This window comes from Shewanella sp. MF05960, from assembly GCF_050849305.1.
Lineage (GTDB): Bacteria > Pseudomonadota > Gammaproteobacteria > Enterobacterales > Shewanellaceae > Shewanella.
This window is the reverse complement of sequence record NZ_JBOZPS010000004.1, coordinates 1-115,343: the sequence shown is the minus strand read 5'-3', so window position 1 is coordinate 115,343 and position 115,343 is coordinate 1. Positions and strand designations below refer to the sequence as shown.

Here is a 115,343-nt window from a genome sequence, read left to right as displayed (position 1 = left end):
TGACGCCGGCTGCGCATCCACAAGGTTCTACTATCGAAGTAGTGGATTTATTTTTTAATACACCCGCACGTCGTCGATTTCTTAAAAGCGATAAAACTGAGTTTACTCATATTGATGAATGGCTAAAGCGGATAGCCATTGCTCGTAGTGATATTCATTTTGCACTCACGCACAATGGTAAATTAGTGCGCCAATATCGTCCGGCAAACACCGAAATTCAGACTCAACAACGTCTTGCTCAAATCTGTGGTCGGGCATTTGCCGAGCAAGCGTTAAGTATTGCATGTGATCATGATGGATTATCGTTAAGTGGTTACCTACAATCACCTCATGATAGCGTGATAACCGATACCAGCTTTTTCTATGTAAATGGCAGATTAGTCAGAGACCGTTTGGTTAATCATGCAGTAAAACAAGCATTCGCAGAACATGGTATCGATCATCAACCCGGCTATGTGCTGATGTTAGCGCTTGACCCACATCAAGTGGATGTTAATGTGCATCCCGCGAAACATGAGGTGCGGTTTCATCAATCTCGTTATGTACATGATTTTATTTTACAAGCGATACAGTCGGCATTATTACAAATGCCGCAATTGGTGTTAACCGAGGCGATAACAGAGCCTGAACCGCATGAAGCTGTCCACAATGCTGCAATGCATGAACAGGCAATCACATCGGCCACTGATGATATTTTTACAGAGACAAAGGCAGATTTATTTACACCAGCTGCTGCTCAGCGGCCGATAAATAGTGCCAGCCCTTTTGGTACAATGCATGTTCCGGGCAAGAATGGTGCGTCTTTTGGTGGTTCTTCAGCTGCAGTTAAGCCAAGTTATGATAAAAAGCCTATAGCAAACGCTTCAACAGGGATAACCAAAACTGCCATTGCTAATTATGGGCAATTATTACAAACCCCTGCTGGCCATTATGAAAAACACGTCAGTGAAGTCAGTTTACAAACGAGTATGCCACCTTTACTTTCAGGTGCTCATTGGGTTATTTGCCAAGACGATACCTTGTCATTATTACCGTTTAAAGTGGTATTGTTTGCGGTGAGAAAAGCTGAAATCATTAAAAAATTAGCTAATGGTTTAGTGTCACAACCCTTACTGATGCCCATTGCGATTGCTGTCGACCCAGATTGGAGCGAAACATTATCAGCACGTGATCAATTACTGCGTCAAATGGGTATTGAACTAAGTATTCGCTATCAGCAGTTGATAATTAAAAAAGTGCCCCCATATTTGAGGGAGAGCCAATTAGCAATTGTTATCCCTGAGTTTTTACAATGGATAGCGCTAGAGCAGCCAAACGACAGCGCGATAGCGGACTGGTTAGCGAAACAAAGCCTAGTGCAATTTGAGTCTGCGCAAAGTGTTTGGCAGCAGTTTTGTTTATTAGACGATACAATAAAACAAACAGTTTATGCTCAGGCTACTGATTTACCTTGGCAAACTTGGATGAAAGATAATTAACGTGAACACTATCAACCGGCCGAAAGTGATATTTTTGATGGGGCCTACGGCGTCAGGCAAAACGGCATTGGCTATCGACATGGCCACACAGCATGACTGTAAAATTATTTCAGTTGATTCAGCGTTAATTTATCGTGGTATGGATGTAGGCTCTGCTAAGCCTTCAGCACAAGAATTGGCCTTAGCGCCGCACAGATTGATTGATATTCTCGATCCAAGCGAAAGCTATTCTGCCGCAGATTTCCGCCGCGATGCACTTGTGGCCATAGAAGATATTATTGCTCGTGGTAAAACACCGTTACTTGTAGGTGGCACCATGATGTATTTTAAGGCATTGTTAGAAGGATTATCGCCTTTACCCAGTGCAGATGAAGCTATCAGACAACAGATTTTGTTGCAGGCAGAAAACCAAGGTTGGGACGCATTGCACCAAGAGTTGTGCCGTATTGACCCTGTAGCTGGGGAGCGTATTCATCCAAATGATCCGCAACGTTTGTCGCGTGCATTGGAAGTTTACCGTATAAGCGGCAAAACGATGACAGAGTTAACGAAGACTAAGTCGGCTGCTTTGCCGTATGATGTAGTACAATTTGCTATTGCACCGACTGACAGAAAAGTATTACATGACTTAATCGCTAAGCGGTTTAATATCATGCTTGAACAAGGTTTTATCGATGAAGTCACGCGTTTAAAAGCACGTGGAGACTTGGATTTAGAGATGCCATCAATGCGCTGTGTCGGTTACAGACAGTGTTGGCAATACCTTGATAATGAATTTGATCATGCGACTATGGTCGAAAAAGCTACCGCAGCCACTAGGCAATTGGCCAAACGTCAATTAACATGGTTGAGGAGTTGGCCTGATTTACAGTGGCTTGAAAGTGGTGTAGAAGGGAATTTAGTTACGCTTATGCGACAAAGCCGCTAGCTTATTAGCCGTTGCTGTATAATACTAAAACTAAACAATAAAACTTAATTCAACATATTTATAAAATAAAAAAGGAAATTGAAAATGGCTAAGGGGCAATCTTTACAAGACCCATTTTTGAACGCATTGCGTCGAGAGCGTGTACCAGTCTCTATCTATTTAGTGAATGGTATTAAGTTACAAGGCCAGGTTGAATCTTTCGATCAATTTGTGATCTTACTTAAAAATACAGTGAGCCAGATGGTTTACAAACACGCTATTTCTACCGTAGTACCAGCACGCCCATTTAATGTTTCTGCTCATCAGGGTACTGCCCATGGTGAAGAAAGCGATGCTGAATAATTGAAAAGGAATATAATTTTTGTTTGATCGTTATGAAGCGGGTGAAACAGCTGTATTAGTTCACATAGATTTTTCTGACGAAGAGCGTCGAGAAGACCTAATTGAATTACAGTTGTTAGTTGAATCTGCTGGTGCTCGCTCTGTTGGAGTGATTACTGGCAGCAGACGCTCTCCGGACCGAAAGTTTTTTATTGGTTCCGGTAAAGCAGAAGAACTTGCTGCTATGGTCGCTGCAACTGAAGCCAATGTAGTGATTTTTAATCATGCTTTGAGCCCTGCTCAAGAACGTAATCTTGAAGTTGTGTGTCAGTGCCGAGTTTTAGATCGAACTACGTTGATTCTTGATATTTTTGCTCAACGAGCGAGAACTCATGAAGGTAAGATGCAAGTGGAGCTAGCGCAATTGCGCCACATGTCAACGCGCTTAATTCGTGGTTGGACTCACTTAGAAAGGCAAAAAGGTGGTATCGGGATGCGCGGGCCGGGTGAAACCCAGCTTGAAACAGACCGTCGTTTACTTCGTGGGCGAATTAAAAACATTAATCGTCGTCTCGATAAAGTAGACAAACAACGTGAGCAAAGTCGTCGTGCGCGTAAGCGAAGTGACTTAGCCACAGTATCATTGGTGGGTTATACCAACGCGGGTAAATCAACGTTGTTTAATTCGCTGACGTCTTCGGATGTGTATGCAGCCGATCAGTTGTTTGCCACATTAGATCCGACATTGCGTAAATTAGCGCTACCTGACGGAGCTGTGATTTTAGCCGATACCGTGGGGTTTATTCGTCATCTACCGCATGACTTAGTGGCGGCGTTTAAGGCCACATTGCAAGAAACTCGTCAAGCAGAAATATTGCTACATGTTGTTGATTGTGCTGATGAAAACATGACAGAAAATTTTGACCAAGTACAACGCGTACTAGAAGAAATTGATGCTGATGAAATCACTCAATTAGTGGTTTGTAATAAAATTGACCTACTTGAAGATTTTGCGCCTCGTATTGACTACGGTGAAGACGGAAAACCTGAGCGAGTATGGGTTTCTGCGCAAAAACGCATTGGATTTGATTTGCTGCTGAAAGCCATTACCGAGTTAATCGGTGAGGTTATCCGCGAGCTTACATTGAAAATACCTGCATCAGCAGGACATTATCTTGGCCAGTTTTATCGACTGGATGCAATACAGCAGAAAGACTATGACGATCTGGGGAACTGTATTTTATCTGTTCGTTTATCGGATGCCAATTGGCGCCGATTAGCTAAACAGAGTCAGGGGGAATTAGAGGCATTTATTTTTGAACCTTCAGAAATAGACGTCACTTGTTAATCTCATTTATTTCATCCAATTATGGAGTGCTAAATGGCTTGGAATGAGCCCGGTAACAAGGGTAATAAAGACCCTTGGGGAAATAAAGGTGGTAACGATAAAGGGCCACCGGATCTCGACGAAGTTTTTCGTAACTTATCAAAACGTTTTGGTGGTAAAGGCGGTAACTCCGCATCTGGCCAACCATTCAACTCATCGATATTGATTGTAATCGCTGTTATTGCCTTAATTATTTGGGGCTTATCGGGATTATATACAGTCAAAGAAGCTGAGCGCGGCGTGTTACTTCGTTTTGGTCAACACATTGGTGAAGTGAGCTCTGGTTTACACTGGAAAGCCACTTTTATTGATGAAGTGTATACCGTAGACGTAGAAACGTTCCGTTCAATTCCTGCTTCTGGCAGTATGTTGACGTCCGATGAAAACGTAGTAAAAGTCGAATTAGTCGTTCAGTACAGTGTATCTGACGCGTATTCGTACTTATTTAGTGCAGTTGAAGCTAACGAAAGTTTACGTGAAGCGACAGACAGTGCATTACGTTACGTGATTGGTCATAACCGCATGGATGACATTCTAACGACTGGCCGTGATGCGATTCGTCGTGACACGTGGAAAGAGTTAGAGCGTATCATTGAACCTTATAAACTAGGTTTACAGATCCGCGACGTTAACTTTTTACCTGCCCGTCCACCTGAAGAAGTGAAAGATGCATTTGATGATGCAATTTCTGCTCAGGAAGATGAACAGCGCTTTATCCGTGAAGCTGAAGCTTATGCTCGTGAAATTGAACCAAAAGCTCGTGGTCAAGTTGAACGTATGGCGCAACAAGCTAATGCATATAAACAACGTGAAGTGTTAGAAGCTCAAGGTAAAGTTGCTCGTTTTGAAAAGCTATTACCAGAGTACAACGCTGCGCCTGCAGTAACACGTAATCGTTTATATTTAGATGCGATGCAAGCGGTCATGTCTGATACGAACAAAGTGTTAATTGATGCTAAAAATAATGGCAACTTGATGTACTTGCCTTTGGATAAGTTAATGGATGCGTCTAAAAGCTCGCGCCAAGAAGCTGAGCCAGAAGCTGAACGTCATGTTAACTCAGTATCAAACACCGGCGTAAATACACCGATCACTAGCATGTCGTCTGATGGACGTCTCAGCCGCGAAGAGCGTCTTCGCCAAGGGAGGAACTAATCATGGGTAGATTTGCTCTGATCATTTTGATTGTCATCTTAGGCGTTGGTTTTTCATCTTTAATGGTGGTTAACGAAGGCGAGCGTGCAATCGTTGCTCGCTTTGGTAAAGTCCTGAAAGACGATGACGTGACTAAAGTGTTTGCTCCAGGTTTACACTTTAAGCTACCCGTTGTTGATAAAGTGCGATACCTAGATGCGCGTATTCAAACGTTAGACGGCGCAGCCGACCGTTTTGTGACTTCTGAAAAGAAAGACTTAATGGTTGATTCGTATGTTAAGTGGCGTATTCATGATTTTGAAAAGTATTATCTTTCTACCAACGGCGGTATTAAAGCCAATGCAGAAAGCTTATTACAAGCCAAAATCAATAACGATTTACGTACTGAGTTTGGTCGCCGTACGATTAAAGAAATCGTATCCGGTAAGCGTGACGAGTTGCAAACCGATGCACTACAAAATGCATCTGAAAGCGCTGAAAACTTAGGTATTGAAGTTGTTGACGTACGAGTTAAGCAAATTAACTTACCTGCTAATGTGAGTAACAGTATTTACCAACGTATGCGTGCTGAACGTCAAGCTGTGGCGAAAGAGCATCGTGCACAAGGTAAAGAACAAGCTGAAATTATTCGCGCAACGATTGATGCTAACGTAACAGTGAAGATTGCTGAAGCTGAACGTAAAGCCCTTACCGTACGTGGTGAAGGTGATGCACTTGCTGCCAAGATTTACGCTGATACTTACAGCAAAGATGCTGAGTTTTATAACTTTTTACGCAGTTTAGAAGCCTATAAAGAAAGTTTTGCAGGTAAAAACGACGTGATGGTGTTAGAGCCAGAAGGTGATTTCTTTAAGTACATGAAATCGTCTAGCGGTAAATAATCGTTAATTAGCTTTAGTGCAAAAACGACAAAAAGCTCAGTTAATACTGAGCTTTTTTGTATCTGCAATTCAAATTCAGTTTTTCGAAAAATCCCTTTCTTTAGTATCAGATGACTACTTTTTACTGTTTTTAGATTAAAACGTATATAAGCAGTTGATTAGGTATAGGAATAAATCATCCTATTTTATAAGTTAATATCGATAAGATTGTTAAAAAGATGCTGATTTATATGCTATTTTGAAAAAAATGTTAATATCCTCAACTTAGATGCGTGTTTTCACTATGATCTAGTTCTAATTTTTCGCTATAATGAGCACCGCCTCAAACTATGATTTTAGCGTTTTACCATTATGGTCGCTAAAGTATTGAAATATAAAAATTCCAACACCCTCTGGGAGATAAGTGGATGAGCAATGCGCCAGTCGATACCGGACGTCGCAGATTCCTGACAGCCGCAACCGCCGTAGTAGGTGGTGCTGGTGCCGTCGCTGTAGCGGTTCCTTTCATCAAGTCATGGAATCCGAGCGCCAAGGCGAAAGCTGCAGGTGCGCCGGTCGAAGTAAATATTAGTAAAGTAGAACCAGGTCAGTTAATTCGTGTCGAATGGCGCGGAAAACCGGTTTGGGTCGTTCGTCGTACAGAAGCTGTATTAGAGAATCTTAAATCTTTAGACGGTCAATTACGCGATCCTGCTTCTGAAGAAATGCAGCAACCAGAATATGCAACTAACCCTGCACGTTCTATTAAGCCTGAATTCTTCATTGCAGTCGGTATCTGTACTCACTTAGGTTGTTCACCAACTTATTTGCCCGATTCATTCGGTGAGCAGGTTGAAGGTGTACCATCTGGTTTCTTCTGTCCTTGTCACGGTTCTAAATTCGACATGGCCGGTCGTGTGTTCCAGGGTGTTCCAGCACCATTGAACCTCGTTATCCCGCCACACAAATATGTCGATGACGCTACCGTGATTATCGGTGAAGACACAGGAGCGGCGTAATGGTTAAGAATATTATTGATTGGATTGATGCGCGCATCCCAATGACGGCAACTTATAACCGTCACGTGGGCCAATATGCGACACCAAAGAATTTCAACTTTTGGTATTTCTTTGGTTCATTAGCGCTATTAGTTTTAGTTAACCAGTTACTTACGGGTATTTGGTTAACCATGAATTACGTACCAACAGCAGAAGGCGCATTTGCTTCTGTTGAGTACATCATGCGTGATGTTGAGTACGGTTGGTTATTACGTTATATGCACTCAACGGGTGCATCGGCGTTTTTCTTTGTTATCTATATGCACATGTTCCGCGGATTAATCTACGGTTCCTATCAAAAACCAAGAGAGCTGTTATGGCTGTTTGGTATGTTGATTTTCCTTGTGCTAATGGCTGAAGCATTCATGGGTTACTTGCTACCTTGGGGACAAATGTCTTACTGGGGTGCACAGGTAATTATCTCTTTGTTTGGCGCTATCCCTATCATTGGTGATGACCTAACATTGTGGATCCGTGGTGACTACGTTATTTCGGGTGCAACGCTAAACCGTTTCTTTGCATTACACGTTATTGCGCTGCCACTTGTGTTAGTTGTATTAGTGTTCTTACACTTAATTGCACTGCATGAAGTGGGCTCAAATAACCCTGATGGTGTTGAGATTAAAAAGAACAAAGATGAGAACGGTTGGCCTGTTGATGCTATTCCATTCCACCCTTATTACACCGTAAAAGATATTATGGGTGTCGCGGGCTTCTTAATTGTGTTCTGTTATGTGTTGTTCTTCATGCCTGAAGGCGGTGGATACTTCCTTGAAAAGCCAAACTTTGAAGCGGCTAACCCAATGAAGACTCCAGAACACATTGCGCCAGTTTGGTACTTCACACCTTTCTATGCCATTTTACGTGCTATCCCTGATAAGTTAGTGGGTGTTATTGGTATGGGTCTGTCAATTGCAGTGTTATTTATTCTGCCTTGGCTTGACCGTTGTAAAGTGAAGTCTATTCGCTATCGCAGCACGATCCACAAGATCAACATTGCTCAGTTTACTGTGTCGTTCATTATTCTTGGTTATTTAGGTGTGGTTCCTGCAACGCCTGAGTTAACTATTGCGGCACGTATTTTCACTTTCACTTACTTTGCTTTCTTCTTAGCCTTATGGGTTTACAGTAAAAATGAGAAAACAAAAGAAGTCCCAACGAGGGTGACACACTAATGAAAAAGTTATTAATTGCATTAGTTACATTGTTGCCATCTTTGGCGATGGCAGCGAGTGGACACAATGTTCACTTAGAAAGTGCTAACGTTGACTTGCATGATAAAGAGTCGCTAGTGCGTGGTGTTGATTTATTTCAACACTACTGCTCTGGTTGTCATAGCACTCAATACCAGCGTTACGAACGTGTTGCTACAGATCTCGGTATTTCTAACGATGATATGCGTAGTAAGTACATTCTGAACAATGCAAAAATTGGCGATTTAATGGAAAACGCAATTCCTACCGCCGATGCTGCTAAATGGTTTGGTGCTGCGCCTCCAGATTTAACATTGGTTGCTCGTGTACGTGGTGAAGACTGGGTCTATTCATACCTTAAAGGTTTTTATGCTGATGAGACTCGTCCATTTGGTGTAAACAACACAGTGTTCCCATTAGTGGGTATGCCTCATGTATTACAAGACTTACAAGGTCTTGCAGTAAAACAAGAAGACGGCACTTTTGTTACCACTGGTGGCAAAATGACGGCAGAAGAGTATGACCAAGCGGTTCGTGATATCACGGGTTTCTTAGTTTACTCAGCTGAACCTGTACAGTTAGAGCGTAAAGCTCTTGGTATGTGGGTACTTGGATTCTTGTTTATTTTCTTCATCATTGCGTATTTGTTGAAGAAAGAGTACTGGAAAGATGTACACTAGCTAGCAATAACGGTTATTATACATTATCCGCATATTGTAAACGGGGGGCTTAGCCCCTCGTTTGTTTTGTTTTTTTTAGATTCTGGAGAGTATCAATGGCTGTTGCTGCCAACAAGCGCTCTATCATGACACTTTTTTCTGGTGCCGATGATTTATATAGTCACCAAGTACGTATCGTATTGGCTGAAAAAGGGGTTACCGTTGATGTTTTGCAGGTAGACCCAAGTGAAATGCCTGAAGATTTACTTGAAGTTAATCCATACAACTCAGTACCAACCTTAGTTGATCGCGAATTAGTATTGTATGAATCTCGTATTATTATGGAATACTTGGATGAGCGTTTTCCGCATCCTCCATTAATGCCTGTTTACCCGGTATCTCGTGGTCAAAGCCGTTTGATGATGCACAGAATCGACACCGACTGGTATGCGCTTGTTGAGCGTATCCGTAAAGGTGAAAAAGCTGATGCAGCGCGTAAAGAGTTAACTGAAAGCTTAGTTGCTTTAGCGCCGGTATTTGCAGAAATGCCATATTTCATGAGCGAAGAATTTGGTTTGTCTGATTGCTACTTAGGCCCATTATTATGGCGCTTACCAGTATTAGGGATTAACTTAGACCCTCGTACAGCAAAAGAAATCAATGCTTATATGACTCGTATTTTTGAGCGCGAATCGTTTAAAGCGTCATTAACTGAGCCTGAGCGCGAAATGCGCATGGGAATGTAATGAAACCAATAACACCTAATCGTCCGTATTTATTGCGCGCTTATTATGAATGGTTGATGGATAACCATTTAACACCGCATGTAGTCGTGGACGCTTTTGTTAAAGGTACTCAAGTTCCGCAGCAATTTGTTAAAGACGGTCAAATCGTATTAAACATTGCAACTGGAGCTGTGGCAAATCTTCATATGACTAATGATGCCGTAGAGTTCAATGCACGTTTTGGTGGTGTACCACAAAATGTGTTTTTACCTATGGCCTCTATCGTAGCCATTTATGCACGTGAAAACGGTGCCGGTACGGTGTTTGATATGGAAGATGCTTACATGATTGAAGATGAGCATGATGAGCTTTTATCAGTGCCATCTTCAATTAAGTCTGTTGAAGAGCCTACAACTGCGCCTAAAACAACTAAGCCGAGCAGTTCAGACGATAAAGCGAAACGCAGAAGTCACCTAACCGTGGTTAAGTAATTATCCATGTTAGGACATAAAACCAGTCGCAAGGCTGGTTTTTTTTAAGCTAAAAAAAGTGACGAGTATCGATAATGTTATTGATGATTGATAATTATGATTCATTTACGTTTAACCTGGTTCAGTATTTTCAAACACTGGAGCAAGCGATCATCGTTAAACGCAATGACGACATTACTCTTGAACAAATTGAAGCATTAGCGCCTAGCCATTTAGTGATTTCACCCGGCCCTTGCACCCCAAACGAAGCGGGTATATCACTTGCTGCAATCGCCCATTTTGCCGGGAAAATTCCAATTTTAGGGGTGTGTTTAGGTCATCAAGCGATAGCGCAAGTCTTTGGTGCTAATGTGATCCGTGCTAAGCGTGTGATGCATGGTAAAACCAGTTTAATACAACATAATCAACAAGGCTTATTTTCTGAGCTAGCACTGCCTTTACAAGTTACCCGTTACCATTCACTGCTCATTGACAGTATTCCCAGGGGATTTGAACTCGATGCTTGGTATGATGATCCGATCCACGGTCGTGAAATTATGGCCATGAGTAATCAGGCGTTAGGTATATACAGCGTACAGTTTCATCCAGAATCTATTTTAACCCAGCAAGGCCATGAGTTACTGGCTAACTTTTTACGTGCGTAATCTATCGTTATATCAATAAGCATACACTTCAAGCTGTTGATATCTTGAGCGTATTTTATGTTACAACTTCAGATATTCACCCCCGGTCAATCTTACGTATAATATGCTATAAATAGCGCTTAAAATAATAAAAGGGATGAACATGAACAGCTTTTTGCGACACTTTGCCATTAGTGCAGTTTCATTGGCCATGATGGGTGGCTGTGCAGCCACAGTCGACTCAACAGTGGTGACAACCACTGCGATACCTACACAAATTACCGTAGCACTAGCTACACCTGTTCAAGCTGAAGAAGCGCTAACACTCAAGCAAATAATGGCTAATCCAGATTGGATGGGCATTTTAGCCCAGGGTGCTTATTGGAGTGACGACAGTCAGTCAGTGTATTTTAGTCGCCAAGCTCATCAGTCACCTGTTCGTGATTATTATCAGCAAAGTATTACAGCAACAACGGCCAACCAGCTTGAACTTTCTCAGCTGCATTTAGCTGACCAACGTAATGGTGTGATTAACCAAGCCAAATCTCAAAAGGCGTATATTTACCAAGGCAATGTGTTTGTTAAAAACCTTCAAAGTGGTGATATTAGTCAAATTACTCGTCAAAATGATGCGATAAGTGGCGTGCGTTTTTTGAATAATGGCGATCTTGCTTACTGGCAAGGCAACAATATTTTCCGCCTGCATCAAACCACTGGCATGGTTGAGCAAATTGCAGCGATTCAAATGGCTAATGAGCCGACAGGCACAGAAGAGCCTAGTAGTTATATTGCCAAGCAACAACATCGTTTAATGGGTTATGTGGCGCTGCAACATAACAATGACAAGGCTCGTGAAGATTATCGTGAATCATTGGCTAAAGCAGATCCCACATTTTCAGCTCAGCCATGGTACTTAGGCGACAGCGAAACTATTTCAGAAATGAGTCTATCGCCCGATGGTCGTTATGTGATGTTGGCACTCACCGACAAAAATTATACCTGGCGAGCAGAGCACGACATTATGCCTAATTATTTAGGTAAAGACGGTTATGTTGATGCCGTTCCTGCACGAGCGCGTGTCGCTGAAGATGCCTTTCCTGGCCAACGTTTAGTGTTACTTGATCTTATTGATCACACTAAAAAAGACATCACTATCGAAGGCTTAACAGGGTTTGATGAAGATGTATTAGCCAGTGTTAAAGCTGAAAATGCTAAAGCCCAAGGCAAAAACTATAAAAGTGTCAAAGCCCCACGTTTAATCCAACTGATGCAAGATTGGGAGTGGAGCCAAAGCGCGATGCAGTGGCGTGAAACCGATAACCAGTTGATGGTGATGGTTGAAGCTGTTGATAACAAAGATCGCTGGATTGCGCGTGTAGACCTGCAAAAGGGCAAACTTATTACCGAACATCGTTTACACGACGATGCGTGGGTTAACTATAACTATAATCAATTTGGTTGGATAACCGGGACAGACTCTGTTTACTATTTGTCTGAGGAGTCTGGTTTTTCTCATTTATATACTAAATCGGCCTCAGGTAAGATTACTGCGCTAACAAGCGGAAAATATGTGGTTGATAATGTGACCTTATCTCCTGATGGTAAACACATTTATTATCGTGCCAACAAAGATCATCCAGGGAGCTACAATGTTTATCGAGTCGCGGTCGCTACGGGTAAAAGTGAGCAATTAACCCAATGGTTTGGCACATTAGATTACAGCTTAAGCCCAGACGGTAGCGCATTATTGTTAACGGCCTCAGCGACAACAAGCCCCGATGAGTTATTTATTCAACCGATTGGGGGGGAAATTAAACCGCTGACTCACTATACCAGCGACACATTTAAACAATACCCTTGGCAAGCGCCACAGGTTGTTGCCGTACCATCAAGCCACGGAGCAGGGCAAGTTTACGCCCGAGTGTATTTGCCGCAAGGTTATGATGCTAAACAAGCCGATAAATATCCCGCGGTAGTGTTTAACCATGGCGCGGGTTATTTACAAAATGCGCATTATGGATTTTCTGGGTATTTTCGTGAGTTTATGTTCCATAACTTATTAACCCAACAAGGTTATGTGGTCATGGATATGGATTACCGCGGTTCAAAAGGTTATGGACGTGATTGGCGCACTGCGGTTTATCGCAACATGGGCCATCCTGAAGTTGAAGATTTAAAAGATGGTGTTGCTTGGTTGGCGAGTAACGCCAATGTGGATGCAAAACGTGTGGGCACTTACGGCGGTTCTTACGGTGGTTTCTTAACCTTTATGGCTTTATTTAATGAACCTGAGCTATTCCAAGCAGGCGCCGCATTACGCCCTGTAAGCGATTGGGCTCATTATAATGCGCCTTATACGGCTAACATTTTAAATACGCCTGACGTTGATCCTATTGCTTATGAGCGTAGCTCACCAATAGAGCATGCTCACGGATTACAAAAACCATTGTTGATTATGAGTGGCGTATTAGATGACAACGTGTTTTTCCAAGACAGCGTGCGCATGGTACAACGGTTAATTGAACTTGAAAAACCGATGTTTGAAACCGCTATTTATCCGGTTGAACCGCACGGGTTTGTGCAACCGTCTAGCTGGTTAGATGAATACCGTCGTATTTATAAATTATTTGAGCAAGAGCTAAAATAGCTACTAAGTTCCAAATTAGTAAATAAAATCGTATTAAGGCTTTCTTTGGAGAGCCTTAATTTTTATGATTACTCCTAACATCATATTCAAGGGTAGTGTTGAGTGGCAATATCAGTCGCGGGTGGTGTAAGACCCGGAAAAGTCATCGAAATAGAACGTCGACTCTACAATCAACTTATTGTGGGTAAACACGTTGTGGGTTCAATGTTAGATGAACTGAATACCGAAATAGAAGAAAGTGCCAATAAACTTGATATAGAACGTAAAGCGTTAAAACTGCGCATAGAAAAACAAGTGCAAGAGCGCCATATATACCTCGAAGTTTCTAGTCACTTAACGCATACCGTCAATAATGCTGTTGAACATCAAATGATAAACCCTCTGTCTATTATTGAGTCAGCGGGCATTACCGAAAGCCAAGTGTTGTTATTAGATTTACTGTTAAGCCCGGATCTAAACTTAAACCGTTTGCGACCGATTATTGAAGATAATAGCTGGTTATGCCGCGATTTAATTAATTTGATCAACAGTCCAACCTCACGACACAGGCGCCCGAAAAACTCAGATGTACAAGTTACCGATATCAAATTGGTGATAAATTACATTGGTTTAGAAAACCTTCGCTTATTGATCCCGTATTTTTGTTTACGTAACTGGTTACCGTCAGGGAATGCCAACTTATTATGGATAACCCGCAAGTTATGGCGCTACAGCATCATGAGCGCAATCGCGGCACAAGCCTTAGCTGAGCTGCATAATAAAGAGCCAAGTCTGACATATACTTGCGCGCTAATGTACCAATTTGCGACCTCAATTATTTTGAGTCAAAGTGGCCAAATTTTCGATAAAACATGGGGAACTTGGCTAAGAGAGGCAAGTCAAAGTCGAGATAAACAAGTGTATGACGCGATTATGGCCACCGACTTTCCAGCAGAATCAGTATTTGAACAGGTGATGCAACATGGCCATACGTTAAATTGGCAGTTGCTCAATTTATTGAAGTTTGAAGATTCGAAAATGACCAGTGTGTTGAAAGAACTTGATCATGATTATCATTTTTCTGAGTTATCAGCCGATGCGGCCATTGTGGCCAAAGCAAGTTGTTATGCCAAAGTGCTATTATTAGAAGAGCAGCAGCTAATCGACCCGCAAGAGAGACGCATCATGTTTGATTATTACGAGTTTTCTCCCCAAGAACTGCTGCGACTGAAAGCGCAAAACTTTCGTAAGCTTGATTTACTTTAAGCGAACCAAATATCCAATATTGCTAAATGTTAAATTTGTGTAGTTATTCACTTTTGGTGAATAGGTACACAAAATGCGTCGAAATAACTTTTTTTATGACTATTTATGCTTGTTAGCCCCCCAATAAACGCTTTATTTAGTCATATTTTTCAATCTTTATGCAGAATAGACCTGTCGCCTGCAGAAGTTAATTGTACAGAACTGGTATTTTGATCACATTTTCGCTAATAATGTCCCATAAATAACACAAGCTTCCGCCAATGCACTTACAGAATATAAAGCAAACAGCGGAAACAGCGGCTTTCAAGCTGCTTATAACCTGAAGGATGAAATGCAATGAGTCTAGAAATGAATCTAACCCGTGCCCAATTCGATGAAGTCATGGTGCCTAATTATGCGCCTGCAGCCGTTATTCCTGTTCGCGGAGCGGGTAGCCGTGTATGGGATCAAGAAGGCAATGAATTCATCGATTTCGCTGGTGGTATTGCAGTTAATTGTTTAGGTCATTGCCACCCTGCTTTAGTTTCTGCATTAAAAGAGCAGGGCGAAAAACTTTGGCACTTATCAAACGTAATGACCAACGAGCCAGCGCTTGAATTAGCCACTAAATTGGTTAACTCAACCTTTGCTGAACGTGTTTATTTTGCCAACTCTGGCGCAGAAGCAAACGAAGCAGCACTTAAATTAGCCCGTCGTTATGCATTAGATAACCATAGTGCTGACAAAGACCAAATTATTGCTTTCGACAAAGCATTCCACGGCCGTACATTCTTTACTGTAACCGTTGGCGGACAAGCTGCTTATTCAGACGGTTTCGGCCCTAAGCCACAAAGTATTACTCACGTACCATTTAATGATATTGCTGCACTAGAAGCAGTAATTTCAGACAAAACTTGCGCCATTATGCTCGAGCCATTACAAGGCGAAGGCGGAATTATCAATGGTGATCCTGAGTTCTTAAAAGCTGTGCGCCGTTTAGCGGATAAGCATGATGCTTTGGTTATTTTTGATGAAGTACAAACCGGTGTGGGCCGTACTGGTGAGCTATTTGCTTACATGGGTACCGACATCGTGCCTGATATTTTAACCAGTGCTAAAGCATTAGGTGGCGGTTTTCCAATCGCAGCCATGCTAACAACGGCTAAAATTGCTGCTCATTTAAAGGTTGGCACGCATGGTTCTACTTATGGTGGTAATCCATTGGCGTGTGCCGTGGGTAACGCCGTAATGAACGTAGTAAACACCAAAGAAGTGCTTGATGGTGTTAAGCATCGTGAACAGTTATTCCGTGATGGTTTAGCGGCCATTAATGCTAAATACAATGTATTTAGTGAAGTGCGTGGTAAAGGCTTGTTGCTTGGTGCGGTATTAAACGAAAAATACGAAGGCCGTAGCCGCGAATTTTTAGTTGCATCAGTTGCCGAAGGATTAATGAGCTTAATTGCTGGCGCAAACGTGGTGCGTTTTGCTCCATCATTAGTGATCCCAGAAGCTGATATTGCTGAAGGCTTAGCGCGTTTTGAACGTGCTGTTGCAAAAGTAGTAGCAGGTTAATGAACAACTGAGTGCAAGCGTGGCTTGCACTCTTGTTGTTTGGGTTCGCCATAATCGTTTGTTGCGTTGGTGGGTAAACTATCAGCGCTGCAAGCTAGTGGTGCAATGAGGAGATTAAGATGTTAATCATACGTCCTATCCGTGCTAGTGATTACGATGCACTTTATAGTATCGCAGTTGAGTCAGGCCACGGTTTCACATCTTTACCAGTAAACGAAGAGTTACTGCGTTCAAAGATCGCTAGGGCAGAAGCATCTTTTACTAAGCAAATTGATAAGCCTTTTGACGAAGGCTACTTAATGGTGCTTGAAGACACCAAAACCAATGAAGTTGTTGGTACTTGTGGTGTTGAAGCTGCCGTCGGCATGCAAGATGCTTTCTATCATTACCGTTTAGGCACTGAGGTTTATCACTCTCAGCAAATTTCTGTGCGTAATGAAGTTGAAACCCTCACGTTATGCCATGACTATACTGGCGCTGCAGAAGTGTGCACTCTGTTTTTAAAAGACGCATATCGAAAAGGCAATAATGGCCGCATGTTGTCGCGTTCGCGTTTTCTATTATTAGCTCAGCATCCACAGCGTTTTGGCGAAACTGTTATTGCTGAAATGCGCGGCGTAAGTGATGACCATGGTGAGTCACCATTTTACGAATGGCTACAGCATCATTTTTTAGGTATCGATTTTGTTGAAGCAGACTATTTGTCTGGTTTAGGCAAAAAAGCGTTTATGGCCGAAATGATGCCACGCAATCCTGTGTATGTTTGCATGTTGCCTAAAAAGGCACAAAAAGTGATTGGCGAAGTCCATAAAAATACCAAGCCGGCACTGCGATTATTACAAGCCGAAGGCTTTAAATTCCGTAATTACGTCGATATTTTTGATGGTGGTCCAACGGTTGAGTGCGCTCTGAGCGAAATTCGCTCGGTTAAAAAAAGCCGCTTACTCACGGTGTCAATTGGCAAAATGCCACACGCAGATCATCATTTTATTATTTCCAACACGTCGCTGGCTGATTATCGTGCATCAGCGGCCAAACTGTTGGTCTCTGATGAACACGACGATGTTGTTCTTAGCCCAGAAATAGCAGCTGGTTTACTGGTTAGCGATGGCGAGCAAATTCGTGTTTTAGCAATGTAGGAGTAAGAAATGACACAATATATTCAAGGTCAGTGGTTAGCTGGCGAAGGTCATGATGTTAACTCAAGCAATCCAGCAAACGGTGAAGTGATTTGGCAAGGTAAAACAGCCACACCAAGCCAGGTTAATGCTGCGGTTGATGCAGCCCGTGCAGCCCAGTTTGATTGGTTTATGTTGGGCTATGAAGCTCGCTTGGCCATTGTCGAAGCGTATCGTGCACAACTAGAAGCAAATAAAGACGAAATCGCCGAAACAATCGCCCAAGAAACCGGTAAGCCACAATGGGAAACGGCCACAGAAGTGGGCGCGATGATTGGTAAAATTGGTTTGTCTGCTAAAGCGCATGACAAACGTACAGGAACAGAAACAAACGACTTACCCGCAGGGCGTGCTGTATTACGCCATAAACCGCATGGTGTCGTGGCAGTATTTGGCCCTTATAACTTCCCAGGGCATTTGCCTAATGGCCACATTGTGCCAGCATTGCTTGCCGGTAACACCGTGGTGTTTAAGCCGTCTGAGCTAACACCCAAAGTCGCTGAGTTAATGCTGAAATGCTGGGATAAAGCAGGTTTGCCTCAAGGTGTTGTTAACCTTGTTCAAGGTGAAGTCGAAACCGGTAAAGCACTGGCTTCGCACCCGCAAATTGATGGCTTATTCTTTACTGGTAGCTCGCGCACTGGACACATTTTACATCAACAATATGCTGGTCATCCTGGTAAGATTTTAGCCTTAGAAATGGGCGGCAATAACCCGCTTATTGTTAAAGGCGTTACCGACACCAAGGCTGCAGTACATGACATCATTCAATCTGCTTATATTTCGTCTGGCCAGCGTTGTACCTGTGCCCGTCGTTTATACATAGAAGAAGGTGCACAGGGTGATGCGCTAATTGCTGAACTTGTCACTGCGATTAAGCAAATCAAAGTGGGCGCTTGGAATGCACAGCCGCAACCATTTATGGGATCGATGATCTCTGAAACGGCCGCTCGTGGCATGGTTGCTGCGCAAGCCACATTGCAATCGCTTGGCGGTGTATCGTTAATTGAATTGACACAAGTTGAAGCCGGTAAAGGGATTGTGACACCTGGTTTGATTGACGTAACGCCAATTGCCGACTTACCAGATGAAGAATACTTTGGTCCGTTATTGCAACTTGTTCGTTATCGCGACTTTGACCAAGCAATCCATTTAGCCAATGCAACGCGTTATGGTTTATCTGCTGGTTTATTAGCTGACAGCCGTGAAGATTATGATTATTTCTTAGCCCGCATTCGTGCTGGTATTGTTAACTGGAATAAACAAATTACTGGCGCTTCAGGCGCTGCACCGTTTGGTGGTGTTGGGGCGTCGGGTAATCACCGTGCCAGTGCATTTTATGCTGCTGACTACTGTGCGTATCCTGTTGCTTCAATGGAAGCTGACTCTGTCAGCCTACCTGCCACTTTAAGCCCTGGTTTATCAATTTAAGTTGATAAGTCCATCGCATGATTGGTGCTGGTGATATTGACATGATATCACCAGCCTTATTATAAGGATTTAACCATGCATACTGACGTTAATGCTTTGTTTGCCGAGTTATGGCAAGACTATATTAAGATGACACCTTCAGCGGCGAAAATTCATCAATTGCTTGGCCACGGCGCCGCGATCATTAATGATCATATTGCACTGCGCACGTTCAATATCGCTAAAGTTAATCTCAGTGTATTGGCTGAGCATTTTACTTCAATGGGTTATGTTGACTGTGGCGATTACAAGTTTGAGCAAAAAAAGCTAGTCGCTAAACATTTTGAGCACCCAGACCCAACTCAGCCTAAGGTATTTATCTCTGAGTTGCTGGTAGAAGAGTTTAGCCCTGAACTGCAAAAAACCATTCATGGTTTAATTGAGCAAGTTGATGTTACCGCAACAACCGCAGATAACTTTATTTATTCGGGTCGCCACTGGAACCTGGATAAAGCAACTTACAAAGCGTTGTTGGCTGAGAGTGAATATGCTGCTTGGGTTGCCGCTTTAGGTTACCGTGCTAATCACTTTACGGTATCGATTAACGATTTACCGCAGTTTGAACGCATTGAAGATGTTAACCAGGCACTTAAAGATGCAGGTTTTGTCCTTAATGGGTCGGGTGGCGAAATTAAAGGCACACCAGAGGTGTTGTTAGAGCAGTCATCTACCATGGCCGATAAAGTGGTGGTTAACTTCACGGATGGCGATGCTGAAATTCCAAGTTGTTTCTACGAGTTTGCTCGTCGTTACCCAATGGAAAACGGCAAGCTGTATACCGGTTTCGTTGCGGCATCAGCCGATAAAATTTTCGAAAGTACCAACGCAATGATGTAGTGTCAGTAGCGTCAAAAAAAGACCTGCTTGAGCAATCAAGCAGGTCTTTTTTTATGGATTCATAACGATGAGGTCATAACGATTGCTTCATGACGATGGGTTGATGGCTATTGCCACATGGCTATTGCCTCATGACAATGGTGACACCCAGTCCGTTTAGCGTCTCACTTCGGCTAAATTGCAAACTAAAACCATATTGTTCGCAAATCTCTTTAACAATAGATAACCCTAAGCCATGGCCCATTGTCGCTTCATCTAAGCGGGTGCCTCTGGCTGTCAACGATGCCATTTTATCTTGTTCCACGCCATTGCCGTCGTCTTCAATTTGTAGCGAAATATCGCCATTTTGCATTTGCTTAATGTGCACATTAACCTGGGTATTAGTCCATTTAAAGGCATTGTCGAGCAAGTTTCCAAATAGCTCCATACCATCTTCACGGTGAATAGGGAGCCTGCTAATGTTATCTGGATTAATGACCACACAGTGAATATCACGCTGGCGATGCACTTTATGGAGAGTATTAATTAAACTGTCGAAATCTTTGGGTACGGCCAATTGCGCGGCAGGCAACATATCGCCAGTAATGCGCGCCGCTGCTAACTTACGTTCAATCATTTTGTGCACTAAGTCTAATTGTTGCTGCATAGCCATTGCCGCTTCTGGGTGAGATAACCCTAAGGCTTCGACTTGTTGCTGCATCACCGCCAGAGGTGTTTTTAAGCCATGGCTTAAGTTGCCTAAGTTATTACGACTGCGCTCTATTTGCTTGGCTGTGTAATCTAATAATTGGTTGTAGGTTTCAGCTAATGGGCGAATTTCCGCTGGAATTTGAGCTATTTCAAGTGAGGCTATATCACCTTCACGAAGCTTGGCTAGGGCCCCTTGGATTTGATTTACAGGTTTAAACGATTGGCGCAAGATAATGAAAATCCCCGCAATCATTGCCAGTAACATGCCAATATTAATGGCCAGTTTGGTGCCAAAAATTTCACTAAATACACGACGTCCAATACTGAGATCTTGCGCTACAGTAAGGGTTGCAGTGTTATCACTATCTGGCGCGCCGATGCCAATCGATAATAATTGCATATCATTGTTTTTCGGGCCTTTTGCTTGCCAAACGCGCTTTTGCTGAGCCTCTAAATTAACAATGTGTAGCTCAGCATCCCACAAGGATCGCGAGCGAATAGTGTGGTTTGGCAGGTTTAATTGGAAGTAACGACCAGAGTAAGCGGGTCGATAAAAACTGGATAATTGATTTTGGTCTATCACCAATTTGCCGTCTTCTAAGCGTGTGGCAATAATAATGTGTTCTAAATCTTCTTCTAGACGATTAATGATTGAGTCATGAAAGGCATCACGCAACATTGATTCGAACAGAAATAAACCAATCAAGGTTGCGATGATAATAAGGCCACTCAGCCACAGGCTGAGCTTAAAGCGAATCGACATCATTCCACTAAACCGTGAAAGATATAACCTTGTCCGCGACGCGTTTCAATGGTGGTTTTACCCAGCTTTTTACGTAAATGGGTAACGTAAACTTCGACTACATTACTTTCTTTCTCATCGTCAAATTGATACAGCTTATCGGTAAGTTGAGACTTTGACAGTAGCTTTTTAGGCGACATTAAAAAAATCTTTAATAACCTAAACTCCATCGATGTTAGCTCATATTCTTGCTCACCAACGGTCACTTTCTGTTCGTTTTCATCTAAGTTAACACCGCCATAGCACAACAGTTTAGACGCTGAGTTTGCACGACCATGGGCTCGATGAATTAATGCCTGAATACGGGCGAGTAATTCTTGTGCATGAAACGGTTTGCCTAAGTAATCATCTGCTCCAGCGTTAAACCCTTCTACTTTCTCATGCCACTGGCTGCGAGCCGTAAGCATGATAACTGGCGTACTTACGCCACGTTCGCGCCACTGGGTTACCAGCGATAAACCATTACCATCGGGTAAGCCAATATCTAAAATAACGCAATCGTATTCCGTTTCTTTCATTAGATAATCGGCTTCAACCGCTTTATCGGTAACGTCAGTAATATAACCTGCCTGCTTGAGTTGTTTTTCAAGCTCGGCGACCAGTAATGGGTTATCTTCAACGAGTAACAGTTTCATGTTTAGTACATTCGCTCGGTAATTGTGGCAACGGGTCTTGCATACCATTAACTGCATCTAACTGCAGATTAATAACATGTCCTTGGGCGAGTTTAAATTGTAAATCATAACGCCACTTATCTTGATATTGGTAAAGCTGAGCATCGACCAAATGGCCATCACAATATTGCGACACCCAAGTTAAATAGTCATCTAATGGACGTATATTACCAGAAGTCACTAATTTTTGGACTTTATCATGATCAAGCGGGAATTCGGTAACAGAAATATCTTGCTGATTAATGGACAGGGCCATTAAGCTGATTGTGGCGATGAACAAGCTATTCATGTTCGCTCCCAAATAAAAAAAGTGGCGTTCAGAGTATGAACACCACTTTAATAATCTAGGCTTAAATCAAGCTGAAGTAGAGCATGATTGACGCTTAAATCGCGCCTATAGGGTTAGCGTGTACCGTAAACCACTATTGTTTTACCGTGTGCTTGGATTAAGTTTTGCTCTTCAAGCATCTTCAAAATACGGCCAACAGTTTCACGTGAACAACCTACAATTTGACCAATTTCTTGACGGGTTATTTTAATCTGCATTCCGTCAGGATGTGTCATAGCATCGGGTTGTTTTGCTAGGTGCAATAGTGTTTGTGCAATGCGTCCCGCAACGTCTAAGAAGGCTAAATCACCGACTTTTTGACTTGTGCTTTGTAAGCGATAGGCCATTTGCGCAGAAAGCTTCATTAAGATTTCTGGGTTAACTTGAATTAATTGCTTAAATTTCTTATACGAAATTTCGGCAATTTCACACGCTTGTTTAGCGCGAACCCAAGCAGTACGTTCTGCTTGTTCTTCAAATAAACCAAGTTCACCGATGAAGTCGCCTTGATTAAGATACGAAAGGATCATTTCTTTACCTTCTTCATCTTTGATCAATACAGCAACAGAACCTTTTACGATGTAATATAACGTGTCAGAATCTTCACCCGCGTGGATCAATGTGCTCTTTGCTGGGTACTTGTGAATGTGACAATGTGAAAGAAACCATTCTAATGTTGGGTCAGGTTTTGGCTTACCAATCAGAGCCATACGATATTCCTCGATTGATTAAAAATGAAAGTAAGTAATGTCTAATTAAGCATTCTACGCTATTACAATCGTAAAAACTTTGATAGAGATCGTATTTAGAAGTGCCAGTAGTGTATATTAACTTGTTAAATAGTTGATTAAATTTCTTTTGTTTGTGATCAGCGTCAGCTTTTTATTTTATACGCCATACTCTATCGTATTGTTTTAACCGTCAAGTCTATTGAATTATTCGCTTCACGGGCTGTCTATTGAATTGGCTAGGCGAGTTAGCTACTGTTATTTATTAATACCACAAATTGTTGTAGAGGTGTGCGTGAAAAAATTGAGTCAAATAGCAACGGCTGCATGCTTAGTGGCGTTTAGCGTATTAAGTTTACCCTCTCAAGCATTTTATGTTCCGCCAACCATTGAGTCTCAAGCCGCCAGTAAACTGGTGCATATACAAATAAAAGCCAAACAAGGCGATGCAGATGCACAATTTCTTTTAGGTTTGATGTATTTATCGGGTCGGTTTGTGAGTCAAGATACCAACGCAGGATTAACCTGGGTGACACAAGCTGCTGCACAAAACCACATTAAAGCCCAGCAAACCGTTGCTGATTTGGCCTTTGAAGGTAAATTATTTCCCCGTGATTTAGCCTTAGCCGAGAAATGGTATTTAGTGATGGCCGAACAAGGCGATAAGTGGGCTAATTTTCGTTTAGGGTTTATCTATTCTGCTGGTGGCGATGGCGTGGTACGTAACTGTGGCAAGGCTATGGTGCAGTTTAATACTGCTGGTGATACCGTATCTATGGGGAATGTAGCGTGGATTTTAGCAACTTGCCCAGAAGCTGAGTATCGTGACGGTTCTCGTGCAGTGTCTATGTCACTTAAACTGTTAGCGCAAAATCAAAATGATCCAACCGTGCTAGACAATTTAGCCGCTGGTTATGCTGAAATTGGTGATTTTACTTCTGCAATCGATGCACAAAAGAAAGCCATCGAGGCTTTAAAACAAAACCCTGCACTTGCGCACAGTGATGAGTTTATACAGCGCTTAAAGCAATACCAGAATAACCAAGCATACCGTGAAATTATCCCGTTAATGTAATTGTTCTGCTATAAGTCAGTCTTCTTGGTGCGTCGAGAATGATGTTCCGAGAATGTGGCTCCGAGAGTGTAGTTGCGAGTAACTGAATGGGTGAACATGATTAATAGCTCGAGTGCTAGGTAATCGTTGATGTGCTTAACACGCTAACAGAAAAAAGGGGGAATTAGCGCCCCAAGCACATCAACTGCCGTTATTTCGCTTGAAATCACGATAAAACAATCTTAGTGCTATTGACTTAAATCAAGCTTAATCGGGCTTGATATCATTGATGTTTTGTAACTCTATTCGTTTGTCGATTAAGTCTTTAATCAGTGGGGTTAAGATAAGCTCCATGGCTAAGGACATTTTACCTCCCGGCACCACAAGCGTATTGACCCGTGACATAAACGATCCTTGGATCATGTTCAGGTAATAAGGGAAGTCGACGTTATTAATACCGCGAAAGCGGATCACTACAAAGCTTTCGTCAAGACTGGGAATATCTTTAGCGCTAAATGGGTTAGATGTGTCAACGGTAGGCACGCGTTGAAAGTTGATATGAGTGCGTGAGAACTGCGGTGTCATGTGATTAATATAATCGTCCATACTGCGCACAATAGAGCCCATGACTTTTTCACGGCTGTGACCACGTTCAGTGGTGTCCCTAATGATTTTTTGAATCCACTCTAAGTTAACAATGGGCACCATACCAATCAGTAAATCGACGTGTTTTGCCACGTCAGCATCATCGGTTACCACTCCACCATGTAAGCCTTCGTAATACAGCATGTCGGTGTTTTCTGGCAAGTCACGCCATTGCGTGAAAGTACCTGGCATTTGGTTAAAAGGCACCGCTTCATCAAAGGTATGTAAATAACTACGGGTTTGGCCATTACCGGTATCGCCATAGCTAATGAAGCATTCTTCTAGTTTTTTAAAGTTGTTGGCTTCAGGACCAAAATAGCTAATATTACGATTTTCAGCTTGCGACTTACGGATTAATACTTCCATTTCTGCGCGAGTGAAATGATGAAAACTGTCGCCTTCTACAAATGCGGCATTAACACCAAGTTGCCTGAATATATGAGTAAAGGCGGTTGTCGTGGTGGTAGTGCCAGCACCAGATGAACCGGTTACAGCAATAATAGGATGTTTTGCTGACATGTTATTCGCCTACGTTTGTGATTCACCAAAGAAAATCGAATCACTAGTTATACGGTAATCATCACCTATGGGTCAATTAATCACAGGTCATAACGTTAATATTTATATAGAATTATTGCTTAAGCATGCAGGTTAATCATTAACTCTTGCTGAAATATGTTCGCGCTGACGGATCGCGATAGATTCATCATCTTCACTGTACTCAACCACCAGTTCGCCTTTTTTAAGGGCGAGTTTACAACGCTCCGTAGCATAAGCCAGCTGCTGCTCGTCAACATCACTAAAACTGCCATCTTCAAGTTGCGATAATAAATACTCTTTAATCATTCCTTGAAGTGTTTCTTGGGGCAATGACAATAATGCCTCATACGGGACAAGCATGGTTATTCCTTTTCTGTCGCAGCGACAGTATGTTGCGCTAATGTTTTATTATCGTCAGCGAGTAAAAAGTTAATGATCCGATCTTCTAAATAGAATTTAGGTTTCCACGGCCACCCGCCATCCACAAAGCCAACATGGCCACCAAATTGATGTAGCTCATATTCTACCATTGGCGATAACTGATCTTTGCTTGGGATCACATCGTCAGTCATAAAAGGGTCGTCTTTAGCATGGATCACTAGCGTTGGCTTAGTAATATGTTTTAAATAGTTCATCCCACTCGATTTTTGATAGTAATCGTTCACCCCAGTAAAACCATGCAAAGGTGCCGTGACTTGATCATCAAATAAATAAAATGTGTTGAGCATTTTAAGTTGTTTTTTATTGATGGGCATTTGCGCCGTGAGATCGGCCGTATTGATTTTATCGAGCATTTTACGCTGCAAGCGTTTAATTAAAAAGCGCTGATACACGGTCGAAAAACCACTTTCTAAACGTTTTGCACACGCGGCTAATGTTAATGGCGCCGACACCACGACAGCCCTTTCTAATAGGCTATCTTGTTGCTCACTTCCCTGATATTTTGCCAGGACATTGCCGCCTAAACTGTAGCCGACAGCGTAGAGGCGTGATTCAGGGTAGTATTGTTTTAACTGTGACAAGGTATATGCTAAGTCATTAACATCACCGCTATGATAACTGCGTGCTAATCGATTAGGCTCGCCTGAACAGCCTCTGTGATGATGCACTACCGCCGCAATGTTGGCCTTTTTAGCCTCTAGTAACATTCTGCGTGCGTAATGTGATTCAGTGTTCCCTTCAAGTCCGTGAATAATCACTAAAATGGGTTCACCATTTTGAGCTTGGCCTAACCAGTCTAAATCAATGAAATCACCGTCAGGCAGCTCTTGTCTTTGCCTAAACGTAGCTGGTTTGGCCACTTTAAAAATAAACGGTAGAATCGTTTGTACGTGCGGACTAGCAGCCCACCAGGGAGGAGAAAACATCTTTTTCATAAAGGGAATCGTTCTGCAATTGTTTGTGAATATTTAAACGTGTGTTTAAATGTTACCCATGCCACTTTAGCATATAAAAATTACCGACAACAATAACTCAAAGGGGAAGTAAATGAAGCGTCGTACCTTTCTCACCGGTGCTTTTGCAGGAACGGCTGCACTGGCATTAGGTGTTAATCTGTATGTGCCAACATCCTCAACAGCAATAGATGATATCCATCATCGAGTGTTGTTTAGTGTGTTTATTCCTATTTTCCTCGACGGTAGCTTACCTGAAGTGGCTAATCACAGGGAGATGGCGATCAATCGAACCTTAGATGCTATTTCGCAGTCGATTACCCATTTACCACAAGCCCAGCAAGATGAGTTGATGGAGCTATTAGACTTACTTGAAGGCCGTTTTGGTTTGTTGTTGCTCAGTGGCAGTATGACGCCGTTATTGGGGCGTGAACCGCAGCAATTGATCGATATGCTAGAATTTTGGCGTTACAACTTTCTCGATATGTTAAAAACAGCCTATTCAGGGCTGCGTGAGCTTATTATGGCCAGTTATTATGCTTGCCCTGAACATTGGGGTAACTTGCGTTATGCCAAGCCCACTTTCTTGGTGAGCAACTCAAACTAATCACCCTGTGTATAAAGGAGTATTTTCGTGGCTATTATTGATCCTATTATCACAGGACTGAATGCGGGTTGGCACCATATTGATGCCAGCACATTAGAGAAAGATCGTCATTTTGAAGCCGATGTGGTTATTGTCGGCACGGGTGCTGGTGGCGGAACAGCGGCTGAAATATTGTCTCAAGCTGGGCTTAAAGTCATTATGATTGAAGGCGGCGCGTTAAAGTCGTCAACGCATTTTGATATGGAAGAGCGCCATGCTTACCCTAATTTATACCAACAAGCCGCGGCATTAAAAACCGCAGATAAAGGTATTGGCATTTTTCAAGGCCGCACGGTTGGCGGTTCAACAACGGTTAACTGGACCACCTCGATACGTACACCGGAGCCGACATTGGATTTTTGGCAGCAAGCTAAATCGGTTAAAGGATTATCGGCGACGGAGTTACAGCCTTGGTTTGAAAAAATGGAGAAGCGACTCAATATCGAGCAATGGCAATACGACGCAAACCGTAACAACGGCGCATTACGTGATGGCTGTGAAAAATTGGGTTGGGAATACACCGTCATAAAACGTAATGTTAAAGGCTGTTGGAATACCGGTTATTGCGGAATGGGTTGCCCAGTTAATGCTAAACAATCGATGCTGGTAACCACTATCCCTAGCGCACTTGAGCATGGTGCGACATTAATCTCACGGGCCAAAGTCGTCAAGCTTGAACATAAAGGCGATAAGGTCGTTGGATTAACCGCACAAGCCATGACAGAAGGGTTTAAACCCACAGCATTAAAAATTACATTCAGTGCCAAACATTATATTTTAAGCGCAGGCGCTATTCACACGCCCACTATTTTAATGCGCTCAAATACGCCCGATCCTCACAAACAACTTGGTAAAACCTTTTTGCATCCGTCGTTATTATCTGGCGGTATGTTTGCCGAACAAATTAATGGTCACAGTGGTGCGCCGCAATCGATATATTCTGATGAGTTTGTTTGGCGCGATGGTGCCGCTGGCGAGTTAGGTTATAAGCTCGAAGTCGCGCCAGTGCATCCTGTGCTTATCGCCTCTAAAACCATAGGTTATGGCGTTAGTCACGCACAGCTAATGGCTAATTTTAATCAAATGCAGGTCACCATAGCATTAATCCGTGACGGTTTTAATGAACAAAGCCCTGGCGGACAAGTGCGGTTAACCGATAATAGCTTTGCCCTTGATTACCCCTTAACTGATGGTTTTTGGAGTGCAGCGCGTCGGGCATTTTTATCGATGGCGGAATTGCAGTTTGCCGCAGGAGCTAAAAAGGTATTGCCGATGCACGATGGTCTAAGCTTTTTTGAGTCCTGGAATGATGCTAAACAAAGCATAAATCAATTAGATTTGGGTTTAATTAAGACCATTGTAGCTTCAGCGCATGTGATGGGCGGCTGCCCTATGGGCGAAGATAAAACCCAGGCGATGGTCGACTGTTATGGTAATTCACACTACTTTGAAAACTTATCTGTGATGGATGGCTCTGTGTTTCCAACCAGTCTAGGCGCTAACCCACAATTGACTATTTATGGCATTGTTGCCCGTAATGCGACAGCCTTAGCGCAAAAGCTGACAACGAAATAACCTCATATTTGATGGATTAGATGGCGCTGTCATCTAATCCATAAATACCTAAGTACGCATTGACATTACTGCTCACACTTGGGCTGCAAGTGTCAGTGCTATTCGACGTCGATTGCCCATCTAATGAGTGAAGTTTCTGCAATATAAACTGTTGTGACTTTCGCTCCATTATCAATTCAACATCAAGCATTTTTTGGTATTCATCTTCTGCTAAATGTCTTTTGGCAATTCGGCGTAATTGACGGTAAGGCACTAATACCGAATCTTCCCATTTTTCAATAACACCCAACATGCTTTGCCATTGTTCGGCAGACAGTAAAAAGGCTTGCTGATCAAGATATTGTGCTAACAATAATATGTTAACATTAACGTGATAGCTATCTTGCAGTTGGAGATAGGCGCTTGGATTTTGGCTGTAAACGAGTTCGCATTGATGCCACAATGTATGGGTAAATACAGGGCGCTTGAGTGTAGCTTGCATGAGATTTCCTAAGGCGTTTATGGATAAACGCCACAGCATAAAAGTTATTGTTGAACCGCTTGTTCAATCTCTTCAATTTGCTCTTGCAGCTCTAACCAGTTCATTTCACTTTCGTCCATTTCCTGGGTCAAACTCGTCCGCTCGTTAAGCACTTGAGTCATTTTGGCTTTGTTTTCAGCTTCGTATAAGCTGCCATCGGCCAGCTCTGTTTCTAGCTCTGCCAATCGTTGTGATATCTTTTGCTGCTGTGTTTCTAATTTAGCTTGCTGCTTTTTAAGCGGTGAGGTTTTTTGTCTTAGTTCTGCTTCAATTCGCTTTTGCTGTTTTTTATCGATTTGATCGCCATTAACAGCTTGAGATTCACTTTTATTGCTGGCTTGAGCGGCTTTTGCGGCATCGAGTAACCATTGATGATAATCGTCTAAATCGCCTTCGAAAGGCTTCACCACGCCCTGATCAACCAAGTAGTAGTCACTGCAGCTTAGACGCAATAAATGACGGTCATGGGATACAATAACCATAGCCCCTTCAAAGCTTTGTAATGCCATGGTTAACGCATGACGCATTTCTAAGTCTAAGTGGTTGGTCGGCTCATCGAGTAACAGCAAGTTAGGGCGTTGCCACACCAATAATGCCAATACTAAACGTGCTTTCTCGCCACCAGAAAAGGGTCTCACTGGTGCTAAAGCCATATCGCCATTAAAGCCAAAACCGCCTAAAAAATTACGCAATTCTTGCTCGCGGGTACTGGCCGGAGCTAAGCGTACTAAGTGCTGTAGTGGTGAGTCGTCTAGGCTTAAAAATTCGATTTGGTGCTGGGCAAAGTAACCAATATTAAGCCCGGGGTTAGGCTCGTACTTACCGGTTTTAGCGTGGAGTTGCCCAGATAACAGCTTAATTAAAGTCGATTTACCCGCGCCATTACGGCCTAATAATCCAATCCGTGCGCCAGGGACTAGGTTGAGCTGCACTTGTTTTAAAATAGTGTTGTCATCGTAACCAATCGAGACATTTTCCATCGCCACGAGTGGGTTAGGTAATGCTTCTGGTTCTCTAAACGCCATTTGGAATGGGTTATCAACTTGTGACGGTAATAACTCTGCCATACGCTCAAGTGCTTTTAAGCGGCTTTGTGCCTGTTTCGCTTTACTGGCTTTGTAACGGAACCTGTCAACAAATGATTGCATGTGCGACCGTTCTTTTTGTTGGCGTTCAAACGCAACTTGTTGTTGCGCCATACGTTCTGCACGAACACGTTCAAAGGCACTGTAATTACCTTTGTAGAAATTTAATTTATGATTTTCGACATGAACAATCTCATCAACTATGCCATCAATAAAGTCGCGGTCGTGACTGATAAGGATTAATGTGCCTTGATACGATTTAATCCAACCTTCTAGCCAGTACATGGTGTCTAAATCTAAGTGGTTGGTGGGTTCATCGAGCAGTAATAAATCGGAACGACACAACAGTGCTTGGGCTAAGTTAAGGCGCATACGCCAGCCACCCGAGAAGCTTTTGACGGGGTTACTTTGTTCTGCTTCACCAAAGCCTAAACCAGCGAGCAGTGAACCTGCTCGAGCGCGAATAGCATAACCACCAATGGCATCAATTTTACCGTGGATAAGGGCAATGGCATTGCCGTCATTGTCATGTTGAGCCTGGTTTAGTTGGTTTTCGAGTTGGCGAAATTCAACATCGCCATCGAGCACGTATTCCAGTGCTGATACGTCAAGCGCTGGCGTTTCCTGGGCTACGGTGGCAATTTGCCAACCGGCAGGCAAACTAAAGTCACCTTTATCAAGATGTAAGTGGCCCAATATTAGTGCAAGCAATGATGATTTACCGGTACCGTTAGCGCCTACGAGTCCGACTTTATGGCCAGGGTAGATAGTGAGTGAGGTTTCATCGAGAAGGGTTTTACTGCCGCGAACTAATTGAGCTTGGCTAATGTTGATCATTAATTACAACTTGATTGCTTAACAATAGAATAATGGTGTAGATGATATCGCATCTGCAATTTATTTCCCACAATCACGGGACTCATGTGGGTGAATAAGGCAAAATAGGCGTATATATTTAAAAGGTATTTATTAAGAGAACATCATGACTAAAATCAAAAAACGCTTTGTTGCTGGCGCTAAATGCCCTAAATGTGGTGCGAAAGACAGCATTTTGTTATTCAAAGAAAATGGTATCGAAACCGTTGAATGCACAGATTGTGATTACCGTGCATTACAAACGGATATCGAAGTGCCTAAAAAGGCCGGTGGCAGTATGATTGGGGTGTTTAAGCCAGATTAATGGGGCGCTAAGCTTCTAAACTTAATTGCTCATGTATTCATCAGGGGGAGTTTCAGCCGATATTTTCATTTTATGCTGATTCAACACCCTGATGACATTAATGTTATTTTTGGTAAGCTCGTTAAAACGATCGGTGATTTCTTGTAACTCTAAGCCATAGCTCGGGTCGTCTTTTGGCTTAGTTTGCCAATAACGTTTACGGTCTAGCTTTTGAATTTCGCTGGCACGAAGGATTTCAAAATAGCTGTTTTCTTGTTTAAGACGATAAATTTCTCCGTCTAACAACTGTAAAAGTTTTTCTTTGGAAATGGTTTGTTTGTTTAATAACGCTTTAAGCGGATCTTCTTTTAACTCACGCTTGTCCGAGTCGACTTCGGTAGTAATACCAAGTTGATATTCAATTTTATGTTGGCGAAATTCTTGCGGGCAAACGGTTTGGCTGAACACGACTTTTTCGTCTTTCATGCATTTGTAAATAGTATTAGCCTGAGCCCCAAAAGCGCTCAATGCAAACAACATGAATAACAGTCTTTTTGCCATGCGGCCACACGTCCTTTTGCGATACTAGTTTGATTTAATTCACTCATTTAACACTACAGATGTTAAGCAATTGACCACTGTGCTTGGTCGTATATCACATTATCTAGTCGTCATGTTAAGTGGTGATAACGGCTCGTTTAGCTACACGTTAACAACCTATTGTTAAGATTATGATAACAATATATTTGATTGAGCAGATTATCATAGTTTTACCGTACTCAAGTAAGACATTCGCCATTCTCGCTACCGGATATTCACTATAGTTGCACCATATTTGCTCAATTGTACAAGGCTTGTCCTTTTATGGGGGCATAGCACTGATTAAATATGGGTCAAGTTTATCGATAAAACCAGTTTTTTGACAATCAAATTTTACTGATAAGAACAATCTTTGTTTTTTATTTTATTAACTTAGCAAAAAATTAAATGATTGTTCCCATGATTGTTATACGGGGTGACGGGAAAATGACGCGTTATCAATCAAACGTGCTTTGCCTAAGTAAGCCGCCGCAATAACAACAAGCTGGTTATCGTCAGCGGTTGCTTGACGTAACGTATCGGCATTTCTCAGTTCAAAGTAATCAGGCGTAAAGCCTGCAGCTATTAATTGTTGCACAGCTTGCTCAATAGCATGTTGCGGGGATTTGTTGTGCTGAACGGCATGAATAACACTGTCTATTGCGCGTTTTAATGCCGCTGCGTTGTTTTTTTCATCTGCGGTTAAATAGCCATTACGTGAACTCATTGCCAAGCCTGATGCTTCGCGAATGGTTTCAATACCAATCACCTCGATTGGCATTGATAAATCGTCAACCATGGTTTTAATGATCATTAATTGTTGAAAGTCTTTACGACCAAACAATGCCATGTCCGGCTGAACAATATTAAACAGTTTAGCGACAATAGTGGCCACACCACGAAAATGCCCAGGGCGACTTGCGCCACATAATTCATCACCAATATGGGGTACCTCAATAAAGGTTTGCTGCGCTAAACCTTTAGGGTAAATAATCTCAGGTGTTGGTGTAAATAACAGTTCAGCGCCAGCGCTTTCCAGCTTTTCGCTGTCTTGAGCTAATGTACGTGGATATCCGTCTAGATCTTCTTTAGGACCAAATTGCATTGGGTTGACAAAAATAGACACCACCACGTGATCAGCACGGCTTTTCGCTTCATTGACTAAGGTAATATGACCTTGGTGTAAGTTACCCATGGTAGGCACAAAAGCAACGGTTTCGCCTTTTGCACGCCAAGTCTTTACTTGTTCACGGATCGTTGAAATGACAGCGGTGGTTATCATGTTATTGTCGAACCTTACTCAAAAATGGTTTATGAGTGCTGCTTGGTAAAATAACATCGCAGCACTAACAGTTAGTTAAATGTATGTTCTTCTGCTGGGAAGGTACCGTCAGCTACTTCGTCAATATACGCTCTAATTGCTGAGCGAATTTCGCCTGTTTGCTTGAGGTAGTTTTTAGAAAAACGGGGAATATAACCGCTCGAAATACCTAATACATCATGCATGACCAAAATTTGACCGTCGGTGTCGGCGCCTGCGCCAATACCAATAACTGGAATGGTAAGTGCTTCAGTAATAGCTTTAGCCAATTGTGGCGGAATGCATTCAACCACGAGCAACTGTGCTCCCGCGGCTTGTAATGCTTTGGCTTCGTCAAGAATACGCTGGGCATTTTCAGCATCACGACCTTGGATTTTAAAACCACCAAATACATTGACTGACTGCGGGGTTAAGCCTAAGTGAGCACACACTGGGATGCCACGTTCTGTTAGCATTTTCACGCTTTCAAGTAACCAATGTCCACCTTCTACTTTAACCATGCTGGCACCCGCTTGCATGAGTATTGCGGCGTTGGTCATTGTTTGTTCTGGTGTGCTGTAGCTCATAAATGGCATATCGGCGATCAATAACGCACGAGCAATACCGCGTTTAACACAAGCAGTGTGATAAGCGATATCTGCAATTGTGACGGGTAAAGTGTCGCCATGCCCTTGCAATACCATGCCCAGCGAGTCGCCAACAAGCAATACATCAACACCTTCGCTGTCAAATGCGCCAGCAAAACTGGCGTCATAGGCGGTAAGTGCAGTGAATTTTTTGCCTTCTTTTTTGAACTTGATTAGGGTCGAACTGGTGACTTTTGACATAGTAGACTCTTAAAAAATTAAAATACTAAAAGCTGAGCTTAATGTGCTGCCGATTAAGATCAACTTTACTCGATAAGCTTTTGCAATTCATCGCGCATTGTCACACTAATTAGGCTTTCAAGGCTGGTATTACAGGGCAGTGTGAGGGTTGGCGCAATGTCTGCTAACGGTATTAACACAAAGCTGCGTTGTTTCATGCCGTAATGTGGCACAGTGAGTCGTGGCAATGATATTTGCTGTTGACCGTAAAGGAGTATGTCTAAATCTAGGGTACGAGGCCCCCAATGTTGCAGTCTTACTCGGCCCTGCTGTTGCTCAATGCCTTGCAAAGCATCAAGTAACTCAATGGGGGTTAATGCTGTTTCAAAGCCCGCTACGGCGTTAACGTAGTCAGGCTGTAACACTTCACCCATGGGTTTAGAGGCGTAATAACCAGACACACGCAATGAATCGCCAATGGCTAGTGCACCTAGTGCACTAACTGCATCGTCTAGTTGCAGTGTCGGATTAGCTAAGTTTGCCCCCAGAGCTACATACACTTGAATTGCCACTGTCATTACTCAGCTGTCGGATTAGCTTTAGCAGCAGGTTTACGGCGACGCTTGCGCTGCGGCGCATTTCGGTTACGACTGCTACCACTTTTACTGCCACTTTTGGCTATTTCGCTACGTTCAGTTTCATCTGCTTCAACAAAGCTTTTCCACCAATCAGCAATTTTAGCAATATTACCTGATTCAACTTCACCACGAAGCAGCAATAAATCGTAACCGGCTCTAAACTTAGGGTTCTCTAACATTTTAAATGCTCGAGTCCCTTGGCTACGCTCTAAACGAAGCTGCAGTTGCCAAATATCTTTGGCTGGGGTGCTAAATCGACGTGGAAGACTAATAGTACGACATTGTTGTTCCATCACATCGCCCATCGCAGCAACGTGAGCGTCGTAATGAGTTAGCCCACTTTCGATAGCGATATCATCGGCACGCTGTTTAAGCGGGTACCATAATATTGCCGCATAGAAAAATGCTGGGGTAACAGGCTTGTCTTGGCTAACGCGTAAGTCGGTGCTGTTCATCACAGCTTGCAACATTTTAGCGGCATGACCTTTAGGCGATTCGCTAATTAATGCGCTCACTTGCGGAAATAACGGCGCAAACAAACCAAAACTTTGCATCATGTGATAATTGGCTTCAGCTTTGCCTGCAAAGAATAGCTTTAACACTTCTTCATACATGCGGGCTGCTGGAATATCGCTTAACAAAGGGGCTAAGGCTTTTATTGGCGCGGCTGTAGTGGCATCGATTTGCATGTCTAACTTAGTGGCAAAACGAACGGCACGTAGCATACGCACAGGATCTTCACGGTAACGTGTATCTGGATCGCCAATTAACTTAATAGTGCGGTTATTAAGATCGTTAATACCGCCGCCATAGCTGCGAATAGAGTAGTCGCTGATATCATAATAAAGCGCATTGATGGTGAAATCGCGGCGCTCAGCGTCTTCGTCAATCTCGCCATATACGTTGTCACGTAACAAACGGCCTTCAGCATTTGATTTTGATATTTTATCGTCGGTTTCACCGTGGTGACCGCGAAATGTTGCCACTTCAATGACGTCACGACCAAACACAATATGTGCCAGTCTAAAACGACGGCCAACTAAACGACAATTGCGAAATAACTTCTTAATGTCTTCTGGAGTCGCATTGGTGACAACGTCAAAATCTTTGGGTTGTAAACCAAGTAAAATATCGCGTACGCCGCCGCCAACTAAGTAAGCTTTGTAGCCAGACTTATTCAGACGATAAAGCACTTTTAGTGCATTTTCACTAATTTGGCGACGTGAGATTGAATGACCATCTCTGGAGATGATATCCAGACGTAAGCCATCTTCTTGAATGGGCTCTTCAAGGACTGGAGCTACTTTGTTGTCTTCAAATAGCTGTTTACAGAATTGGCTAATACGGCGAAAAATAATACACCTCGTAATACTTGAATAAATTGATTAAAAATCTGGCGGGTATAATACATTAAATGTTGATAAATGAGTATATGTGCTAAGCGGCTAAAAGCCCTTAATCCACAACCACGACTGCATTTATGAACTCTGTATCTACTATGTTGCCAGGTTTGTTGCTGCTAATACGATTTCTTTGTGTTTTGGGATCCGATCTAAGCAAAATTGTGCCACCGCCTGTTGCAGCATCACTTCGACCGAATCGATATCGACACTCGCTTGACCCAAAAATGCTAATGCAGCATTAATGCTGGCTTGAGGACGTTGAGTGTCAATCGCCGGAGCATGGTTTTGCTTTGATAACTTAAAGCCTTTTTCGGCACAGGCTAATGGCAAATGCAGCCAGTTAGGTGTGCTTAGGCCTAGTTGCAAGAATAAACTGATTTGTCGGCAGCTCGCTTCGAGTAAATCACAGCCTCGAACAACCTCTGTAATGCCTTGATAAGCGTCATCTAACACTACGGCAAGTTGATAAGCATATAAACCGTCACTGCGTTTAATCATAAAGTCTTCGGCAGCAAAGTGACTATCGACGCTTACCTTGCCTTGAAGTAAGTCGGTAAAATTATCGACTTTTGCCTGATTGCGGATCCGAATAGCACCTTGAGATAACCTTGGTTGGCATTTTCCGCATCGGCCGTCGTATAACCCACCACTGGCTTGTATAATTTTGCGAGTACATTGGCAAAAATAGGCTTTATCGTGGCTAATTAACTGATCAATTTGTTGTTGATAGGCGTCATAACGTTGATGTTGATATAACGCAGTGCCATGCCAATGTAAGCCATAGGCATCAAGTGCGCGCAGGATGTCATCGCTGGCACCGGCAATTTCACGTGGGGGATCAATATCTTCAATGCGGACGAGCCATTGGCCTTGTTGGCTGTGGGCGCGAAGGTAACTGCCTAGGGCAGCAATAAGCGAACCAAAGTGTAAAGGTCCTGAAGGGGATGGCGCAAATCGGCCGATATATTGAGTAGTGCTCATAGCGGTGAATTTTTTAGTCGCTAAGTTACATAGACGACACCAACTTATCATGGCACGTGACTATGTTATTTATTTTTAGATTTTAGAAAACAAAAAGGCGAGATAATCTCGCCCTTATGAATAACGGGTTAACCCGCCATCTGTTTTTCTTTAATCTCTGCTAGCGTCTTACAGTCGATACATTGATCGGCTGTTGGACGAGCTTCAAGACGACGGATGCCGATTTCGACACCACAAGAATCACAGAAACCGAAATCATCTTCTTCAATTTTCTGTAATGTCTTTTCAATCTTCTTGATCAGTTTACGTTCTCTATCACGAGCACGTAATTCTAAGCTGAATTCTTCTTCTTGGGCTGCACGGTCTACAGGATCAGGAAAGTTAGCAGCTTCATCTTGCATGTGAGTTAACGTACGGTCGACTTCTTCACGCAATTGGTTACGCCATGCTTCGAGGATCCGTTTAAAGTGACCTCGTTGCTTGCTATTCATATACTCTTCACCAGCTGACTCCTGGTAAGGATCTACACCAGCAATAGCGAGTACGCCAAGTTTTTTAGTGCCTTCAGGCATAACGCATCTCCTGTAATCTCTTGCGTTTTAAGGGCGTCTTAAATTTACGGCCGCTGTGTCTTATTTTTACGGCCGCTATCTATACCAGAAACTCTATAGCTAGGCAAATTTTTTACGTAGTATTTCAGTGTTTTTTTATCTAAAGCATCACTTTACAGGGTTCGACTATTTGGCTTCCCTGTGGGGTAAGTGCTGTTTTATAGGCTAACACTTCAACACCCTTAACAACGGCTTGTTCAAGTAAGTCTGCGTATTGTGGGTCGATATGTCGCGCGGGTTTTACGGTCGATATGCCACTGTGCTGCACCACAAACAATAATACCGCTCGGTGGCCCATGGTGACCATTTGGATAAGTTCGCGTAGATGCTTTTGTCCCCGCGTTGTGACGGCATCTGGAAAGTAGCCCACTTGGTCTTCTAGCAAGGTACAACTTTTCACTTCAATATAGCACTCTGGGCGGTTTTGGCTAGTGAGCAAGATATCGATTCTGCTATTTTCATGACCATATTTTACTTCTCGCTTTAGGGTGTCATATCCTTGAAGCTCAGTAATAACCTGTTGGTTAATTGCTTCTTCAGCTAATGCATTGGCGCGGCCAGTATTGATGCCAATAAAATGTTGTTGATCTGTTTGCATAATCTCCCAAGTATGGGGATATTTTCGTTTAGGGTTATCTGAGGTTGAAAACCAAACAGGCTCTCCTGGAAACAAACAGTTTTTCATTGAACCAGTGTTAGGGCAATGAATAGTGATGACTTGTCCGTCGGGTAGGGCAACGTCGGCCAAAAAGCGTTTATAGCGTTTTAACAATACACCTGTTTCTAATTTTGGTTCAAATAGCATGTGTATAACTATGTCTTGGGTTGATTTACAACAATGTTAACAAATTTTAGCTTGGTTTATCGATTGTGTTTTGTCTACACTACTGCCATTAGCTCGTGTTTAGGCTAGGGTATTTGCGCCGCCTGGCGCACAACAAGGAATGACTATGGATATTATGACGGTAACGCTTACTAATGACGCACCAGCAGCGCATTGGGGCAAAGCAGATGTGACTTATCAAGGTGCGCAAACACTGATCCATTTATCTGGCAGCGATGAGCTGCGTCAGGTGCAAATGGCCGCGAGAAAAATACGTAATCAAGGCGTTAACGCTGTACAGCTTACTGGCGACTTATGGAATCTGCATTCTCAGTGGGCTTTTGCGCAAGGTTTTGCCACTGCTAAAGCGGGTTATCAAGTGCTTTGGTGTGGCAGTGATGCAGATCAAGCGACCTTAACTCAGCGCGCTGAAGCGGCTCAATTTGCGCGTAAGTTAATTAATGATACCCCAGAAGATTTATCACCAGTGGGATTAGCGACGCAAGCTGCAGCCTGGATAAAAAACATCGGTGGCGACAAGGTAAGCTTTACTATTGTTGAAGGCCAAGAGTTATTAGAAAAAAAATGGGTTGGTATTCATGCGGTAGGTCGCGGCAGTGAACGTCCACCGGCATTGCTAGAGCTTGATTTTAACCCGCTTGCAGCAGATGCTCCGGTATCGGTTGCATTAGTGGGCAAAGGGATTACTTTTGACTCAGGCGGCTATAGCCTTAAGTCATCAGAAGGCATGCTGGCAATGAAATGCGACATGGGCGGGGCGGCAACAGTGACCGCGGCATTAGGCTTAGCGATGAAAGCGGGCTTAAATAAGCGTGTAAAACTGTTTTTATGTTGCGCAGAAAACCTGGTAAGCGGCCGTGCATTTAAATTAGGTGATATTTTAACTTATAAAAATGGCACCACAGTTGAAATCGTTAATACCGATGCTGAAGGTCGTTTAGTGTTAGCCGATGGTTTACAGGCCGCTTCTGACACTGGCGCGCCATTGATTATTGACGCAGCAACCTTAACAGGTGCAGCAGTTATGGCTGTGGGTTCAAATTACAATGCGATTTTCTCGCCACAAACTGCCACGCTACAACTTGCTCAAAAACGTGCAGCTGCAGTATCTGAAAATGTATGGCCACTGCCATTAGATCCATGGCACAAAGATATGTGCCCATCGGCTTATGCAGACACGGCAAACAGTCGTCCTGTGAAAGGTGGCGGCGCGGGTGGCGCATCTAATGCAGCTGGTTTCTTATGGCGCTTTGTGTCACCGCAAGCTAATTGGTTACACGTTGACCTCGCTGGCGCATTTGAGTCTTCTGCTTCAGCATTATGGGCAGCAGGTGCGACTACTCATGGTGTACTCACAATTGCAGAGCTACTAAAAGACTAGCCTTCAAGCGATAACAAACTAAAAGACAACCGCAGATAATGACGTTCATTATCTGCGGTTTTTTATTACTACAGTTGTCAAGATTTAAGGATTGAATCGTCGGGCATGAATCGGATCATAAAATGTAAATGCGTTAACTGACGTTGTAATTTTGGTGTGCATCGCAATATGAGTAAATTCGTCATGTTAATATGGCAAATTAAGCTAACGTGTCGCGCATGTTGGTATTTACTTATGTACCAGTGGTTGCGTGTAGCGATAATACTTAAAGAGCTTGCGGTAATGCTAATGACTCTAACTATTGGTGATATATCATTTAGGTATAGCGCTTATTTGTTCAATAACGCTAGGCTAACTGGTCCGATCTACGAGACTTAAAAAAGCCGCTTGTCATGTGAAAATCAAGCTGGGGACGCGCTAAGTTACCGAGGAGGAAAGATGGCTCAAACCCATGCAGTAGCGCTGATATTTGATTTCTTTTGTGTCTTCTCTAAATCAAATTCAACAAGTCACTGCTGCAAATAGCGAGTATGCATTCACTAACCCTTAATTAGTAATGAGTTGAATCCCAAAGCCTAATAGATTATTAATACAGCATGATATAAACAAATATCGTTAATTGTGAGTGACTAAACTACACTTAGATTAGTGTTAATGACAAACTTAACGATAAAATAGCGCATATTTTTATCCCTAAGCAAATTGAATTGCAAACCTTGATTGAGTTGATGAATGGCAGATAGCACCCAACAACTATTGAAAAGTGTGTTCACAAATGGACCTATTGAAGGGAATAATACCTCGGTGTTAGATCTGCTCAATCGGGCGCTTCAGCTTGTCTGTAACAGACTCGATTGCAGTGCTGCATTCATACTAACTAGCCAATATGACAATGTGTTTGCCCCCGACAGTGACATCATCGACACCACAGAACTACAATGTGTTAGTCATTTTACCGCTTCACCCGAGGCACAATTATTATTTAATCAAGGCATCAATAGCCATCAAGTCCTGTGTGATTCTTTATTGGAAAATACCCAATCCATCCTTTACAACGCATCGCAAGACAATATCGCTCTGCTTGAAGATAAGCCGTATCTGTCGTCGTTATTACACACCTTTACATCACTTAATATCGACTGCAAACATTTTGCTCTCAGCCCTGTATTGCGGGTGGGTAATGTTAAAGTGATATTGGGTGCTCTGTGCGTCACTGAGCTTAAATCGGTAGCCGATGATCAACCCGATCCTTGCGCGTTTGTGGCTAAATTACTTGATGATACCGCCTATCAATTAGCGTCGGCACTAGAATTACGCCGTTTAGCGGTGGTGCTCGATAATAAAGATAAACAATATCAAGAGTTGTTCCAGTTATTGCCAATGGCCTGCGCCCTAATTGATTTACACAATAATGTCGTGCTGCAAAATGATATTTGGCAAAGTATTTTGCCTATAAGGCTGGGGGATAATCTATTTCATATCGTGCGCGATGAAGACCACCCGCTGCTTAACGATACCTTACACATAGTCCGCGAAGGCATTCTACGTCAGGCCTGGTGCGAAATTCCTTTACGTAACGGGGTCAAAAGTCACTGGTATAAATTCAGTTTTTGTCATGCGTTAAACCGCCAGCAACAATTATTACTGATGGTTGAAGACGTGACCGAGCGTTACCGTTTGGCTGATGAACTGTCTTTTCATTCAAATTATGATGTTTTAACGGGCTTACCCAATCGAGTGCAGTTTGAAAACATGCTCGAAGAACTGTTAAAAGATGAAGACCATGTGCCGGCCTGCATTGCATTTCTCGATCTCGATCAATTTCAGGTGGTTAACGATCTTAGCGGCCATCAAGCTGGCGACCAATTACTGCAACAAGTCGCTGTGCGCTTAAAGCAGTTACTGCGCAAAGGCGATATTGTGGCGCGTCTAGGCGGCGATGAATTTGGCTTGCTAATGCATTATTCAGACAAGTCTTCGGCGCAGCAGGTTGCCAAACGAATTTGCCAACAATTGTTTGACCATGAGTTTGTGTGGAAAGGCATTAAACACAATATCAGCGCCAGTATTGGTATTGCTCAAGTTGACTATGCTGACACCGATATCTATGGGGTCATGAGTAAAGCCGATGCAGCGTGTCAGTTAGCAAAAGAAGATGGCCGTAATCGTTGGCATTTTTATAATCCAGACGATCCGCAAATGCACATTATGTATAACCAAATGTTAGCGTCTGTCGACATTGCCGGTGCATTGGCGCTGAATCAATTTGAATTGTTTTACCAACTCATTGAACCCCTCGATAAACAAGAAAGCGGCATCCACATGGAAATCTTGCTGCGCATGGTTCAAAGTGATGGTACTTATGTGTCACCTGGGGTCTTTTTACCTGCCGCAGAACGTTATAATTTGGCGCCGCGAGTAGACCGCTGGGTGATAGATAATCTGTTAAAATGGGGTGGCGAAAACCTCAATATTTGGCAGCAACTGTCGATGGTGTCGGTTAACTTATCAGCCATGTCTTTAGCCGACCAAAAATTTATGAGTTGGCTTGAGATGCGCCTGATGGTTGAGCCTGAACTAGTTGATAAATTGTGTTTCGAAATTACTGAAACCGCCGCCGTTAGCCAGTTAGATCAAGCCACAGGACTCATCGATTTACTGAAACCTTTTGGCTGTAAATTGGCCCTAGATGATTTTGGTTCTGGTTTTTCCAGTTTTGCCTATTTAAAATGTCTTAATGTTGATTACGTAAAAATTGATGGTCAGTTTGTGGTGAATTTATGCAGCAATCGCAGCGACAAAGCCATTGTGTCAGCGATTTGCCAATTAGGTAAAGACATGAACTTTGAAGTGATCGCCGAGTTTGTTGAAAACACTGACATTGGGGAATATCTGAGAAATATCGGAGTCGATTATGCCCAAGGTTACGCCATTAATAAACCGACTCGTCTCGCCGAACTCGACAGTGGTCTTCGTACCCCTTGGTTAACAGATGCGACGAGTATTATCACTGAAGAAGAGAGAAAGGCATTAGAGATCTAGCGCTCGAAACCTATGTGTATGTGCGCGGTATTAGTATAAAATACTGCGTAAAATCACAGCCATAGTACATGCCGTTGACCATATCTGACACCGCTAAGCCTGACACATCATTAACCACCCAGCAGGCGGGTTCTGCCACATTGCCTATTCATGCTGTCTTAAATGATATTCGCAGCGCGCTCAATAACCACTCACAACTTATTCTAGAAGCGCCTACCGGTGCGGGTAAATCAACTGCATTGCCATTAGCCATGTTAGCGTGGCCCGAAATCAGTGGCAAAATACTCATGCTTGAACCAAGAAGAGTGGCTGCACGTAACGTGGCGCAATTTATTGCTAAGCAATTAGGACAACCGGTTGGGCAGGATGTGGGGTATCGGGTTCGTGGCGACACGAAAGTGAGTAAACATACCAGGCTCGAAATTGTCACCGAAGGCATTTTAACCCGCATGATCCAACACGACCCTGAGCTTACCGGGGTTGCTGTGATTATTTTTGATGAAATCCATGAGCGTCATTTACCCACAGATCTTGGCCTGGCCCTTGCGCTTGAAGTGCAGCAATCCCTACGAGATGACTTAACCATTATTGCCATGTCTGCCACCTTATCTGGCTTACCTTTGGCAGAATTAATGCCTACTGCACAGCAAATTAGCAGTGAAGGGCGTAGCTTTGAGGTACAACATCAATACCAACCTTGTCCGGCGCAGCAACCATGGTTAATGCATATGGCTAGGGTGATTAACGACACTGTGAATGATGCTAGCTTAGCTGAATATCAACTCGGCAGTGTGTTAGCATTTTTACCGGGTAAAGGGGAAATCAATAAACTGGCGCGCTTGCTTCGCGAACGTTTAGATCCCACATGGCTAATTTGCCCTTTGTATGGTGACTTAAGCCCAGTAGAGCAAGATCGCGCGATTGGGTTGACCGAACCTGGGAAACGCAAAATCGTTTTAGCCACTAACGTAGCAGAGTCGAGCCTCACCATCGAAGGCATCACGATGGTTATCGACAGTGGTTATCGCCGCGAAGCCAGCTTTAATCCTAAAACCGGTGTGACGCGTTTAGGGCTTAAGCGTATTAGCCAAGCATCTGCCGTGCAGCGAAGTGGTCGTGCAGGGCGTTTAGCGCCGGGTTATTGTGTGCGTTTATGGAGTCAAGAAGAGCATGGCCGCCTGCGTAAAGTCGATGAGCCCGAAATTAGCCAAAGCGAACTCACCTCAATGGCATTAGATTGTGCTAGTTGGGGAGCCAAGGCGCTCAACGAATTAGCATTACTGACCGCACCGCCAGTTATCCATGAGCAAGTGGCATGGCAGCTATTGCAACAGCTAGCGTTAACTGATCCCCAACGAAAATTAACACCATTGGGCCATGAGGCTTATGCGTTAGGCTGCCATCCTCGTTTGGCTCACATGTTACTTAAAGCCAAACACATTGCCAGTGAACAATCTCAGCCGCAGTTGTGTGTGTTGGCTTGTGTGCTAGCGGGTATTATTGAAGCGCGCGGCTTACCCAAAAAAGGCGCAGATATTTACCATTACCTTGTCGAAGCCCAACATGGGCAAATAAAACAACAAGTACGCCAATGGCAGCAATCTTTGGGCGTCTCAGGCCAAGTGCAAGACGCCATAAGCCAGGCTTCAACTCGAGACATCAGTTATTTGTTAGCGCTTGCTTACCCCGACCGTATTGCTAAAGCACGTGGTCATGATGGGTTTTTATTGAGTAACGGTACCGGCGTGGTCATCGCTGCTGACGACAGCCTGGCACACGAACCTTGGTTAGTGATTGCTGACTTTCAAGAGAATCAAGGTCGTAATGCCGGCCAGGTGTATTTAGCCGCTCGATTTGATGAGCGTTTATTTGATGATGAACTTAGCGAGTTAGTCACTCGCCAGGTGCAAGGCGGTTGGGATGAGGCAAAAGGGCGATTTTTTGCCGAAAAACACACTAAAGTCGGCCAGATTATCATTAAAACCGAAACCGGTATTGCACCAGAAAGAGCCCAAATTACCGCAGCACTGTTAGAACAAGTTCGTGCCAAAGGGTTAACAATCCTTAATCGCGAAGAGACCTTAATCCAGTTACAATACCGAGTCGAATTGGCGCGATATTATGCCCCACAACATGACTGGCCTTGCTTAACGGACGCGCATTTACTGGCCACCTTGTCTGATTGGCTAGGGCCGTACATTGAACAGGTTAATTCACTGACAGCGTTGGCTAAAATTGATGCCTATGGCTTAGTGAAAAACCGCTTAAGTTGGCAGCAGCAAACCTTGCTCGATCAGTTAGTGCCCACTCACTGGCCAATGGCAACAGGCACGCGGGCACCAATAAGGTATCAAATGCCACTCGATGCAGAAGGGCATTTTTATCATAATGATGAGCAGCAAGGCCGAGCATTATTAAGTGTGCGTTTACAAGAGGCGTTGGGTTTAGCGCAAAGTCCCAGCATTTTGCATGGCAAAATGACGGTGACTATGGAGTTATTGTCTCCAGCACAGCGTCCATTAGCCGTGACCGCAGACTTAGCCAGTTTTTGGCAAGGACCTTATGTTGACGTAAAAAAAGAAATGCGTGGCCGCTATCCTCGACATTTATGGCCAGACGACCCTGTGAACACTGTCGCCACCAAATTTACTAAAAAGAAAACGCCAGGTTTATAAGCCCGTTGCTTGTAAACTCATCGCTTATAAAATAAGACGCATCGGTTACCGTGCAAAATTAGATGAATAATTGATTTATGACAAAAAAAACAGCCAAGAAACCCCGCGCTAAAAAAGCCACCACATCATGGTGGCGTTCGCTCTGGTCGTTAACATGGAAACTCGCTATTGTCGGGTTAGCCGTAGTGACATTTTATGCGATCTATTTAGATCAAATTATTGCGCAAAAGTTTGAAGGGCAAAAGTGGCATCTACCTGCACAAATGTTCAGTCGCTCAATGGCGTTATACCCAGGTGCAGCGGTTAACCACCCGCAATTAATGGCCGAATTGAAGCTATTGGGTTATCGCAAAGTGGCAGATCCTCGTCAAGTTGGAGAATTCTCAGCATCTAGCACTCGCATTGAATTATGGCGTCGTCCGTTTTTACACCCTGAGGGCAATCAAGTCGAACAACGAGTGATGATAAGTTTCGACTCAAACGGCGTCAGCTCAGTTAAGCGCATGTCTGATAAACGCGAGTTAGCAGTATTTCATTTAGAGCCTGTGTTATTAGACCGCATTATTGCGGGCGACGGTGAAGACCGATTATTTGTACGTACGCCAGAAATGCCTGCCAGCATAGTCGATGCATTAATTTTAGTTGAAGACCGAAGTTTTTATGATCATTACGGGGTTAATCCGTTGGCGATTGCTCGTGCAGCGTTAGTCAATATTAGTGCAGGACGCACTGTTCAAGGTGGTTCTACCCTAACGCAACAGTTAGCCAAAAACTTCTTTTTAAGCAGTGAGCGCTCTATTGTTCGCAAAGTGCGTGAAGCATTAATGGCGCTGATTATTGATTTTAGGTACAGCAAAGATGAGATTTTAGAAGCGTACCTGAATGAAGTGTATATGGGCCAAGATAAGGCCCGCGGTGTACACGGAATGGGGCTTGCCTCGCAGTTTTATTTTGGTCGTCCTGTTGGTGAGTTAACTGTGTCGCAGCAAGCATTTTTGGTGGCTGTGATCAAAGGGCCGTCTTACTACAACCCTTGGCGTTATCCCGAGCGTGCTCAGGAGCGTCGTGATTTGGTACTGCGCCTATTAATGGAAAATGACAAATTGACTGTTGCGCAATATAAGGCTGCAGCGGAGTCACCGCTTGGCTTACGCAGTTCGCAAAAATCAGTGCATCAAAAACTACCGGCATTTTTTGCTGTGGTAAAACAAGAATTACGTGAGCGTTACGGTGATTCTCTGTTGCAGCAATCTGGGGTTAAAGTGTACACAACGCTTGATCCTATGGCGCAAGAGGCTGCCGAAAAAGCAGTGTCATCCACCTTGGCATCATTAGATAAGCGCGCTAAAAATATTCAAGTAGGTATGGTTGTCACCGACAAATATACCGGCGGGATAGCGGCGATGGTTGGCGACAAAGTCCCTAGTTATGAAGGTTTTAACCGCGCAGTTGAAATTCGCCGTCCTATAGGGTCGTTAATTAAACCTTTTGTCTATGCTAGTGCATTAAATCAAAGTGATAAGTTTTCGTTGGCCACGCCGATTGACGACAAACCCATTACTTTGAAAAATGAGCAAGGCAAAACTTGGTCGCCTAAAAACTTCGACAAAAAGTTTAGCGGCCAAGTGCCATTATTGACCGCAATTAAAGACTCAATGAACGTACCAACAGTGAATGTCGGGTTAGCAGTGGGTGTTGATAAGGTAGTGTCTACCTTGCAAAAGTCGGGATGGGAAGAGTCTGTATCACCATACCCTTCAGTGTTATTAGGTGCCGTGAATGGCTCACCATTAATGGTGGCACAGGTTTATCAAACCTTGGCTGACGAAGGTCGCTATCGTAAGTTAACGTCGATTACCGCGGTGTTAGACAGTCAAAACCAGGCATTAGAAGTTAGCCGGGCTCCAAGTTCGCAAGCCATTGCGCCAGCCACCGACTATTTAGTGCAATATGCAATGAATCATGTAGTGCGTTCTGGTACGGCTAAGCGTTTAGGTGCTGCATTCCCCGGGGTACGATTAGCCGGTAAAACGGGTACTAGTAATGACAGTCGTGATTCCTGGTTTGCCGGCTTTGACGAGCGAAACGTAGCGGCCATTTGGGTTGGTCAAGATGACAACAGCAAAACAGGCTTATATGGTAGTAGCGGCGCAATGGCGGTGTATCAGGCGTTCTTACAGCAACGTCCTCCGCTGAGTTTACGAATGATCCCAGTCAATGGGGTGATTAATGGCTACTTTGATCGTACCACCGGCATGGCTAAGCAAGGCAACTGTGACAATATCATTGGTTTGCCTGCATTAGAGGCCAGCTACCGCCCTGCAGAAAATTGCGGTGAACCATTATCTTGGTGGCAAAAGCTGGTGGGCGGTTAATTGTCGTCTTTATTAACTTACGTTTTAATTAGCTTACGTGTTAGTTAATTGATGTCTTATACCATTGCGCGTTAGTAAATGATCTCTCAGCGAGAATTTAAAAGGGCTTAAACAAGGCGAATGACTGAATGAATAGTGTTCTCTTTCGAAGTCATGCAACGCAGTGTAAGCCCTTTTAAAACTCGCCTGAAAGGAATGCCCCAGCGGCTTTTGCTTTGTGTTCTCGCTATTTGAAAGGGAACAACCATTACTACATAGCGACGCCTTAATCAAAAACCGCTGGATGCATTCTGAGTGGTCACTTATTAATGCGCAATGGTATTATTAGCCGAACATAATCAAAAGCCCAAGTTCATATGAATTTGGGCTTTTTTGTCTGTCATGAACAGATGGATTAAACGGTGTGCGATTACGCTATCATTAATGCTTATCGAGCTGCTGTCTGAGCTTGGTGATTTCTTCGAGCATTTGTTGTTGATTCTGTTCCATCTGCAATTGATTTTGTTGCATCTGTTCTAGTGCGGCTTCGAGTTTACTGTTGATCTGTTCTTTATGCGCTTCCTTTGCATCTTGCTCTTCTTGGCGCTCGGTTTCATCAGGGGCGACAAACACCGATGCCATATAACCTGAAATTACCCCGAAAAAGCTCACACCACTGACAATCACTAATCCACCAATCACATGGCCTATGGTACTCACCGGATAAAAGTCGCCATAGCCGACCGTGGATATGGTCACTAATGCCCACCAAATGGCTTGTTCTGCAGTTTGAATATTGGCATTAGACTCGGCGCTTTCTACTAATAATATCAATACCGAAGCGGTAGCTAGAATTAATACCATCGCCACAAGTAAGCTGGCTAACGTCGCTTGTTTGCGTTGACGAAGCAGGGGGATCAATAACGACCGACTCATGCGGATTAAGCGGATGACACGCAGAATTTGAAATATTCGCGCAAAACGCAGCGCTTCAATGGCCGGAATACTGGCGACAAAATCAATCCAGTGATGGCGTATATAGTAGATTTTATTACGTGCCTTGTATAAGCCATGAAAAAACTTACTCAAGAAAATCATACAAATACTACTGTCTATATACAGCAACACTTTATTGGTTTCGGCATCTAAACGGCCAAAAGTAATGGTCAATACAATGACCACAGACACCAATGACAGCACCATCATGGCTAGCTCAAATGGACTGGGACCATCGACGTTTTTCAGTGCCCAACGTTTAGATTCAAACATGAATGCCTGCTTTGATTCATTGTTATTAACTTATAAACGTTATCATAACAAAAAACGCACAAGACGTGAGCCTAGTGCGTTGTTTTTAAGCGACATAACCTATAACGGATATTACGTTGATGACTTTTTATCAACAAAGTGAACTAAATCATCGAGTACACGCTTTTTGATCTCTAATTGAGAGTCGCTGTCTAAACCGTACTTTTGCGCTAATAACACGTAGTCTTCACCGCTTAATGATACGGTTAAACGTGGACGTTTTGGACGCTTAGAAACCGATAATCCGAGGATAGTGCGTATTTGATCCGACGGACTTACGCCTTTATCTAAAGCGGCTTTGCGGATGGAGTATTGAAACTTTTCATCCAGATCAAAAGCCACTTGAGTGGCCTTTGCTGCTTGTTGGTTTTTAAGCCATTTATCGGGTAACGGTTTACCTGAGCTCATAAGAACGTCATCTCCTACTTGTATCAGCTTGCCGGCCAGTATTCTCTAATGTCGGACAATGGGCGATATAAGGTCAACATCACTTCAGTGTCGCCGCCTTCATACACTTCAATATCAACGGCATGAGTGTCTTGATTGTTCACTAGGCTATAGCTTTCAAAACCTTCGCCTTTTGCGCCATTGTCATCTTGAGGTGGTGTTAAGCCACGGTAGTCTTGACGATGAAAATAACCAAATCCAGCAAACTCAACCTGATGATACTCTTCACTCAACCATTGACCAAACTCGGTTTCAAGTTCTGCTGACAGTGATTGGGTTGTAAGGAGCGCTTTACCGGGTTCTTCAAATATTTCAGCAAAAGCATCAAGGTCAAACATTTGTTCAACATCGGCACGATTGATTTTGATTGAAATACTGAGGTAAGACTCGTCTTCTTGAATATAAGACAAAAAGATTGCAGTGCCGCTATGGCCACGCAATAAGAATTCACAAAGCTGCGAGCGCTGATATTCATAAGTATGAATGGCTTCAACCTTTAGCTGTTGCCCGCGCAATTGTGCGGGCAAAGCAAAACTGTCATCAAGGGTTAACATATCACCCTTGAGTAGTTTGTTTGGGTGGTCAAGCTGGCGCTTCGGGGCTTCTTTTTTGCCAAAAAGGCCGCTAAGAAATCCCATACCAATTAACCCTTACGCGCTTTAATACGATCTAACACAGCGTTGGCATTTGACTTCTGCTCGCCAATACCGGCTTCTGCTAACTTCTTGTGCAGAGACTTGTCGCTGTTTTCTTCAGCTAGGGTTTCAGACGCTTTTAAGCGGTCATCAAACTGTTGCTGGCGCGCTTTAATACGCTCTAACGAGTCTTTAGCATTAAGCAGTTTTGAATTGCTAGACGCAAATGAGTCAGTAATGGTTGCTGTCGCTTTTTGTACGCTTTCAGTGGTTTTAACCATGGTTAATTGACGTTGATAATCAGACAATTGACGTTCGGTCTTTTTCACTAAATCTTTTAAACGTACAGCGTGTGAACTAAAGCTGTCGTTAGCGGTTTGCTGTTCGGACAATTCCTCGTCTAGTTGAGCAATTTTTTCAGCAATTTCGATTGCTAACGCTTCATTGCCTTTATCTAGCGCCTGGGTCACATAGCCTTCATGCTCTGCAACACTGCGTTTTAGACGATCAATTTCACGACTGGCTTGCATTTCTTTGGCCATGACGTCAGTTAGCTCACGTTTAGCTTTGGTTAAATGCTTTTCTGCATCACGAATTTCTTGTTCAAAAATACGTGTTGAGTTTGCGTCTACGATACTCTGGCCAACTTCTGTTGCACCACCACGAAACGCTGTAAGAATCTTGTTTAGAATGCCCATAATGTGGCTCCTTAGTTTAAAAATTCGACGAGTTCGTCGATAACTTCCAGACAGTTGTCTGACAGTACTGCTAATTCTTGTTCAATTTCAATCATGCTTGATTGCACTGACAATGCACCGTAAACCACGTACTTATCATCAATTTTTGCAAATGAAGATAATGGCATTGGAATGTTGAGCTCTAACATGGTCTCAAACATTTCAGCGCGGCGGGCCTGGTTTACTTCGTTTTCGCCCCATAAATAACTGATACACAATATTTGGTTGTCAGTTACTGATACAAACACCGGAATTTCTTCACGGCCAACAACATTAACTTGTAACACTTCAACATCACCATCAATCGGATAGCAGTCAAACTGAAAGCCGGTTTGGCTTTGGTCGCATAGTCCGTTTAGGTGACTCGCAATAGTATGGATGTTCATATTCGTCCTTAATTGACATATTATGTCTGTGAGTAAAGATAGCATCTAGACATAATATGTCAAGTGCTATCTGGTCCAATTAAAAAAGATTTATTAGTTCGTTTTCTGACCAAGCCGCTAAGTGATAGTTATACAGCTGGAGTGAGCCTATTTCGTTCACTTTGATTTTGTCTATATCATCATAAAAATGCTTTGGGAATTCAAACGCACCATGAATAAGTCCTGGCGTTAACCAGTCCTCAGGTACCGGGATTTGCTGTAAAACCGTTAATCGCTGCTGAGCATCTTTGCCTGTTTTAGTGGCAATACTCCAACCCCATTCGCCAAAACTGGGCACGTTATGATGATATTGTTTAACGTTAAACCCTGCTGCGCTGAGCGTTTTACCCACTGAAATAAAAGCATTAGGCGCATGATAAGGCGAGGTTGATTGCACTGTAATCACACCATCTGCATTGAGTAATTCATTCAGCTTTCTGTAAAATAAGTCAGAATAGAGTTTGTTTAAATCAGGATGGCTCGGGTCTGGCAAATCAACAATGATGGCATCAAACATTTGGCCATTACGGATCAATTTATCGACGCCGTTAAAAGCGTCATCAACCATCAAGGTTAAACGAGGATCATTTAAGGCATCACCATTTAATGTCAGTAACGCATCACTTAAATGTTGCGGCATATCTGCAGGAGGCGATTGAAATAATGTTAATAGATCTTGGTCTAAATCCATCAGAGTAACGGCTTTAGGTTGCCATTTAAGCACTTGTTTAAGCCCAAGGCCGTCACCACCGCCAATAATTAATACATTGTCATGACGGGCACTGGCCGCCAGGGTTGGGTGCACTAAAAAGCTGTGATAAATATGCTCGTCGCTGCTAGAAAATTGCAGACGCCCATTAATGTATAAATTATAAACGGGAGGCAATCCGCCACCGCGCAAACGTTCTGTAAAGTTGAGCTGCTGGAACCGCGTGGCTTTGGCGTACACCACATGGTCTTTATACAGCAGGTTATTAAAGTGCTGTTCCCACGTTGGGCCTTTAATGGCCAATAAACCAATCACAACACTGGCTATAATATGGCCTACAAGCAGGAGTTTCACGTGACGGATCTGTGCCCAAAAACGCCATATAAACGCAAGACCTGCCAGTAAGTTCACACTGGCCGTCAATGCCGCAGCCAGTTGAATATCAATCGCCAGCATAAACCCAACCCAAATAGCCGCACCAATACCTGCACCAATGTAATCGGCACCATATATGGTGCCGGCGTTATGCAGTAAGTGTGCTTCAGATAAGGATTGCCGTACTCGCGCAATTAATGGGATTTCCATACCAATCATTAACCCGAGTAATACGCCCCAAACGTAAGGTAAGTATTCGCTTAAGGTTTGTAAGCTGGCAATAAAGCCGCCATTAGGTAAATGATCAGGTGGTAAGCCAAGGGTATTGGCAATGGTGAGAGGTAATTGCTGACCAAAGCCGATAACAGCAGCCGTAATGATAATGGCAAAAGAGCCGCACATTGCCACCGTTAATTCGAGCATGGCAAAACCGGTAAAAGCACATTTGATTTTGCGGGCAGCGAATGCACCAAAACCCATCGACACAATCATTAAGCCAATCATGGTGTAAATGGCTGCTTCTAGCGCACCTAAGATGCGCCCTGCATAGTGTGATAATAGATATTCGTAAATAAGGCCGCATCCCGCTAGTGCAGCCATAATGCCCAGTAAAAGGGCATCATCAAACCACGACACATTGCGAGATACTGGGGGGCTTTGCTCTTCGCCCCCTTGTGGTAATGCGTCGGGGCTAGATTCAAGCAAAGGGGTTGTCATAAATTACGCCATCAACGCCGTTAAAATAAGCGCAACAGCAATACTGATTGCCATTTCTACTGCGGCAATACCAATGTTGTGCTGCTTTTCAACTTCTTCAGCCAGGTTGATCCCCGCTAAAACCAGCTTTTTCACTAAGGCAATGAGTAAAGACAGTGCGACAAGCATAATTAACGAGAATACAAACCAACCGATAATGTTGGTTACGTAAGCCGTTGGCTGATAAATAATAAAATGACTGGCGGCATTAAAGCTTAATGCCATGGCAATCATGTACCCACTGTGACGCAGTGCTAAGGCTGTTTGCCCTTGTACTAATGCTTGTTGCATCGATGCGTTTTGATTACGTTTAGCATAACGACGCTCACGTAAACGGGTTAACAATACCAATATGAGTTGTGAGATTAAAAACGCACTGAAAATAGCGATGAAGGTATCGAGGGTGATGTCTTCTGCCCACATCAGCACAGCGCGAATAATAATCGCAGTTGCAATGGCTGCTGCGGCATCAACGATAGCAACAGAAACGTTACCTTTTAAAATCTCTGCATTTTTAGCAAATTCGTTTAACGCGATTTTGTCATGTAAAAAGCGACCTAGTTTAATCAGCACTAGACCAAACAAACCATAAGCCGACATGCCAATGGCTTCGGTTAGGTATGATGGTGCGGCTTCGCCGGTAATGGCTCCCGTGAGGACAATGCCTAATGCGGCAACAGCACCGGCGGTGCTAATACCAAAAGCAAAATTATCACGCTCAGCCAATTCGGCGCTGCTGTTCACTTTGATGCTCCAACCCTGTAAGTAACGCATCAATGCCAGTAACACAATGGCGATACTTAAGTCGATTGCTAAGATGATCGCCAGTGGTTGAGTTAAGCCATATTCTTGAAAAAATGTCATGGGGAGTCCTTACCTATTTACCACGGCTAACACCGCGACTTGTGCGGCTGCTTGAGTTACGAAAACTGCTGTCTTTAGAATAATTCGAACGAAATTTGCTGCTAGAGCTTGCTGTTCGAGTCGTGCTACTGGGTTTTGGTGCGCTAGCGCTCTGGCGCGACAAGGTTGTTGAGCCTGTGCGAGTTTTAGCATAAGGGCTATCAAAACGCTTACCTTGGCTGTCAAAACGCTTCTTCGTTTGTTCAAACGTTTTAGCTTGTGAGGTGGCTTGTTTTGGCGATGTGTAGCGATAACGGCCAACATCGTTGTAATAGCTGTAACCGCGACGATTTGACCAGCTGTCATAACCAATAGGGCGCGAAAAGTTTGAGAACATCGCATACATGCCGTACCAAGCCCAAATAGACATACCACTTGAGTTGTTTTGCCAGCTGCCATAAGCCGGGTTGCCAACAAGTTGGCTACCCGCACCGCTACCATCAGTGCCATTGGCCAGTGCTTCAGCTTCACGGCTAATAGCATTGACTCGGGCTAATTGGCCTTTAGACATATCGGCAACCACGTTAACCGGATCAGATAACATGTCGTTATATAAGCTCGTGTCGGCGGCTTGATAAATATTTTGCGCCTCGGCCAACTGCTGATCTAGGTCGACAAAGTTTGCACTATTACTCAGATCTTTATAACGACGCGTTAGCGACTGGAACATAGGTCCGTCTGTGCCTGCATCTTTGGCAAGCTCATCAAGCAAAGGGGTGAGATCAGGCTGACGTTTGGCTAAAATACTGGTGTATTGCTTCAGTAGATTGGCGTTGCGTAATTGATCGTCTTTAAGCGATGTAGCAAGTAACTCAAGACGCTGTTGCGTTAACTGCTGGTACTTAGCAATTTGCTCCGGTCTGTCGTCGCCGCAGGCGCTTAGGGCCAGTGCAACAATCATCACGGTTATCAATGTGAGTACACGGGGGAGGTGACCTACCATGTTTTCTCCAAAATGTAGATTTTTCATGTGCTAATTCAATATGACACAGGTTATAGTAATCTTGATGTCAATGATATTAATCTGCATCAATAGACTGATCATTAGATATAGCATTCACGACATAATATGTCCAACATTCATTTTCTTTAGGGATATTAATTGCCATGCAAAACCAAAGTAACAAGGTGTTATCTGCAGCGCTAGTGGAAACAGCAGATCGTTACTGGTTAAGACTTTGCGAAGTTTGGCCCGGCGCTAAAACAGCATTGACTGCCGAGCAACAACAGGAATTAAAGTTAGTGTTTGGCCTAAGTGATTTTATTGCTGAGCAATTATGTCGTCACCCTGAATGGATCCCCAAGCTATTTGATGGACTATTAGAAGACGTTATACGCAGTCAGTTTGATGTCGAAATACATGCACTTTTAGAAGACATTACTCAAGAAGAACAAGCAAAATCTGTTTTACGACGTTATCGTAATCTGCAAATGGTACGGTTAGCGTGGCGCGACTTTGTAAACTACGCCGCAGTTGAAGCATCGTTACTTGATTTGTCTTCTCTCGCTGAAGCCTTGGTTATTGCGGGCCGCGATTGGGTCTATCAAGACATGTGTAAACAATTTGGCACCCCAACAAGCGCTGAGGGTAAGCCGCAGCCGTTACTGATATTGGGTATGGGCAAGTTGGGGGGGCGTGAGCTTAATTTTTCATCCGACATCGATTTAATCTTTACCTTTTCTGAACATGGCGAGACGGTCGGCGGACGTCGTACTCAAGCTAATCAACAGTTTTTTATCAAAATGGGTCAGCGACTCGTTAACATACTTGACCAAGTCACCGTTGACGGTTTTGTATTTCGTGTCGACATGCGCCTGCGTCCTTATGGCGAAAGCGGACCGTTAGTCGTCAGTTTTAGTGGTTTAGAAGATTATTACCAAGAGCAAGGGCGCGATTGGGAACGCTACGCCATGGTGAAGGCTCGTGTACTGGGGCCTTGGAGTGGTTATTGCGACGAACTGCACGATCTATTGCGCCCGTTTGTTTATCGACGTTATATCGATTTCTCTGCCATTGAATCATTACGTAAAATGAAGCAACTGATTGCCCAAGAAGTCAGACGCAGGCAATTAACCGACAACATTAAGCTGGGCGCTGGCGGGATCCGTGAAGTCGAGTTCGTGGTGCAAAGCTTTCAGTTAATCCGTGGCGGCCGCGAACCCGCGTTACGCCAACAAAGTTTATTCGGTGCCATCGATACCTTATATAGCCTCGGGCAATTAGAGTATCTCGCAGTCGATGAGCTTAAACACAGTTATATTTTACTGCGCCGAGTGGAAAATTTATTACAAGCCATCGACGACAAGCAAACGCAAACGTTACCCAATAATGATCTTGATTGGCAACGATTGTGCGTACCGCTCGATCTTGCCGATGAAGCGCAATTACGGCAACAAATTGCAGATGCGATGTCTACCATTCACGGCCATTTTAATGCCACTGTGGGTGGCAGTGATAATCAAGATTACAACGATCACTGGTCATCTTTGTTTTGGAATATTCAACAAGATGATGATGCCGCAACGTTACTGCAAGAGCAGCAAATCGAAGATGAAGCGCTTTGGCCAATGTTAAGTGATTGGCGTCAAACCGTGTCTAAACGCTCAATTGGCCCTCGTGGCCGTGAAACCTTAGACAAACTCATGCCAAAACTGCTTGAAGAGTTATTTAATCAATCGACTCCCAGCTTGGCATTTAAGCCGGTATCTAACGTACTGGATAAAATTTTAACCCGCACCACCTACCTTGAATTATTATGTGAAAACCCAGGAGCAAGGCAGCAATTAGTGAGCTTATGTTGTGCCAGTCCGTGGATTGCGCGAGAGCTGGCTAACTTCCCCATGCTGCTTGATGAGCTCATTGACCCATCGCAGCTATACGATATTACCTCCATTGATGATTATCCAAGTGAGTTACGCCAATATTTACTGCGCGTGCCAGAAGATGACATGGAACAGCAAATGGAAGCACTGCGACAGTTTAAGCTGTCACAGCAATTAAAAATTGCCGCCGCCGATGTCACAGGTGTATTGCCTGTGATGCAAGTGAGCGATCATTTAACCTTTTTGGCAGAAGCGATTATTGAACAGGTCGTGCTACAAGCCTGGCACCAGGTTGCAGCTCGACATGGTGTGCCAGAAGGCACAAGCCCAAGTAACATGGGCTTTGCGGTAATAGGTTACGGTAAGTTAGGTGGTATTGAGCTGGGTTACGGCTCAGATTTAGATTTGGTGTTTTTGCATGGTCATAGCGGTGCGGGTAGCACCAATGGTGAACGACCAATCGATAATAGTCATTTTTATTTAAAACTGGCTCAGCGTATCGTGCATTTATTTGCCACTCGTACTACCTCGGGTGAGTTATACGAGGTCGATATGCGCTTGCGTCCATCGGGCGCATCGGGGTTGTTAGTGAGCGAAATAGAGCAGTTTGGCCAATATCAATTAACCGAAGCTTGGACATGGGAACATCAAGCATTGGTTAGGGCACGTTTTGTATTTGGAGACAATGTATTAGCAGCGCGATTTAGTGAAGTCCGCGGACAAATATTACAACTTGAACGGGATCAAACTGAGCTTGCAAAGGCGGTACGCGATATGCGCACTAAAATGCGCGATCATTTATTGCACGCTGAACCAGGGCTGTTTGATCTTAAACAAAGTGCGGGTGGCATTGCTGACATCGAGTTTATTGCCCAATACTTAGTCCTTGCTTACGCACACCAACATCAAGAATTGACCATTTGGTCTGACAATGTGCGGATTTTTGAGGTGCTAGCGGACTTAGAGTTAATTCCGGTCATGCACGCGCAGCACCTAACGCAAACATATTGTTGGCTACGTGATGAAAACCATGAACTGACGTTACAACAATTACCCGGTAAGTTACCTCATCATGCAGTGGAACAAAAAACCGACGCTGTCATTGAAATTTATAATGAAATATTATCTGTCTAAACAGGTTTTAGCTTGAAATAGCAGCATTTTACTGCTTTGATTAGAGCATCTGTTTTAGTCAAAGGCGGTATTAATGCTGTTAGCTCCGATACCTGAAAATGAGCACTCGCGACTCGAAACCCTCAGAGGGTTGCGCATACTCGACACCATGTCTGAAGAACGTTTCGATCGTATTACCCGACTCGCACGACGCCTATTTTCGGTATCGATTAGTGTAGTAAATTTGATCGACAGCGATCGACAATGGTTTAAATCGGTGCAAGGCATAGATGTATGCGAAACGAGCCGAGATATTTCATTTTGTGGCCATGCCATTAATCAACCTAAAATCATGATTGTGCCAGATGCCTTAAATGATCCCCGTTTTGCTGACAATCCGCTGGTGCTTGCCGCGCCTAATATTCGTTTTTATGCCGGTTTTCCGTTAACCATGCCAAATGGTATGCGGGTGGGAACATTGTGTATTATTGACGATAAACCCAAGGAATTTAGCCTGGAAGATGAGCAGGCTTTAGAAGATTTAGGCCGATTAGTTGAAGGTGAATTGTTATCGATTCAGCAAAATACATTGGATGCACTCACTGCGATTTCTAATCGACGTGGATTTGAATTATTAGCAGAGAAAACCCTCGCCAATACTGACCGACTGGGCTTAAACACAAATCTCATCTTTTTTGATCTCGATTATTTCAAAGAAATTAACGATAAATTTGGTCATGAAGAAGGTGATATTGCTCTTAAGTGTTTTGCTGAGTTGTTGATTAACTGCTTTAGAGAGTCGGATGTTATAGCACGCTTTGCCGGCGATGAGTTTGTGGTCTTACTTAGCCAGAGCCAGAGTGAGCAGATCTCTGTCGACTCATTGTTACAACGCTTTAGTGATTTAGTGAAGCAACACAACCAACAAAATGGTAAATCTTATGCATTAGCTTACAGCCAAGGTGTGGTGAGCCGTCATGCTAAACAAGATATGGATTTATGTGAATACCTCGCACTTGCCGATCAAGCCATGTTTATCGAAAAAGCGAAGCATCATAAAAGCGATTAAGTGGATAAAATAAACAGGCCCACTGACAATATTTGTGAGTGGGCCTTTTTTTTTTGATACGCAATTACATCAAGAGTTGTTCAATCCACATTTGATAAAGTGGCAAGCCAATAAGCACATTCACAGGGAACGTAATTCCGAGTGATGCCAACATGGCCAGCCCAATATTGGCATCTGGGATCGCGGCTTTAATTGCTGCAGGAGCGGCAATATATGAGGCACTGGCACTTAATCCGGCTAATACTAAAATGCTGCCAGAGGGCAACTCAAGCGCAAAGCCTAATCCGATACCAACCCACGCCAACACAAACGGTGCCACCGCAGCAAAAGCCAATAAACGCCATTGTTTATAGGGAATAGGAAAACACACTTTAGCCGTACTGATCCCCATTTCAAGTAAGAACAAGGCTAACAAGGTTTTAAATCCGGCAAGCAACATTGGTGTTAAAGGCGCCATGCCACTGGTGCCGTATAGCCAGCCAATCACAACGCCACCACAGAGCAATACGACCCCGCGACTTGTGAGAGCCTCATGCAAAATACTGCCCGCAGACGAGTGCACTTCATTGCCAGCGGTTTTAGCCTGTAAGTACCGATGTAGCCACAACATAATGATAATGGCTGGCAATTCGAGTAACACTAAATACAAGGTCGTTTCAGGGCGTAATGGCCATTGCGATTTATCGACCATCGCCATCACTACAGCAAAAGTTCCCGCACTCACCGATCCATAATGGGCTGCAATGCTAATGGCTTCTTTTTGCGGTAATTTAATGAGTTTGCGTAAAAGAGGGTACAAGCTCAGTGGGATAATAAATCCTAATGCGATCACAGCCAGTAATTCAGATATTGCTAGATTGGCGGTTTCACCGTGTAACGCCATACCGCCTTTAAGGCCAAGGGTTAACATCAGTAAAATAGACAAGGTTTCGTAGGTGGCTTTGGGGACTTTTAAATCTGACTTAATTAACCCCGCAATTAAACCAAGGGCAAAAAAAGCGATCACAATATCAGGCATAGTATTGGGTTCTGTCTGTTATGAAGTACGGCGATTCTGCCTTGTTGCAGGGTGAAATGGAACTGTTTTAAGCATTTTTTTAAGACAATTGGACAGCATTGTTGTTGTGAGCGTATTGTAGGATATGTGTAGTTCACCGGATGTATATGATGAAAAATGAAATTGATATTCACCGAGCGTTAAAAGTGTTTAATAAAGTGACTCAATACGGTGAAAAACGTATGGCTGACAACGATGAGACCAAAAACAATGTCTTTGGTAACGACTATTATTTATGCGGCATTAGTGCGCAAACCGATCATGACGGTTACACCATTGTATTGTCGGATGCACAGGTAAGCTTAACGGTGTTTTTTCACAATAAATACCAGTTTGAATACCCGTCTAATGATGCGTTAGACAATTTTTTGCGTCGTTTTAGTGACGTCGAAAATTATCAAGCTGCATAAATTGACGCGGTACGTCAAACGGGGTCATTGAGCCGTTATGCGTGCTCGTTTGCTGCAGATATCGCCCACTGCTTCATTTCTGTTAAGCGGCTATAAGTGCGCCTAAATTCAAATGATAGCGCCCCATCGAGATATAACTCATCTAACAACCAGTGACTGTGTATGATCAAAATGACTTTTTGATCATACAGTTCATCCACCAAACTAATAAAGCGCCGCGCGGGATCGTCCTCGCTCGCATACGCTAATTGACGCTCACCGGTTACAGTGGCTTGCGAACCATCTTCAGTGCCTCTTGCTCTAATCCAACTGCGAACTTGACCACCTAGCTGGGGCACGTTACTTAGTAACACGTAGCTAAATTGACTGGCAATTTCTATATAATCTAATGCTGATCTTGGGCCTTCACATAATGCAGAAAATTCAAACCAGCCAAGTCGGTCATGCCGTGCTTCGATAGCAATGTCGCGCTGGCAGATCCGTAAAATCTGTTGAGAGATTTTTGGCACACTGGTATGGCTAAATAATTGGCTCATTTGAGTAAAGATATCATCAGCATCTTCAATTGATGGCAGAGAAACCCAGGCTAATGATGTTTGAGGGTGCTGCCGCGAAGCCGCCAGAGACATGCGATGATCTTTATCACCATCAAGGTGGATCTCTTGGGTAAAACGCTGCAGTAAATCGATTGTCGGTAAAAAACGATCGCGCTGTAAACCGTTTTTGTATAAGTCGACAATTGGAATATTGGACGTAGCCACTAAGGTTACCCCTGAGTGGAATAGAGTATCAAACAGCCGAGCCAGCAAAATCGCATCACCAATGTCTGACACAAAAAACTCATCAAAACAAATGAGTTGATATTGCGAGGCGATCTGTTTGGCAATATGGGTGAGAGGATCGCGGATCCCAGAGGTTTGATTAAGTTGCTGGTGGATCATGGCCATAAATCGATGAAAGTGCAGACGTAATATCGGTGCTTGATTATCGCGATGGTATTGCTTACCGAGATGGTATTGATTAATGCACTGATAGAACAAGTCCATTAAAAAGGTTTTCCCCCGGCCAACATCACCCCACATGTACAAGCCTTTTACAGCTGATGTTGTGGTTATATGCTGCTGATAAAGCGCCTCTAATGCCAACAATGCTTGCTGCTGTGCGGGGTCTTGTTGCAGGTTTTCGTTTAATGCTTTTTGGTATGCCTGTAATGGAGAATCCGTTGCGACTTGAGATAAAGCGGCATTTGAGCGTGCAATTACCGATGGGGAGCTGGATTTATTGTTAGCGGATGTCGACATAAGGATATAAACGTAACACAAAAGGCAAATTGTTGATCTAGGTAATATAGCATGAATCGTAGGCTTTATTATGCTGCATATTTACTTTAAGATTCATGGTTGCCTGTAACAATTTATTAACCCAAGGGCGTGTTTATCTTTGTTGATAAATTATGCAGTCGGCAATTTTTCTGTCAGACAATCGCAAATGAACGCCGTTTAGCCTGCTAAATTAGTGAATTTGTGGGCAGTATGGCTGGAAAATAGCCACTGCCCGTAGGGTTGAGGCTAAAATGGCTTTATGCCGCGTTGAATAATCTCGACGTAGAGCAACTATGCCCACAATTATCCGCCTTGCCTAAAGCCATTTTAGCTCTCAACATAAAAAATAAACAAAGATAAACACGCCCTACTCAAACCCGAAAAGGATGCTAAGTGAATAATAAGAATAAGGGGATAACCTACATAGGTGCTGACATGTCATTAGCGGGCGATATGAGCATTCGTGGTCCTGCAATGATTGCTGGCAAAACCAAAGGTAAAATTAGTTCAAGTCATCAAATTGAGATTGCTGTTGGCGGCGAAGTTGAAGGTGAAGTGTTTTGTCAGGAAATGCGCGTCTCAGGTGTGTTTAAAGGTAAATTACATTGTAATAAATTAGTCATTGTCAGTTCTGGCGTCGTTGACGGCGAAGTGTCGAGTCATCAAATGGAAATTTACGATGGCGGCCAGTTTATTGGTATGCGTACCAAAGGGCCAGAGGCGTCAGTGCTGCCTGAACCAGAAGCGGGTTCTACCGCGGTTAATATGCCTGCCATGACCGACTCAAATAAATCTGCGTCATCCCCTAAATGGGCTTATGCTGCTTTGGCTGGAGCCATTATTGTTGCGGGTATTCTATTTTTACCGCAAATAAACTCAGTCATCATGTCGCCAAATGTGTCGCCTGATCCTGTCACAAACCAAGCCAGTCAGTCTCAGCAAACCTTAAATGATATAACCGAAGATGATGCTGCATTATTAATGCAGGATGTTGAGCAGCAAAGTGCATTTGTCGAGCAGCGTGAAGAGCTTATTGGTGCAGGACAAACTGATATCAATACCGCGATGGAAGACTTGCATGCATTGGAGCAAACCAATCAAACTCTAGGTGATACACTCAATACCGATGAAACCAATGAGCAAGATATTGAACTAAGACCTTGATTGCCATGACACTTTGATTGAGTAAACTCCTTGAGTGAATGTAGACATTTAAACGTCAACAATAAAAAATGGCTTGATTAACATCCGCTAAACCGGAGTAATCAAGCCATTTTTGTTAATACACTTTGCCTATGAAGGCCAAGAGCATTTATGGATTAATGCGTGTTGGCATACCAGTACGTTTTTCTAATAAACGTTTTAATGTTGTTGAGTCTGTTTCTGGGTGAGCCAGAAAACGCGTCATGTTCTTGTCTAACGTTAACGCAACCGGCTCTTTTGAATCAAACTCAGCTTGAGTTTTAGACAATGGCTCATGCACTTCAAGATAACGACTGCCATCTGGCTCCGCAGTTGCCTTGATCGGTTTATTTAAAAATTCAACACGAGTACCAACCGGCACAGTTTCAAATAAGTGTTTAATGTCTTCGTCGCGTAAACGGATACAACCAGAGCTAACACGTAAACCTATACCAAATGTGGCGTTAGTGCCGTGAACCGCAAATAGGTTACCGACATACAGTGCATATAACCCCATTGGATTATCTGGGCCAGCAGGCCACACTGCGGGTAAGGTAATGCCGTTAGAGGCATAAATACGACGAGTATTTGCCGTTGGCGTCCACGTTGGGTTAGCGCGTTTACGTTGTACAGTGGTAACCCAGTTTTCTGGAGTATCACGGCCTATTTGGCCAATACCGATAGGCAATACTTCAACAATATTTTTACCCTTCGGATAATAATATAAACGCATTTCAGCAGAGTTAATTACAATGCCTTCTTGCTTAGTGTCTGGCAGAATTAACTGGTGAGGAATAATTAACGTGCTACCTGGTTTTGGTAAAAATGGATCGACACCCGGGTTGGCTTCGGTAAGGTTAGTTAAGCCTAATTGAAATTTGGCAGCGATTTGCTCTAGTGTGAGCTTGCCTTCTTGTGGAACCACATAATACTGGTTCTCACCGACTAATTTGCTGCCATTAGTCGGTAAACGATATTCAACCGCAGTGCTTGAGAAGCTTAATAATATCGCAGTCGTGGCTACGAATGCTGTGCGTAACGAAATCATCATAAGGGGTACATTATTCCTAAAAATAGACGTTATATTAGTCAGGTTACAATATCTTGCTAAGCTTGACTATTTATACTGTGCCATGCAAATTCCAATTATTCTCTGAATGATCACATCATTAATCGAATTGGTGTTATAGCGCGCATCGTCACTTATTAAACTTAAAAACTCAACTGATTTTTTTGCACTTTACTCATTTTAATCCCAAGCGTTTAGCTAAACGGTGTAAGTTGCCAGAATCAAGCTGCAGGCTGCGTGCAGTCGCAGCCCAATTACTCTCAGTTTGGGCCAGCACTTGTTCAATAAACTGACGTTGAAACTGATCTGTTGCATCACGTAAGTTCATTTGTGGTAAAGATGTTAATGATTGTTTAATGCCGATATTTTTATGAGGTAGCACCTTTTCATCGTGATGTGGAGCAAACTCAAAGTGCTGAGGTTGAATCATGCACATGCCATTGTGCACGCCAGCTGAACGAGCCAATACCGCCGCGCGATGAATGGCATGTTCAAGTTCGCGAATGTTACCTGGCCAGTCATATTGGCTCAGTAATGATAGCGCAGCAGTGTCTAAGCCTAAATGGCTGAGTTGCAGCTGTTGGCGATAGCGTTCAACAAAAAAACCGGCCAATAAATGAATATCCTGCGGGCGCTCCCTAAGTGGCGGTACAACAACAGGGAATACACTTAATCGATGGTATAAATCTGCACGAAAACGTCCTGATAAGACTTCGCTTTTAAGATCTTTATTGGTGGCGGCAATAATTCTTACGTCCACTTTTAAACTGCGATCGTCACCGACCTTTTGTAAATCACCGTATTGCAGCACCCGTAGTAACTTTGCTTGCAAATTTAGTGGTAATTCACCAATTTCATCTAAAAATAATGTGCCTTTATCAGCGACTTCAAACTTGCCACTGCGATGGCTAATGGCCCCCGTAAATGCGCCTTTTACGTGGCCAAACAATTCACTCTCGGCCACAGATTCTGCTAATGCGGCGCAGTTTAAATACACTAAAGGTTTACTTGCCCTTGGTGAGTGCAAATGTACCGCCTTGGCGATGAGCTCTTTACCTGTGCCTGTTTCGCCTAAAATCAGTACATTTAATTCTGTAGCAGCAACTACGTTAACCTCGTTCAGTAAGGCAATAAAATTATCGTCTTGACCAATAATTTCGGTTTGAGTATCTAATTGTCCAGTTGGTTTAGTGCTGCTAATCGTGAGGTTGTTAGCTTGTTTTTCTAACTTATCAATCAACAAGGCATTATTCAGTGACGCTGCGGTAATAGCACTGATACTGCGCAGCTCATTATTGGTAAATTGATCAAATTTGTTTGGGTCAAACGCATCAATGGTTAGCGCCCCAATTAACTGTTCATTTGCAAACAGTGGCAATCCCACGCAAGCATGCACTTTTAAATCACCTTCCAGATTAGGAATAAGGCCATCGTACGGGTCGGGCAATGTGCTGTCGGCAGGAAACCTCACCACATCGCCAGCTCGTGCAATGGCCTCAAGCCTTGGATGTTCATTTACAATAAAGCGTCGTCCGAGTACGTCTGCACTGAGACCATCGATAGCTAACGGGGTAAATTGATGACCTTGAAACGACAATAATGCTGCCGCATCACAATCTAGGGTCTCTCTAAGAGTGGTCAGTAAGCGTGAAAACCGATCGCGATTAGATAAATTTGCTGTGATATCAAGGGCGATACGAGTGAGATCTGTTTGACTTATCGCCATGACCAACTCCAATAGAAACTAAGTGGTTGTCATTATGACAAATGTGAATCTAACAACAAGAACAAAGAGGTTACGTCGATCACAAAAAGGTCATCAAGGCCCTTTTTTTGTTTACTTGAGTTACTTGAGTTACTTGAGTTACTTGAGTTACTTGAGTCTAGTGTTATGCCAATCCGGCGGCTTGTTTCAGTGTCTAAATCACCGTATCCAAATGCGTCATTTAGACATTTAAATGTCTAAATGACATCACTATTAAGCTTACTCTGTTATTACAACGCGGTTTATCTTATTCGATAAAGCTATTTACTTAGCATGCTAACTAGCTATAATGCTTAGCACGCTAACTAAATAAGTGCATCTCATGTCCCCAGAATTAGAAAGATTAAAAGAATTGTCTCTTGCTGAAAATTTAGGTCGATTGCACCGTTTATGGCGAACGGCTGCGGATGCTGAATTAATCCCGCTAGGTCTCACTCATCCGCGCTGGACCGCATTATGGAAGCTATTGCGCTTAGGCGACAACGTCAGTCAAAAGGTGCTTGCAGATGCGTTGGAAATTGAATTGCCATCATTAATGCGCACCCTTAATCAATTAGAAGAGCAGGGCTATGTGCAGCGTCGTTGCTGCGAAAAAGATAAACGGGCACGCATTGTCAGCTTAACCCCAGATGGGATTGAGATGCTTAAGCAGATGGAAAGTAAAATCATGTTAGTGCGACGTAATTTATTAGCAGGCATTAGCCAGCAACAACTCAACGAGTTTGAACGCACTATCAGTCAAATCAGTGCGAATGCGCTGGCAACATTAGATAAAACCTCTGCGTAGCTGCATAGGCAAAAGTGAGTAATGAGAAAGTATATGACCCCAGATCAACAATTTGCACGACTCGTTAAAATATCCATATTTCTGTTTGTATCAGTGTTTGGCTATTTTATGTTTGCCGACGCCATGATGCCAATGACCCCACAGGCAATGGCAACTCGTATGGTGACCAAAGTCACCCCGCAAGTCAGCGGTAAAATTGCCTCGATAGCCGTGGCAAACAATCAAGTGGTCGCTAAAGGTGATGTGTTATTTAGTATCGACTCCGCGCCATATGAACTGGCTGTTGAGCAAGCCAATTTAGCCTTAGAGCAAGCCAAACAAGACAATGCTGAGCTCGATGCTGAGATATTAGCTGCTCAAGCCGATGTTAACGCTAAGCAAAGTAGTGCCCAGCAAAAACGCAGTGAGGCAAAACGGCTTGATGCACTTTATGCAAGCCGTGGTGTGTCGCAGCAATTAGCCGATCAAGCACAAAGTGACGCCTCAACAGCAGAAGCTAACTTAATGGCAGCCAATGCGCGTCTAAGTCAATTGGTGGTAAGTCGTGGGCGTGATGGTGCAGAGAATCTAAAAATGCGCCAAGCTCAAAATCGTCTCGCTCAGGCTGAGTTAAATCTGTCATACACCCAGGTGCGCGCCGATCAAAATGGGGTGGTCACTAATCTACAACTAGAAGTCGGCAGTTTTGCCACAGTTGGTCAGCCATTACTCGCCGTGGTATCTGAAAAAGTGGATATTATTGCCGACTTTAGAGAAAAAAGCTTAAGAGGAATAGAGTCTCAATCTACCGCTTATATTACTTTTGACGGTCAACCAGGGCGTTTATATCAAGCCAAAGTCAGCAATGTCGATGCTGGAGTGAGTGCAGGGCAGTTTGATGCGAATGGGCGTTTAGCCACGCCAGAGGCGTCGGCGCGCTGGGTGCGTGATGCTCAGCGTTTACGTTTGCATTTAGCTCTCGATCATCAAGTGGTTAATACCTTACCCGCCGGTGCCCGCGCCACTGTGCAATTAGTCCCTAATAATGCGGTGCTAGGTTTTTTAGCCAAAGTACAAATTAAGCTGATTAGCGTGCTGCACTATATATATTAATCCCGAGCCAAGTTATTAATCCCGATCAAAATATCGATGTTGTTACTCGCCTTATTGCGCCACTAAAGTCGCGGCAAGCCTAGGGCCTGCCGTGACGTATCTTGAAGGTATGCAGATGTTATTACGTCATAGTCCGTTAACTACCAATGATTTACGCCAATGTTTGCGTATTGCTACTGGTGCTACACTGGGGTTTGCGATTTGCAAATTATTCGACCTAAATTATGGTGTGTTTTTTACCGTCACGCCGATGTTATTACTTGGATTAGTTCCGGTGATGAACGCTCATGCCATGCGACAACTGTTGGCTTCGTCGGTTATGGCTGGGCTTGAAGTCGGTATTCTCGGTGGCTTATTTGGCGGTCATCCTGGGGTTATGTTACCCATCGTTTTTTTATTGTTTTTGTATCGGTTTGCCGCCATGTCACGTGGCAGTTTATTTTTGTTCGGTGCCAATGGCGTGATTAGCTTAAGCATTATGCTGCATTTTGCCAGTTATCCGGGCATGGACATCAACAACCTCATTTTCAGCAACTTTTGGGCGACACTCGCCTCGGTGATTATCGCCTATGCGATGACAGCATTATGGCCAGACGTTGCACCAAGGCCGCCAATGGCCAGTGTGGTAAAAGCGCCGAATCGTATGCGCCACGAAGCATTATTGGGCGCCTCTATCGCTACCGCGTCATTTATTGTGTTTCAGATGTTTAATTTACAAGATTCAATGTCAGCCCAAGCCACCACGTTATTACTGTTATTTCCCATGCATTGGAATGGGGCACTGGGCTATGCCAGAAAGCGTGCGATAGGGACCTTATTTGGCGTAATTTTTGGCTTAGTCGGCCAGGCATTGCTTTATGATTGGTCTGGCATGCTACTTTTTGTCGTGCCACTTTTGTGGATAGGTTTGATGTTATTTAGCCAGGTGCACGTTAAAGAGGCCAGCGGCTCAGGAGTCGGCTTTGGCGCCATGACCACCTTAGGCATATTATTTGGCCAGTACCTTACGCCAAATAATGATCTTGTTTTTAGTGCCTTATACCGTATAAGCAGCATTTTAGTCGCCATCGTCGCCACATTATTACTGTGTTATCTGATACATCGACTATTAAATCGTTTTGAAGCAACACGATTTGGCGTGTGATTGAAAAATAATTACTATCGCATATTTATCTGCAGCCCCTAGCCACACTCGCATCATGTTGAATATATGTTAAACAGTCTTTTGTTCTGTTTGTTTTTTAATCCATTCTTACTATAGACAAGTTAAGCTACAGCGCTAATAGTATAAAAACATTCATTAAAAGGAATTAGCATGATGCAACATAAAACAATTATTTTTAGCCTCTTGGCCAGTTTTTTGATTTTTGCTCCAACAAAAAGTGAAGCAAGCCAATTACCAGAGTGCCAAACATCAGAATGTGTTGAATACTTTAAAGCTTATCGTATTTTAACTAAACGAGGTCACTCATCTGCAATGGCAATGTTAGGTGAATTTTATTATGCCGGTTATGGCACAAATAAAGATTTAGACATGGCGTTAAAGTGGTATCGACGTGCAGGTAAGTACGTATTAGATGCTAAATACAAAGCTGGAGTGTTGTATTTACAAGATACCCATTTAAAGGATGTTGATGAAGGCATCGAGTTTTTAGAGTACACCTCAAAAATGGGCCATTCCCAATCGTCGTACTTACTTGGCAAGATGTATTTAGGCGGCGGCATGGTTAATGAAGATATGGCAAAAGCTGATAAATACCTGACTCGTGCCTATGAAGAAAATAATTATGCTGCAAGACATTATGGTCAGACACTCTATTCACATGAGAGCACTAAAGATTTACCACTGACTGCGTTATATGGATTAGTTTCCAAAGATGTTGTGACCTTGAAGCAAGAGCAAAACGTCTCCGGAGAGCAAACTGCCGCAGTCATCTTCCCTGAGGGTGAAATGGAAACCCTTGATGTTAAAATGGATACTTTTGAAGGGATGTTTGGCGATCATATTGCCCAGTTAAATCACATGATCCCAGATACATCAAAAGGTACAGGTTCAAATATTCCAGGACAAACATGCGCTAAAATGTGGGGCTGTAGTAGCGAAGGCGATAGTTTACGTATCGGTGATGCAATGCTCGCTGATTGGGGCCTAGAGACGATTTCATTTAGGACTGAATCGATATTTATAATTAGATAAACAGGCCCTAGTATAGCCTGGCAATAAAAAGTGACTTATAGCGAGTCACTTTTTTATTGCCAGCCTATTTTCCACTGCAGCGGGTCTTTTAAATCGCGCCATTCGATAGCAAATTCAGCGGCGTTCATTTCTGCGCGAATAATGCATTCAATGACATTTTGTTGTTCGTCATATTCCACTTTTATTACGCTAAAATGTTTGAGTTTATTAACTACCTCAACTTTGGTCCATTTGCTGTGGAGTAACTTTTTAGGGTGAATTGGATTCATGGGATTCTCACATTCAAATGTAACAGACTAAGATAATAGCGCCAGATTACTGGATGAAAGGTAGTAGTTGATTGAGCTCTTCAATCACAATATCTGCAAGATCTTGATAGCGGCTTTCAACACCATGGGTAATTAAACAGGCTATCATTCCGGCATTATTGGCGGCTTGAATGTCATATAAATAGTCGCCGACATACATAATGTGCTTAGGGGCAATTTGCCATTGGTTTGCAATTGCTAATAGTGCATCTGGAGCCGGTTTTGCGGGGTAGTCTTCACGAGTTAGCACATGATCAATGGCGATAGCATTTTGTTTTACTTTCATTGTGCTGGCGGCAAGACTGTTGCGGGTGACAATTGCTGTAGGCATTTTTGCTGCTTCAATGGCACTAATTAATTCGGCCATGCCTTTGATGGGCTTAGCGGTTATGGCATCTTGGTATTCGTGTTCAATGATAATGTTATTGGCGCGAGCCTGGCTGGTTTGACAGCTTAGGTCGTCGACATACTTGAGCAGGTCGATACCCTCTGGGCAGCCGATTTGTTGGCGAATTAACTCAAAGTCTAAACTCGACTCAACAAGAGTGCCGTCTAAGTCGAAAATGATGCCTTTAATTTGCACAGGTAATTTCAATGTTTAGCCTTTAAATTCAGCGATACGTGGGTGATTATTGTTTATTTTCAAACGCAATAGAATGTAACTCAATTGCAAATGGTCCTTGCTGTTTTTGTGCCACGAGAAACCCAATCCGCTCGATGTCTAGCAAGTTTAATTCCGGCGCGTTGCTTACAACCCGTCCTCTAAAGCTGACAGTAAAATCTGCGGCGGTAAAAGTGTGCTCAGTAACGGTATTTTCTTGAGTGGTAAAGTTAGCCACGTACGCTTCACCATAAGACAGTTGAGGCGTTTTTAAACGCAACTGATAAACCTTACCGTCACCTTTAACCGCAATGGTGAGTGTTGATGCGGCAGATATTTGATGGGTAAAACGCGACTCTGTCGATGCAAATCCACCGTTATTGTCTAACGATACATTGCCGGTAAACAACAGGCCTTGCTGTTGATTCTGCTTGATTTGGCTTTGTGATACGCCGCCCATCACGGTGTCATTATTGATCTGCCAACCTTCAAAATGATCCTCATCTGCAAAACGAAATAACATATTATCCTCACTCGCACTGTAAGCTGGGTTCATTAATAATGCCGCGACAATCACGCAGTTGATGAAGCTGTATTTAAGTAGTTTATCAGTGTTAAAGGCTAACATCATTGATCCCCTATCAGTATTGTTTGGTTTTGGTTGGGCAAATTTCGCCGTAAAAAAATGGCTTATCAGGGTGAGGGATAAGCCAAAGGGTCTTACGGAGGTTGTTGACTCTTTCATACATAGGGTTAAATCGGGTCAGATTTAATGGCAACGAATGTCCTATTGATTAATCACTGGTGGTTAATCGCTATTGGTTAATCGCTATTGGTTAATCGCTATTGATTAATCAAGAATGCTTAATTCATTCATTGGTAAGTTTTACGTCGGCGATTTGGATTCGGTTCAATTTATTTTAGATTAAAATCTACAAGGCCGCGATAAGCGCTTAATAAGCTAAATCGAGTATTGTTACTCATGGTGTTCTCACTCGCAAATCAGTATCCTAGCAAGAGGTTTTATTAGGATTAACATATGTTAAACGTAAACGACGCATCATCGCCTACTGCATCTGAGCTTAGCTTTAATGTGGTGAGTATTAACTTATTTAACTTTATTGAACCGCCTTATGCGTTTTATGATTTTGAAAATATTTACAGTGATAAACAATGGCAAAAAAAGTGTGCCTGGTTAAGTGATTTTATTAATCAAAGTCAGCCAGATATTATCGGTTTTCAAGAAGTATTTAGCCCAGATGCCTTAGCTAAACTGACTCAATCATTAGGCTATGAGTACTTTGTGGCCTTAGATGAGCCAGAAGTGATCAGCGATTATGTTTATCGCAGCCCAGTAGTGGCTATCGCATCAAAATACCCGATTGTGGATTCAGTTAATGTCAGCCCAGATCCGCAATGGATTGCTCAATTAGGTTTAGCCGATACCTTTGCTTTTAGCCGCAAACCTTTACGAGCCACCATTCAATTACCGGTATTTGGGCCGTGCGATTGTTATGTTATTCACCTTAAGTCAAAACGCAGTGGCGTAAGCCGTGATGATATTAGCGAGAGCGGTTTACAAGGCGGACCAGACTTTGTTGCACGCCAGGTGCTTGGACGTTGGGCCTCAAGTTTACAGCGCGGCAGTGAGTCAGCATTGTTATGCCATCAAATGCTCATGAGGCGCCAACAAGCCCAGCAACCGTTTCTGTTAATGGGCGACTTTAATGACACCTTAGGCAGCGAGCTGTTAGCGGCATTTAATAATCAACTGCGGGTGTTTCGCAGTGACATTGAAGACCCGCAATTAGCCAAGCTTGGTGAAACCTCATTAATGGCAGAATTACATCAAAGCAGTTTGTTCGACAGTTATGAGTTGTTTATTGCGGCAACTAAATGCAATGCCACTTTGGCGCAAGATGAGTTTGAATCAGCATCATTGCTTGATGACGAACCACATGCTGTAAGGCAAGCTACGCACTATTATGGCAATACAGGATCGGTACTTGATTACATTTTAGTCTCAAGCGAGTTTAACCCGACTCAACAGCAAAATTTAGCCCATATCATTGATTATCAAACCTTCGACAGACATCTGGTTCGCCCAGATTATGAGCGCGACAGTGACAGTACCGACCACGCACCAGTGATGATGCGCTTTAGCGTCAGAACTTAAATTCAATTTAGGTAACCTGAGAGCGGGTTCGGTACACAATATAACCACCGGCTAAGTGCTGACTTTGCGGGTGGTTAGGTAGATATTTCAACCGTTTTACTTGGTATTTTCTTCATACATCAAATAATGACTTTGCTGCATGCCCAGAGACTCATAGGTTTTTTGAGCAACGGCGTTGTCATGTTCAACATATAATCTGAAGCTGGCTGTGCCACCATTGGCTGCGGCAAAGTCTTTAACTGCCTGGTAGAGCTTGCCATAAATACCCTGGCGACGGTTTTGCGGACGAACATACACACTTTGGATCCAGTAATAATTACTGGCGCGCCAATCGCTCCACTCGTAAGTCACCATCAGCGAACCGACAATTTCGCCATCTACTTCAGCGACTAAATAAACACCCCGTTCAGGATGAGTTAGCAAACCTTCAACTCCTTGAGTGAGTTTGTCGGCATCAAGAGTAAGGTTTTCGGTTTCCATTGCCATGGCTTGATTAAAATTAACTAAGGCGTGTAAATCGGCGTGTTGGCCAGCTCTTATTATCATGAAATTCTCGTCAGTAATTGGATATTGAGGAATGCCGCTGTGGCTATTGAGTTTTTTATTTATTCGCCCGCGGCAGCTTTAGTGTACGCCAAAATGACACCGCTTAGTAAGAGTGTATGACCAAACACACGGTATAACATGCGCGTTAACGGGGGGTGATTGCGTCGGTAAGTAAACATGGCGCTGACAACAATGGCTTACCGTGCCTTTGTTAGCAGGGTAAATCGAACAGGTGGTGCATATTTATACATATAAAATGACTGGCAGTTGCCAACAAAAGTAGTGATATTGATAAGGGATTTCGCTCCATAATGAGGATGACGTTGAGCATAATTCATGCACAAATTTCAGCTTAAACCTTATTAGCGCTCACTTATTTATCACTGTCCACTAACGTATAATTGAAATTATTGTGACTATGCAGTAATGTGACGCCACGACAATTTAGATCAATGTCACAAACTGCATAAATTGATGGAGATAATTATGAAAGTTGCTGTATTAGGTGCTGCTGGTGGTATCGGCCAGGCTCTAGCTTTACTGTTAAAAACTCAACTGCCTGCGGGCTCAAAGTTGTCTCTATATGACATCGCTCCTGTTACTCCTGGTGTTGCGGTTGACTTAAGTCACATCCCAACAGACGTAGAAGTAAAAGGTTTTGCTGGTGAAGATCCAACGGCTGCATTAGTTGGCGCAGACGTCGTGTTAATGTCTGCTGGTGTAGCGCGTAAGCCTGGTATGGATCGTTCAGATCTATTCAACATCAACGCGGGTATCGTACGTAACCTAATGGAAAAAGTGGCTGTAACTTGCCCTAAAGCATTAGTAGGTATTATTACTAACCCAGTTAACACCACGGTAGCGATTGCTGCTGAAGTATTGAAAAATGCTGGTGTGTACGACAAAAACCGTTTGTTCGGTATCACAACACTTGACGTTATCCGTAGCGAAACCTTCATCGCTGAGCTTAAAGGCTTAAACGTTGCTGACGTTAAAGTTAACGTTATCGGCGGCCACAGCGGTGTGACTATTCTGCCACTACTTTCTCAGGTTGAAGGTGTGACTTTCACTGATGAAGAAGTTGCCGCAATGACAACTCGCATTCAAAACGCGGGTACTGAAGTTGTTGAAGCTAAAGCCGGTGGCGGTAGCGCAACATTATCAATGGGCCAAGCAGCATGTCGCTTTGGTTTATCATTGGTACGTGGTCTACAAGGCGAAGCCAACGTGGTTGAATGTGCCTATGTTGACGGCGGTAGTGAGCACGCTACATTCTTCGCTCAGCCAATTCTACTTGGCAAAAACGGCGTAGAAAAAGTATTACCTTATGGTGAAATCAGCGCATTTGAAGCTAACGCTCGCGATGCAATGTTAGACACTCTTAAAGGTGACATCAAATTAGGCGTTGAATTTGTTAAGTAATTAACAAATCGATGCTCTAAAACGCGAAGCTAATGGCTTCGCGTTTTTTTTGCTTAAAATGCCTAGCACCTAGCACCGAATAGCTAGTCTGTCGATTTACTCTTATTTCATCATTCACTTTATCTACAGTCACAATCCTTCAAGCCTCACGCTTATTGCCCTACCTTTCATCAACATACCGACATTATTTTTCATGTGGATCTAAAGTGCCATTGCTGTTTGGCGCAAAATTCTGCAAGTTACTAATATGTTAAATTTGGAAACCGCTGAAATGATCAATAAAAAATACAGCTTAATTATGCCGCTGCTTTTACTGGGTTGTTTTCTTTCAATCCAGTCTGCTCAAGCAACCGACACGCCTTATATCCCGCTCACTGATTTTGGTGATAATCCAGGTGCGCTGACAAGCTTTTATCTTCCTGTGACGCAAGGCTCAAACGCTTCTCTTGCAGGGGATTTATCTTTAGTGGTGTTACTGCATGGTTGTATTCAAGACGGTGTTGAGTTGGCCAAAAAAAGCGGCCTAACATCATTAGCGATAGCGAATCAGTTTGCGGTTTTAGTGCCGCAACAAAGCTATGACAATAACGTAAAGGGTTGTTTCAACTGGTTTGCAAGTCAAGATACGCAAATAGACAGTGGTGAAATGTTATCGATAAAAAACATGATAGTCACCACTCAAGAAAAGCTAGGTGCAAAGCATGTTTATGTCATCGGGTTATCAGCGGGCGGCGCCATGGCGAGCGCTGCAATGGTCAATTACCCCAATCTGTTTCAAAGCGGTGCGGTCATCGCTGGCTTGCCGTATCCCTGTGCCGACAATTTGATCAAAGCCATCTCTTGTATGAAACAAGGGCCTGCGCAGTCAGTTGAAGAATTAGCCCAATTTGCCAAAGCTATACATCCTACGCAAACCCGTTGGCCTTCATTAAGTATCTGGACAGGTGACAGTGACAATGTTGTCAGTACGAACAATGCAAAAATGCTCGCATCTCAATGGCAAGTGTTAACTCAATCTAATGCTAAGCCGACGGTGACAAATGAATCTGGTTACAGTATTTCACGTTGGAAAGATGATCAAAACAATGCGTCTATCGAACTCGTTACCATTAACAATTTTGGTCACGGCATTGCCGTAAATCCAGACATAAAACATGGCGGTGAACAAAGTGACTTTTTGCTTAAAGCGCCGATTAGCAGCGTTAATGAAGTGATTAAGCTTTGGGGGCTTTAATTTACAGGAAAAATATAACGATATGTTTTTGAATGTGTTTTTGTTGTATTTGTTTAGCGAGAACAGGCAAAACGCATACTACTATAGTACCGATTCAATAAGCTTGAAAATACGATACAGTCAATATGTGAATAAAGAGTCGTCAATAAATCAAAAAGCAAAAGTGAGTTGTTAATCAAAATTTGCAGTAAGTAAAACCATTAATAATAACTATTACAACGGGGACCTGTATGAAACAGAATACGATTAAAATGAGCTGCATTGCCTTAGCCATTTCGTCAGTGTTAACCGCGCAGCATGCGATAGCCGCAGAAAATGAAAATAACAGCAGCGACAAACAACCTGTATTAGAGCGCATTGAAGTGACCGCGCGTAAAACTGTAGAGAGTTTGCAAAATGTGCCTGTGGCCGTGACATCGGTGAGTGCCACAGAGTTAGCCGAAAATGGCATCAGCGTGATGACAGAAATTCAGCAGTTTTCCCCTAACACCACATTGCAGTCTAGCCGAGGCACTAACTCTACACTGACAGCCTTTATCCGCGGCGTAGGCCAGGAAGATCCACTTTGGGGTTACGAGCCTGGTGTCGGTATTTATATTGATGATGTCTATATTGCCCGTCCGCAAGGCGCAGTGTTAGACATTCTTGATGTACAGCGCATCGAAGTGTTACGCGGGCCACAAGGCACGTTATACGGCAAAAATACCATTGGTGGCGCGATTAAGTATGTCACTAAAAAAATGTCTGGTGACGGAGAATTAAGCCTTAAAGGCACCGTGGGCAGCTATGGCCAAAAAGATGCCAAAATTGCCGGTCAATTACCCATTGTTGATGACAAACTTTACGTTGGTTTTGCCTTTGCGAGTTTAAACCGTGACGGCTTTGGTGATTTTAAAACTTCAGCATTAGATGACCAAGATACCGAGAACTATAATAAAGATGTAATGGCAGGGCGGTTAAGTGTTGAGTACACACCTACAGACGACCTGTTTATGCGCTTTACTTACGATAAAACCCAAGATGACTCCAACTCAAAAGGCGGCTATAGACTGCTTCCTAGTTTATTAACCGATGCCCCAGTGCCAGACAGTAAATACGACTCTTATACCAGTATGCCTACCTGGAATAAGGTTGAAACAGAAGGCTGGAGCGCAACGGTCGAATATAATTTCAATGAGAATTGGAGTGCGAAATCGGTTACCGCAAAGCGTGAAGGCGAGTCACTCACCAACATCGACTTTGATAATACCAGTTTACGTATTTTCGATGTGCCGGCTATTTATGAAGATGAGCAATTCAGCCAAGAGTTTCAAGTTAACTATGTCGGTGATAACCTCAATTTAGTTTCTGGTATTTACTATTTTGACGGTGATTCTTGTGGCGTGTTCGATGCGATTTTAGAAGAAGCCTTTAAAGCTTATGGTGGACTCACTCGCGAAGTCAGTGGTTGTAATAATAGCGAAAGCTACGCCGCTTACGTGCAAGGTTCATACAGTTTTACCGAAAAATTGTCGATGACATTAGGCGGTCGCTATACTCGTGAATCTAAAGAGGCCACGGTATATAACGGAGTTATTTTCGATAGTATTTATCCTGAAACCGGCTGGTATCCTGGTTTTGTGCGCGATGACGCGTTAATTGAGTCGCAAATACCTAAAGTGCTTGATGACGAAGAAACCTGGTCTAAATTCAATCCACGGATCGGTCTAGAGTATCAAGTGAATGATGACTTGATGGTATTTACCAGCTACTCACAAGGATTTAAATCAGGTACGTTTAACCCAAGAGCAACGGGCGCAGAGCCTGCGGTTGATCCTGAAACGGTGAATTCATACGAGATTGGTTTTAAAAGTGAGTGGAACGATAATCTCCGTTTAAATGCCACCGCATTTTATCTTGATCATAAAGACAGGCAGTTTGTCACTGTGTTACCTGGCGATGATAATTCAGACCTTAATCAGCGTTTAGGCAATATCGGTAAATCAACCGCCACAGGCTTAGAGCTTGAGGTTGAATATGCTGCGACAGATTCACTTAACTTATTTGCTAATGTCGGCTTAATTGACGCTACTTTTGACGAAGTGATCTCTTACGATGACCTTGGAACTAAAATTGATATTAGCGATACCTACACCATTACTAATACCCCAGACACCACCGCCAACCTAGGCTTTAGCTATAATATTGAAGCCGATATTGGCAGCTTTATCATTAACGGTAATTACTACTACCGCAGCGATTACGATTTAGCAGTAGTGGATAACCTATTGAGCCAGGATGGTTACGGCTTGCTTAACTTTGGTGTTAATTGGTATAGCAATGATGGTCATTGGAATGCTGGGTTACATTGGAAAAATGTCACCGATGAAGAGTATTTGGTGGGTAACTACGCCTTTGTCACGCCAACAGGCGATGGTGATTTTACCCCTGGCTTAGGCGGCGATAATACCTTAGTGGGTTACTATGGCGACCCAGAGACTATTTCGTTAACGGTTGGCTATACGTTCTAATCGTTGTAGTCACTTATCAAAGAGACCTTCACATCAGGTCAGATAAGAATAGCCGGTCTCATCAGAACCGGTTATTCTTTTTATCGTTCCAATAACAATAACAGCAACAATAACAATAACAACGAATGTAAGGGAGTCATGATGTCTCAAATTAAAGTGGCCATTGCAGATGACCACCCACTATTTCGTGCTGCACTCACCCAGGCTGTGCAAAAAAGTGTCAACGATGCACACGTGTTAGAGGCGGAAAACTTTCAAGAGTTAATTGCCTTAGTGGAGCTACACCCCGATATTGAGCTTATTTTTATTGATTTACACATGCCGGGGAACGACGGTTTTACTGGCCTCACGTTATTACAAAATCACTTCCCTGACATTGCAGTCATCATGGTGTCATCTGACGATCAACCGGAGATTATCCGTAAAGCGATCAATTTTGGTGCCAGTGCGTTTATTCCTAAATCGGCAAACTTAACCCAGATATCAACCGCAATAGACACAGTGCTAGAGGGGGACGTTTGGTTACCCGAGCACACCAATATCAGTGCTGATCAACACACCGCCGCTGAGCATCAACGTTTGGCAAAGCAATTAGCCCAACTCACGCCGCAGCAATACACAGTGCTGGCTAACATTGCTAATGGTCGGTTAAACAAGCAAATTGCGTATGACTTAAACATTAAAGAAACCACAGTAAAAAAACATGTCTCAGCGATTTTGCTCAAACTAGAAATCAATAATCGCACCCAAGCAGGATTAGTGTTCCAGCAATTAATGATTACCTCAACGGAAAACCAGCAGGTGGAGGCGCAAGCATAATTGATAAGACGCAATGAATGCGGGTTAGTACGAGTCAATGCTAAGCCTAAATGCCTCCCTGTGAGGCATTTTTTGTGGTTGTTTATGTCGTGGTGGTATTAATTACTCTGGCGTTAATTGTTTTATAATCCGCTTTAAGGCGATTGCCTTAAGCGGTTTGCGTACAAAACTAAACTGGGCACTGCTGGTGTGTTGTCTTACAGACTCCGACGGGTCGGCAGAGCAAATAACACAGGTGGGTTTGCTACTGTCATTAACGTGATTGGCCAGTAAGTATTGCACCAGGTCGACCCCATTTTTATCGTCCTCTAAATGATAGTCAGCAATAATGAGTTTGGGTGTAGGTTGAGTCATTAATTGTTGTATCGCACTAGGTTGGTCTTTAGCTGTAATCACCTGACATCCCCAGCCACTGAGCAAAGATGAGATGGCTTTAAGCATCAGGTCGTCATTATCGATAACCAGTACGGTAATATTAGTGCTGTCACTGCTTATGTCATCTTCGGCAGTTTCAGTCACTTTAATTGGCTTTTTCTGCTGTAATACACGGGGTATTTCAACACTAAAACACGTGCCTTTACCCACTTCAGAATGCAGCGATATTGTGATATCCAACAACTTGGCAATTCGATCGCATATCGCCAAGCCTAGTCCTAACCCCGGAATTTCACGAGTGAGCTCTAAGCGTTCAAATTCACAAAAAATCGCTTGCTGTTTATCAAGCGGAATACCTGGACCATTGTCCCAAACTTGGATTAATAAAGCGTGCTCAAGCCGCCTAACGCCTAATAACACTTTTGGGACAAACTCGGTATTGCTAGTCTGCCCATTTGCTTTATTGTCAGACGAAGAGGTTTGGGATGTTATTTGCTGATTGCGTTTGCCCGAAGGAGAGTAATGAAACGCATTAGATAAAAAATTCTGAATAATACGGCGCAGCAGTCTTTGGTCGCTTTCTACAAAACAAGAAGATATTTGGTATTTAAAATCAATACCTTGTTGAGCCGATAATGCTTTAAACTCATTGACTAAGGTAGACAGTAAGTCATCTATCGCAAATTGACTTTGCTCGGTTTTGAGCGACTTACTGTCTAAGCGTGATATTTCCACCAGGTCAGATAATAAGCTTTCAACAACGTTTAATGACTCTTCAATGTGGCTGGCTAAATCTTGCAACTCGGTCGATTTTACCCGTTGCTTTAGCATGTCGGTAAATAAGGTTAAGGCATTAAAGGGCTGCATTAAGTCATGACTGGCCGCGGCTAGAAAGCGGGTTTTACTACTGTTAGCAGCCTCGGCCTCAGCTTTAGCTTTTTCCAATTCTTGGGTGCGGCTTTCTACCCGTTTTTCGAGTGTTTCATTGGCCAATTGCAATGCTTTTTCAGCTTCAATGTGCGCGGTAATATCAGCAAATGTACTGACAAAGCCGCCACCAGGCATGGCTTGACCGCGGATCTCTAATACTTTGCCATTAAGCATGGTGCGCTGAAAATGATGTGGGCTGCCACCGCGCATATGCGCTAAACGTTTTTCCACCAACTCATGGGCTTCATCGCCGACAATAATCCCTCTGTCGATATTGAAGCGAATTAATTGTTCAATATGCAATCCGGCTTTGACAAAATCTTGCGGGTAATCGAGCAGTTCAATATAACGTTGATTCCAGGCCACTAAACGCATGTCGGCGTCGACAACACTAATGCCTTGTTCAATATTCTCCACCCCAGATTGCAGCAGCTCACGGTTAAACTCAAAAATTTGGTTAGCTTCGTCAACAATACTTACTACATCTTCTAACGGCATTTGTTGGCTGCGTGATGCAGCGCTCATTACCATTCTGGTCGAGGCGGATCCGAGTACGCCAGATAGTTTTAAACGAGTATAATCAACAAGTTGTTGTTGCTGTTCTTTACCCGCACGCTTTTTAGATTCAGCAATTAGCGCATCTGCTTCATCTTTATTAATAAAACGGTTTAATAAACTGGCTAAGTCATCGACCGACAAATGTCTTTCTGGCTGCACCGGTTTTCTATTAACAAATAAATCGGCTTGCAACACCTCACCAACACTTTGCTCTTTAAGCAGTGAGATAATCACAAAGCAGCCAATGTTTGCCGCTAAACTGTAAAATACCCCATGGCTGATGTTATCTAGACTGGTTAAGCCAAATAAGGCTGTCGGGGTTAACCACGCAATATCAAACAAACCAAATTTAACCCAATGCGCTTCAGGAAATGTCACCGGCAACAGTAAGGTATACAGCCACACAATGCTGCCCATAATTAAGCCCACAAAAGCACCTTGAGTAGTGGCATTTCGCCAATACAAGGCACCAATTGCAGCGGGTGCAAATTGAGACAACAGCACAAATGAGAGTAAACCAATGCTGGCTAAGTGATTTTGCTGATCGATAAAGCGTTCAAATGCAAAGGCCGACAGTAAAATCACCGCGATAGAAACACGGCGTAAATTTAATAAAATACCTGATAATTGCGGGGTTTGTTGAGAGCTAAATTTGGGTAGCCGTAATAGTAATGGGGTTAAAATTTCAGTCGAAATCATGGTGCTTAATACAATTGCCGCCACAATCACCATGGCGGTTGCCGCCGCAAGTCCACCGACATAAACCAATATGCCGAGCCATGCTTGTTGATAAAACAGCGGTAATGTCAGTACATAGGTATCTGCGCCAACACTGCCGCCAGGGAAGCTAAGCTGTCCGGCTAAAGCAATCGGCAATACAAAAATATTAATCAATAACAGGTATAACGGCACCATCCAACGTGCAGATTTAAGCTCTTCATCATGATTGTTTTCAATCATCATCATGTGAAATTGTTGCGGTAATGCATAGATGGTAATCGCGCCCAAAATAACCTGCGACACCACAAGATAAGTCGAGTCTGATTGGCTGGTTTCTTTAATATGTTGCCCTTGGCTGAGCAAATCACCAAAACCATCGAATATAAAGAAAGTGGCAAATATGCCCACGGCGGTCAGGGCAAATAACTTCACGATAGAGCTAAACGCAATGGCCAATACTAAGCCTTGATTATGTTTACTGGCAGACAGCTGGCGGGTGCCGAACAAAATACTAAAGATAATTAATACAATGGTCACCACAAATGCTGTGCTAATGCCTGACTGAAACGTGCCCGTGAGTAAATCAAAACTGGTGCTAATGGCTCTTAACTGTAAGGCGATATAAGGAATGGTGCCCAGTAGCGACACAATGGCAACGCTGGCGGCTATTTTAGGTGAGCGGTCAAAGCGGCAGGCAATAAAGTCGGCAATAGAAGTAAGGTTTTGGCTTTTGATTATTTGTAGCGTGCGCATTAGCATCGGCCACGCAAGCACCAAACAAATGATCGAACCAATATAAATGGGGGCAAGCCAGGCGCCCGTTGTAGCAGCTTGGCCAACAGTGCCATAAAACGCCCATGATGTGCAGCAAACCCCTAGTGAGAGGCTATAGACCCAGGGTTTGTGGGCTAACGTTGTTATGGCGCGATTTTGCCCCCACTGTGCAACCACAAACAGCATGGCAAGATAAGCAATCGAAATTGAACTGATCAACCAAGTATCAATAGATAACCAAGCCTGCAAGTTATTCCCCTATTATTTTTATTGTTTATCCTTGCGAAACTACACTAGACGCCCTGTTTGATAAAGATTTTTAACAACGCGGTGCACTAAGGTAGTACTTATTTATCCATATCCATCAGATAACATGATTTAACTCCATTAGTGTCATTTAAGGTACCGATAACGCCTATGAAAATAACCCATAGATATCTGGTCGAAGGTTTAGTCTTTACGAGTTATGTGCTCTTTGCCATGGCTTGGGTTGGCGGTACTGCCAGTATGAACAACATCATGGCATCGATGCATATCGAGAGTTTAGCCTCTGCAAGCTTTATCAGTGGTGCCGTCACTCTGGCTAAAATAGTCGGTACGTTTAGCGCTGCGTATGTCGCGGTAAAGTTTGGTATCAAGTACGCCTTTTTGTTAGCCGCGTTATTAATTGTTGTCGGCATAGTGACACCGTTAGCGACGAGTTATGAATTACTGCTGGTGAGCCGCTTTTTAATGGGCTTAGGCGGAGCCTTTATGATTGTGTACTTTAATCCAATTGTCATGCAGTGGTTTGTACCAGAAGACCGCCCGGTGGTTAATGGGTTAAATGCGGTGGCATTTAACGTCGGTACTGCAATTATTTTATGGGGCATGACCAGTATTAATTCACTTACGGGCAGCTGGCAAAATAGCTTAGTGTTGTTTTCAGCCGCGAGCTTGGTACTGGCAATGGTGTGGTTACTGGTTAAGTTTGACGCTCCCGTTTCGGCTAACCACGCAGCAGGATCTGAACCCACTGAATATGGTTATATGGACGGTCTAAAAGACAAATTTAACTGGGCCTATGCGTTCACTTATTCAGGGCTGCTGTCGTTTTATATCTGCCTATTCACTTTTTATCCGCAAGCGGGTATTAGTCAAAGTAAGTGGGTCATTGGTTTTGGCATTGTCGGCACCATCGCGGGGATGTTATACAGCCGCAAAAATCCACTGCGCCTACCTATTATCCGTTTAAGCGGGCTAATTATTTTTATCACCGTATTAGGATTATCGTTTAGCACGCAGCCTTGGCTGCAAATCTTATGTGCGATTGTATTGGGCTTTTTTATCTTTTTCCCAGTAACCGCATTAGTGTCTATTCCGCATGAGTTACCGCAGATGACAGGGCAAAAAATTACCGTGGTGTTTAGTCTGTTTTGGTCAATTAGTTATCTGGTGTCGACCATTGTGCTGTGGATATTTGGCAAGTTAGTGGATATGAATGATGGCAGTTACACCAGCTCATTTTTGATGATTACCTTACTCACCGGTACGGTATTTGTAGGCAGTTATTTTTTACCTGAAACGGGTAAACCAAAGGAGTCATTATAATGAGAGGCACAGTGTCTGCTAAGTTGGCTGATTTTCTGGCCCAGGCAAATAGTAACATTGCCCTGGCTAAGCAAAATAATATCCAATTTACACCAACAATATTGCGGGAAAACTTAAACAAACTAAGTGGGTTAATGAGCGACTCTCCAGCGGTGACTTATATTGCAGATAAAACGTTGACGTTACCCGACCGTATTATTCCCGTCAGGATTTATAGCCCAGCGCCAGATAAACCTTTGCCTGTGTTAGTGCATTTTCATGGTGGTGGGCATATGTGTGGCAGCGTAGAGTTGTACGACCCCATTTGCCGCCACCTTGCCAGTATTGCTCAGTGTGTGGTGATTTCGGTTGAGTATCGCTTGGCGCCAGAGCATCCTTATCCCGCAGGGATTGATGATTGCGAACAGGTACTCATACGTTACGCTGAGTTACTCGGTGATGTTAAGCATCAAGATTCGGTCACGATTATTGGTGACAGTGCGGGTGGCGCCATTTGCACCAGTTTAAGCATGAAAAGCTTAACCGATAAGCGGCTTAAAATAGACCAACAAATTTTGATATACCCTAGCGTCGATTACACATTAACAAGCCCATCATTAGACACAAATGGCACTGGGTTCTTACTCGAAACAACTCGCATAAAGTGGTATTTCGATCAGTATTTTCAATCGACTGATTTAGATATCATTAAACAGGCTTCACCTTTATTGGGGCCGATGTCGGCTGCATTGCCTAAAACGCTGATCTTTACAGCAGGCTGCGATCCACTTCGGGATGAAGGCATAGCTTATGCTAAGGCATTAACTGCAGCTGGTGTTGATGTTGAGCATCATTCGCTTGACGGCATGATCCACGCCTACATGTTACTGCACGATCTCGTTAAAGATGAATGTATGGCAACCTATCAACATATCGCTGAGTTTATGGCCAAGACTTAACCACTGCCTATTGTTTTAGGCATTAAAAAGCCCTTATCGGTGTGAATAAGGGCTAACATTTAATACCTTTCTTCATAACTAAGTGATCATTGTTTCGTATTGGCGATGGGTTAATAAAATCAAAGTCGTGGCGCTTCGCCCACACCCGACCAAGAAGGGGAAAACTGCTTCCCCCTCTTGGATCTCCCCCGCAGCTCCGACAAAGTGTTTGATCCTCATAGCATAATAAAAATTGCCTACGACTCAGATGGTACATCCATGTACCCCCGAGTCTGGGTCATCATCCATGATGACCCTACGGCATTTTTATCATTCTATTTCGGACACTTCGAACGGAGAATCATTGAGCCTGCAGATTAATCTCAAGTTGCACTATTGTTTAATAACGCAAAAAATTGTCAGAATCTTACGCTGTAATAAGATCACATTTATTAATGTATAGTTATAATGTAACGCTACCAATTTATAGAACAATCTCACCCATGCTTATTGCGCTGTCCAGGCACCATCCATTGGTAATGCAGCCCCAGTAATGCCTTTTGCCGCGCCGCCACAAAGAAACAATACAAACTCGCCAATCTGTCTCGGCGCTAGCATTTCAGGTAATGGCTGCTTAGCAGTCACAAGTTGATATTTTGCCTCATCATAACTCAGGTTTTTGTCGCTTGCGATGTTGTCAATTTGTTTGCCGATAAGCGGTGTATCAACCCAGCCTGGGCATATCGCATTGACCGTAATGCCTTGTTCTGCACACTCAATGGCGACCACTTTGGTTAAGCCCACAATGCCGTGTTTTGCCGCGCAATATGCCACCTTATTTGCTGAGCCGACTAAACCATGTACTGAGGCAATATTAATAATTCGCCCCCATTGTTTATTGCTCATTGCTGGCACAACTTTTTGGATGGTATGAAATGCAGAAGATAAGTTAATCGCGATGATGTCGTTCCACTTTTCAATCGGAAAGTTGGCCACATCTTGAGTATGTTGAATACCGGCGTTATTGACTAAAATATCAATACTGCCTAATTGCTCCACGGCCGCATCCATAAACTCATGTATACAGGCAGAGTCTCTTAAATCGGCATTGCTAAAATAGGTGTTTATTTGATATTGAGAGGTAAATTCAGCGGCTAATGCCGTACCTTCATCTTGGGTCATCAATCCATGCAATACAATATGACAACCCTGTTCAGCCAGTACATGTGCGGTGGCCAAGCCTATACCGCTTGTTGAGCCGGTAATCAGTGCTACTTTCCCTTTTAGTCCCGTGTGTAACGTCGACATAGTATCGGTTCCTCAATCCAATTTAGTACTTTTAGGGTAAAGCAATTTAGGCACAATTTAATTGGCACCTTAGTACCATATGACATCAGCAACTTGGCATGTACTTAGCCATAACAATAGCCATCGCCATAGCCATAACATCATTAGCGCTTACCAGTTAATCGACTCGCCTTGCCAGTCAAGGTAGCTGGCTTCGCCATCGGGTTCACTGTTATCCATAATTTGCTGTAATTGGTTGGCGACAAAGGCAGGGGTAAAGAGTTTGCCTTGAGGCACATTGGCTTGAAAGGGTTTTGATAATGGCGTGTCGGTGGTGCCGGGGTGAAACGCAATGAGTTTCACGCGTTTAAGGCGCCTAGCATACTCCACTGCCGTGGTTTTAATGAGCATGTTTAATGCCGCTTTTGAGGCGCGATAGCCATACCAACCGCCGAGGCGATTATCTGAAATGCTGCCGACTCGAGCACTCAATATACTGATAACACATTTTTGCTCAGCGCTTACTTTATGACGAGGTTGCGACAACAATGGGGTGAGGGTGCTTAGCCATAACATCGGCACAATACTGTTGGCATAAAACAGCTGCTCTAACGAGTGTGCATCAATATCTTCAATGCGTTTTTCTGGCATTAAGGCTGGTTCGTTTGTGCTGATGTGCTGGTTTTTACTGTGCAAAATACCGTTACACATCACTATGCGAGTCACTGTACCTGCAATCGCCGCGATATCACTAACACATTGTTCTATTGAGGCTTGTTGATAATCACAGCTAAAGTGCTGGTGGTTAATACGTCCCGTTAGTTCACTGTCAGTTAGTTCAATGCCCATTAGTTCAGGTAACTTAATGCTGTTCTGACGGCTAACCGTGATGATTTGTAATGGCTCTGCGACAGGTAAGTTTGGCTGCTGTTGCTTTGCGTGTTGATGACAAGTTTGCTCAATAAAGGCTTGGGCAATTAGCGATGACGCCCCAATTACAATAATGGTTTCAGTTGTCGTTGAATCGCTCATGCGCTTTGCCCTTATTTAATGTTACAGCTGCCATTATCACAGCGTTTTTTGCCGGTCAGTAAATACGATATCCGGTAGCGATTACGCGCAAAGGCCAAATAGGCGAGGTCTGCCACAGGTTTAATCACGGGCAGGCGCAGCAGTTTTATCCAACCGTGTTTACCTGTTAATCCCCATGCCTTAGCTGTCACGTCTAAGCCATACAGCCAACTGCCATCCGCTTGCAAACCATGCAATATGGTATTGGCTTGTTCTACATCTAAGTCAGGGAAACGCTGATTAATATCTGCCGCGTTAATATCTTCAAGTCCGATGCAGTTTAAGCTGTCGTAGCGCTTTAATTGCTGCATTTCATTAAGACAAAGCGGGCAAGTGCCATCGTAAAATATTGTCAGTTCCATTATTCACCTCGTGTCGCTTTTATTGAGATTGTACGCACCAGATCCCAAGCTAGTTTACCTTTATTGTGATTAGCATTGATCATTTAGCGATCGGCGTGAGCATTTAAGATTTATGATCTTTTTATTTCACCCTGGCGTATAGATTAAAAACAATCCACTAGGGCTAAATAATGCCATTAAGCCAAGCTATTATTAACGTCACCAACTTACGTTTACGCACCTTTATTGGGTTTAACCAAGACGAACGCGAAAAACAGCAAGACGTGGTGATCAACATAGAGATCCATTATCCAGCGGATCGATCGTTCCAAACCGATGATGTCGCCGATGCCCTAAACTACAAGATAATCACTAAAAAAGTGATTCAGCATGTAGAAGAAGGTCGGTTCTTATTACTCGAAAAACTGGTGGCTGACGTGCTCGACATTTGTCGTGAACATCCAAGCGTAACCTTAGCACGAGTGACTATTGATAAGCCGCATGCATTACGTTTTGCCGACTCTGTTTCTTTGTCTTTAGAGTATCAAGCCTAACCTATTATTAAGGATGTTATTATGACCACCATTAATGACATAACTCGCGTCGAGTTGTCTGCAGAAGCATTAAAAGTACAACAAGCGTTAGTTGACCATGGCCTTGAAACGCCATTGATTCCAAGTGACCTGACTAGCGAGCAAAAGTATCAGCGTATTAAAGGCTTAATGACAGAAGTTGTGTCGACACTTGGCCTCGATTTAAGCGACGATAGCCTAGCTGAAACCCCGCATCGTATTGCTAAAATGTACGTCAACGAGATTTTCTCAGGCCTTGATTACGCTAACTTCCCTAAAATCACCCAAATTGACAATAAAATGGGTGTTGAAGAGATGGTTAAAATCAGCAATATCAGTGTGGTAAGTACCTGCGAGCATCATTTTATTACCATCGATGGCCTAGCCAAAGTGGCTTACATTCCTAAAGGCAACATTATTGGTTTATCTAAAATTAACCGAATTGTGCGCTTTTTTGCTCAACGCCCGCAGGTGCAAGAGCGCCTCACACAACAAATTTTAGTGGCACTGCAAACCTTGCTCGAAACCGACGATGTTGCGGTCAGCATTAACGCTACTCATTACTGTGTTAAATCTCGCGGCATTATGGACACGTCATCGAGCACCCAAACCACGGCGCTTGGCGGTTGCTTTAAAGCAAACCCAGCCAGTCGTGCTGAATTTTTAGCATAATTTTATACGGTCTACTTCCATTTATTTAATGGCTTCAACCTCCCCCCGAGTTGAGGCCATTTTTTTAGGCTGCAAACCTTGTATTAAAAGTTTAATCCTTAACGGTTATTATAAATGCTTATCATAAGCACCTAATTTGCTTATGATAAGTTTTAAGGTAAGTCATTAACCAAACATAAAGAGAGCATTATGGAACGTACAATACTGATCACTGGCGTAGGTAAGCGCATTGGTTATGCACTGGCTAAGTATTATTTGGCCCAGGGTCATCATGTTATTGGTACTTATCGTACTCATTACGACAGTATTGAGCAGTTAGGTAAACTTGGAGCCAGTTTGCATTCGTGCGACTTAACCGACCCTGCGGCAATTGATGAGCTTATTGCTCACATCAATGAGCATCATGATCGCCTCGACACTATTATCCATAATGCTTCAGACTGGTTGCCAGACAACAGCGGCTTAAGCCCGAGTGACACGATGGCCAGAATGATGCAAATTCATGTGTCTGCGCCGTATCAAATCAACCTTGCATTAGCGCCATTGTTGGTTGCTGCCGCTAAAACCAATGACGACAGTATCGGTGCCAGCAACATTATTCATATCACCGACTATGTCGCCGAAAAGGGCAGTAAAAAGCACATTGCTTACGCGGCCAGTAAAGCGGCATTGCATAATATGACCTTGTCATTTGCCAGCTTGCTTGCGCCACACGTTAAAGTGAACTCGATTGCCCCTGCGATGATTCTATTTAATGAGCACGACGATGATGCTTATAAAGTCAAAGCATTAGCGAAAGCGATATTGCCAAGGGAGGCCGGTAATAATGAAATTATTAGCCTTATCGATTATCTACAAAGCAGCCATTATGTGACGGGTCGCAGTTATGCTGTAGATGGTGGTAGGCATTTAAAGTAGGCATGTAAAATAAGCGTTTAATTATAGCGCTTAGTCATTGCATATAAAGCGACACAAAGTGTGCCGCGGTATGGCTATAATCATTTCGCGGCATTTTGTTATAGACTTCTAGATGGCTAATTGCTAGTGTGGTTATTAATCAATATCACCACAGTCAATTATCTCAAGGAAGTCGCTATGTCTGCAGAAAACATGAAACTGGAATCACTGGCATTACATTATGGCTACGAGTCAGAAGCTACGACTAAAGCTGCGGCAGTGCCGATTTACCAAACCACCTCGTACACCTTTGATGATACCCAGCATGGCGCAGACCTATTCGACCTCAAAGTCGCAGGTAATATTTATACCCGCATCATGAACCCAACCACCAGTGTGTTAGAGCAACGCTTAGCGGCTATCGAAGGCGGTATTGGCGCGCTTGCAGTGGCATCAGGCATGGCGGCGATTACCTATGCGATTCAAGCGCTCACTCAAGTGGGCGACAACATTGTTAGCACTAGCCAACTGTATGGCGGCACCTATAACTTATTTGCTCATACGCTGCCGCGCCAGGGCGTTGAAGTGCGCATGGCGGCGTTTGATGACTTTGACGGTCTAGATGCATTAATCGACGATAAAACCAAAGCGCTATTTTGTGAATCAATTGGTAACCCTGCCGGTAATATTGTCGACTTACAGCGTTTGGCCGATATTGCCCATAAACATGGAGTGCCATTAATTGTTGATAACACTGTCGCGACGCCAGTATTGTGCCGCGCGTTTGATCACGGCGCCGACATTGTTATCCATTCACTGACCAAATACATTGGTGGTCACGGCACCACTATTGGTGGGGTGATTATTGATTCGGGTAAGTTTGATTGGGTTGCTAATAAAGAACGTTTTGCAATTCTCAATGAGCCCGATCCGTCTTATCACGGCGTGGTATACACCGACGCTTTTGGCCCCGCTGCCTATATTGGCCGTTGCCGCGTAGTGCCATTACGTAATACTGGCGCAGCCTTGTCGCCACACAGTTCATTTTTACTGTTGCAAGGGCTCGAAACCCTTAGTTTACGCATGGAACGTCATTGCAGTAATGCACTCGCGCTGGCTGAATTTTTACAAAAACACCCAAGTATTAGCTGGGTCAATTATGCTGCACTACCCAATAGCCCGCACCATGCAACCTGTCAAAAAATCACCGGCGGTAAAGCCTCAGGTATCATCAGTTTTGGCATTAAAGCCGCCAACGCAGAAGCGGGTAAAGTGGCTGGTGGTAAGTTTATTGATGCCCTGCAAATGGTGTTACGTTTAGTCAACATTGGTGATGCTAAATCGCTAGCTTGTCACCCTGCCAGCACCACTCATCGCCAGCTCAGCGGTGCAGAGCTAGCCAAAGCCGGTGTATCAGAAGACTTAGTGCGTATTTCGGTAGGTATTGAGCATATCGACGACATCATTGCTGATGTTAGCCAGGCATTAGATAAGGCCATTGTATAAGCTCACTTTTAGTTTAATCAGTTAACTAAAAAGCCCCATCAATAACGTGTATTGATGGGGCTTTTTCTATTCTGATATGTTTAATTTCTACCTTCTAAAAGTCTAGTTGGTATGTAAGAATAATCTGCAGTATCAACGTGTCTCCGTCCAAAGTGTCCGAAATAGCGTGATGAAAATGCCGTAGTGACATCATGGCCTTTCTCACACATCCATGTGTTTCAAGGCATTTAGGCTCCTGCCTTGCAGAAATGTAACAGGCTCGGGGGTACATGGTCGTTTTTTGACATCCATGTCACCACGACATTCGTGAATCCCTTAACATCAGATGTACCATCTGAGCCGTTAGGTGATTTTTATTATGCTATAAGGATTAACACTTTGCCGGAGCTGCCGGGGAGGTCCAAGAGGGGGAAGCAGTTTTCCCCTTCTTGGTCTGGTGTGGGCGAAGCGCCACGACCTTAATAGTATTAAGCTATTTTAAATAGCCAATCTTCTCGTTGGGGTAATAATCACTGGCAATGGCACATCCCAAAAGTCGGTTGGTACCTGGCTCACTTCCTGGCAATCGTGGGCAAAACCAACGGCTAAGGGTTTGTTGTTAACAACTTGAGCTAAGGTGCGATCGTAATAACCGCCGCCCATGCCCATACGATTACCGTGTTCATCAAAGGCCACTAACGGCGTGATGATCATATCGAGTTGATTAACAGTGATCACATGCTGCACATTGAGTTTAGGTTCGTTAATACCGTATTGGTTTTTAACCATAATCGAGTCACGATCGTACCGTACAAACAACAAATGCCCTTTGCAAAATGGATGAATAAGCGGCAAGTAAACATTGATGTTTAAATCCCACAAGGCATCAATCAATTTTTGTGTGGCTAATTCGCCGTCATGGGTTAAATACACGGCCACATGCTGTGCCGATTGTGCCTGAATTTCTGCCAGCATATGACGGCTGGCAATTAAGGCTAATTGGCTTTGTTCTTCAGTGGATAAACTGTTGCGCTCTTGCCTAACATGGCGGCGAATATTGTCGCGGCTCATGTCTGTGCTATCAAACAAAGGCTCTTGAAACTCAGATGGGGTGGCAAAATAGCTAATGCGTGCCGAAGAGCTAGACGTAACAGGACGGTTGTCGTTGTTCGTCATAAAACGCGTGATACTCATATATTAGGAGTACTCCATCACTGACAAATTAAAAAACACCAAAACACAGAATGAAAGTAGGTTAGCGCTTTATGAGTCGATATGAAAGCATTGGTTAATCATCTGCTCATGTTGCAGCTGATTAACCTCGACTAACCTAAATGCTTAATCCTATTTGTCCATATTCATGGATTTTAGTAATACAGGGCTATCATAATCTGCCACCATGGTTTTTGCTTTTAACCAAAAACGTCTTCTCGTTAAGAAGTAAGTAAAGCTGATAGATAATATGCCCCATTCAAGTACATTGTTTTTCATAAAATCTATGCCAGATGCCAATAACGTTGTTACGTCACCAACATAGTGCGCATGATCTGTAATAAAACCATAGGTAGGATTTATGGCATAAAGTCCAAATTGAATTGCGCAGAAAATACCAAACCCAACGAGTAAGCCTAACAACTTGCTATACCATCTTTGTGGCCTTTTAATGCCAATAATAAGTAAATAGACACCCACTAATATTGAACCTGTAACAAGCGTGCTACCGATAGCTGGTGATAGTTCAAGTAGCTCTAACGTATTGTAATAAAATGTAAAGCCGATATGTGGCAATAATAGTGTGATGCTTATAGCTAACAACCATATTTTAGTTTTGCTGATACTTTTCCAATACCACTTTTTCACACTCTTATAGCTTAACCACAGGAGTCCAAAAATAAACACATAGTTCATATAAGCGGGGAGCCCAAATAAATCAAATCTCATCCTCAGCAACGCCATCATCCATTCAGGCACTTGTGACACGCTCATGCGATGACTTGTTTCTGCGGCAAATGAAGGAAATAACAGCGCGATTAACATTCCTAACGTAAAGAACAAATAAGTGTACTTTATTAAGCTTAAAAACATGTTGGGCGCAATACCCTTAACACTCTGCTTTTTTAACTTAGTGACTAAGTGTTGATAGTTAGAGATAACAGCATCGTTAATCTCTTTTGAAACCCAATTTTCTGTTAGTAACGCAATTTGAGTCTGGGTGGTGTGCGCTTCAATAATGTCCTTTATCGCGGGTGTTGCTAATACTTCTTTGTCGGTTTCTTTGTCATTTCCGGTCATTTTTTGCGCTACAAACCATACCGCAGGATCGTAAACTCCACCGGCATTGTGTGTTGTGTCTTTTTTACCCGCAAAACACATTGTTGTATCGACTTTATCTATCGTAGCGGTAAATTGTAACGTCGGCAGTTTAGCGGTAAAAGCATAAATAAAAGTACAACCATCAAGGGCGCCTTCAACGTCAACTTCAGCTATCTCGGTCAAATGATAAACTAAGTCTAAACCATTATTTTTAACGAATTCAGAAGTCCATTCGTGATAGTCGTTACTGTTATAAGCCCATTTAGTGCTGCGTTTAGCATCACCATCAATGGTGTAACTGTAATAGAGATATCCACCACCATTACAAGTATTGCAGGTTACTGAACCTGAGCCGTTGCAGGTATAACAGGTTTTTTTGCCACTTCCCCAGCAAGATGAGCATGATTCAGTTGTGTAAACCGTGCGATTATTATAACTGTCGAAACGTGACACACTAATGCGGCCGCTGCCACTACAACCGGTACAAGAATTCTTGCCTGAGCCATTACAATTATAACAGCTTTGTGACCCAGAGCCGCTGCAGTTGTAACACACTTTGCTGCCTACATAGGTTTCTGGTGCAGATTTTAAGTCTCTATTTCTGATCAAAAAATTGCTAGAAATATCAGGCCCAAGAATATTTATAAAACGGTCATTAAATAACGAATTTTGTCCGCTAACATACTCTTTTGCTTTGTCGTGGGCGTAATCCCTCGCATTTGATGCACTACCAGATTGGATGCCATTAGGACAATAAGATCCATGTTCGTGCTGACTCACCCCAATTTCGATCGTCCACCCAAAAGTAAACTTAAGCTGAGGTTGTTTTGTTTGTTCGTTACTTAATATTACGGGGACATCAACACCAGTGAGGTCTTTACCGTTATTACGGATAAATCGTTGGAATTGTTCTAATTTACTCACGTAATACTTCCTATAATCAATGCGTGATACATTTTGCTATTTATTGTTATTAAGCTATTTATTGTTATTGAGCTATTTATTGTTACTAAGCTAAAAGCGTTTATTCAAAATTGATGTCAAAACTCGTTTCATCGGCCTTCAAATAAACCCACTTTCTCATTGGCTCTTGTCCTGGCGCAGAGACTTTAATGTCGTAACTGCCTGCAGGTAACATCATACCTGCTTGATACTTGGGTTTTATGTTCATCACTGAAACCTTGGCTTTGGCAATATTGCTGTTAATGGTGAGTGGCAATAAGGCTGAGTTTTTAGGTGATGATGTAACGGTTTTAGTTGAATCATGTGTGGGCATTACTGCTAAATCAAAGCGATCAATCGATTCACTGATGGCATTAAATCCTTCAGTAATAAACAAGCGTTGATCAATAGATGAACCGATAGGCTGCACCATAGGTAGGGTCACTAATAACCATTTAAGTGTATATGACACTGTGGCGGAATCATTCTTTTCCATTTGATCAAAAAAGTAATGCATTGATGAGCCAGGCATAGTGTATTGGTTACCGCCCATTGATAACGGAACCACAAATATTGACGCGAGTAATACCGTTGATATCACCGGCTTTATCAGGCGATTAGGCTTAACTCCAGGCATCAAGGACGCCCGTTTAGCTTGTACTAGTTCGACTGCTTTCATCGGGAGTTTTAATACGGTAAGTAACACTAATGCTAAGCTAATCGCCATAGAAATTGGCGGAATAATGGTTGAACGTAATGCCGATTTACCCGTTGATTCAAATGCACCGCCATCGGCAAATTCAACCTGTTGAGCTTCGAGTACATTCAGATACTCAGTGGTTTTACGTTTGATATTAGGTTCAATAATGTGTTGTTTAAATTCGCGATTATTCCAATCCGCCAGTGTTGGGTTGACATACAGCTCTTTCATTTCTCGTTGAATACGCTGTTGGATCATGCCTTGTTGCTGAAATGCTTGCCAACTCAAATTAGGCGGCATGTCGCTACCCTTGGCTTTCATTTTGGTTCGCCACTCGGCATCGGCTTGCTGACGCACTTTTTTAGCGACAGCAATATCAAAACTATTGCGATCAGTTATTGACCAAGAAGGGGATAACGTTAAGCCTTTTTGCTTTAGCTTCTTATTGACTTTGATGCTAGTCAGCTCATGTACTCTAAACTCATGGATTGAGTTAATTCCTAATGGGTAACCTCCTGATTCTTTACTAAAATCAGGGGCCATTTTTACCATCAGCACGCGTTTATAGTGTTTTACATCGTTGGTATACACCATTCGATGATCTTTAAAGCCTGCATCACCGCCTGTTACTGCATCAGCTGCTTGCATTGCCGTGAATAGACCTAAAGTCATAATGCCCGAGATAATAGAATTACCGACATTTTCTGACGTTGAAATCTCTTCGCGAATGAGCCAATCATTAGGCGGAATATAAGGAATGCCGTATTTGGCTATTTCTTTGTCATAACCTTTTTGCAGTCGCTCAAAGCAGCTATCTTTACTACTGCCACTTTTCTTTTCAGCACATTTATTACGACGTTCAAAATAGTCATACAGTTTAGGCGCAATTTTTTGTGCTCGAGATTCTACTCTTGCTTCATACGCCTTGGTGCCTTTTTGATATTGTTCCCAACCTTGCTTAACTTGATTTTGGGTATCTAACCAGTACGAATCAGACCGAGTTTGTACACTACCTAGTGCTTGATTATATTGATTCGATCCCGTGGCGTACTCGGTATATTTATTGCGAAGTGTTTGGCGGAAATCATCATAGTGACGATAGTGTTCATCAAAACGAGACATTGCCCGATCACGGACAAATTTTTCCATTATCAGACTTTTTTTGTTTTTTAAATCGGCCACTAATTTATCGTCAGCGTAAACCAACCCACCAAATACTGAGAGAAAGGTTTTTTCGGTCGCATTGTGTTCTTTATTGGGATCGTACTCTATGCCTTCGAATTTGATTGAGTTTTCAATTAATGCACTGCGAAGTAACTGTGACAAGTAAGCTTGTTGACGTTCAGCAGGCGTTGATGCATCAATCATAAAATGATCGACTAACCATTTTTGTCCAAAAAATACCGTTGGCCACACAATGGCCGCAATTAAGGTGAAGTAACCTAAGGCGCGCGACACTTTAGCGACTCGTTTACCTTTTAATAATAAATCTGCTAACAGTAACGTCACACCAATACCGCTGATGGTTCGGCCAAAAAGCTCAACCAAGCGTAAGTCTTCCATACTGGAGTTTCGTCCTCCAGCAACATCGGTTAATGCTGCATTAAATACTGCTTCCGGGAACAAATACACTACGGAACAAACGAACATCAGCAACATCCACCAAAAGGGTTGGCCCGTTTTACTAATCTGGGCTTCAACGGCTTGTTGCTTTTCTACTTTTTTGGCGGTTGATTGCTGACTTTTTTGTACTTTTTCCAGCTGTTTTACCGCGGATTCCATTTTCTTTTGTGTCGGGGCGCTGTTCAGCAAGTTTGTTGCAAATGGGCTTTTGTTATCTTTAGTCATATTAATCTTTATCAACCATCATCTTTTTATCGTTATGCTTTTTTACCGCTATTTAGCCTGGCGCTGGGGGAGCCTTAAAATAATTGTCTCGCCAGTATCGTTATCAATTTTTTCATCTGTGATTGTAGGAAAACCATGCTCTAACAATGGGGTAGGAATATTATTAGGCACCACTTTTACTGGTGGACGGCTAATTGGAGCAAGGCCAGAATCTAATGACAAATAGTAACCTTCAGTTTGATATCCACGCATTTCGTTAAAACGGTCAAAGTCAGCATCTTGTGGTAAAGAAGCAATATAACGGCCAAGATGGCTTGATGGCTCATAGCGTTTAGCCGGCACAGCCGCATTAAATAAGCGTTGGCAAATTTTATAAGGCGTTGCATCAACAATAGCGCCATCAGGTAATTGTACCGTGGTTAATTTAATTAATTGTGACTGGTGATATTCGCTGCCATTAAGTGAATAGGTGTAGACCTTCATACCCAGTTGGTGAGCGTCATGTTTAACGTTTTGATGCTGCATAAAGCTGCGTATATCCAAGTGGAGTCCTGAATTATCACCGAGCTTTTTGTGTATGGCGGTGAGTGACGATTTTGCCGTATAGTCTTTATAGCGTGAGCGGTAACGTTTGGTGCCGTATCGCCCTACGAGTTCAAGCTTACTTTGATTATCTAAGTAATAAGCATCGTTTTTGACGCCGTTACGCAAATCAGCCGTTAATTTTTCAATGCTTGTTGGGTGTCCACCCTGAATAAACCCTAAATATACCGATGGATTAATACCTCGTAGCTTATAGAGTATTTCTTGGTCCGCGGCTGAATAATAAAATCCTCCTAAGCCAATATATTTTCGGAGCATATTATCAAGCTCAACGAGTTTTTGGCCGTTGGTATCAGATTTTATCTCTACATTGAGTTGTTGATTATTATGGCGATATGCTGCAAAGGTTTTAAAGGCTTCAACAGCGGCAATAGGGCGTTGATCGAGTAAATTGTTAGTTTGCTTATCGCGTAGTTTGAGATTGGAAAACACCTGAAAGTTCATGCGATTGAGTTTAAATCGTTCACCAGTGTAATACACGGTCGCGCGGCCTGTCTGGCTATCGTGATGATTAACCCAGGTGCCATCTTTAAGCAGCATTACGTCAATTTCAACACTATTAAAGTTATCATTTAACGCCGACGCGATAGCATTTGCACTGCTTTCTGGTTGTCTAAAATCACCTCGGTGGGCTGATATTTCTAGCTGACATTGGGCGGTAGACAGCATTTTGATATTGCCATTATTGGCTAGGTATAAATTCCGATCACCTAAGCTCAATTGAGTATCAATAATATTCAAGCCCTGGGTAGCAGCATCTGTTGGTAAGTGAGTTAACTCGAGAGGAATAACATTAACCGGTTTAGCTGGAGAGGGCGTAGGGAGAGATTTACAGCCTGTTAACGAGAACAGCAGAAAAGCAATAATGATGCCGCATAACTTCAGGCTAAAGGTAAGACTTGTCATAATCCATAAATACAAGCTATTAATATATAAGGCTTTATACATTAATGTGTTTTGTAACACAACCTTATGAATAAAGTTACTAAATTTAAAAGTTTAAAATGTGAATGGATGACTGTTTTCTAAAGCGAACGGTTACTTAATATACAGAAATGGCAATGAGATGCACCAATTTAGGTCATTAGTGACAGATTGAATAACATCATAAGCGGGTGCACAAGATTGATGCTGTTAAGGTAACACAGTGATAAATCGCGATGTAAACGCGACTGTGAAGTACAAATGATAGGATGCTCCCCAGAACACCGCTGCCGGCGTAGCCCTTGAACCGTAGGTTCAAGGCGGGTAAATGTTCATCTCCTAAGGCTTCTCGGTACGAGCCGAGCATGCACAATGTCAACAAAAGCATTCACCCTGGGTTTGTAATTATCGGCACAGGGACATAGCCAGTTCGCGCATATCCCAGGGAGCAAAACAGGGTAGAACCAAGTATTACACTTAATTCTGAATTCTTAGTTTAGTCATCCTTGCGGCTTCGTTCAACCAATGATGTTTCCAACGTCGATTGTAATAACGAAATACGCTCATCCATTTGCGCCATATATTGCTTATTTTTTTGCTTTTCTTCAAACAACTCATTGCCAATGTTCAATGCAGCCATGATGGCTAATTCTTCACGGCTTAAATTGTTAGTACGCGACTTTAAGGTTGTCAGTTGGTTTTCAACTTCTCTGGCAACGGTGCGTAAGGCATCTTCGCGTCCTTTTGGACAGCCAATAGAGTAGGTGCGCCCTAAAAGGGTTATATCAACAGCACTGTTACTCATAATGTCGCCCCAATCCTTAGTCAGTTCGCGAACTATATAGGGCTGAATTTAAAAGCGCAAGGCAACAGCGGCCCTTTTTAACGATTTGTTGTTTGAGTGAACAAATCGCCTGCAATCATTGTATTACTATTCACAAATTTGATCACATGTCGCGCTAGTATTTGGAGCATCATAGTAACTCTGCTAGCATTGAGACAGATATCGCGCTATTAGGAAAAAACCATGGCAACCCCACCTTCTTTATGTATCGAAAATCTTAAAAAAGCCTTAGATGCGGCCGAAGTTGGTCAGCACCCAGTAGAAGTGCACGGTGCACTTGTTGGGCTTATTTGTGGTGGTGTACAACAAGACAATTATGCGTGGCTAAAACCGCTGGCAGACTTAATGAATGATGGCCAACCGCTAGAGTCTAACCTACAGCAATTAATTGCTGAGCTTTACCAAGACACCGTTGCTCGCCTCGCCGATTTTGAATTTGGCTTTACCTTATTACTGCCAGAAGAAGAAGTCTCACTTAGTCACCGTGTTGAAGCACTGGCCCTGTGGACGCAAAGCTTTTTAACCGGCATTGCGATTATTCAGCCAGAACTGGCTAAAGCATCACCGGACGTGCGCGAAGTCATTAAAGATTTAGCAGAAATTGCCCAGGTTGAATTTGATGTCGGTGATGATGACGAATCAGAAACCGCCTACGTTGAATTGCAAGAGTTTGTCAGAATGTCAGCCATTTTATGTTACTCAGAGTTTGGCCTAGACATGCCATTAAATGACACCGACCAGTCATCGACTATTCATTAATTTTTAGCTTTTATTAGCAGCGGCGCAGCGTATGACCACAGCACATCATTCAACTTCACCTCAAGCTGTCGACATTGCCATTGTAGGTGGCGCGATGGCTGGGGCGACATTAGCCCTAGGGTTAGCCAAGTTATCTGCATCACTCGCACGCCCGCTGCGTATCGCCTTAATTGAAGCTCATGTTGCTGACAATAAACACCCAGGTTTTGATGCTCGCTCCATTGCCATTGCGCACGGCTCTATTTTTGAACTGACTCGTTTAGGCATTTGGCCAAAGCTCAAGCATTTAGGCACGCCGATTAAAAACATCCATGTGTCCGATCGCGGCCACTTTGGCATGACTGAGCTTAACGCCCAGCCATTAGGATTAGATGCGCTAGGGCAGGTGGTTGAGCTGGCTAAAGTCGGTAACGTATTGTTTGATGAACTGGCGAAATCGTCGGTACAGGTTTATTGCCCCGCTAAAGTCATCGCTTTACAGGCCCAGCAAGATGGCCATGTGTTGTCGTTAGATGACGGCAGCCAATTACATTGCCAATTGCTGGTGGCCGCAGACGGCGCGCACTCAGTGGTACGCCAGTATTTAGGCCAAACAACTGAGCAAGTTGATTTTCAGCAAACGGCTATCGTTGCCAATGTCACCACCAATCAACCGCACCAGCATTGGGCTTATGAGCGCTTTACTCAAACCGGCCCGCTTGCCTTGCTGCCGATGCAAAACATGACCGCATTCTCAGCGCAATCTAAAGCATCATCGACGCAAGCCAAGGAGCCTTCAGCGCAATTAAAAGAGCCTTCAGCGCAATTAAAAGAGTCCTCTGCGCAATTAAAAGAGCCCTCAAATCAATTAAAACAGCCATCTGCACAATTAACAGACTCTGCCAAAGGACAATCGCGTTTTTCACTGGTGTGGGCATTGCCGCCAGCGCAAGCCGATGAATTGAAAAACGTCGATAAAAGCGAATTTTTAGCCGCATTACAACACGCCTTTGGTCACCGCGTAGGCCAGTTTGTCGATGTTGGCCAGCGTGTCAGTTATCCGCTGACGCTGTCATACATGCCAAGGCCGATATATCACCGCTGTGTGTTTGTCGGTAATGCCGCGCAAACGTTACACCCCATTGCAGGGCAAGGCTTTAACCTTGGCCTGCGTGATGTGGTTGGCTTGTTAGATGTCATTGAAACCGCACTAACGCAAGCCAATAGCGAAACGGCAGTAAGCGTTGATCTTGGCAGTAGCGACATCGTGCATCAATATTTGGCCGCACGCCAACAGGACCGCGACAGCACTTTACGTAACATCGAATTTTTAGTCCGTGGCTTTTCCAATCAATATTGGCCATTAGTGGCAGGGCGCAGTATTGGCTTGCGCTTATTGTCTTGGCTGCCGCCGTTAAAACGCCCCGTAGCACAAACGGCCATGGGCTGGCGTTAACTCATTTTAAGGTAAGGATTGACCATGTTTTCAACCAAAACATATGATGTAGCCATCGTCGGCGGTGGTATGGTCGGGCTCGCAACGGCCATTGGGTTAGCCAATGCCGACCTGAATGTGGTGGTAATAGACGCAGGCACAACTCAGGCCGTCAGTGGTGAACCTAAATTACGTGTTAGCGCCATCAATAAAGCCAGCCAACAACTGCTGGAAAATCTCGGCGCATGGCAATACCTCGACGACAGTCGCATTAGCCCGTATCAAAAAATGTCAGTGTGGGACAAAGACGGCCTAGGCAAAATTGAGTTTGATGCTCACAGCATTAGCGAAACCTATTTAGGCTCGATTATCGAAAACGATGCCATTAGTCATGCCCTTGCCAAACGTGCCAGTGAAATCAGTAATCTTACCCACCTTGAAGACCAACGCCTTGAGCGTGTGGCCTTTGGCGAGCGCGAAGCCTGGCTTACGCTCGCCAATGGCGACAATATCAGCGCTGCGGTGGTGGTTGCTGCAGACGGTGCCAACTCGTGGGTGCGTCAGCAATGCAGTATCCCATTAACGTTTTGGGACTACGGCCACCACGCCATTGTCGCCACAGTGCGCACCGAACTCGCTCATGATGCTACCGCCAGACAAGCCTTTTTACCCGGCGGCCCGTTAGCCATGTTGCCACTGTACCAAGATAACTTATGTTCCATCGTGTGGTCAGTGTCGCCCGAGCAAGCCGAACACCTACAAGCTTTAGACGATGTTGAATTTGGCAAAGCCTTAACCGCAGCCTTAGATGGTCGATTAGGTGTGTGTAGCGTTGAGAGCGAACGGCAATCATTCCCGCTGCGTATGCGTTATGCGCGCCACTTTGCGCGCCACCGTTTGGTGTTAGCCGGTGACGCTGCTCATACTATTCATCCGCTAGCTGGCCAGGGGGTAAACCTTGGCTTTTTAGACGCGGCCAGTATTGTCGACACCTTTACCGAACTGCACCAGCAAGGCAAAGATTTAGGTGAATATAGCCATTTACGCGCCCTAGAACGTTGGCGAAAAGCCGACGCCATGGAAATGATTGCCATCATGGAAGGCTTCAAAAGACTGTTTGCCGGCAGTAACCCGCTTAAAAAAGCCATTCGTGATATCGGTTTAACCCTGGTCGATAATGTCGCTGGGCTGAAAACAGTGTTCATCAAACAGGCTATGGGTAACAAAATGACATTACCTAAACTTTGCCGCGAATCAATTTCATCTTAGCTAATGTAGAAAGTTGTTTAATATCAGGCAATACAGTCAAATCAGTCATTTTATTGTAAAAAGTTATGTAAAAAAATTACAGCAATGGATTAGCTAAACTAATGCGACAAACCTCGGATTAGAAAAATTTTTTGTATACAAAACAGGTCTGCGGAGTATAATTTTGACCGCATTTTATCAAAGACCTACATAAGAAAGGCCTCAAAAAAAGGGATAATAATGGCTAGCAAAACTGTACTTTTTAACAAGCATTTAGAATCGAAAGCCAAAATGGTTGATTTTCATGGTTGGGAAATGCCGATTAACTACGGCTCTCAAATCGAAGAACACCATGCAGTGCGTCAAGATGCGGGCATGTTCGACGTATCGCACATGACAGTGGTTGACGTAACCGGCAACGAAGCTTGTGCCTTTTTACGTAAGTTACTTGCTAACGATGTCGCCAAACTCACCGTTGCGGGTAAAGCCCTTTACGGCGGCATGCTAGACGAAAGCGCTGGCATCATCGACGACCTTATTACCTACTACCTAACCGACACTCATTACCGTGTTGTGGTTAACTCAGCCACTCGCGACAAAGACTTAGCGTGGATCAACAAGCAAGCCGCCGCGTTTGATGTTGTGGTTACCGAGCGTCCTGAACTGGCAATGATTGCCGTACAAGGCCCTAACGCTAAAGCCAAAGCCGCACAGGTATTCAACGCCGAGCAAAATGCAGCCGTAGACGGCATGAAGCCATTTTTTGGCGTGCAGTCAGGCAGCTTATTTATTGCCACAACCGGTTACACCGGCGAAGCAGGCTACGAAATCATTGTTCCAGAAGCCGAAGCAGAAGCTTTATGGCAAGCATTATTAGACACAGGCGTTAAGCCATGTGGCCTAGGTGCACGCGACACTCTACGTTTAGAAGCCGGCATGAACCTATACGGTCAAGACATGGACGAGTCAATTAATCCATTAGCCGCCAACATGGGCTGGACTGTCGCGTGGGAACCAAGCGATCGTGACTTTATTGGCCGCGACGCACTGACCGCCATTAAAGCCGCGGGCACCGAAAAATTAGTCGGTTTAGTCATGGAAGAAAAGGGCGTTTTACGCCATGATATGGCTGTGTTCTTTACCGACGCAGACGGTGTAGAGCATCAAGGTGTGATCACCAGCGGTTCGTTTTCGCCAACGTTAGGTTACTCTATCGCTATGGCCCGCGTGCCTAATGGTATTGGCGCTACCGCCGAAGTTGAAATGCGTAAAAAGCGCGTCACGGTCAACGTGATTGCACCCAGCTTTGTGCGCAACGGTAAACAAGCCTTTTAAGTGTGAGTAAACCACTGCTGTGCTAGAGTATTACGGTGTATTGAACATCTTCAACAGCACCGCATTTGCTCAAGTCGGGTTGTGGTTTACCCCCAAAAATTATTGATTAAGCACTAAAACATTTGATAAAGGAACAACAGCAATGAGCACTATTCCAGCAGAATTGAAATATGCATCTTCACACGAATGGATCCGTAAAGAAGCAGACGGTAGCTACACAGTAGGTATCACTGAGCATGCTCAAGAGCTTCTTGGCGACATGGTATTCGTAGAATTACCAGAAGTAGGCGATACTGTTACTGCTGGTGAAGACTGCGCAGTAGCTGAGTCAGTTAAAGCCGCGTCAGACATTTACGCGCCGATTTCTGGTGACGTAATTGCCGTAAACGAAGCATTAGAAGACTCGCCAGAGTTAGTGAACAGCGACGCATTCGGCGACGGTTGGTTCTTCCGTATCATGCCATCAGATGAGTCAGAAATTGATTCATTACTTGATGCAGACGGTTATCAAGAAGTGATTGACGAAGAATAATCGCCAACCACAGGAAGCTCCCTAGGGAGCTTCTTTGCTATGTATCTTTAGCATTGCGCTAAATGCATCGCCAAATGAAGCGCTATTGTTCGTACCTATGGCAACGATAAGCCAAGGGCGAGGGCGCAACATTTAAACCCTTAACGGGTTAGTCACGTATTACACGTTTTCACCCTTTTCCAGTTCTGTGCCCTACCGCCTTAACTGGTCGATTTGGAACAAGGTTTATCATGACCAAGCAAACCCTGACACAACTAGAACAGCACGAACTTTTCCTTACTCGTCATATCGGCCCAAATGCAGAACAACAACAAGAAATGTTGAACTTCATTGGCGCAGAATCATTAGACGATTTAACCGCACAAACGGTTCCGGGTAAAATTCGCCTTCCACAAGATCTCACCATCGGTGATTCATGTGGCGAAGCCGAAGGTATCGCTTATATCCGCGACATAGCAGACAAAAACACAGTCTTTAAAAGCTATATCGGTATGGGTTACTACGGCGTACAAGTGCCAAATGTCATTTTGCGTAACGTATTTGAAAACCCAGGTTGGTACACCGCGTACACGCCATACCAGCCTGAAATCGCTCAAGGTCGTCTCGAAGCGATTTTAAACTTCCAACAAGTGTCGATGGACCTAACCGGTCTTGACCTTGCATCAGCATCATTACTCGACGAAGCCACCGCAGCAGCAGAAGCCATGGCGCTGGCTAAGCGTGTGTCTAAAGCTAAAAAAGCCAACATCTTCTTTGTGGCTGACGATGTTTTTCCACAAACCCTAGACGTAGTGAAAACCCGCGCAGAATGCTTTGGCTTTGAAGTCGTCGTTGGCCCAGCCAATGAAGCGGTAAACTACGAATTATTTGGTGCTTTATTTCAATACACCAACCGTTACGGCCAAATTACAGATTACACCGAACTGTTTGCCACACTGCGTGACAACAAAGTCATTGTGACCGTTGCCGCTGATATTATGTCGTTAATGCTACTTAAATCACCAGGCGCCATGGGCGCAGACGTGGTATTTGGTAGCGCGCAACGTTTTGGCGTACCAATGGGATACGGCGGACCACACGCCGCATTCTTCGTTGCCCGTGACGAACATAAGCGTTCAATGCCAGGCCGTATTATTGGTGTGTCAAAAGACACCCGCGGCAACAGCGCATTACGTATGGCCATGCAAACGCGCGAGCAACATATTCGCCGCGAAAAAGCCAACTCAAACATTTGTACCGCGCAGATTTTGCTTGCCAACATGGCCTCGTTTTATGCTGTGTTCCATGGCCCACAAGGCTTAAAAACCATTGCATCACGCATTAATCGTTTAGCTGACATCCTGGCCGCAGGCTTGCAAGCTAAAGGCCAAACGTTAGTTAACAACACCTGGTTTGACACCATCAGCGTAAAAGACGCCGACGTAGCCGCCATCAATGCGCGCGCTATTGCCGCACAAGTTAACTTACGTATCGACGCCGACGGCATATTGGGTATCAGCCTAGATGAAACCACTCTGCGTCAAGATATCGCAGTATTGTTCGACGTGATTTTAGGCACAGGCCACGGCCTAGATGTTGCTGTAATCGATGCTGACATCGTAGCTAATGGTAGCCAGTCAATTCCTGAAGCATTAGTGCGTCAAGATGCGGTGTTAACTCACCCAACGTTTAATCGCTACCAGAGCGAAACCGAGATGATGCGTTACATCAAGCGTCTCGAGAACAAAGATTTAGCCTTAAACCACTCTATGATTTCGTTAGGCTCATGCACCATGAAGCTTAACGCCGCTGTAGAAATGCTGCCGGTCAGCTGGCCAGAATTTGCTAACATGCACCCATTCTGCCCGCTAGATCAGGCACAAGGTTACACCCAGCTAATCAATGAGCTGTCTGAGTATTTAGTTAAAATCACCGGTTACGACGAAGTGTGTATCCAGCCAAACTCAGGTGCACAAGGTGAATACGCGGGTTTACTCGCCATTAGAAAATACCACGATTCTCGCGGCGACGCGCACCGTGACATTTGCTTAATTCCGCAGTCTGCTCACGGCACCAACCCAGCATCGGCGCAACTTGCCGGCATGAAAGTGGTTGTCACCGCGTGTGACAAGCAAGGTAACGTTGATTTAGAAGACTTACGCGCTAAAGCATCTGAGTTAGCCGACAGCTTATCGTGCATTATGATCACATACCCATCGACTCATGGTGTGTACGAAGAATCTATCCGCGAAGTATGCGAAATCGTCCATCAATATGGCGGTCAAGTGTACCTAGACGGCGCCAACATGAACGCACAAGTTGGGGTAACATCACCTGGCTTTATCGGCGCAGATGTATCGCACTTAAACTTGCACAAAACCTTTGCTATCCCGCACGGCGGCGGTGGTCCAGGTATGGGCCCAATCGGTGTTAAAAAGCACCTTGCGCCATTTGTTGCCGGCCACGTAGTGGTTAAGCCAGGCCGCGAAAGCGACCATAACGGCGCGGTATCTGCCGCACCTTACGGTAGCGCCAGCATCCTGCCAATCAGCTGGATGTACATCAAGCTGTTAGGCACCAAAGGCATTAAGCAATCAACCCAAACGGCATTGTTAAACGCGAACTACATCATGAAAAAGCTATCAACACATTACCCAGTGTTGTTCACCGGCCGTAATGACCGCGTAGCGCATGAATGTATTATCGATTTACGTCCATTAAAAGAAACCTCAGGCGTGACCGAAATGGATATCGCTAAGCGTCTTAACGATTACGGATTCCATTCGCCAACCATGAGTTTCCCAGTAGCGGGTACCTTAATGATTGAGCCAACGGAATCTGAGTCTAAAGTTGAGTTAGATCGCTTCATCGAAGCCATGATTTCTATTCGCGGCGAAATCGCCAAAGTAGAAGCAGGCGAGTGGCCAGTAGACAACAACCCACTGCACAATGCACCGCATACGCTAGCAGACATTATGGACACCGAGTTTGACTCACGTCCGTACAGCCGCGAAGTAGCCGTTTTCCCAACAGCAGCGGTTAAGGCGAATAAGTTTTGGCCAACGGTGAATCGTATTGATGATGTGTATGGCGACCGCAATTTGATGTGTTCATGTGTCCCACTCAGTGACTACGAATAATTGCTGCTTAGTCTTGCTACTGCTTCGTTAAATTTTCAGCTTTCGTGCTCATTGACAGCCGTCAACTCCGCGCGAAAGCTTTCAATTTAACTTGCATTAACTTCGCCAGCGACGCAATTATGGTGATAGTGGACTTCAGTTGAAGTTTGAGTATTTAAAAGCGACCGAAAGGTCGCTTTTTTGTTGGGTGTTGCGGCGTTTTTCAAGACAATTGTCGCCTAAACTGTCATTTTTGCTACTTTCCAGAAAATTTTGGACATAATTCAACAGAATGTTGACTAGTATATTTCCGCTCCTTGCAAATAAAGCCGGATGAAATACCCGTCATAATGTTCAATCAGGCGTAACTTTTTCAGATGAAAAAATCAGAGATTAATATTCTGAAATTATTAATCGGTACTCACCCAATTCATTTTCATCAGCATATAAATTCTCTTCATATTTGAACGTTGATGGGTTTGCATCGACAACTCTGTGTTCAGTCCAATACACGTAATGAGTATCTTTTGAGAAGCGATCTGAGATAAAGGTAAAGCTATCAGCATCTGCACCAATAATAGGGATATTATGGTAAAATATTTGTTCTCCAATTCGAGTAAATACTTTCTCGTCTGGATCAATAACAATCACGTCATTTGGTTTAACACCTTCCAGCTTTTTATCCCTTGTATACACTTCATTGTTATAGGCATAAAAGTTATTAGTAATGTCTGTAATATCATCACTAGGCGCCATTATTACCGTTTTGGGGTCTAGGTGAAGTTGTCTCCATTTCCACATTTTTTGAAGTTCATCTGCATCAGAACGACTGACTTCAGATGATTTTCTATTTTGAATGATATTGCCGTTGTAGTAGAGGTTTTTCTGATCTTTTGATATGGCATCATTGAACACTTTAAAGCTGTCGGGATCACTTTCAGGAATGGGATTATTAAAGTAATAAGCTTGGTTTTTATCTTTTCTGTAATAAGGAGAAATGACCGTAAAGCTATCAGGAACCATGCTTTCAACAATAGCCCCATTAGAATAAACATGAGCTGAGTCTTTTGCATATTCATCACTGATGACTTCAAAGCTATTAGCATCGTTACTAATAATCTGCCCCTGATAAAGCACTTGTTCACCATGTTGGATATATCCGTGGTTGGCGTTTGAAATGGCCTTAGGAATCGCTTCACGAGGTATTTTGATATCAATGTAGTAGTACAAGTAGTCTTTATCCATGGCATATGAACCAAGCAGATAGGAAAAAGACGCTGGATCAGCGCCTTCAATTATCTCGCCATAACAAAACACCTTATCACCGCTAATTATGTAACCTGAATTTACACTACTTGTATTTATCTCAGATGTAACAAGTTTTACTGAGTTAGGATTAGCACCAGCAACTGGTTTCCCATCGTAATAGATATAATTAATGTCTTTTGCATACGACTCATCGATCACTTCAAAGGTATTAGAATCAGCCCCTTCAATTTCAGAGCCTCCAAGCTGAAAGAAATTTCCATTTCTAACAAACGTCACTTTACCTTCTTGCAAGTAATATTGATTACTGGCTTCGCTATTAAATGCCTTAGCGTTATGGGTGCTGGGGTTACTAACATAAAATGAAAAAGCAGCAAATACTAATAGATAAAGTACAGTTATAACCAAAATAAAAGTGCCTATCCACATAAGTGTTTTCATTCATCTCGTCCTTAAGTTTTAAATTGAATTACGCATAAAATAACATATTAATAAAAGATTTAGATCTTCTTTCAACATTTAATCTCGTTATACAACAATCCATTACACAATCTATTAAAGAATGTATCGCATGACATAATTGACTCACTTCAGCAAGCATTAACACAAAAAGGCCGTGATTAAGTGATATTCTGTATCTGTTTTAAGGTACGGTAAACAATAAATTGTATTCATATTTGGATACCCTTAATTGTTTTGTGTAATCTAAGTTAGATACATTAAGTGGAAACTGTATCTGATTTAGATTACATTAATGTATGGGAAATGGAAAATGGAAAATGGAAGGTGAGGTGACTATGTACTCTTTTCAAAGCAATCCACACAAGCAACAACCCGTTAAGAAAACGGTTTTAAGACAGTACAGAGAACTGGTTGATGCAGTTAAGGGAACGCTATTGCCCTCAATACCTAAAGAGGGCTGGATTAGAACAGTAAGAAAGGCGCTTGATATGTCAGGCGCTCAGCTAGCCGATAGAGCAGGCATGACAAGAAATAGAATTTCGGTGCTTGAAAGGCGTGAGGCTGATGGCGACATAACGCTAAATCAGTTAAAGCAACTGGCTGAAGTTCTAGACTGTGATTTCTCATACACTCTAAAACCTAAAAAGGCTGTTACTGACACAATGCAAGAGCGTGCACTTAAGCTTGCAGAAATAGAAGTAAAGAAAGCCTCTAAAAATATGTTTCTAGAGGCGCAATCAGTTAGCAAAGAGAAAGAAAATATCTTAATAAGTGAGCTAGCCGAAGACATTATGCGTGCCGGTGGGCGAAAGCTATGGGGTAAAAATAAGGAAGACAAAGTATTTTGATTATGAATGAACCAGAAGGTGCGACACCACTTGATCCAGATGATATGGAAGGGTTGAAACACCCACACGTAACAACAAGAGAGCAACTTAACGAACTTGAACAATCTAATATACTAGCAGGCCAGCAATGGGTTAGTGGTATATCGGGCTTAACGCTGGATGCTATTTTTTCAACTGAGTTCGTTCTTGCACTTCATAAGAACCTATTTGGTGATGTGTGGACCTGGGCTGGAACCACCCGGAACAAAGAGTTGAGTATTGGCTGCGATCCCTTTCAAATCAGGCCCAAGCTTCACAACTTTCTAGAAGATGCCAAGTGCTGGGTAAAGTTCAAACATTTCTCACATCTAGAGCTCAGCGCTCGTATACAGCACAAGCTTGTTGAGATTCATCCTTTTGCAAATGGTAACGGCAGGCATTCGCGTATATTTACCGATGTTGTTTGCATAGTTCTACTAAAAAAACCACCACTTAACTGGGCAGAGGGCAACCTAGAAAAAGTGAGCGAAGAGCGCAAAGCTTATATCACTTGCCTTAAGGAAGCAGACAAAGGTAATTTTGCTCCGTTCGTTAAATACCTAGAGAGCCTGGGCAACTCACATAAGTGACAATAACCTTTAACTAGTCAGTCTAAACAAGTGTATCTGATGTTCAGTTACCGCTACACATCCAGTTATTTAGCAACTGTAGCTAATTTTTTCTGCTCTTTTTTGATTAATCCTAAAACATCTGGATCTTTGACTAATTCCTGTTCATTTAAGGTCACACTGATGTTGTTGCGGATCGCATAACAGCCATTACGGCCGAAGTTTTTAAATAACGTCGGTACAGTCAAGCCAAGCATTTTATGAATTTTATTCATAGCGCTCAAAAAAAACACACTCATGCGGTTGCCCTGCATGCTAGGTGCATACTACAAAAGTAACCCATGCTGTGACTAAACAGTAGTTGTTTATAGATGCGTTAGGTTTATTGGTTTTTGGATAATATTGATCATGTTTATCTTCTATGATATCAATAGCAAGGGTCATTTTGATAAGAATGGCAGCGATATTATTACTCACTGAAAGGGACACTTTATGGGTACATTTGTGACTGGCGGCTTTGGGGTGTTTATAACCCTTTTTTTGTTTGTTTTAGCGATACTTTGGTTCATATTGCCTTTTGCAATCTTTGGAACAAAGAATAAACTTGATGAATTGATCGAACAAACTAGACAAACTAACACTTTACTTACTGCTCTCCGAGGTGAGGTATCACTATTAACGGATGATGATGGTGTGCTGAAAGCATCCAAAAAAATAAATTAGTCATCTAGTATCGTTACTTGGTTGGATACATAGGCTATTCTGAATATATTTGATTTTGTAAAGATATCAAGTTGCTTTTACTGAACTTACCGTAAAAGTAACTTGTTGCGGCTTGTCCTGCAACGACCTTGTAAAGGTTGGTTTAGAAACTACAGGTGAGTAGTGATGATCAACTTTTTAGTATTCATCTATTAGTCTTGCTACTGCTTCGTTAAATTTCAACTTTCGTGGTCATTGACAGCCGTCAACTCCGCGCGAAAGCTTTCAATTTACCTGCCGCGAAGCTGTATTTGTAAAGAGCGGCTTCGCCAGCGACGCAATTATGGTGGTAATGGACTTCAATTGAAATTTGAGAATTAAAAAGCGAACCGATTGGTTCGCTTTTTAATGCCTGTCATTCCAGTAAATTCCGAACAAACGTCTTTCCGGCAATGCTTTTGAGCCGGAATCCAGGTGTTTGCTTATGTTTTCTGATAAGCGGGTTTCGTTCAACATATTAAATTCGTGGGGATGATCCCTTTTACGTTAAAAGAAGGGTGTAACACAATTTGCATTACCCCCTTTGGGCTTTACTTTTAAGCCGTTAATTTAAGCATTCTTCTTATCACTAGAAACGGTATTCAACACCGATACTCGCCTGTTTAAAGTCTGTTTCTGTGTCGGAACCGTTAGATACATTATCCAAATTAATTTCTGCATCATACCAATTGTATTCGGCATTAATTAAAAAACGCTCTGTTACCTTAAACGCCACACCTGCTCCAGCAAATACACCTTCATCATCTTTATTGCCAGAAAATCCGACTACGTCATAATCTGTTGAATACCATAACTGACCACCTTTAGCATACAACTCTACACGATCAGCTATTGGCAATGTCACTTTTAGGCCTGCGATATAACCATCTGTTTTAGCACTAGATAAGTTGTTGCCGTAACGACCAAAATCAATATAGCTACCTTCCAGCGCTAGGTAGTTGTTGAAGCGATAACCAACTAGGCCCTGGAGAACATCATTGTCGTCGTCAAAGTCATCTTCGCCATCGACTTTTAGGTAACCATAATTAGCGCCGACATAAACGCCACTTTCTGCAACGTCTTTCTTGAAGTCATCAGCGTGAGAAAAAGTACTAAAAGAGGCTAACGAAATAAGTCCAGCTAAAGTAATAATCGTATTTTTCATAAGGTACTCCTAGTTAATTACGTAAATACATCTAACTACATTTAACTAATTACAAAACGGATGCCAACGTTATAAAAGTAACAGAGAGCTATTTGTTTTTCTGTGGAATTTATTTTAATATCAATTGGTTACGTGTAGCTTTTTGTGAGTGACGGTGGGGGAAGATTATATATTCTCAATGATAGTGCTTATTTTTTGCCTGCTTAATGAGGTCGTGATAACGTAAAACGGTATTTATTTCTGATTGAATTGTAATTTTTTCATATAGTAATACTATGTTATCAATGTGTTACGTGTTGTTACTTTGCTGAGGAACCCTCAGATTCTGACCCAATTATTGATTTCAAAGGATCTGTCGGTGTTGAACTATTTAGACAAGCTAATAAAAAACCTCAAATAAGTTTTCATAAAATTTCGGATTGGAATTACCGTTTTACTTCTATCCCAGCAAATAGCGGTCATTGCATGCTGCTCGAAAAAGCCAGTTTAGAAAACTGCTTTAATGGCTTACTTAAGTAAAGGCGACTTAATGAAATTCTCATTCAATATCCACCTTTTAAAAATACTGTTTATTAGCTCAACAATAGCAATATTTTCAGCCTGTACAGAGATAAAAAAAAGTGAGCCTGTCATTTACCTAATCCCTGAAGGTTATATTGGCTCTTTGTACATTATCTTTAACGCACCAAACGGGCTGCCACCGAAATACGAAGGTGAGTCTAGGGTATATGAAATACCACCAACTGGTGTACTTGTTACACAGATGAATGCTAATGAAGGCTGGATTGAAAGTAGCAAAATGCAGTACTTTTACGTGAATGATACTGGTGATAGAACGCCTATTAGTGAAGACTCTGCATCAAAAGAGCTTAATACGCCTCACAGCAATGCAGAAACAACAAGAACCGTGTATGTCGGTGGTTTAGGGCAATCTGGCCCAATATATGGCTGCACTGTGATTAATCAAAGCTTTACGATTGGTACAGACTCAGAACAAATTGACAGCAAAAATTTGTTCGATATATATGATGCTATAAAGTTCAGAAATATAGATGAAAAACTTTTTAATAATATGTGTCAACATTAAGAATAAATGGATCCCTCAAACTCTGCCCCTACTTATTTCACAGCCAAGCCCTGTGATTGATAATGCTCCACCATTCATTGAGCTTTCAATTGCAGAGAACAGACTCTGTCGGCGAGTTTTGTGCATATTTTGCGCATCTTTTGTGCATCTTTTGCGCTTATTTTGTGTTAACAGGGCGGGTGACAAGTGAGAGGCATTTTGATAAAAGGTGTTTTGCATTCATGGCATTTACTTATTAAGCGACAATTACGGTGGCCGGTCTAGCGACAATTATCTTGGCCGGTTGATCTGATAAGGTTCGGTACAGCAGAACGGAGGAGTTCACTGTGCCGGGAACACGAATCACTGATCAGCAGG

At 43.2% G+C, this 115,343-nt stretch carries 100 protein-coding genes, 1 other RNA gene and 1 pseudogene (1 of these 102 running past the window's edge); 55 read left to right on the top strand and 47 right to left on the bottom strand.

Going from position 1 to position 115,343, the window contains the following annotated elements; translation table 11 throughout:
* From mutL to ACROAE_RS05250, 18 genes are all read left to right on the top strand, one after another.
* Positions 1–1,478 carry the 3' portion of a DNA mismatch repair endonuclease MutL gene (gene mutL, locus ACROAE_RS05335; RefSeq protein WP_432399970.1) on the top strand. Its footprint begins 400 nt before the window's first position, so 1,478 of the gene's 1,878 nt are visible here — the last part of the coding sequence; its start codon lies beyond the left edge, outside the window; the stop codon is at positions 1,476–1,478.
* Between the two features lies 1 nt (position 1,479).
* A complete protein-coding gene (gene miaA, locus ACROAE_RS05330) occupies positions 1,480–2,406 on the top strand; it encodes a tRNA (adenosine(37)-N6)-dimethylallyltransferase MiaA (RefSeq protein WP_432399969.1) in 927 nt (308 codons plus the stop codon).
* An 84-nt stretch (positions 2,407–2,490) separates the two neighbouring features.
* On the top strand, positions 2,491–2,748 hold the full coding sequence (gene hfq, locus ACROAE_RS05325) for an RNA chaperone Hfq (RefSeq protein ID WP_011638750.1): 258 nt from the start codon (positions 2,491–2,493) through the stop codon (positions 2,746–2,748).
* A gap of 19 nt (positions 2,749–2,767) precedes the next feature.
* Positions 2,768–4,075: a ribosome rescue GTPase HflX gene (gene hflX, locus ACROAE_RS05320; protein WP_432399968.1), complete on the top strand. Its 1,308-nt coding sequence runs from the start codon at positions 2,768–2,770 to the stop codon at positions 4,073–4,075.
* 33 nt (positions 4,076–4,108) lie between these two features.
* Complete coding sequence (gene hflK, locus ACROAE_RS05315) at positions 4,109–5,269, top strand: FtsH protease activity modulator HflK (RefSeq protein ID WP_432399967.1); 1,161 nt, start codon at positions 4,109–4,111, stop codon at positions 5,267–5,269.
* Positions 5,270–5,271: 2 nt separating this feature from the next.
* Complete coding sequence (gene hflC, locus ACROAE_RS05310) at positions 5,272–6,150, top strand: protease modulator HflC (RefSeq protein ID WP_432399966.1); 879 nt, start codon at positions 5,272–5,274, stop codon at positions 6,148–6,150.
* A gap of 407 nt (positions 6,151–6,557) precedes the next feature.
* Positions 6,558–7,148: a ubiquinol-cytochrome c reductase iron-sulfur subunit gene (petA, locus tag ACROAE_RS05305; RefSeq protein ID WP_432399964.1), complete on the top strand. Its 591-nt coding sequence runs from the start codon at positions 6,558–6,560 to the stop codon at positions 7,146–7,148.
* The gene (locus ACROAE_RS05300; RefSeq protein ID WP_432399962.1) at positions 7,148–8,362 is read left to right on the top strand and encodes a cytochrome b; all 1,215 of its coding nucleotides are present in this window, start codon (positions 7,148–7,150) and stop codon (positions 8,360–8,362) included. Before petA ends, ACROAE_RS05300 begins: the two co-directional genes overlap by 1 nt.
* Entirely contained in the window at positions 8,362–9,060 is a 699-nt protein-coding gene (locus ACROAE_RS05295) for a cytochrome c1 (RefSeq protein WP_432399960.1), read from the top strand. The genes ACROAE_RS05300 and ACROAE_RS05295 overlap by 1 nt, the downstream gene beginning before the upstream one ends.
* 95 nt (positions 9,061–9,155) lie before the next feature.
* A complete protein-coding gene (gene sspA / locus ACROAE_RS05290; RefSeq protein ID WP_432399958.1) occupies positions 9,156–9,785 on the top strand; it encodes a stringent starvation protein SspA in 630 nt (209 codons plus the stop codon).
* Positions 9,785–10,255, top strand: coding sequence for a ClpXP protease specificity-enhancing factor (locus tag ACROAE_RS05285; protein WP_432399956.1), 471 nt, complete (start codon positions 9,785–9,787; stop codon positions 10,253–10,255). Before sspA ends, ACROAE_RS05285 begins: the two co-directional genes overlap by 1 nt.
* Before the next feature lie 74 nt (positions 10,256–10,329).
* Entirely contained in the window at positions 10,330–10,899 is a 570-nt protein-coding gene (locus ACROAE_RS05280) for an anthranilate synthase component II (RefSeq protein WP_432399954.1), read from the top strand.
* Between the two features lie 142 nt (positions 10,900–11,041).
* Entirely contained in the window at positions 11,042–13,525 is a 2,484-nt protein-coding gene (locus ACROAE_RS05275) for a prolyl oligopeptidase family serine peptidase (RefSeq protein ID WP_432399953.1), read from the top strand.
* A gap of 102 nt (positions 13,526–13,627) precedes the next feature.
* The gene (locus ACROAE_RS05270) at positions 13,628–14,770 is read left to right on the top strand and encodes an HDOD domain-containing protein (RefSeq protein WP_432399952.1); all 1,143 of its coding nucleotides are present in this window, start codon (positions 13,628–13,630) and stop codon (positions 14,768–14,770) included.
* Positions 14,771–15,106: 336 nt separating this feature from the next.
* Positions 15,107–16,324, top strand: a complete 1,218-nt coding sequence (locus tag ACROAE_RS05265; RefSeq protein ID WP_432399950.1) for an aspartate aminotransferase family protein — start codon at positions 15,107–15,109, stop codon at positions 16,322–16,324.
* Between the two features lie 119 nt (positions 16,325–16,443).
* Positions 16,444–17,463, top strand: a complete 1,020-nt coding sequence (gene astA, locus ACROAE_RS05260) for an arginine N-succinyltransferase (RefSeq protein WP_432399948.1) — start codon at positions 16,444–16,446, stop codon at positions 17,461–17,463.
* Positions 17,464–17,472: 9 nt separating this feature from the next.
* Positions 17,473–18,933, top strand: a complete 1,461-nt coding sequence (gene astD / locus ACROAE_RS05255; RefSeq protein ID WP_432399946.1) for a succinylglutamate-semialdehyde dehydrogenase — start codon at positions 17,473–17,475, stop codon at positions 18,931–18,933.
* A gap of 75 nt (positions 18,934–19,008) precedes the next feature.
* Entirely contained in the window at positions 19,009–19,809 is an 801-nt protein-coding gene (locus ACROAE_RS05250; RefSeq protein WP_432399945.1) for a DUF1338 domain-containing protein, read from the top strand.
* Between the two features lie 121 nt (positions 19,810–19,930).
* Here ACROAE_RS05250 and ACROAE_RS05245 read toward each other — a convergent pair whose 3' ends face one another.
* The 4 genes from ACROAE_RS05245 to crp form a co-directional block, all read right to left on the bottom strand.
* Positions 19,931–21,265: an ATP-binding protein gene (locus tag ACROAE_RS05245; protein WP_432399944.1), complete on the bottom strand. Its 1,335-nt coding sequence runs from the start codon at positions 21,263–21,265 to the stop codon at positions 19,931–19,933.
* Positions 21,262–21,936, bottom strand: a complete 675-nt coding sequence (locus ACROAE_RS05240; protein ID WP_188953670.1) for a response regulator transcription factor — start codon at positions 21,934–21,936, stop codon at positions 21,262–21,264. The genes ACROAE_RS05245 and ACROAE_RS05240 overlap by 4 nt, the downstream gene beginning before the upstream one ends.
* Positions 21,917–22,264: a PepSY domain-containing protein gene (locus ACROAE_RS05235; RefSeq protein WP_432399943.1), complete on the bottom strand. Its 348-nt coding sequence runs from the start codon at positions 22,262–22,264 to the stop codon at positions 21,917–21,919. The genes ACROAE_RS05240 and ACROAE_RS05235 overlap by 20 nt, the downstream gene beginning before the upstream one ends.
* Before the next feature lie 113 nt (positions 22,265–22,377).
* Entirely contained in the window at positions 22,378–23,013 is a 636-nt protein-coding gene (gene crp, locus ACROAE_RS05230) for a cAMP-activated global transcriptional regulator CRP (RefSeq protein ID WP_130598440.1), read from the bottom strand.
* Positions 23,014–23,326: 313 nt separating this feature from the next.
* On the opposite strand from crp, the gene ACROAE_RS05225 reads away from it, so the two are divergent.
* A complete protein-coding gene (locus tag ACROAE_RS05225; protein WP_432399942.1) occupies positions 23,327–24,106 on the top strand; it encodes a sel1 repeat family protein in 780 nt (259 codons plus the stop codon).
* A gap of 246 nt (positions 24,107–24,352) precedes the next feature.
* On the opposite strand, the gene ACROAE_RS05220 is transcribed toward ACROAE_RS05225, so the two are convergent.
* The 3 genes from ACROAE_RS05220 to ACROAE_RS05210 form a co-directional block, all read right to left on the bottom strand.
* Positions 24,353–25,249: a phosphoribulokinase gene (locus ACROAE_RS05220; RefSeq protein ID WP_432399941.1), complete on the bottom strand. Its 897-nt coding sequence runs from the start codon at positions 25,247–25,249 to the stop codon at positions 24,353–24,355.
* Positions 25,250–25,381: 132 nt separating this feature from the next.
* Positions 25,382–25,630, bottom strand: coding sequence for a YheU family protein (locus tag ACROAE_RS05215; protein ID WP_432399940.1), 249 nt, complete (start codon positions 25,628–25,630; stop codon positions 25,382–25,384).
* A gap of 2 nt (positions 25,631–25,632) precedes the next feature.
* On the bottom strand, positions 25,633–26,646 hold the full coding sequence (locus tag ACROAE_RS05210; protein ID WP_432399939.1) for a hydrolase: 1,014 nt from the start codon (positions 26,644–26,646) through the stop codon (positions 25,633–25,635).
* 112 nt (positions 26,647–26,758) lie between these two features.
* Here ACROAE_RS05210 and ACROAE_RS05205 point away from each other — a divergent pair, with 112 nt between their 5' ends.
* Together ACROAE_RS05205 and ACROAE_RS05200 are read left to right on the top strand one after the other, a co-directional pair.
* Positions 26,759–27,271, top strand: coding sequence for a TAT leader-containing periplasmic protein (locus ACROAE_RS05205; protein WP_432399938.1), 513 nt, complete (start codon positions 26,759–26,761; stop codon positions 27,269–27,271).
* 27 nt (positions 27,272–27,298) lie between these two features.
* Positions 27,299–28,885, top strand: coding sequence for a GMC family oxidoreductase N-terminal domain-containing protein (locus ACROAE_RS05200; RefSeq protein WP_432399936.1), 1,587 nt, complete (start codon positions 27,299–27,301; stop codon positions 28,883–28,885).
* A 16-nt stretch (positions 28,886–28,901) separates the two neighbouring features.
* Here the strand turns inward: ACROAE_RS05200 and ACROAE_RS05195 are convergent, their stop codons facing one another.
* Positions 28,902–29,366, bottom strand: a complete 465-nt coding sequence (locus ACROAE_RS05195) for a TIGR02444 family protein (RefSeq protein WP_432399935.1) — start codon at positions 29,364–29,366, stop codon at positions 28,902–28,904.
* 44 nt (positions 29,367–29,410) lie between these two features.
* Positions 29,411–31,327, bottom strand: a complete 1,917-nt coding sequence (locus ACROAE_RS05190) for an ABC transporter ATP-binding protein (RefSeq protein ID WP_432399934.1) — start codon at positions 31,325–31,327, stop codon at positions 29,411–29,413.
* Between the two features lie 145 nt (positions 31,328–31,472).
* Here ACROAE_RS05190 and ACROAE_RS05185 point away from each other — a divergent pair, with 145 nt between their 5' ends.
* Positions 31,473–31,670: a YheV family putative zinc ribbon protein gene (locus ACROAE_RS05185; protein ID WP_432399932.1), complete on the top strand. Its 198-nt coding sequence runs from the start codon at positions 31,473–31,475 to the stop codon at positions 31,668–31,670.
* Positions 31,671–31,691: 21 nt separating this feature from the next.
* Here the strand turns inward: ACROAE_RS05185 and ACROAE_RS05180 are convergent, their stop codons facing one another.
* From ACROAE_RS05180 to sfsA, 8 genes are all read right to left on the bottom strand, one after another.
* Entirely contained in the window at positions 31,692–32,210 is a 519-nt protein-coding gene (locus ACROAE_RS05180) for a DUF4124 domain-containing protein (protein WP_432399930.1), read from the bottom strand.
* Between the two features lie 445 nt (positions 32,211–32,655).
* Positions 32,656–33,510 (bottom strand): pantoate--beta-alanine ligase, encoded by an 855-nt coding sequence (gene panC / locus ACROAE_RS05175; protein ID WP_432399929.1) that lies wholly within the window; start codon positions 33,508–33,510, stop codon positions 32,656–32,658.
* Between the two features lie 71 nt (positions 33,511–33,581).
* Positions 33,582–34,376, bottom strand: coding sequence for a 3-methyl-2-oxobutanoate hydroxymethyltransferase (panB, locus tag ACROAE_RS05170; protein WP_432399927.1), 795 nt, complete (start codon positions 34,374–34,376; stop codon positions 33,582–33,584).
* A gap of 65 nt (positions 34,377–34,441) precedes the next feature.
* Positions 34,442–34,933 carry a 2-amino-4-hydroxy-6-hydroxymethyldihydropteridine diphosphokinase gene (gene folK, locus ACROAE_RS05165; protein ID WP_432399926.1) on the bottom strand — a complete coding sequence of 164 codons (492 nt, stop codon included), beginning with the start codon at positions 34,931–34,933 and terminating at the stop codon, positions 34,442–34,444.
* Entirely contained in the window at positions 34,933–36,243 is a 1,311-nt protein-coding gene (locus ACROAE_RS05160) for a polynucleotide adenylyltransferase PcnB (protein ID WP_432400134.1), read from the bottom strand. The genes folK and ACROAE_RS05160 overlap by 1 nt, the downstream gene beginning before the upstream one ends.
* A 246-nt stretch (positions 36,244–36,489) precedes the next feature.
* Positions 36,490–37,377 carry a tRNA glutamyl-Q(34) synthetase GluQRS gene (gene gluQRS, locus ACROAE_RS05155; protein ID WP_432399925.1) on the bottom strand — a complete coding sequence of 296 codons (888 nt, stop codon included), beginning with the start codon at positions 37,375–37,377 and terminating at the stop codon, positions 36,490–36,492.
* A 128-nt stretch (positions 37,378–37,505) separates the two neighbouring features.
* Positions 37,506–37,949 carry an RNA polymerase-binding protein DksA gene (dksA, locus tag ACROAE_RS05150; RefSeq protein ID WP_188737863.1) on the bottom strand — a complete coding sequence of 148 codons (444 nt, stop codon included), beginning with the start codon at positions 37,947–37,949 and terminating at the stop codon, positions 37,506–37,508.
* Between the two features lie 139 nt (positions 37,950–38,088).
* Complete coding sequence (gene sfsA / locus ACROAE_RS05145; RefSeq protein ID WP_432399924.1) at positions 38,089–38,793, bottom strand: DNA/RNA nuclease SfsA; 705 nt, start codon at positions 38,791–38,793, stop codon at positions 38,089–38,091.
* A gap of 145 nt (positions 38,794–38,938) precedes the next feature.
* Here sfsA and pepB point away from each other — a divergent pair, with 145 nt between their 5' ends.
* The 4 genes from pepB (at position 38,939) to mrcB (ending at position 48,305) form a co-directional block, all read left to right on the top strand.
* Entirely contained in the window at positions 38,939–40,213 is a 1,275-nt protein-coding gene (pepB, locus tag ACROAE_RS05140; protein WP_432399923.1) for an aminopeptidase PepB, read from the top strand.
* Between the two features lie 732 nt (positions 40,214–40,945).
* The gene (locus ACROAE_RS05135) at positions 40,946–43,255 is read left to right on the top strand and encodes a putative bifunctional diguanylate cyclase/phosphodiesterase (protein ID WP_432399922.1); all 2,310 of its coding nucleotides are present in this window, start codon (positions 40,946–40,948) and stop codon (positions 43,253–43,255) included.
* 68 nt (positions 43,256–43,323) lie between these two features.
* On the top strand, positions 43,324–45,930 hold the full coding sequence (gene hrpB, locus ACROAE_RS05130) for an ATP-dependent helicase HrpB (protein ID WP_432399921.1): 2,607 nt from the start codon (positions 43,324–43,326) through the stop codon (positions 45,928–45,930).
* 77 nt (positions 45,931–46,007) lie between these two features.
* Positions 46,008–48,305 (top strand): penicillin-binding protein 1B, encoded by a 2,298-nt coding sequence (gene mrcB, locus ACROAE_RS05125; RefSeq protein WP_432399920.1) that lies wholly within the window; start codon positions 46,008–46,010, stop codon positions 48,303–48,305.
* A 420-nt stretch (positions 48,306–48,725) separates the two neighbouring features.
* On the opposite strand, the gene ACROAE_RS05120 is transcribed toward mrcB, so the two are convergent.
* The 8 genes from ACROAE_RS05120 to ACROAE_RS05085 form a co-directional block, all read right to left on the bottom strand.
* The gene (locus ACROAE_RS05120) at positions 48,726–49,553 is read right to left on the bottom strand and encodes a potassium channel family protein (RefSeq protein ID WP_432399919.1); all 828 of its coding nucleotides are present in this window, start codon (positions 49,551–49,553) and stop codon (positions 48,726–48,728) included.
* Positions 49,554–49,664: 111 nt separating this feature from the next.
* The gene (locus tag ACROAE_RS05115) at positions 49,665–50,000 is read right to left on the bottom strand and encodes a hypothetical protein (protein WP_160052593.1); all 336 of its coding nucleotides are present in this window, start codon (positions 49,998–50,000) and stop codon (positions 49,665–49,667) included.
* A gap of 23 nt (positions 50,001–50,023) precedes the next feature.
* On the bottom strand, positions 50,024–50,677 hold the full coding sequence (locus tag ACROAE_RS05110; RefSeq protein WP_432399918.1) for a hypothetical protein: 654 nt from the start codon (positions 50,675–50,677) through the stop codon (positions 50,024–50,026).
* 5 nt (positions 50,678–50,682) lie between these two features.
* Positions 50,683–51,372: a PspA/IM30 family protein gene (locus ACROAE_RS05105; RefSeq protein WP_160052591.1), complete on the bottom strand. Its 690-nt coding sequence runs from the start codon at positions 51,370–51,372 to the stop codon at positions 50,683–50,685.
* Between the two features lie 11 nt (positions 51,373–51,383).
* A complete protein-coding gene (locus ACROAE_RS05100; RefSeq protein WP_160052590.1) occupies positions 51,384–51,797 on the bottom strand; it encodes a YjfI family protein in 414 nt (137 codons plus the stop codon).
* 79 nt (positions 51,798–51,876) lie between these two features.
* Complete coding sequence (locus tag ACROAE_RS05095) at positions 51,877–53,637, bottom strand: polyamine aminopropyltransferase (RefSeq protein WP_432399916.1); 1,761 nt, start codon at positions 53,635–53,637, stop codon at positions 51,877–51,879.
* A 3-nt stretch (positions 53,638–53,640) separates the two neighbouring features.
* Positions 53,641–54,540 carry a DUF350 domain-containing protein gene (locus ACROAE_RS05090; protein ID WP_432399915.1) on the bottom strand — a complete coding sequence of 300 codons (900 nt, stop codon included), beginning with the start codon at positions 54,538–54,540 and terminating at the stop codon, positions 53,641–53,643.
* Positions 54,541–54,553: 13 nt separating this feature from the next.
* Positions 54,554–55,522, bottom strand: coding sequence for a hypothetical protein (locus ACROAE_RS05085; protein WP_432399914.1), 969 nt, complete (start codon positions 55,520–55,522; stop codon positions 54,554–54,556).
* 158 nt (positions 55,523–55,680) lie between these two features.
* Here ACROAE_RS05085 and glnE point away from each other — a divergent pair, with 158 nt between their 5' ends.
* Both glnE and ACROAE_RS05075 read left to right on the top strand, forming a co-directional pair.
* Positions 55,681–58,536, top strand: coding sequence for a bifunctional [glutamate--ammonia ligase]-adenylyl-L-tyrosine phosphorylase/[glutamate--ammonia-ligase] adenylyltransferase (gene glnE, locus ACROAE_RS05080; RefSeq protein WP_432400133.1), 2,856 nt, complete (start codon positions 55,681–55,683; stop codon positions 58,534–58,536).
* A 73-nt stretch (positions 58,537–58,609) separates the two neighbouring features.
* Positions 58,610–59,584, top strand: coding sequence for a sensor domain-containing diguanylate cyclase (locus ACROAE_RS05075; protein WP_432399913.1), 975 nt, complete (start codon positions 58,610–58,612; stop codon positions 59,582–59,584).
* 64 nt (positions 59,585–59,648) lie between these two features.
* On the opposite strand, the gene ACROAE_RS05070 is transcribed toward ACROAE_RS05075, so the two are convergent.
* Positions 59,649–60,602, bottom strand: coding sequence for a sodium-dependent bicarbonate transport family permease (locus tag ACROAE_RS05070; protein WP_432399912.1), 954 nt, complete (start codon positions 60,600–60,602; stop codon positions 59,649–59,651).
* Between the two features lie 146 nt (positions 60,603–60,748).
* On the opposite strand from ACROAE_RS05070, the gene ACROAE_RS05065 reads away from it, so the two are divergent.
* Positions 60,749–61,051 (top strand): DUF3081 domain-containing protein, encoded by a 303-nt coding sequence (locus ACROAE_RS05065; protein ID WP_432399911.1) that lies wholly within the window; start codon positions 60,749–60,751, stop codon positions 61,049–61,051.
* A gap of 35 nt (positions 61,052–61,086) precedes the next feature.
* Here the strand turns inward: ACROAE_RS05065 and zapE are convergent, their stop codons facing one another.
* Positions 61,087–62,352, bottom strand: a complete 1,266-nt coding sequence (gene zapE / locus ACROAE_RS05060) for a cell division protein ZapE (protein WP_432399909.1) — start codon at positions 62,350–62,352, stop codon at positions 61,087–61,089.
* Positions 62,353–62,766: 414 nt separating this feature from the next.
* Here zapE and ACROAE_RS05055 point away from each other — a divergent pair, with 414 nt between their 5' ends.
* The gene (locus ACROAE_RS05055) at positions 62,767–63,537 is read left to right on the top strand and encodes a bactofilin family protein (RefSeq protein ID WP_432399907.1); all 771 of its coding nucleotides are present in this window, start codon (positions 62,767–62,769) and stop codon (positions 63,535–63,537) included.
* A gap of 148 nt (positions 63,538–63,685) precedes the next feature.
* On the opposite strand, the gene ACROAE_RS05050 is transcribed toward ACROAE_RS05055, so the two are convergent.
* Positions 63,686–64,603: a L,D-transpeptidase family protein gene (locus ACROAE_RS05050; protein ID WP_432400132.1), complete on the bottom strand. Its 918-nt coding sequence runs from the start codon at positions 64,601–64,603 to the stop codon at positions 63,686–63,688.
* Between the two features lie 196 nt (positions 64,604–64,799).
* Positions 64,800–66,350 carry a nitric oxide reductase transcriptional regulator NorR gene (norR, locus tag ACROAE_RS05045; protein ID WP_432399906.1) on the bottom strand — a complete coding sequence of 517 codons (1,551 nt, stop codon included), beginning with the start codon at positions 66,348–66,350 and terminating at the stop codon, positions 64,800–64,802.
* 361 nt (positions 66,351–66,711) lie between these two features.
* On the opposite strand from norR, the gene ACROAE_RS05040 reads away from it, so the two are divergent.
* From ACROAE_RS05040 to ACROAE_RS05025, 4 genes are all read left to right on the top strand, one after another.
* The gene (locus tag ACROAE_RS05040) at positions 66,712–67,176 is read left to right on the top strand and encodes a MarR family transcriptional regulator (protein ID WP_432399905.1); all 465 of its coding nucleotides are present in this window, start codon (positions 66,712–66,714) and stop codon (positions 67,174–67,176) included.
* A 33-nt stretch (positions 67,177–67,209) separates the two neighbouring features.
* Complete coding sequence (locus ACROAE_RS05035) at positions 67,210–68,268, top strand: HlyD family secretion protein (protein WP_432399904.1); 1,059 nt, start codon at positions 67,210–67,212, stop codon at positions 68,266–68,268.
* A 115-nt stretch (positions 68,269–68,383) separates the two neighbouring features.
* Positions 68,384–69,412, top strand: coding sequence for a DUF2955 domain-containing protein (locus ACROAE_RS05030; protein WP_432400131.1), 1,029 nt, complete (start codon positions 68,384–68,386; stop codon positions 69,410–69,412).
* Between the two features lie 171 nt (positions 69,413–69,583).
* Entirely contained in the window at positions 69,584–70,465 is an 882-nt protein-coding gene (locus ACROAE_RS05025) for a tetratricopeptide repeat protein (protein ID WP_432399903.1), read from the top strand.
* Between the two features lie 53 nt (positions 70,466–70,518).
* On the opposite strand, the gene ACROAE_RS05020 is transcribed toward ACROAE_RS05025, so the two are convergent.
* From ACROAE_RS05020 to ACROAE_RS05010, 3 genes are read right to left on the bottom strand one after another with little or no spacing between them, the layout of a single operon-like run.
* Positions 70,519–70,734, bottom strand: coding sequence for a TIGR02450 family Trp-rich protein (locus ACROAE_RS05020; RefSeq protein WP_432399902.1), 216 nt, complete (start codon positions 70,732–70,734; stop codon positions 70,519–70,521).
* Positions 70,735–70,780: 46 nt separating this feature from the next.
* Entirely contained in the window at positions 70,781–71,368 is a 588-nt protein-coding gene (locus ACROAE_RS05015; protein ID WP_432399901.1) for an HAD family hydrolase, read from the bottom strand.
* 34 nt (positions 71,369–71,402) lie between these two features.
* Positions 71,403–72,005: a CIA30 family protein gene (locus tag ACROAE_RS05010; protein WP_432399900.1), complete on the bottom strand. Its 603-nt coding sequence runs from the start codon at positions 72,003–72,005 to the stop codon at positions 71,403–71,405.
* Positions 72,006–72,413: 408 nt separating this feature from the next.
* Between ACROAE_RS05010 and ACROAE_RS05005 the strand changes: the two genes are divergently transcribed.
* Entirely contained in the window at positions 72,414–73,550 is a 1,137-nt protein-coding gene (locus ACROAE_RS05005) for an endonuclease/exonuclease/phosphatase family protein (RefSeq protein ID WP_432399899.1), read from the top strand.
* Between the two features lie 96 nt (positions 73,551–73,646).
* Here the strand turns inward: ACROAE_RS05005 and ACROAE_RS05000 are convergent, their stop codons facing one another.
* Positions 73,647–74,096: a GNAT family N-acetyltransferase gene (locus ACROAE_RS05000; protein ID WP_188923391.1), complete on the bottom strand. Its 450-nt coding sequence runs from the start codon at positions 74,094–74,096 to the stop codon at positions 73,647–73,649.
* Between the two features lie 486 nt (positions 74,097–74,582).
* Here ACROAE_RS05000 and mdh point away from each other — a divergent pair, with 486 nt between their 5' ends.
* From mdh to ACROAE_RS04980, 4 genes are all read left to right on the top strand, one after another.
* A complete protein-coding gene (gene mdh / locus ACROAE_RS04995) occupies positions 74,583–75,518 on the top strand; it encodes a malate dehydrogenase (protein ID WP_432399898.1) in 936 nt (311 codons plus the stop codon).
* A 247-nt stretch (positions 75,519–75,765) separates the two neighbouring features.
* Entirely contained in the window at positions 75,766–76,752 is a 987-nt protein-coding gene (locus tag ACROAE_RS04990) for an extracellular catalytic domain type 1 short-chain-length polyhydroxyalkanoate depolymerase (RefSeq protein WP_432399897.1), read from the top strand.
* A gap of 230 nt (positions 76,753–76,982) precedes the next feature.
* Positions 76,983–79,262 (top strand): TonB-dependent receptor, encoded by a 2,280-nt coding sequence (locus tag ACROAE_RS04985; protein ID WP_432399896.1) that lies wholly within the window; start codon positions 76,983–76,985, stop codon positions 79,260–79,262.
* A gap of 141 nt (positions 79,263–79,403) precedes the next feature.
* Complete coding sequence (locus tag ACROAE_RS04980; protein WP_432399895.1) at positions 79,404–80,081, top strand: response regulator transcription factor; 678 nt, start codon at positions 79,404–79,406, stop codon at positions 80,079–80,081.
* Between the two features lie 102 nt (positions 80,082–80,183).
* Here the strand turns inward: ACROAE_RS04980 and ACROAE_RS04975 are convergent, their stop codons facing one another.
* Positions 80,184–83,687 carry a hybrid sensor histidine kinase/response regulator gene (locus tag ACROAE_RS04975; RefSeq protein WP_432399892.1) on the bottom strand — a complete coding sequence of 1,168 codons (3,504 nt, stop codon included), beginning with the start codon at positions 83,685–83,687 and terminating at the stop codon, positions 80,184–80,186.
* Between the two features lie 168 nt (positions 83,688–83,855).
* On the opposite strand from ACROAE_RS04975, the gene ACROAE_RS04970 reads away from it, so the two are divergent.
* Positions 83,856–85,028, top strand: coding sequence for an MFS transporter (locus ACROAE_RS04970; protein WP_432399891.1), 1,173 nt, complete (start codon positions 83,856–83,858; stop codon positions 85,026–85,028).
* Positions 85,028–85,966 (top strand): alpha/beta hydrolase, encoded by a 939-nt coding sequence (locus ACROAE_RS04965; protein ID WP_432399889.1) that lies wholly within the window; start codon positions 85,028–85,030, stop codon positions 85,964–85,966. Before ACROAE_RS04970 ends, ACROAE_RS04965 begins: the two co-directional genes overlap by 1 nt.
* A gap of 486 nt (positions 85,967–86,452) precedes the next feature.
* Here ACROAE_RS04965 and ACROAE_RS04960 read toward each other — a convergent pair whose 3' ends face one another.
* The 3 genes from ACROAE_RS04960 to ACROAE_RS04950 form a co-directional block, all read right to left on the bottom strand.
* Positions 86,453–87,253, bottom strand: coding sequence for a 3-hydroxybutyrate dehydrogenase (locus ACROAE_RS04960; protein ID WP_432399888.1), 801 nt, complete (start codon positions 87,251–87,253; stop codon positions 86,453–86,455).
* A gap of 150 nt (positions 87,254–87,403) precedes the next feature.
* Entirely contained in the window at positions 87,404–88,264 is an 861-nt protein-coding gene (locus tag ACROAE_RS04955) for an SDR family NAD(P)-dependent oxidoreductase (RefSeq protein WP_432399887.1), read from the bottom strand.
* Positions 88,265–88,275: 11 nt separating this feature from the next.
* The gene (locus ACROAE_RS04950; protein WP_432399886.1) at positions 88,276–88,665 is read right to left on the bottom strand and encodes a thiol-disulfide oxidoreductase DCC family protein; all 390 of its coding nucleotides are present in this window, start codon (positions 88,663–88,665) and stop codon (positions 88,276–88,278) included.
* A gap of 170 nt (positions 88,666–88,835) precedes the next feature.
* Here ACROAE_RS04950 and folX point away from each other — a divergent pair, with 170 nt between their 5' ends.
* The 4 genes from folX to ACROAE_RS04930 all read left to right on the top strand — a co-directional run bounded on the left by folX (position 88,836) and on the right by ACROAE_RS04930 (position 92,291).
* Positions 88,836–89,198, top strand: a complete 363-nt coding sequence (gene folX / locus ACROAE_RS04945; protein WP_160052566.1) for a dihydroneopterin triphosphate 2'-epimerase — start codon at positions 88,836–88,838, stop codon at positions 89,196–89,198.
* A gap of 21 nt (positions 89,199–89,219) precedes the next feature.
* Positions 89,220–89,888 carry a GTP cyclohydrolase I FolE gene (gene folE / locus ACROAE_RS04940; protein ID WP_432399885.1) on the top strand — a complete coding sequence of 223 codons (669 nt, stop codon included), beginning with the start codon at positions 89,220–89,222 and terminating at the stop codon, positions 89,886–89,888.
* A gap of 189 nt (positions 89,889–90,077) precedes the next feature.
* On the top strand, positions 90,078–90,806 hold the full coding sequence (folM, locus tag ACROAE_RS04935; protein ID WP_432399884.1) for a dihydromonapterin reductase: 729 nt from the start codon (positions 90,078–90,080) through the stop codon (positions 90,804–90,806).
* A 192-nt stretch (positions 90,807–90,998) separates the two neighbouring features.
* Positions 90,999–92,291, top strand: coding sequence for an O-acetylhomoserine aminocarboxypropyltransferase/cysteine synthase family protein (locus tag ACROAE_RS04930; protein ID WP_432400130.1), 1,293 nt, complete (start codon positions 90,999–91,001; stop codon positions 92,289–92,291).
* Positions 92,292–92,768: 477 nt separating this feature from the next.
* Here ACROAE_RS04930 and ACROAE_RS04925 read toward each other — a convergent pair whose 3' ends face one another.
* The 6 genes from ACROAE_RS04925 to ACROAE_RS04900 all read right to left on the bottom strand — a co-directional run bounded on the left by ACROAE_RS04925 (position 92,769) and on the right by ACROAE_RS04900 (position 100,405).
* On the bottom strand, positions 92,769–93,464 hold the full coding sequence (locus ACROAE_RS04925; RefSeq protein WP_432399882.1) for a 5-formyltetrahydrofolate cyclo-ligase: 696 nt from the start codon (positions 93,462–93,464) through the stop codon (positions 92,769–92,771).
* 150 nt (positions 93,465–93,614) lie between these two features.
* Complete coding sequence (locus tag ACROAE_RS04920) at positions 93,615–95,507, bottom strand: hypothetical protein (RefSeq protein ID WP_432399880.1); 1,893 nt, start codon at positions 95,505–95,507, stop codon at positions 93,615–93,617.
* 100 nt (positions 95,508–95,607) lie between these two features.
* Complete coding sequence (locus tag ACROAE_RS04915; RefSeq protein WP_432399878.1) at positions 95,608–98,073, bottom strand: hypothetical protein; 2,466 nt, start codon at positions 98,071–98,073, stop codon at positions 95,608–95,610.
* A gap of 48 nt (positions 98,074–98,121) precedes the next feature.
* On the bottom strand, positions 98,122–99,582 hold the full coding sequence (locus ACROAE_RS04910; RefSeq protein WP_432399876.1) for a glycerophosphodiester phosphodiesterase: 1,461 nt from the start codon (positions 99,580–99,582) through the stop codon (positions 98,122–98,124).
* 287 nt (positions 99,583–99,869) lie between these two features.
* A non-coding RNA gene (gene ssrS / locus ACROAE_RS04905) (6S RNA) lies at positions 99,870–100,051 on the bottom strand.
* 45 nt (positions 100,052–100,096) lie between these two features.
* Positions 100,097–100,405, bottom strand: a complete 309-nt coding sequence (locus ACROAE_RS04900; protein WP_188953784.1) for a cell division protein ZapA — start codon at positions 100,403–100,405, stop codon at positions 100,097–100,099.
* A gap of 222 nt (positions 100,406–100,627) precedes the next feature.
* Here ACROAE_RS04900 and ACROAE_RS04895 point away from each other — a divergent pair, with 222 nt between their 5' ends.
* From ACROAE_RS04895 to gcvP, 6 genes are all read left to right on the top strand, one after another.
* Positions 100,628–101,203 (top strand): UPF0149 family protein, encoded by a 576-nt coding sequence (locus tag ACROAE_RS04895; protein ID WP_432399874.1) that lies wholly within the window; start codon positions 100,628–100,630, stop codon positions 101,201–101,203.
* Positions 101,204–101,234: 31 nt separating this feature from the next.
* Positions 101,235–102,638 (top strand): UbiH/UbiF/VisC/COQ6 family ubiquinone biosynthesis hydroxylase, encoded by a 1,404-nt coding sequence (locus ACROAE_RS04890; protein ID WP_432399872.1) that lies wholly within the window; start codon positions 101,235–101,237, stop codon positions 102,636–102,638.
* A gap of 24 nt (positions 102,639–102,662) precedes the next feature.
* The gene (locus ACROAE_RS04885; RefSeq protein ID WP_432399870.1) at positions 102,663–103,886 is read left to right on the top strand and encodes an FAD-dependent oxidoreductase; all 1,224 of its coding nucleotides are present in this window, start codon (positions 102,663–102,665) and stop codon (positions 103,884–103,886) included.
* Positions 103,887–104,105: 219 nt separating this feature from the next.
* A complete protein-coding gene (gcvT, locus tag ACROAE_RS04880) occupies positions 104,106–105,200 on the top strand; it encodes a glycine cleavage system aminomethyltransferase GcvT (RefSeq protein WP_432399868.1) in 1,095 nt (364 codons plus the stop codon).
* Positions 105,201–105,342: 142 nt separating this feature from the next.
* Complete coding sequence (gcvH, locus tag ACROAE_RS04875; RefSeq protein WP_432399866.1) at positions 105,343–105,732, top strand: glycine cleavage system protein GcvH; 390 nt, start codon at positions 105,343–105,345, stop codon at positions 105,730–105,732.
* Between the two features lie 230 nt (positions 105,733–105,962).
* A complete protein-coding gene (gene gcvP, locus ACROAE_RS04870) occupies positions 105,963–108,851 on the top strand; it encodes an aminomethyl-transferring glycine dehydrogenase (protein ID WP_432399864.1) in 2,889 nt (962 codons plus the stop codon).
* 372 nt (positions 108,852–109,223) lie between these two features.
* On the opposite strand, the gene ACROAE_RS04865 is transcribed toward gcvP, so the two are convergent.
* Positions 109,224–110,537 (bottom strand): DKNYY domain-containing protein, encoded by a 1,314-nt coding sequence (locus ACROAE_RS04865; protein ID WP_432399862.1) that lies wholly within the window; start codon positions 110,535–110,537, stop codon positions 109,224–109,226.
* A 317-nt stretch (positions 110,538–110,854) separates the two neighbouring features.
* Between ACROAE_RS04865 and ACROAE_RS04860 the strand changes: the two genes are divergently transcribed.
* Both ACROAE_RS04860 and ACROAE_RS04855 read left to right on the top strand, forming a co-directional pair.
* A complete protein-coding gene (locus ACROAE_RS04860) occupies positions 110,855–111,406 on the top strand; it encodes a mobile mystery protein A (protein ID WP_432399860.1) in 552 nt (183 codons plus the stop codon).
* Between the two features lie 2 nt (positions 111,407–111,408).
* Complete coding sequence (locus ACROAE_RS04855; protein WP_432399858.1) at positions 111,409–112,014, top strand: mobile mystery protein B; 606 nt, start codon at positions 111,409–111,411, stop codon at positions 112,012–112,014.
* Positions 112,015–112,079: 65 nt separating this feature from the next.
* Here the strand turns inward: ACROAE_RS04855 and ACROAE_RS04850 are convergent, their stop codons facing one another.
* The gene (locus tag ACROAE_RS04850; protein WP_432399856.1) at positions 112,080–112,292 is read right to left on the bottom strand and encodes a hypothetical protein; all 213 of its coding nucleotides are present in this window, start codon (positions 112,290–112,292) and stop codon (positions 112,080–112,082) included.
* A 193-nt stretch (positions 112,293–112,485) separates the two neighbouring features.
* Between ACROAE_RS04850 and ACROAE_RS04845 the strand changes: the two genes are divergently transcribed.
* Positions 112,486–112,716 (top strand): hypothetical protein, encoded by a 231-nt coding sequence (locus ACROAE_RS04845; RefSeq protein ID WP_432399854.1) that lies wholly within the window; start codon positions 112,486–112,488, stop codon positions 112,714–112,716.
* Positions 112,717–113,323: 607 nt separating this feature from the next.
* Here the strand turns inward: ACROAE_RS04845 and ACROAE_RS04840 are convergent.
* Positions 113,324–113,899, bottom strand: coding sequence for a porin family protein (locus ACROAE_RS04840; protein WP_432399852.1), 576 nt, complete (start codon positions 113,897–113,899; stop codon positions 113,324–113,326).
* A gap of 529 nt (positions 113,900–114,428) precedes the next feature.
* Here ACROAE_RS04840 and ACROAE_RS04835 point away from each other — a divergent pair.
* A complete protein-coding gene (locus ACROAE_RS04835) occupies positions 114,429–114,986 on the top strand; it encodes a DUF6843 domain-containing protein (protein WP_432399849.1) in 558 nt (185 codons plus the stop codon).
* Positions 114,987–115,019: 33 nt separating this feature from the next.
* Here the strand turns inward: ACROAE_RS04835 and ACROAE_RS04830 are convergent.
* Positions 115,020–115,209, bottom strand: a pseudogene (locus tag ACROAE_RS04830) (hypothetical protein); the annotation flags it as partial.
* Between the last annotated feature and the right edge of the window lie 134 nt (positions 115,210–115,343).

What these genes read in the sequence shown, in the direction of transcription:
- ACROAE_RS05010 (WP_432399900.1), bottom strand. Translation starts at nt 72,005, where the DNA reads ATGATGTTAGCCTTTAACACTGATAAACTACTTAAATACAGCTTCATC.
- gcvH (WP_432399866.1), top strand. Translation starts at nt 105,343, where the DNA reads ATGAGCACTATTCCAGCAGAATTGAAATATGCATCTTCACACGAATGG.
- folE (WP_432399885.1), top strand. Translation starts at nt 89,220, where the DNA reads ATGACCACCATTAATGACATAACTCGCGTCGAGTTGTCTGCAGAAGCA.
- ACROAE_RS04990 (WP_432399897.1), top strand. Translation starts at nt 75,766, where the DNA reads ATGTTAAATTTGGAAACCGCTGAAATGATCAATAAAAAATACAGCTTA.
- ACROAE_RS05135 (WP_432399922.1), top strand. Translation starts at nt 40,946, where the DNA reads ATGGCAGATAGCACCCAACAACTATTGAAAAGTGTGTTCACAAATGGA.
- ACROAE_RS05105 (WP_160052591.1), bottom strand. Translation starts at nt 51,372, where the DNA reads ATGGGCATTCTAAACAAGATTCTTACAGCGTTTCGTGGTGGTGCAACA.
- ACROAE_RS05095 (WP_432399916.1), bottom strand. Translation starts at nt 53,637, where the DNA reads ATGACAACCCCTTTGCTTGAATCTAGCCCCGACGCATTACCACAAGGG.
- ACROAE_RS04970 (WP_432399891.1), top strand. Translation starts at nt 83,856, where the DNA reads ATGAAAATAACCCATAGATATCTGGTCGAAGGTTTAGTCTTTACGAGT.
- ACROAE_RS04915 (WP_432399878.1), bottom strand. Translation starts at nt 98,073, where the DNA reads ATGACTAAAGATAACAAAAGCCCATTTGCAACAAACTTGCTGAACAGC.
- ACROAE_RS04930 (WP_432400130.1), top strand. Translation starts at nt 90,999, where the DNA reads ATGAAACTGGAATCACTGGCATTACATTATGGCTACGAGTCAGAAGCT.
- ACROAE_RS05115 (WP_160052593.1), bottom strand. Translation starts at nt 50,000, where the DNA reads ATGAGCTCAGGTAAACCGTTACCCGATAAATGGCTTAAAAACCAACAA.
- ACROAE_RS05215 (WP_432399940.1), bottom strand. Translation starts at nt 25,630, where the DNA reads ATGCTTGTCCCGTATGAGGCATTATTGTCATTGCCCCAAGAAACACTT.
- folK (WP_432399926.1), bottom strand. Translation starts at nt 34,933, where the DNA reads ATGACAGTGGCAATTCAAGTGTATGTAGCTCTGGGGGCAAACTTAGCT.
- ACROAE_RS05245 (WP_432399944.1), bottom strand. Translation starts at nt 21,265, where the DNA reads ATGATGTCGATTCGCTTTAAGCTCAGCCTGTGGCTGAGTGGCCTTATT.
- ACROAE_RS04895 (WP_432399874.1), top strand. Translation starts at nt 100,628, where the DNA reads ATGGCAACCCCACCTTCTTTATGTATCGAAAATCTTAAAAAAGCCTTA.
- hflC (WP_432399966.1), top strand. Translation starts at nt 5,272, where the DNA reads ATGGGTAGATTTGCTCTGATCATTTTGATTGTCATCTTAGGCGTTGGT.
- hfq (WP_011638750.1), top strand. Translation starts at nt 2,491, where the DNA reads ATGGCTAAGGGGCAATCTTTACAAGACCCATTTTTGAACGCATTGCGT.
- ACROAE_RS04840 (WP_432399852.1), bottom strand. Translation starts at nt 113,899, where the DNA reads ATGAAAAATACGATTATTACTTTAGCTGGACTTATTTCGTTAGCCTCT.
- ACROAE_RS05210 (WP_432399939.1), bottom strand. Translation starts at nt 26,646, where the DNA reads ATGAAAAAGATGTTTTCTCCTCCCTGGTGGGCTGCTAGTCCGCACGTA.
- ACROAE_RS04865 (WP_432399862.1), bottom strand. Translation starts at nt 110,537, where the DNA reads ATGAAAACACTTATGTGGATAGGCACTTTTATTTTGGTTATAACTGTA.
- ACROAE_RS04890 (WP_432399872.1), top strand. Translation starts at nt 101,235, where the DNA reads ATGACCACAGCACATCATTCAACTTCACCTCAAGCTGTCGACATTGCC.
- ACROAE_RS05020 (WP_432399902.1), bottom strand. Translation starts at nt 70,734, where the DNA reads ATGAATCCAATTCACCCTAAAAAGTTACTCCACAGCAAATGGACCAAA.
- hrpB (WP_432399921.1), top strand. Translation starts at nt 43,324, where the DNA reads ATGCCGTTGACCATATCTGACACCGCTAAGCCTGACACATCATTAACC.
- ACROAE_RS04885 (WP_432399870.1), top strand. Translation starts at nt 102,663, where the DNA reads ATGTTTTCAACCAAAACATATGATGTAGCCATCGTCGGCGGTGGTATG.
- ACROAE_RS05030 (WP_432400131.1), top strand. Translation starts at nt 68,384, where the DNA reads ATGTTATTACGTCATAGTCCGTTAACTACCAATGATTTACGCCAATGT.
- ACROAE_RS04925 (WP_432399882.1), bottom strand. Translation starts at nt 93,464, where the DNA reads ATGAGTATCACGCGTTTTATGACGAACAACGACAACCGTCCTGTTACG.
- ACROAE_RS05035 (WP_432399904.1), top strand. Translation starts at nt 67,210, where the DNA reads ATGACCCCAGATCAACAATTTGCACGACTCGTTAAAATATCCATATTT.
- petA (WP_432399964.1), top strand. Translation starts at nt 6,558, where the DNA reads ATGAGCAATGCGCCAGTCGATACCGGACGTCGCAGATTCCTGACAGCC.
- ACROAE_RS04860 (WP_432399860.1), top strand. Translation starts at nt 110,855, where the DNA reads ATGGGAAATGGAAAATGGAAAATGGAAGGTGAGGTGACTATGTACTCT.
- ACROAE_RS05180 (WP_432399930.1), bottom strand. Translation starts at nt 32,210, where the DNA reads ATGGCAAAAAGACTGTTATTCATGTTGTTTGCATTGAGCGCTTTTGGG.
- ACROAE_RS04845 (WP_432399854.1), top strand. Translation starts at nt 112,486, where the DNA reads ATGGGTACATTTGTGACTGGCGGCTTTGGGGTGTTTATAACCCTTTTT.
- ACROAE_RS05280 (WP_432399954.1), top strand. Translation starts at nt 10,330, where the DNA reads ATGTTATTGATGATTGATAATTATGATTCATTTACGTTTAACCTGGTT.
- ACROAE_RS05025 (WP_432399903.1), top strand. Translation starts at nt 69,584, where the DNA reads ATGATGCAACATAAAACAATTATTTTTAGCCTCTTGGCCAGTTTTTTG.
- ACROAE_RS05120 (WP_432399919.1), bottom strand. Translation starts at nt 49,553, where the DNA reads ATGTTTGAATCTAAACGTTGGGCACTGAAAAACGTCGATGGTCCCAGT.
- dksA (WP_188737863.1), bottom strand. Translation starts at nt 37,949, where the DNA reads ATGCCTGAAGGCACTAAAAAACTTGGCGTACTCGCTATTGCTGGTGTA.
- ACROAE_RS04980 (WP_432399895.1), top strand. Translation starts at nt 79,404, where the DNA reads ATGTCTCAAATTAAAGTGGCCATTGCAGATGACCACCCACTATTTCGT.
- ACROAE_RS04835 (WP_432399849.1), top strand. Translation starts at nt 114,429, where the DNA reads ATGAAATTCTCATTCAATATCCACCTTTTAAAAATACTGTTTATTAGC.
- ACROAE_RS05185 (WP_432399932.1), top strand. Translation starts at nt 31,473, where the DNA reads ATGACTAAAATCAAAAAACGCTTTGTTGCTGGCGCTAAATGCCCTAAA.
- ACROAE_RS05235 (WP_432399943.1), bottom strand. Translation starts at nt 22,264, where the DNA reads ATGAATAGCTTGTTCATCGCCACAATCAGCTTAATGGCCCTGTCCATT.
- ACROAE_RS05285 (WP_432399956.1), top strand. Translation starts at nt 9,785, where the DNA reads ATGAAACCAATAACACCTAATCGTCCGTATTTATTGCGCGCTTATTAT.
- ACROAE_RS05265 (WP_432399950.1), top strand. Translation starts at nt 15,107, where the DNA reads ATGAGTCTAGAAATGAATCTAACCCGTGCCCAATTCGATGAAGTCATG.
- norR (WP_432399906.1), bottom strand. Translation starts at nt 66,350, where the DNA reads ATGGCGATAAGTCAAACAGATCTCACTCGTATCGCCCTTGATATCACA.
- ACROAE_RS05090 (WP_432399915.1), bottom strand. Translation starts at nt 54,540, where the DNA reads ATGACATTTTTTCAAGAATATGGCTTAACTCAACCACTGGCGATCATC.
- ACROAE_RS04955 (WP_432399887.1), bottom strand. Translation starts at nt 88,264, where the DNA reads ATGAGCGATTCAACGACAACTGAAACCATTATTGTAATTGGGGCGTCA.
- ACROAE_RS04900 (WP_188953784.1), bottom strand. Translation starts at nt 100,405, where the DNA reads ATGAGTAACAGTGCTGTTGATATAACCCTTTTAGGGCGCACCTACTCT.
- gcvT (WP_432399868.1), top strand. Translation starts at nt 104,106, where the DNA reads ATGGCTAGCAAAACTGTACTTTTTAACAAGCATTTAGAATCGAAAGCC.
- mdh (WP_432399898.1), top strand. Translation starts at nt 74,583, where the DNA reads ATGAAAGTTGCTGTATTAGGTGCTGCTGGTGGTATCGGCCAGGCTCTA.
- ACROAE_RS04960 (WP_432399888.1), bottom strand. Translation starts at nt 87,253, where the DNA reads ATGTCGACGTTACACACGGGACTAAAAGGGAAAGTAGCACTGATTACC.
- ACROAE_RS05250 (WP_432399945.1), top strand. Translation starts at nt 19,009, where the DNA reads ATGCATACTGACGTTAATGCTTTGTTTGCCGAGTTATGGCAAGACTAT.
- ACROAE_RS05190 (WP_432399934.1), bottom strand. Translation starts at nt 31,327, where the DNA reads ATGATCAACATTAGCCAAGCTCAATTAGTTCGCGGCAGTAAAACCCTT.
- ACROAE_RS04985 (WP_432399896.1), top strand. Translation starts at nt 76,983, where the DNA reads ATGAAACAGAATACGATTAAAATGAGCTGCATTGCCTTAGCCATTTCG.
- ACROAE_RS05110 (WP_432399918.1), bottom strand. Translation starts at nt 50,677, where the DNA reads ATGGGATTTCTTAGCGGCCTTTTTGGCAAAAAAGAAGCCCCGAAGCGC.
- astD (WP_432399946.1), top strand. Translation starts at nt 17,473, where the DNA reads ATGACACAATATATTCAAGGTCAGTGGTTAGCTGGCGAAGGTCATGAT.
- astA (WP_432399948.1), top strand. Translation starts at nt 16,444, where the DNA reads ATGTTAATCATACGTCCTATCCGTGCTAGTGATTACGATGCACTTTAT.
- ACROAE_RS05085 (WP_432399914.1), bottom strand. Translation starts at nt 55,522, where the DNA reads ATGGTAGGTCACCTCCCCCGTGTACTCACATTGATAACCGTGATGATT.
- ACROAE_RS05195 (WP_432399935.1), bottom strand. Translation starts at nt 29,366, where the DNA reads ATGCAAGCTACACTCAAGCGCCCTGTATTTACCCATACATTGTGGCAT.
- ACROAE_RS05100 (WP_160052590.1), bottom strand. Translation starts at nt 51,797, where the DNA reads ATGAACATCCATACTATTGCGAGTCACCTAAACGGACTATGCGACCAA.
- folM (WP_432399884.1), top strand. Translation starts at nt 90,078, where the DNA reads ATGGAACGTACAATACTGATCACTGGCGTAGGTAAGCGCATTGGTTAT.
- crp (WP_130598440.1), bottom strand. Translation starts at nt 23,013, where the DNA reads ATGGCTCTGATTGGTAAGCCAAAACCTGACCCAACATTAGAATGGTTT.
- zapE (WP_432399909.1), bottom strand. Translation starts at nt 62,352, where the DNA reads ATGTCGACATCCGCTAACAATAAATCCAGCTCCCCATCGGTAATTGCA.
- ACROAE_RS05300 (WP_432399962.1), top strand. Translation starts at nt 7,148, where the DNA reads ATGGTTAAGAATATTATTGATTGGATTGATGCGCGCATCCCAATGACG.
- ACROAE_RS05070 (WP_432399912.1), bottom strand. Translation starts at nt 60,602, where the DNA reads ATGCCTGATATTGTGATCGCTTTTTTTGCCCTTGGTTTAATTGCGGGG.
- ACROAE_RS05205 (WP_432399938.1), top strand. Translation starts at nt 26,759, where the DNA reads ATGAAGCGTCGTACCTTTCTCACCGGTGCTTTTGCAGGAACGGCTGCA.
- ACROAE_RS05220 (WP_432399941.1), bottom strand. Translation starts at nt 25,249, where the DNA reads ATGTCAGCAAAACATCCTATTATTGCTGTAACCGGTTCATCTGGTGCT.
- sspA (WP_432399958.1), top strand. Translation starts at nt 9,156, where the DNA reads ATGGCTGTTGCTGCCAACAAGCGCTCTATCATGACACTTTTTTCTGGT.
- ACROAE_RS05275 (WP_432399953.1), top strand. Translation starts at nt 11,042, where the DNA reads ATGAACAGCTTTTTGCGACACTTTGCCATTAGTGCAGTTTCATTGGCC.
- pepB (WP_432399923.1), top strand. Translation starts at nt 38,939, where the DNA reads ATGGATATTATGACGGTAACGCTTACTAATGACGCACCAGCAGCGCAT.
- gluQRS (WP_432399925.1), bottom strand. Translation starts at nt 37,377, where the DNA reads ATGAGCACTACTCAATATATCGGCCGATTTGCGCCATCCCCTTCAGGA.
- ACROAE_RS04965 (WP_432399889.1), top strand. Translation starts at nt 85,028, where the DNA reads ATGAGAGGCACAGTGTCTGCTAAGTTGGCTGATTTTCTGGCCCAGGCA.
- hflK (WP_432399967.1), top strand. Translation starts at nt 4,109, where the DNA reads ATGGCTTGGAATGAGCCCGGTAACAAGGGTAATAAAGACCCTTGGGGA.
- ACROAE_RS05000 (WP_188923391.1), bottom strand. Translation starts at nt 74,096, where the DNA reads ATGATAATAAGAGCTGGCCAACACGCCGATTTACACGCCTTAGTTAAT.
- folX (WP_160052566.1), top strand. Translation starts at nt 88,836, where the DNA reads ATGCCATTAAGCCAAGCTATTATTAACGTCACCAACTTACGTTTACGC.
- panC (WP_432399929.1), bottom strand. Translation starts at nt 33,510, where the DNA reads ATGATAACCACCGCTGTCATTTCAACGATCCGTGAACAAGTAAAGACT.
- ACROAE_RS05295 (WP_432399960.1), top strand. Translation starts at nt 8,362, where the DNA reads ATGAAAAAGTTATTAATTGCATTAGTTACATTGTTGCCATCTTTGGCG.
- ACROAE_RS05240 (WP_188953670.1), bottom strand. Translation starts at nt 21,936, where the DNA reads ATGAAACTGTTACTCGTTGAAGATAACCCATTACTGGTCGCCGAGCTT.
- ACROAE_RS04855 (WP_432399858.1), top strand. Translation starts at nt 111,409, where the DNA reads ATGAATGAACCAGAAGGTGCGACACCACTTGATCCAGATGATATGGAA.
- ACROAE_RS04850 (WP_432399856.1), bottom strand. Translation starts at nt 112,292, where the DNA reads ATGAGTGTGTTTTTTTTGAGCGCTATGAATAAAATTCATAAAATGCTT.
- mrcB (WP_432399920.1), top strand. Translation starts at nt 46,008, where the DNA reads ATGACAAAAAAAACAGCCAAGAAACCCCGCGCTAAAAAAGCCACCACA.
- ACROAE_RS05065 (WP_432399911.1), top strand. Translation starts at nt 60,749, where the DNA reads ATGATGAAAAATGAAATTGATATTCACCGAGCGTTAAAAGTGTTTAAT.
- panB (WP_432399927.1), bottom strand. Translation starts at nt 34,376, where the DNA reads ATGTCAAAAGTCACCAGTTCGACCCTAATCAAGTTCAAAAAAGAAGGC.
- ACROAE_RS04910 (WP_432399876.1), bottom strand. Translation starts at nt 99,582, where the DNA reads ATGACAAGTCTTACCTTTAGCCTGAAGTTATGCGGCATCATTATTGCT.
- ACROAE_RS05075 (WP_432399913.1), top strand. Translation starts at nt 58,610, where the DNA reads ATGCTGTTAGCTCCGATACCTGAAAATGAGCACTCGCGACTCGAAACC.
- ACROAE_RS05050 (WP_432400132.1), bottom strand. Translation starts at nt 64,603, where the DNA reads ATGATTTCGTTACGCACAGCATTCGTAGCCACGACTGCGATATTATTA.
- ACROAE_RS05005 (WP_432399899.1), top strand. Translation starts at nt 72,414, where the DNA reads ATGTTAAACGTAAACGACGCATCATCGCCTACTGCATCTGAGCTTAGC.
- ACROAE_RS05040 (WP_432399905.1), top strand. Translation starts at nt 66,712, where the DNA reads ATGTCCCCAGAATTAGAAAGATTAAAAGAATTGTCTCTTGCTGAAAAT.
- sfsA (WP_432399924.1), bottom strand. Translation starts at nt 38,793, where the DNA reads ATGCTATTTGAACCAAAATTAGAAACAGGTGTATTGTTAAAACGCTAT.
- ACROAE_RS04950 (WP_432399886.1), bottom strand. Translation starts at nt 88,665, where the DNA reads ATGGAACTGACAATATTTTACGATGGCACTTGCCCGCTTTGTCTTAAT.
- gcvP (WP_432399864.1), top strand. Translation starts at nt 105,963, where the DNA reads ATGACCAAGCAAACCCTGACACAACTAGAACAGCACGAACTTTTCCTT.